93 protein-coding genes and 2 tRNA genes are annotated in these 89,527 nt (G+C 64.9%); 49 read left to right on the forward strand and 46 right to left on the reverse strand.

Annotated elements, in window-relative coordinates:
• Positions 1-536: 536 nt before the first annotated feature.
• The 4 genes from purM to Q0964_RS04025 all read right to left on the reverse strand — a co-directional run bounded on the left by purM (position 537) and on the right by Q0964_RS04025 (position 4,645).
• Positions 537-1,514 carry a phosphoribosylformylglycinamidine cyclo-ligase gene (purM, locus tag Q0964_RS04010; RefSeq protein WP_299263697.1) on the reverse strand — a complete coding sequence of 326 codons (978 nt, stop codon included), beginning with the start codon at positions 1,512-1,514 and terminating at the stop codon, positions 537-539.
• Between the two features lie 84 nt (positions 1,515-1,598).
• Positions 1,599-2,447, reverse strand: a complete 849-nt coding sequence (locus Q0964_RS04015; RefSeq protein ID WP_299263700.1) for a hypothetical protein — start codon at positions 2,445-2,447, stop codon at positions 1,599-1,601.
• A 60-nt stretch (positions 2,448-2,507) separates the two neighbouring features.
• Entirely contained in the window at positions 2,508-3,110 is a 603-nt protein-coding gene (locus tag Q0964_RS04020) for a zinc metalloprotease (protein ID WP_349254429.1), read from the reverse strand.
• Positions 3,107-4,645, reverse strand: coding sequence for a TraB/GumN family protein (locus Q0964_RS04025; protein WP_299263703.1), 1,539 nt, complete (start codon positions 4,643-4,645; stop codon positions 3,107-3,109). The genes Q0964_RS04020 and Q0964_RS04025 overlap by 4 nt, the downstream gene beginning before the upstream one ends.
• Before the next feature lie 123 nt (positions 4,646-4,768).
• On the opposite strand from Q0964_RS04025, the gene Q0964_RS04030 reads away from it, so the two are divergent.
• Positions 4,769-5,212 (forward strand): acyl-CoA thioesterase, encoded by a 444-nt coding sequence (locus tag Q0964_RS04030; protein ID WP_349254430.1) that lies wholly within the window; start codon positions 4,769-4,771, stop codon positions 5,210-5,212.
• 64 nt (positions 5,213-5,276) lie between these two features.
• A complete protein-coding gene (locus Q0964_RS04035; protein ID WP_299263709.1) occupies positions 5,277-5,732 on the forward strand; it encodes a DUF7992 family protein in 456 nt (151 codons plus the stop codon).
• Here the strand turns inward: Q0964_RS04035 and Q0964_RS18300 are convergent, their stop codons facing one another.
• Positions 5,733-5,981, reverse strand: a complete 249-nt coding sequence (locus tag Q0964_RS18300; RefSeq protein WP_349254431.1) for a rubrerythrin-like domain-containing protein — start codon at positions 5,979-5,981, stop codon at positions 5,733-5,735.
• A 26-nt stretch (positions 5,982-6,007) separates the two neighbouring features.
• Here Q0964_RS18300 and Q0964_RS04045 point away from each other — a divergent pair, with 26 nt between their 5' ends.
• Together Q0964_RS04045 and cutA are read left to right on the forward strand one after the other, a co-directional pair.
• Positions 6,008-6,187 (forward strand): HEWD family protein, encoded by a 180-nt coding sequence (locus Q0964_RS04045; RefSeq protein ID WP_299263715.1) that lies wholly within the window; start codon positions 6,008-6,010, stop codon positions 6,185-6,187.
• A 158-nt stretch (positions 6,188-6,345) separates the two neighbouring features.
• Entirely contained in the window at positions 6,346-6,657 is a 312-nt protein-coding gene (gene cutA, locus Q0964_RS04050; protein WP_299263717.1) for a divalent-cation tolerance protein CutA, read from the forward strand.
• A gap of 21 nt (positions 6,658-6,678) precedes the next feature.
• Here the strand turns inward: cutA and Q0964_RS04055 are convergent, their stop codons facing one another.
• Positions 6,679-7,203 (reverse strand): gamma carbonic anhydrase family protein, encoded by a 525-nt coding sequence (locus tag Q0964_RS04055; RefSeq protein WP_299263720.1) that lies wholly within the window; start codon positions 7,201-7,203, stop codon positions 6,679-6,681.
• Between the two features lie 246 nt (positions 7,204-7,449).
• Between Q0964_RS04055 and Q0964_RS04060 the strand changes: the two genes are divergently transcribed.
• Positions 7,450-7,692 carry a hypothetical protein gene (locus Q0964_RS04060; RefSeq protein WP_299263723.1) on the forward strand — a complete coding sequence of 81 codons (243 nt, stop codon included), beginning with the start codon at positions 7,450-7,452 and terminating at the stop codon, positions 7,690-7,692.
• Between the two features lie 41 nt (positions 7,693-7,733).
• On the opposite strand, the gene Q0964_RS04065 is transcribed toward Q0964_RS04060, so the two are convergent.
• Entirely contained in the window at positions 7,734-10,778 is a 3,045-nt protein-coding gene (locus tag Q0964_RS04065; RefSeq protein ID WP_299263725.1) for an oligosaccharyl transferase, archaeosortase A system-associated, read from the reverse strand.
• Between the two features lie 222 nt (positions 10,779-11,000).
• Here Q0964_RS04065 and Q0964_RS04070 point away from each other — a divergent pair, with 222 nt between their 5' ends.
• The 6 genes from Q0964_RS04070 to Q0964_RS04095 are packed head-to-tail and all read left to right on the forward strand — an operon-like array spanning position 11,001 to position 17,413.
• Entirely contained in the window at positions 11,001-11,468 is a 468-nt protein-coding gene (locus Q0964_RS04070; RefSeq protein WP_299263728.1) for a hypothetical protein, read from the forward strand.
• A 35-nt stretch (positions 11,469-11,503) separates the two neighbouring features.
• Entirely contained in the window at positions 11,504-12,424 is a 921-nt protein-coding gene (gene aglG, locus Q0964_RS04075; RefSeq protein ID WP_299263730.1) for a glucosyl-dolichyl phosphate glucuronosyltransferase, read from the forward strand.
• Between the two features lie 59 nt (positions 12,425-12,483).
• Positions 12,484-13,665 (forward strand): glycosyltransferase, encoded by a 1,182-nt coding sequence (locus Q0964_RS04080; RefSeq protein ID WP_299263732.1) that lies wholly within the window; start codon positions 12,484-12,486, stop codon positions 13,663-13,665.
• Complete coding sequence (locus Q0964_RS04085) at positions 13,662-15,173, forward strand: alkaline phosphatase family protein (RefSeq protein WP_299263735.1); 1,512 nt, start codon at positions 13,662-13,664, stop codon at positions 15,171-15,173. Before Q0964_RS04080 ends, Q0964_RS04085 begins: the two co-directional genes overlap by 4 nt.
• Positions 15,170-15,967, forward strand: a complete 798-nt coding sequence (locus Q0964_RS04090) for a polysaccharide deacetylase family protein (protein ID WP_299263738.1) — start codon at positions 15,170-15,172, stop codon at positions 15,965-15,967. The genes Q0964_RS04085 and Q0964_RS04090 overlap by 4 nt, the downstream gene beginning before the upstream one ends.
• 57 nt (positions 15,968-16,024) lie before the next feature.
• Positions 16,025-17,413, forward strand: coding sequence for a sulfatase family protein (locus Q0964_RS04095; RefSeq protein WP_299263741.1), 1,389 nt, complete (start codon positions 16,025-16,027; stop codon positions 17,411-17,413).
• Positions 17,414-17,427: 14 nt separating this feature from the next.
• On the opposite strand, the gene Q0964_RS04100 is transcribed toward Q0964_RS04095, so the two are convergent.
• A complete protein-coding gene (locus Q0964_RS04100) occupies positions 17,428-18,879 on the reverse strand; it encodes a sulfatase (protein WP_299263744.1) in 1,452 nt (483 codons plus the stop codon).
• Positions 18,880-19,012: 133 nt separating this feature from the next.
• On the opposite strand from Q0964_RS04100, the gene Q0964_RS04105 reads away from it, so the two are divergent.
• Positions 19,013-20,371: a sulfatase family protein gene (locus Q0964_RS04105; protein WP_299263747.1), complete on the forward strand. Its 1,359-nt coding sequence runs from the start codon at positions 19,013-19,015 to the stop codon at positions 20,369-20,371.
• 21 nt (positions 20,372-20,392) lie between these two features.
• Here the strand turns inward: Q0964_RS04105 and Q0964_RS04110 are convergent, their stop codons facing one another.
• The 4 genes from Q0964_RS04110 to Q0964_RS04125 all read right to left on the reverse strand — a co-directional run bounded on the left by Q0964_RS04110 (position 20,393) and on the right by Q0964_RS04125 (position 24,923).
• Positions 20,393-21,253, reverse strand: coding sequence for an alkaline phosphatase family protein (locus tag Q0964_RS04110; RefSeq protein WP_299263749.1), 861 nt, complete (start codon positions 21,251-21,253; stop codon positions 20,393-20,395).
• 104 nt (positions 21,254-21,357) lie between these two features.
• Positions 21,358-22,914 carry a flippase gene (locus Q0964_RS04115; RefSeq protein WP_299263752.1) on the reverse strand — a complete coding sequence of 519 codons (1,557 nt, stop codon included), beginning with the start codon at positions 22,912-22,914 and terminating at the stop codon, positions 21,358-21,360.
• Positions 22,911-24,026 (reverse strand): glycosyltransferase family 4 protein, encoded by a 1,116-nt coding sequence (locus tag Q0964_RS04120; protein ID WP_299263754.1) that lies wholly within the window; start codon positions 24,024-24,026, stop codon positions 22,911-22,913. The genes Q0964_RS04115 and Q0964_RS04120 overlap by 4 nt, the downstream gene beginning before the upstream one ends.
• A 48-nt stretch (positions 24,027-24,074) precedes the next feature.
• Entirely contained in the window at positions 24,075-24,923 is an 849-nt protein-coding gene (locus Q0964_RS04125) for a TrmB family transcriptional regulator (RefSeq protein ID WP_299263756.1), read from the reverse strand.
• Between the two features lie 278 nt (positions 24,924-25,201).
• On the opposite strand from Q0964_RS04125, the gene aglJ reads away from it, so the two are divergent.
• Positions 25,202-26,245, forward strand: coding sequence for an S-layer glycoprotein N-glycosyltransferase AglJ (aglJ, locus tag Q0964_RS04130; protein WP_299263758.1), 1,044 nt, complete (start codon positions 25,202-25,204; stop codon positions 26,243-26,245).
• Here the strand turns inward: aglJ and Q0964_RS04135 are convergent.
• Positions 26,242-26,568, reverse strand: a complete 327-nt coding sequence (locus Q0964_RS04135; RefSeq protein WP_299263760.1) for a DUF5789 family protein — start codon at positions 26,566-26,568, stop codon at positions 26,242-26,244. The two genes, aglJ and Q0964_RS04135, sit on opposite strands and share 4 nt — an antisense overlap.
• 225 nt (positions 26,569-26,793) lie before the next feature.
• On the opposite strand from Q0964_RS04135, the gene Q0964_RS04140 reads away from it, so the two are divergent.
• The gene (locus Q0964_RS04140) at positions 26,794-27,003 is read left to right on the forward strand and encodes a ribbon-helix-helix domain-containing protein (protein ID WP_299263762.1); all 210 of its coding nucleotides are present in this window, start codon (positions 26,794-26,796) and stop codon (positions 27,001-27,003) included.
• Here the strand turns inward: Q0964_RS04140 and Q0964_RS04145 are convergent.
• A complete protein-coding gene (locus tag Q0964_RS04145) occupies positions 27,000-27,410 on the reverse strand; it encodes a JAB/MPN domain protein-containing protein (RefSeq protein ID WP_299263763.1) in 411 nt (136 codons plus the stop codon). The genes Q0964_RS04140 and Q0964_RS04145 overlap by 4 nt on opposite strands.
• Before the next feature lie 164 nt (positions 27,411-27,574).
• On the opposite strand from Q0964_RS04145, the gene Q0964_RS04150 reads away from it, so the two are divergent.
• The gene (locus tag Q0964_RS04150; RefSeq protein WP_299263765.1) at positions 27,575-27,868 is read left to right on the forward strand and encodes a PadR family transcriptional regulator; all 294 of its coding nucleotides are present in this window, start codon (positions 27,575-27,577) and stop codon (positions 27,866-27,868) included.
• Positions 27,869-27,918: 50 nt separating this feature from the next.
• Here Q0964_RS04150 and Q0964_RS04155 read toward each other — a convergent pair whose 3' ends face one another.
• From Q0964_RS04155 to Q0964_RS04170, 4 genes are all read right to left on the reverse strand, one after another.
• A complete protein-coding gene (locus Q0964_RS04155; protein ID WP_299263768.1) occupies positions 27,919-28,599 on the reverse strand; it encodes a hypothetical protein in 681 nt (226 codons plus the stop codon).
• 213 nt (positions 28,600-28,812) lie between these two features.
• A complete protein-coding gene (locus Q0964_RS04160) occupies positions 28,813-29,985 on the reverse strand; it encodes a sensor histidine kinase (protein ID WP_299263771.1) in 1,173 nt (390 codons plus the stop codon).
• Between the two features lie 285 nt (positions 29,986-30,270).
• On the reverse strand, positions 30,271-30,561 hold the full coding sequence (locus Q0964_RS04165; RefSeq protein ID WP_299263774.1) for a DUF5779 family protein: 291 nt from the start codon (positions 30,559-30,561) through the stop codon (positions 30,271-30,273).
• 58 nt (positions 30,562-30,619) lie between these two features.
• The gene (locus tag Q0964_RS04170; protein WP_299263776.1) at positions 30,620-31,282 is read right to left on the reverse strand and encodes a hypothetical protein; all 663 of its coding nucleotides are present in this window, start codon (positions 31,280-31,282) and stop codon (positions 30,620-30,622) included.
• A gap of 136 nt (positions 31,283-31,418) precedes the next feature.
• Here Q0964_RS04170 and Q0964_RS04175 point away from each other — a divergent pair, with 136 nt between their 5' ends.
• From Q0964_RS04175 to Q0964_RS04205, 8 genes are all read left to right on the forward strand, one after another.
• Entirely contained in the window at positions 31,419-32,648 is a 1,230-nt protein-coding gene (locus tag Q0964_RS04175; protein ID WP_299263779.1) for a LeuA family protein, read from the forward strand.
• 282 nt (positions 32,649-32,930) lie between these two features.
• The gene (gene ilvB / locus Q0964_RS04180; RefSeq protein WP_299263782.1) at positions 32,931-34,724 is read left to right on the forward strand and encodes a biosynthetic-type acetolactate synthase large subunit; all 1,794 of its coding nucleotides are present in this window, start codon (positions 32,931-32,933) and stop codon (positions 34,722-34,724) included.
• 2 nt (positions 34,725-34,726) lie between these two features.
• The gene (gene ilvN / locus Q0964_RS04185; protein ID WP_299263784.1) at positions 34,727-35,374 is read left to right on the forward strand and encodes an acetolactate synthase small subunit; all 648 of its coding nucleotides are present in this window, start codon (positions 34,727-34,729) and stop codon (positions 35,372-35,374) included.
• Positions 35,367-36,368 (forward strand): ketol-acid reductoisomerase, encoded by a 1,002-nt coding sequence (ilvC, locus tag Q0964_RS04190; protein ID WP_299263787.1) that lies wholly within the window; start codon positions 35,367-35,369, stop codon positions 36,366-36,368. The genes ilvN and ilvC overlap by 8 nt, the downstream gene beginning before the upstream one ends.
• Positions 36,365-36,481: a DUF7989 family protein gene (locus Q0964_RS18605; protein ID WP_475405419.1), complete on the forward strand. Its 117-nt coding sequence runs from the start codon at positions 36,365-36,367 to the stop codon at positions 36,479-36,481. Before ilvC ends, Q0964_RS18605 begins: the two co-directional genes overlap by 4 nt.
• A 79-nt stretch (positions 36,482-36,560) precedes the next feature.
• A complete protein-coding gene (leuC, locus tag Q0964_RS04195; protein ID WP_299263790.1) occupies positions 36,561-37,982 on the forward strand; it encodes a 3-isopropylmalate dehydratase large subunit in 1,422 nt (473 codons plus the stop codon).
• Entirely contained in the window at positions 37,979-38,593 is a 615-nt protein-coding gene (gene leuD, locus Q0964_RS04200) for a 3-isopropylmalate dehydratase small subunit (protein WP_299263792.1), read from the forward strand. The genes leuC and leuD overlap by 4 nt, the downstream gene beginning before the upstream one ends.
• A gap of 122 nt (positions 38,594-38,715) precedes the next feature.
• Entirely contained in the window at positions 38,716-39,696 is a 981-nt protein-coding gene (locus tag Q0964_RS04205; protein WP_299263794.1) for an isocitrate/isopropylmalate dehydrogenase family protein, read from the forward strand.
• Between the two features lie 213 nt (positions 39,697-39,909).
• On the opposite strand, the gene Q0964_RS04210 is transcribed toward Q0964_RS04205, so the two are convergent.
• Together Q0964_RS04210 and Q0964_RS04215 are read right to left on the reverse strand one after the other, a co-directional pair.
• On the reverse strand, positions 39,910-40,377 hold the full coding sequence (locus tag Q0964_RS04210; RefSeq protein ID WP_299263797.1) for a DUF5799 family protein: 468 nt from the start codon (positions 40,375-40,377) through the stop codon (positions 39,910-39,912).
• A gap of 322 nt (positions 40,378-40,699) precedes the next feature.
• Positions 40,700-41,428 carry a metal-dependent hydrolase gene (locus Q0964_RS04215; RefSeq protein WP_299263799.1) on the reverse strand — a complete coding sequence of 243 codons (729 nt, stop codon included), beginning with the start codon at positions 41,426-41,428 and terminating at the stop codon, positions 40,700-40,702.
• 120 nt (positions 41,429-41,548) lie between these two features.
• On the opposite strand from Q0964_RS04215, the gene Q0964_RS04220 reads away from it, so the two are divergent.
• Positions 41,549-42,322, forward strand: coding sequence for a fumarylacetoacetate hydrolase family protein (locus Q0964_RS04220; RefSeq protein ID WP_299263802.1), 774 nt, complete (start codon positions 41,549-41,551; stop codon positions 42,320-42,322).
• 84 nt (positions 42,323-42,406) lie between these two features.
• Complete coding sequence (locus tag Q0964_RS04225) at positions 42,407-44,035, forward strand: GMC family oxidoreductase (RefSeq protein WP_299263808.1); 1,629 nt, start codon at positions 42,407-42,409, stop codon at positions 44,033-44,035.
• Positions 44,036-44,055: 20 nt separating this feature from the next.
• Here Q0964_RS04225 and Q0964_RS04230 read toward each other — a convergent pair whose 3' ends face one another.
• Entirely contained in the window at positions 44,056-44,511 is a 456-nt protein-coding gene (locus Q0964_RS04230) for a transporter (protein ID WP_299263809.1), read from the reverse strand.
• 93 nt (positions 44,512-44,604) lie between these two features.
• Here Q0964_RS04230 and hisC point away from each other — a divergent pair, with 93 nt between their 5' ends.
• From hisC to Q0964_RS04245, 3 genes are read left to right on the forward strand one after another with little or no spacing between them, the layout of a single operon-like run.
• Positions 44,605-45,723 carry a histidinol-phosphate transaminase gene (gene hisC, locus Q0964_RS04235; protein WP_299263811.1) on the forward strand — a complete coding sequence of 373 codons (1,119 nt, stop codon included), beginning with the start codon at positions 44,605-44,607 and terminating at the stop codon, positions 45,721-45,723.
• Complete coding sequence (locus Q0964_RS04240) at positions 45,720-46,226, forward strand: adenylate kinase family protein (RefSeq protein ID WP_299263813.1); 507 nt, start codon at positions 45,720-45,722, stop codon at positions 46,224-46,226. The genes hisC and Q0964_RS04240 overlap by 4 nt, the downstream gene beginning before the upstream one ends.
• A complete protein-coding gene (locus Q0964_RS04245) occupies positions 46,223-46,849 on the forward strand; it encodes a CDP-alcohol phosphatidyltransferase family protein (RefSeq protein ID WP_299263815.1) in 627 nt (208 codons plus the stop codon). The genes Q0964_RS04240 and Q0964_RS04245 overlap by 4 nt, the downstream gene beginning before the upstream one ends.
• 27 nt (positions 46,850-46,876) lie before the next feature.
• On the opposite strand, the gene Q0964_RS18610 is transcribed toward Q0964_RS04245, so the two are convergent.
• Entirely contained in the window at positions 46,877-47,227 is a 351-nt protein-coding gene (locus Q0964_RS18610; RefSeq protein WP_475405439.1) for a DUF8138 family protein, read from the reverse strand.
• Here Q0964_RS18610 and Q0964_RS04250 point away from each other — a divergent pair.
• On the forward strand, positions 47,118-47,621 hold the full coding sequence (locus Q0964_RS04250; RefSeq protein ID WP_475405424.1) for a multiprotein bridging factor aMBF1: 504 nt from the start codon (positions 47,118-47,120) through the stop codon (positions 47,619-47,621). The two genes, Q0964_RS18610 and Q0964_RS04250, sit on opposite strands and share 110 nt — an antisense overlap.
• Here the strand turns inward: Q0964_RS04250 and Q0964_RS04255 are convergent.
• A complete protein-coding gene (locus Q0964_RS04255; protein WP_299263818.1) occupies positions 47,618-48,184 on the reverse strand; it encodes a response regulator transcription factor in 567 nt (188 codons plus the stop codon). The two genes, Q0964_RS04250 and Q0964_RS04255, sit on opposite strands and share 4 nt — an antisense overlap.
• 102 nt (positions 48,185-48,286) lie before the next feature.
• Here Q0964_RS04255 and tpiA point away from each other — a divergent pair, with 102 nt between their 5' ends.
• Both tpiA and Q0964_RS04265 read left to right on the forward strand, forming a co-directional pair.
• On the forward strand, positions 48,287-48,934 hold the full coding sequence (gene tpiA, locus Q0964_RS04260; RefSeq protein ID WP_299263820.1) for a triose-phosphate isomerase: 648 nt from the start codon (positions 48,287-48,289) through the stop codon (positions 48,932-48,934).
• Positions 48,935-48,968: 34 nt separating this feature from the next.
• Entirely contained in the window at positions 48,969-50,324 is a 1,356-nt protein-coding gene (locus Q0964_RS04265; protein WP_299263822.1) for a hypothetical protein, read from the forward strand.
• A gap of 3 nt (positions 50,325-50,327) precedes the next feature.
• Here the strand turns inward: Q0964_RS04265 and Q0964_RS04270 are convergent, their stop codons facing one another.
• The gene (locus Q0964_RS04270; RefSeq protein ID WP_299263824.1) at positions 50,328-52,124 is read right to left on the reverse strand and encodes an ATP-binding protein; all 1,797 of its coding nucleotides are present in this window, start codon (positions 52,122-52,124) and stop codon (positions 50,328-50,330) included.
• A gap of 132 nt (positions 52,125-52,256) precedes the next feature.
• Here Q0964_RS04270 and Q0964_RS04275 point away from each other — a divergent pair, with 132 nt between their 5' ends.
• The gene (locus tag Q0964_RS04275) at positions 52,257-52,616 is read left to right on the forward strand and encodes a hypothetical protein (RefSeq protein WP_299263825.1); all 360 of its coding nucleotides are present in this window, start codon (positions 52,257-52,259) and stop codon (positions 52,614-52,616) included.
• A gap of 30 nt (positions 52,617-52,646) precedes the next feature.
• On the opposite strand, the gene Q0964_RS04280 is transcribed toward Q0964_RS04275, so the two are convergent.
• The 5 genes from Q0964_RS04280 to Q0964_RS04300 all read right to left on the reverse strand — a co-directional run bounded on the left by Q0964_RS04280 (position 52,647) and on the right by Q0964_RS04300 (position 57,915).
• A complete protein-coding gene (locus Q0964_RS04280) occupies positions 52,647-53,264 on the reverse strand; it encodes a class I SAM-dependent methyltransferase (RefSeq protein WP_299263826.1) in 618 nt (205 codons plus the stop codon).
• Between the two features lie 43 nt (positions 53,265-53,307).
• Positions 53,308-54,582 (reverse strand): DNA polymerase IV, encoded by a 1,275-nt coding sequence (gene dinB / locus Q0964_RS04285; protein ID WP_299263828.1) that lies wholly within the window; start codon positions 54,580-54,582, stop codon positions 53,308-53,310.
• A 65-nt stretch (positions 54,583-54,647) separates the two neighbouring features.
• Complete coding sequence (locus Q0964_RS04290; RefSeq protein WP_299263831.1) at positions 54,648-55,217, reverse strand: hypothetical protein; 570 nt, start codon at positions 55,215-55,217, stop codon at positions 54,648-54,650.
• Positions 55,214-56,848, reverse strand: coding sequence for an FAD-binding oxidoreductase (locus tag Q0964_RS04295; RefSeq protein ID WP_299263834.1), 1,635 nt, complete (start codon positions 56,846-56,848; stop codon positions 55,214-55,216). Before Q0964_RS04295 ends, Q0964_RS04290 begins: the two co-directional genes overlap by 4 nt.
• A 233-nt stretch (positions 56,849-57,081) precedes the next feature.
• Positions 57,082-57,915, reverse strand: a complete 834-nt coding sequence (locus Q0964_RS04300) for a hypothetical protein (protein ID WP_299263837.1) — start codon at positions 57,913-57,915, stop codon at positions 57,082-57,084.
• Between the two features lie 150 nt (positions 57,916-58,065).
• On the opposite strand from Q0964_RS04300, the gene Q0964_RS04305 reads away from it, so the two are divergent.
• Positions 58,066-60,318, forward strand: a complete 2,253-nt coding sequence (locus Q0964_RS04305) for an NADP-dependent malic enzyme (protein ID WP_299263840.1) — start codon at positions 58,066-58,068, stop codon at positions 60,316-60,318.
• 157 nt (positions 60,319-60,475) lie between these two features.
• On the opposite strand, the gene Q0964_RS04310 is transcribed toward Q0964_RS04305, so the two are convergent.
• Entirely contained in the window at positions 60,476-60,808 is a 333-nt protein-coding gene (locus Q0964_RS04310; protein WP_299263843.1) for a hypothetical protein, read from the reverse strand.
• A gap of 112 nt (positions 60,809-60,920) precedes the next feature.
• Between Q0964_RS04310 and Q0964_RS04315 the strand changes: the two genes are divergently transcribed.
• Positions 60,921-61,289, forward strand: a complete 369-nt coding sequence (locus Q0964_RS04315) for a DUF2237 family protein (RefSeq protein WP_299263845.1) — start codon at positions 60,921-60,923, stop codon at positions 61,287-61,289.
• A 185-nt stretch (positions 61,290-61,474) separates the two neighbouring features.
• Positions 61,475-62,383, forward strand: coding sequence for a prenyltransferase (locus tag Q0964_RS04320; RefSeq protein WP_299263848.1), 909 nt, complete (start codon positions 61,475-61,477; stop codon positions 62,381-62,383).
• A gap of 80 nt (positions 62,384-62,463) precedes the next feature.
• Here the strand turns inward: Q0964_RS04320 and Q0964_RS04325 are convergent, their stop codons facing one another.
• From Q0964_RS04325 to Q0964_RS04345, 5 genes are all read right to left on the reverse strand, one after another.
• Positions 62,464-62,736 carry a hypothetical protein gene (locus tag Q0964_RS04325; RefSeq protein WP_299263851.1) on the reverse strand — a complete coding sequence of 91 codons (273 nt, stop codon included), beginning with the start codon at positions 62,734-62,736 and terminating at the stop codon, positions 62,464-62,466.
• A complete protein-coding gene (locus Q0964_RS04330) occupies positions 62,736-62,972 on the reverse strand; it encodes a hypothetical protein (protein WP_299263854.1) in 237 nt (78 codons plus the stop codon). The genes Q0964_RS04325 and Q0964_RS04330 overlap by 1 nt, the downstream gene beginning before the upstream one ends.
• A 629-nt stretch (positions 62,973-63,601) precedes the next feature.
• Positions 63,602-63,779: transfer RNA gene (locus tag Q0964_RS04335), tRNA-Trp, on the reverse strand.
• Positions 63,780-63,824: 45 nt separating this feature from the next.
• A complete protein-coding gene (locus Q0964_RS04340) occupies positions 63,825-64,052 on the reverse strand; it encodes a DUF5795 family protein (RefSeq protein WP_299263857.1) in 228 nt (75 codons plus the stop codon).
• Between the two features lie 48 nt (positions 64,053-64,100).
• On the reverse strand, positions 64,101-64,961 hold the full coding sequence (locus Q0964_RS04345; protein ID WP_299263859.1) for a DUF5794 domain-containing protein: 861 nt from the start codon (positions 64,959-64,961) through the stop codon (positions 64,101-64,103).
• A gap of 437 nt (positions 64,962-65,398) precedes the next feature.
• Here Q0964_RS04345 and guaB point away from each other — a divergent pair, with 437 nt between their 5' ends.
• On the forward strand, positions 65,399-66,880 hold the full coding sequence (gene guaB, locus Q0964_RS04350) for an IMP dehydrogenase (protein WP_299263862.1): 1,482 nt from the start codon (positions 65,399-65,401) through the stop codon (positions 66,878-66,880).
• Positions 66,881-67,571: 691 nt separating this feature from the next.
• Here guaB and Q0964_RS04355 read toward each other — a convergent pair.
• A tRNA-Lys gene (locus tag Q0964_RS04355) sits at positions 67,572-67,645 on the reverse strand.
• Positions 67,646-67,781: 136 nt separating this feature from the next.
• Here Q0964_RS04355 and Q0964_RS04360 point away from each other — a divergent pair.
• A complete protein-coding gene (locus tag Q0964_RS04360) occupies positions 67,782-69,236 on the forward strand; it encodes a DHH family phosphoesterase (RefSeq protein WP_299263865.1) in 1,455 nt (484 codons plus the stop codon).
• Positions 69,237-69,248: 12 nt separating this feature from the next.
• Here the strand turns inward: Q0964_RS04360 and Q0964_RS04365 are convergent, their stop codons facing one another.
• Complete coding sequence (locus Q0964_RS04365) at positions 69,249-69,545, reverse strand: PRC-barrel domain-containing protein (protein ID WP_299263868.1); 297 nt, start codon at positions 69,543-69,545, stop codon at positions 69,249-69,251.
• A 96-nt stretch (positions 69,546-69,641) separates the two neighbouring features.
• Here Q0964_RS04365 and Q0964_RS04370 point away from each other — a divergent pair, with 96 nt between their 5' ends.
• Entirely contained in the window at positions 69,642-70,202 is a 561-nt protein-coding gene (locus tag Q0964_RS04370; RefSeq protein WP_299263871.1) for a metalloprotease family protein, read from the forward strand.
• Between the two features lie 20 nt (positions 70,203-70,222).
• Here Q0964_RS04370 and Q0964_RS04375 read toward each other — a convergent pair whose 3' ends face one another.
• From Q0964_RS04375 to Q0964_RS04385, 3 genes are read right to left on the reverse strand one after another with little or no spacing between them, the layout of a single operon-like run.
• Entirely contained in the window at positions 70,223-71,554 is a 1,332-nt protein-coding gene (locus tag Q0964_RS04375) for a metallophosphoesterase (RefSeq protein ID WP_299263929.1), read from the reverse strand.
• 48 nt (positions 71,555-71,602) lie between these two features.
• Positions 71,603-73,792, reverse strand: coding sequence for an LUD domain-containing protein (locus tag Q0964_RS04380; RefSeq protein ID WP_299263874.1), 2,190 nt, complete (start codon positions 73,790-73,792; stop codon positions 71,603-71,605).
• On the reverse strand, positions 73,789-74,286 hold the full coding sequence (locus tag Q0964_RS04385; RefSeq protein WP_299263877.1) for an LUD domain-containing protein: 498 nt from the start codon (positions 74,284-74,286) through the stop codon (positions 73,789-73,791). Before Q0964_RS04385 ends, Q0964_RS04380 begins: the two co-directional genes overlap by 4 nt.
• Before the next feature lie 130 nt (positions 74,287-74,416).
• Here Q0964_RS04385 and Q0964_RS04390 point away from each other — a divergent pair, with 130 nt between their 5' ends.
• The 7 genes from Q0964_RS04390 (at position 74,417) to bioD (ending at position 80,535) form a co-directional block, all read left to right on the forward strand.
• Complete coding sequence (locus tag Q0964_RS04390) at positions 74,417-74,710, forward strand: HalOD1 output domain-containing protein (RefSeq protein ID WP_299263880.1); 294 nt, start codon at positions 74,417-74,419, stop codon at positions 74,708-74,710.
• 179 nt (positions 74,711-74,889) lie between these two features.
• Positions 74,890-75,294 carry a thioredoxin gene (trxA, locus tag Q0964_RS04395; RefSeq protein WP_299263883.1) on the forward strand — a complete coding sequence of 135 codons (405 nt, stop codon included), beginning with the start codon at positions 74,890-74,892 and terminating at the stop codon, positions 75,292-75,294.
• Positions 75,295-75,437: 143 nt separating this feature from the next.
• Complete coding sequence (locus Q0964_RS04400; protein WP_299263886.1) at positions 75,438-76,169, forward strand: sensor domain-containing protein; 732 nt, start codon at positions 75,438-75,440, stop codon at positions 76,167-76,169.
• A gap of 103 nt (positions 76,170-76,272) precedes the next feature.
• Positions 76,273-77,400 (forward strand): biotin synthase BioB, encoded by a 1,128-nt coding sequence (bioB, locus tag Q0964_RS04405; protein WP_299263889.1) that lies wholly within the window; start codon positions 76,273-76,275, stop codon positions 77,398-77,400.
• Positions 77,401-77,480: 80 nt separating this feature from the next.
• A complete protein-coding gene (gene bioU, locus Q0964_RS04410) occupies positions 77,481-78,593 on the forward strand; it encodes a (S)-8-amino-7-oxononanoate synthase BioU (RefSeq protein ID WP_299263892.1) in 1,113 nt (370 codons plus the stop codon).
• The gene (locus Q0964_RS04415; RefSeq protein WP_299263895.1) at positions 78,593-79,852 is read left to right on the forward strand and encodes an aminotransferase class I/II-fold pyridoxal phosphate-dependent enzyme; all 1,260 of its coding nucleotides are present in this window, start codon (positions 78,593-78,595) and stop codon (positions 79,850-79,852) included. The genes bioU and Q0964_RS04415 overlap by 1 nt, the downstream gene beginning before the upstream one ends.
• Positions 79,849-80,535, forward strand: coding sequence for a dethiobiotin synthase (gene bioD / locus Q0964_RS04420; protein WP_299263897.1), 687 nt, complete (start codon positions 79,849-79,851; stop codon positions 80,533-80,535). Before Q0964_RS04415 ends, bioD begins: the two co-directional genes overlap by 4 nt.
• 161 nt (positions 80,536-80,696) lie before the next feature.
• On the opposite strand, the gene Q0964_RS04425 is transcribed toward bioD, so the two are convergent.
• The 3 genes from Q0964_RS04425 to Q0964_RS04435 all read right to left on the reverse strand — a co-directional run bounded on the left by Q0964_RS04425 (position 80,697) and on the right by Q0964_RS04435 (position 84,543).
• Complete coding sequence (locus Q0964_RS04425; protein ID WP_299263899.1) at positions 80,697-81,764, reverse strand: phosphotransacetylase family protein; 1,068 nt, start codon at positions 81,762-81,764, stop codon at positions 80,697-80,699.
• On the reverse strand, positions 81,761-83,866 hold the full coding sequence (locus tag Q0964_RS04430; RefSeq protein ID WP_299263902.1) for an acetate--CoA ligase family protein: 2,106 nt from the start codon (positions 83,864-83,866) through the stop codon (positions 81,761-81,763). Before Q0964_RS04430 ends, Q0964_RS04425 begins: the two co-directional genes overlap by 4 nt.
• Before the next feature lie 83 nt (positions 83,867-83,949).
• On the reverse strand, positions 83,950-84,543 hold the full coding sequence (locus Q0964_RS04435) for a protein sorting system archaetidylserine decarboxylase (protein WP_299263906.1): 594 nt from the start codon (positions 84,541-84,543) through the stop codon (positions 83,950-83,952).
• 79 nt (positions 84,544-84,622) lie between these two features.
• Here Q0964_RS04435 and Q0964_RS04440 point away from each other — a divergent pair, with 79 nt between their 5' ends.
• Together Q0964_RS04440 and dpsA are read left to right on the forward strand one after the other, a co-directional pair.
• Positions 84,623-84,994: a DUF8048 family protein gene (locus Q0964_RS04440; protein WP_299263909.1), complete on the forward strand. Its 372-nt coding sequence runs from the start codon at positions 84,623-84,625 to the stop codon at positions 84,992-84,994.
• Positions 84,995-85,097: 103 nt separating this feature from the next.
• Positions 85,098-85,643, forward strand: a complete 546-nt coding sequence (dpsA, locus tag Q0964_RS04445; RefSeq protein ID WP_299263911.1) for a DNA starvation/stationary phase protection protein DpsA — start codon at positions 85,098-85,100, stop codon at positions 85,641-85,643.
• A 43-nt stretch (positions 85,644-85,686) separates the two neighbouring features.
• Here the strand turns inward: dpsA and Q0964_RS04450 are convergent, their stop codons facing one another.
• Positions 85,687-85,857: a DUF7331 family protein gene (locus Q0964_RS04450; protein ID WP_299263932.1), complete on the reverse strand. Its 171-nt coding sequence runs from the start codon at positions 85,855-85,857 to the stop codon at positions 85,687-85,689.
• Between the two features lie 672 nt (positions 85,858-86,529).
• Here Q0964_RS04450 and Q0964_RS04455 point away from each other — a divergent pair.
• Positions 86,530-87,105 (forward strand): DUF7547 family protein, encoded by a 576-nt coding sequence (locus Q0964_RS04455; protein WP_299263914.1) that lies wholly within the window; start codon positions 86,530-86,532, stop codon positions 87,103-87,105.
• A gap of 116 nt (positions 87,106-87,221) precedes the next feature.
• The gene (locus tag Q0964_RS04460; RefSeq protein WP_299263917.1) at positions 87,222-87,722 is read left to right on the forward strand and encodes an HTH domain-containing protein; all 501 of its coding nucleotides are present in this window, start codon (positions 87,222-87,224) and stop codon (positions 87,720-87,722) included.
• A 126-nt stretch (positions 87,723-87,848) separates the two neighbouring features.
• On the opposite strand, the gene Q0964_RS04465 is transcribed toward Q0964_RS04460, so the two are convergent.
• Together Q0964_RS04465 and Q0964_RS04470 are read right to left on the reverse strand one after the other, a co-directional pair.
• Entirely contained in the window at positions 87,849-88,220 is a 372-nt protein-coding gene (locus Q0964_RS04465; RefSeq protein WP_299263920.1) for a Zn-ribbon domain-containing OB-fold protein, read from the reverse strand.
• Entirely contained in the window at positions 88,220-89,374 is a 1,155-nt protein-coding gene (locus Q0964_RS04470) for a thiolase family protein (protein WP_299263923.1), read from the reverse strand. The genes Q0964_RS04465 and Q0964_RS04470 overlap by 1 nt, the downstream gene beginning before the upstream one ends.
• Between the last annotated feature and the right edge of the window lie 153 nt (positions 89,375-89,527).

Genomic DNA, 89,527 nt, shown 5'->3' on the forward strand with positions numbered 1-89,527 from the left:
TTAGCTGTTTTGCAGGCGCTAAGCCCCCTTCCTCAAGGAGCGACCGGAGGGAGCGGGTAGAGGGGATACAGCGTCCCCGGAAATCTCCGATTTCTGGTGTGCGAACGAATCGCGGAGCGATTCGTCCACGCCGTCATCGTTTCACTTCCGCTACACTGCATGCCCTTACTATCCCTGCGGTCGAAGATGGTAGTACGATGCTCACCACGTCTCTGGTGGTGTTCAAGCGCGACAAGAAGCGCGCACCGTCGGTTGTGGTCGAGTGTCCAACCGGTAGGAGTGGGACACTCCAAACCGCCTGTAAAGGGAAATCGCCTGTGGAGTCTGGAACCGCTGTGGGAGTTGTTCCTGCAAGTTCCGACACAGAAACAGAAAGCCCCGACCTCAACAAGCGAGGGCCGGGCAGGCCCAAGCGCGGTAGGTCGGGGTAGTTCACTGCTTCGGCATTCACCTTTTTCGGGCAGCCCGCTACGCTCACCACCGCTCGTCGGAAAAGGTCGAAAAAAGACGCGCTCTCGTTCGGTTCGAGCGCGGTGTTACAACCGCAGTCCGCGGACTGCGACCGTCTCCTCGCCGTCCTCCACCGTGCCGACGACACGCCCATCGGTCGCCGCGACCACTGCGTCGGCAGCCTCCGGTTCCAGCGCCGCCACGAAGCCGGTCCCCATGTTGAACGTGCGGTGCATCTCCTCGTCTGTTACGTTCCCCTCCTCCTGGACGAACTCGAAGACTGGCTGGGCCTCGAAGGGATCGGTGATCTCATAGCGGAAGTCGCCCATCCGGGTGAGGTTCCCCCAGCCGCCGCCGGTGACGTGTGCCGCGGCGTTCGTGTCGTGGTCCCGGAGCGGATCGAGGAGGTCGGTGTAGATACGAGTCGGTTCCAGCAGTTCCTCGGCGATGGAGCGGTCGGGGTTCGGCGGGAACGGGTCGGTGTACTCGTGGTTTTCCGTCGCGGCCTTGCGCGCCAACGTCAGGCCGTTCGAGTGGATGCCACTGGACGGAAACCCCACGATGGCGTCGCCGGCTTCGGCTTCCCCGGGGAACAACGCCCCCTTCTCGGCCAGTCCGGCACAGGTCCCGGCGATGTCCAGCCCCTTGACGACTTCCGGCATCACCGCGGTTTCGCCGCCGACGAGTTCGACGTTCGCGCGGTCGGCCCCCTCGGCCAGTCCCTCGCCGATCTGCTGGCTGGTCTCGTCGTCGGGTTCGGCGACGGCGAGGTAATCGACGAACGCAATCGGGCGGACGCCCGCGGCCACGAGGTCGTTGACGTTCATCGCGATGCAGTCGATGCCGATCGTCGAGTAGTCGTCGATGGCCTCGGCGACGAGGAGCTTCGTCCCGACGCCGTCGGCCGCCAGCGCCAGATAGCGGTCGCCGATATCGAGCAGCCCCGCGAAGTCGCCCTCGAACCCTTCGGTCGCGCCGATCAGGGCGGCCGTCGCCGCCTCGCTGGCGTCGATGTCCACCCCGGCCTCGGCGTAGGTCATCCCGTCGTCAGCGTCGTCGGTCATACGCGAGAACGTGCCCGGCGCGCGCAAAAGCCCGTCGGTCCCCCGCCGACACACAGGCTCCTTCGCCGAGTCCGCGCCGCAGTGTCAGTTCACCTGGGCCACCGAGTAGAGCTTCCACCGGCCGTCTTCGGGCCGCAGTTCGATCCGGACCCGGTTCTGCACATCCTGGCGTCGGTCCGCCGACGAGAGCGTCACCGTGGCCTCGACCGTCGCGGTGTCGGTTCCCTCCTCGGCCAGCGTCACGTCGGCGACCGACAGCGACGCGTCCGCCATGTTGTCGGCCGCCTGTCCCGTCACGCTGACCCTCGCCTCGCTGTGGAGTTGTGCGTTTGCGGCGGTCCGGTCCCCGGCGTCGAGTGCGCTGTAAAACTCCGTGACGACCCTCGTCGGCTCGCCGGTCGCCTCCGATCCGGTCTCCGACTGGTCGTTTCGGTCCGGCGTCGGCTCCTGTGTCTCCGGGTCTCCGTACTGGACGCGCGGCCCGGACGCGTAGATCCGCCACTCACCGTCCTCCGTCCGGAGTTCCATCTCGATGGAGTCGGTGATCGGTTCGCTCATCTCCGGCGCGAGAATCCGTACACTCGACCGGACGATTACCTTCGACTCCCCGTCCTCTATCGTCTCGACCGACTCGACCGAGAGTTCGCTCTCGGTGAACCGGCCGTACCGCTCCTCGGTCACCGGTTGCTCCAGCGTCTCGCTGTGCAGCCGTTCGTTTGCGGCCTCGAACGCGCTCTGATTCAACGCCCGGTAGAACGTCTCCACGACCTCTTTCGGGCCTGCCGAGTCGGACTCGGGTGTGTCCTCCGAATCGTCGCCCGATCCGTCGTCGCCGCGGTTTCGCTCAGCGTCACTGAGCGCGTCCTGACAGCCGCTCAATCCAGCGACACCGACTGCAGCGACCAGATATCTGCGTCGCGTGGCCTCGTGCATACGTCACTCCAGGCCAGGAGTTACATAAACCCCGGATCGCTTCCGTCCGCCGAGCTGCCCTCAGAACAGACCGAACCCGAACAGCGCCCACAGTCCGAGGGCCAGCGAGGGAACGAACACGACCACGAACACTGGGACGTTCCACTCTTTCACCGTGTTTCCGTCCAGCGGCCCGAACGGGACCATATTGAACGCCGCGAGAACGAGGTTGATCGATAGCCCAAGCCCGCCGATTGAGCCGACAAAGCCGTCGCCGAAGAACGCGAGCGGCGCGAAGAGAGCCGCGAGGGCGAGGTTCATTATCGGCCCGGCGAGCGCGATCAGGCCGTTCTGTCGGAGCGTCGACCGGCCTCGATGATACACCGCGCCAGGTGCGGCAAAGAGGAAGCCGACTGCTGCCCCCATGATTGCGACGAACAGCATACTGTAGTCCGCCCGGAACTCGGCGATCTTACCGAATCGGATCGCGACGATCTTGTGAGCCAGTTCGTGCAGGAGGAAGGCGACGCCCACGGTGAGAAAGCTCAGACCGAAGGTCCGGGTGGCCATCGGGACCGAGATGCCCCGGAGGCCGGGAATCAGCAGGATACTGAACGCCACGCTCAGCGCGACCCAGGCGGCCCCGAGGTCCAGCAGTTCACGGGACGAAAACCGGATGTTCACGCGACCAGCCCCCAGAGCAGGCGGGCGCTGTTCTCGGCACCCTTGGCCATCAGTTGAACGACCTCGCCCGTCGAGCCGATCTCGGCAAAGAAGTACGGTAACAGGACTACGCCGAACAGCGCGCTGGCGACCATGCTCCCGACGTTGGTCATCGCGACGATCAGAATGAGTCTGAACAGGGGGACGTTCTGCATTCGAGCGAACAGGTCTCGAACCGGTGCCTCCTCGTCGCCCATAATCTCGTTGAGCGTGCTGATGTCGCCGATATTGACCGAAGTGTACCGGAGTTCGACGTAGCCGGCGAACCAGCCCGGTGCCAGCAACGGGTTGAGGCTGGTGAGCCAGGCGACGGCTCCGCCGACGGTCGCGCTCTGCCAGTGTGCGCCGGCGAGTTTCGCCAGCACGAACGCGATGAGCCCGTTGATCAGGAACCACGAGCCGAAGATCTGGAGCAACAACCCAGTCGAAATGCCCTCGACACCGGTCGCGACCGCCAGCACCAGCAGGGCGAAAATCGCCAGGAACCCGAGTGTGAACAGGTAGCCAAAGAGTTTGAACAGCGAGAACCGGCGACCGGACTCGACACCGACGAGTGACTCCATCGGCGGGAGAGTCTCGGGTCGGTCGAGGTACCCCTCGATTCCCGCCCGGTGGCCCGCGCCAACGACGGCGACCACCGAGTATCCGGCCTCGCGCAACTCGACCAGATTGTGGGCGATATAGGCGTCGCGCTCGTCGATCAGTGCCTCCGCGCCACCGGGGGAAAACCGGCGGAACTCCTCCATCATCGCAGATACCACGTCCGTGTTCGTCATCTCGGACATGTCCAACTCCTCCAGGTCCGCTTCCTCGCCGGACCCGGACCCGGTAAGCAGGAGGACAACCGGCATACCGACCGCGAGACCGATAGTGACCACGAGCATCAGCCCGTCGAAAATACCGACGAGGACACCTGTCCCGAGTCCGACACCGCCAAACAGCAGGGGCCCGGCGAGCAGTTCCAGCGGAATCGCGAGGAACACACCGAGAGAGAATCCGACGGTCATCCCGGCGACGACGGGGTCTGCGACACCGGCCAGCAGTCCGCCCAGTAGTTTGACTTTCTCTACACCGGTGAGTCGGGACCAGAACCGCTGGATAGTGGTCTGAATGTCGCGGTCGACTAGTGCGACGCCGAGTCCGAAGGTCTCGGCCGTCTCGACCGCAGCCATCATATCAGCACCGGGGTCGACGTCGAACTGGTCGCCCAGTCGCGACTGGACGTACGACAGCATCCAGTAAGCCAGAAACTGAAACACCGTGTTCCCACCGAGCAGGTCGCTCGGGTCGAGGTCGTCGGGGGTTTCGCCTTTGAGCTGGCGGTACCGTCCGTCGTCGAGTTCGACGGCAACGACGTCCGGTTGTTCCGCTTCGATGGTCTCCTCGACCTCTTGGACGCTCTCTTCGGAGACGTGAGCGGTCCCGAGTACCGTCACACTCCCCTCCCCAGAAGGGTCCGGCGGATCGTTCGGCGGCGAAGCCGACCGTTCGGTCATTGCACCGTCATAGACAACCCCCGGTCTTACGATTGTCGGGACAACGGCGCCCGGTCGGTCGCGGTCGACGGCTCGGAAGACTCCGTTTGTGCCGACTGGAAGCCGGGGCAGATGCCGGCTCTGATGGACACGTACATCGAGAACCGCACGACGATCCGGCCCAGCCACGCGAACAACCTCGACACCACCCACGGCGGGAACGTCCTGAAGTGGATGGACGAGATCGGCGCGACGTCGGCGATTCGGTTCGCCGAGAGCGACGTTCTCACGACTCGGATGGAACAGACCAACTTCGGTGGACCCATTCCAGTCGGCGAGAGCGGGGTCATCGAGAGCGACGTCTCCAAGCTCGGGGACACGACTATGTGCGTCCAGGTACGGACCGTCCGTGAGGGCCTCCGAACCGCCGAGGCGGAGCGAACCACAGAGTCCCGCCGCGTCTACGTCGCTATCGACGAGTCGTTCGAGTCCCGGAGTGTCCCCGAACTCGCGGTTCCGAGCGACCGGGGCAAAGCGTTCAGAGAAGCCGCCCGGGAGAGCAACGAGAACGACGACCACGAGAACTGACAGACAGTCGGCCGGACAGAGTCCGAAGGCCGCTCTTTTCACCGCCGCCGTCCTACTACGGATCATGGAACTAGATGTTGACGCCCCCGACCCGCCGGAACTGGAAGCGTTCGACCCCAACGAGTACGAGGACGCCGAAGTCGTCGGTGACACGGACTTTCGGCGCGACGAAATCGAGGAGTTCCTCGGTGACGGGGCCTGGGACCGGGCCTTCGGCAAGTGGTGCGACAGTACGGATATAGACGCCGAAGAGTACGATATCGTGACCGATCTCGAACTGGTCGAACGGTTCGACTTCTTCTGGGACTCACACGCCGACCGCGTCGGGTACCACGCCCCAGGGCTCCCAGAGGACTGGAAACAACACGACCTCCACCCAGACCTGGACTCGTGGGGGACCGTCTCATCTATCAACGCGGGGCTCACCGAACTCGGCCAGATCGTCTGTGAGGTGCTGAAAGACGACTACATCGACTGGGAGACCGACTACGAACCCCCCGACGACCTCCCCGACTTCTAGCTACTCGCGCGGAACGGCGATATTACGCACCTCGCCGCCACACTCCTCACACGACGACAAGTGGCCGTCCGTTCGGATTTGACGGCTACAAGACACACACTCGTACACTGATTCTCCTGGTTTGTACGGGTCGATTCCATTCATACGGGACGATGGCAAATGAACCAAAATAATCTTTTCGTTCCGACTCGGCGGCCGACCAGTCCACCGACGTGCGGCGGTCGATTCGACGGCAGTCGGGAGCTTCATATTGGGTGGCTACCCTCCTGTTACATATGACAGAGGTCATCCCGCCCACGGAACGGGTTTGCGAGCGCTGTGGCCGCCACGACCGCTGGGAAGCGGAACGTGACACCTGGGTCATCGTCACAGACGGCGAGGAGAAAGCGGTTGGTAACCCTCACTGTCTTCACGAGTGGGACATCAACGGCGATTACAACCCCTTCGAGGGGTGACCGTTCCCGCGGAGCCGACGGCGGTCTCGCCGGTCACGCGGGCCGGTCGGCCGGTTTCTGAGCCGCCGTCTGGTGCCCACGGGGGGTGACGACCGACTCAGCGTCGTCAAGCACTGACCGGCGGAAGGCGTTTTTGCCCGCCGACCGTCGTTCGAGCCATGCCGACAGTGTTCGTGACTGTGCCACCGGAAGACGCGGCATCGCTCGCCGAACAGCTCGTCGAGGAACAATACGCCGCCTGCGTGAACCGCGTCCCCTGCCGGTCGACCTATCGGTGGAACGGCGAGGTTCACACCGACGACGAGGAGATTCTGCTGATCAAGACCACGGACGGCGAGTACGAAGCGGCAACGGAACGAATCGCCGAGTTACACCCTCACGACGTGCCCGCGGTCGAGCGGTTCGACGCTGCCGACGTCGCCGCCGACTTTGCCGACTGGCTCGCAGGGTGTGTGGGACAGACAGCGTGAGGCCCCGGCCCGACCGAGCCGTCAGTCTTCCTCGGGGACGTGCGCCTCGGCGATGGGCTCGTCGGTTTCGGCGTGCTCCCGGGCAATCTGTACGTACTGGTCGCCCGCGTACTTCCAGACGGAGTCTTCGACTTCCTTGACCACGTCCGCGGGCTGACCGGCGACCAGCACGGACTCCGGAACGTCGGTGTCCTCGGTGACGACGCTGTTCGCCCCTACGAGACTCTCCGCACCGATAGTCGAGCGGTCAAGCACGATAGCGCCCATCCCGACCATCGCTCGCTCCCCGACCGTCGACCCGTGGACGATGGCGTTGTGTCCGACCGTCGCGTACGGGCCGACCTCGGCGCCCTCGTGGAGCGTCGCGTTGTCCTGCACGTTCGCGCCCTCCCGGAGGACGATTCCGCCGTGGTCGCCACGGAGAACCGTCCCGGGCCAGACGCTGGCCTCCGCTTCCAGCGTGACGTCACCGATGACCGTGGCCGCCGGGTCGACGTACGCGGAGTCGGCGATGGCCGGTTCGACACCGTCGAATGCTCTAATCATCGTGCGTGCTGTCCAGCCCCAGCGGCAAAAGCGACCCGGCTCGGCGCGCGTTCCCGACACCGTCCCAGTCGGACGCGCACTCGACGACGGACGACCCGTCACCGCGTGTGTCCCCACGCGCGTCAGCGCTCCGTCCGACGAGCGTTCTCGAAACCGGTAGTACCCTCCTGCCCGGTTAGAGATTGAATTTTCATATTTCGTAACTGGCACCCTGAACTTATTTCGGATGTCAGACGAGTAGGATGTATGCCAGCGAACGGACGTGACATCGCGGTTTTCGTCTTCGGACTCGCCGTGGCCGGTGTGGCCCCGATTCTGGCGTTCCCGACGCTCGAACCTGCCCCGATGCTCGCGCAGTTTTCCGCACTCGCAGGCGTCGTCCCGATACGGCACGTTGGCGTCGTCGTCCTCGTGGCGCTCGTGACGGCCGCCTGGGTCGACACGGGGCCCGACAGTGATACGAGCGACCGCGAACACTGGGACCAGTAGACCGAACCGGAGACGGCTACGCCGAAACTGTCCCGTGGCGGTCAGGGCGCGACGATATTAGCGCCGCCTGCGGGTTCGGCTATCAACGGCTGACTCTCCGACCCGTCGGCCGACGTGTTGGTCGAGTTGGTCTCGCTGGCTCCATCACTCGTCTCGTTCGTCACACCATCGCCGCTCGTCTCGTTCGTCGACGGCTCGCTGTCGTCGATTTGTGGCTGGCTGAGGTTCGTTCGCGACAGTTCGACCTGCACTGGTGAGTCGTCCTCGCCGATGACCCTCCCCTCGCTCACCTGGGCCGTGGTGTTGTACAGGTAGCTTCCGCCACTACCCAGACTCCGGAACACGGGCGTGCTGATCCGGTATGGGCCGTTGGCTTTGACGGCCACGTCGGTGTAGCCCGCCTCGGTGCCCCAGTTCTCGTAGCCCGTCGTCGAGTACGGCACCGTCATATTGAACTCGCCGTCCGGCCCCGTCTGGGCGCGCTGGGTGTACCGGAACGTCGCGTTCGTGGTACTCGGCTGCATCTGGACCGACGCAATCACCGTCCGATTTGCCGGTCCGGTTCCCTCGATAGTCGCACCGGGAACGCGCTCGAACACCTTCGTCCAGGGCGGTGCCGGGTTGCCCCGTCCGAGCAGGATGTTCTGGATGCCCCGCAGTTGGTTGCGTGAACTGTTCCGGACTTGGCCGACACCACCCGCCAGCGAGGACACCTCACGCTGGAACCCGCGGGCGTACGGACTCCCGCGTTGTATCGCGGACGTGTCCGAGCGGTGGACCAGCCGATAGTGTTCCAGTGCGTCGACGGCCTCCGGCGGGTTCGGCCCGACACCACCGACCTGTGCGGTACTGTCGTTCTGGACGAACTCACGCGCCCCTCGCATCGAGTTGAAGACGCGGTACGGCTGGCGATCGTCCGTCGGAAGCACTTTCAGCTCCCCGCTCTGGGCCTGCCTCGTGTCGTAGTCCATGACGATGGGCTGTGGTTGCTGGCCGCTCCCGTGGAACTGCCACAGACGGTTGACCATGCTCTCGTAGTAACGCTGGGTCTTGAGGTTGTATCCGACCCTTGGTTGTCCGCTACTGATGTCGATCACGCGGCTGTAGTAGTCCGTGGCCGTGGTGCTCTCGTTGAAGACGATCGGTGCGAAGAACTTCCCGCGTGAGAGCCGCGAGTACGTGTTGACCATCTTCCAGTCGATCACGACGTACCGCGTTTTTGCGTTGTCTTCACTGACGGTCGCCAGCACGTCGTTCGCCTGTTTCTCGTTGGGTGCGAGCAGGAAGTTCGCCGCGTCGCCCGCGCCCTGCTGGAACGGGTTGGCGTTCGGGATACGTTCTGCTCGCTGTGTGATCCAGTGTCCGTAGTCCCACCAGGACATCACACCGTATGCCCCGCCGGGATAGTCGTAATCGTCCACTCTCGGGAACGACCCGGTGAACTCCATCCGGTTGTCCGCACCGCCGTACGTCCCTGGAGCCGGGGTATTGTTCTCCATCCAATCGAGGCTGTCCGTCCAGCCGACGACACCGGAACTCGGCCCGGCCCGGCTTCCGGCCTGGACCGCCGTCGAGGAGTTGCTGGCCAGCGGCACGATCATCGGGGCGATGACCAGGATCAGAACCGCGATTATCGTCAACACCTGGAACGTCTCGACCTCTTCGAGCGACCCACTCGGGGAGATGTACTTGGCGATCAACGCGACGAGGTAGGCGTTCAGCACCGCGACGGGGAGCGAGAGGTAGTACCCGAAGCGGACCTGGGTCAACGTCGCCAGCAACATCATCACCGTCCAGAGCATCACGAAGACCGTCTCCCCTCGGCGTTCTGTGCCGCGAATCTGGCCGATCAACAACACGAGCAGGCCAGCGAAGGCACCGAACCAGGCAAGGCCGTAGTTTCCGAACAGCCGCGGGAGCAGGTCACCGATCGGGAGCGGTTGTGCCTCGCCGATGGTCTGTGCCTGCGCACCGCCGCCCAGTCCGATGAACCGTTCCGTGTTCTTCACGATGTAGCCGAAGACTTCGGGGACCGCCACAGCCGCCAGCACGGCCACAGCCGCGATGGCACCGAACACGATGCCCGGGTACGCCCGCCGGTCGATGTCGGCACTGTCGACCTGCCGGGCCAGCCAGGCCATGAACACGGCCCCGGCAGCCACCGCGAACGCGAGCAACGGCTGCATGAACGAGAAGTCGACCCCCGTCACCTCGAACGTGCTGACCGGGACGAGCGAGAGCAACCCGGTGACTCCGAGCGCGACCACGCCCACGAAGGCGACGTGCTCCGGGCTGTGACCGCGGAGGTAGTCCAGATTCATCTGAATCACGAGAAAGACGCCGAAGATACCGACCAACAGGAGCGCGGGGGGCCACACCCAGATGTACAGCGCCAGAGCGACGCCGGCCAGTGTCGCCCAACCCGCGGGCCGCCGAAGCGCGTCCCACTCCCGGTTGGCGACGAGTTCCCAAACCGGCATCTCCTCTTCGGCGACCGCGATGGCGGTCATAATCGCCAGTACCGCGACCATCTGGAACAGCGCCTCTGCGACCTGGTGGTCGGAGAAGCCCACGAGACTCCGGTTGAGGAAGCTCCCGGAAGACAGCGCCAGGATCAACACACTGACGAGACCGCCGAACCGACCGCCGAGTCGCCTGCCGGCGAAATACACTGGAATCGCCACGAGCGTCCCGAACACGGCGGGTGCGACCAGTAGCGTCATCGCGACCGTCTGTTCGCTCGGGTTTCCGAGCCCGACGATCAGCGCCGCCGTCGCGACCAACTGGTCGAACAGCGTCCCGAACTGACCGGACGCAGTCCCGTACGGAAAGTACGTCCACGGGTCGAACGGCATCGTCTGTGGCCACTGGTTCACGACGTAGAGGGTCTGTCTGTAGTGATACCACGCGTCGTTCCCGGAGAAGAACACCCGTCCGTCACCGACGAAGTTGCTCCAACTCTGCACCCGGACCCACAACATGAACCCGAGCAACACGACCAGCGTCGGAATATGATACCAGTCTTGGACGTCTTCGAGGACGGTGCCGATATCGAAATCCTCGAAGTACCCCCGGCGTTGACTCATTGCCCGGGGTAAAAACGAACTGGCGGATAAGCTTTGTCAAATCGTCTTCCTCTCACCCGCGACCTCCTGGCTCGGAGACCGGCTCGTCAGGACTTCTGCGGCCGTCCGTCCGGAGTTGCGGTCTTCGAATCGAACGTCGACACCAGCACAACACTCAGGTGTGCCTGCCGCAAAAAATCGGGAACCCCGTTGCGTCCGCATCGACGCGCCGGTTCCTCGACGATGACCCGACAGGACTCACAGCGGACGGCCCGAAGCGACGAACGCGCCGTCACCGTGACGGACAGCGTCGCCGCCGGGTCGCTAATCGTTATGGCCCTGCTACTCTCGGCCGGCCTCGGGCTTGGCGTCCTGTACGCCCCATCCGCAGACGAGGGCAACGAGACGCGCGCGGAGTTTTCCTTCGAGCACTTCCCCGACGACTCGGCGCTGGTCGTGACGTTCACTGGAGGCGATTCGATTCCGGCTGGGGAGCTGGCGCTCGTCAGCGATGAGACGAACGTCACCTGGGCGACACTCGCCAACACGAGCGAATCGGAGACGATTTCCCAGGGCTCGACCATCCAGCTGACCGGAACCGGAACGTACGGCAAGCCAATCACGACGGACACGTCTGTCCGAGTCGTCTACACCGGCGGGAACGAGACCCGGACGGTGGGCAACTGGCCACCCGACAGCGCAGCTGGATAGAAATACCTTTGCCGGCCGGAAGCACAGCGGCCGGTATGCGGGTCTCGGTTGTTCTCTGTACCCACACGCTCGACCGTTACGACGCCTTCACCGAGGCCGCCAACAGCGTCCTCGAACAGACACACGACGACACGGAGCTGGTGCTCGTCAGCGACGGCTCCGAGGCCGTCTACGAGCAGTTCCGGGCCGGCTTCGGTGACCACGAGGACGTGATTACCCACTGCAACGACGAGAACGTCGGCCTGCTGGAGAGCCGAAACAACGGAGCCGAAATCGCCACCGGTGACGTGGTCGCGTTCATCGACGACGATGCTGTCGCCGACGAGACGTGGGTCGCCCAACTCGTCGAGGCCTACGAGCACCGGGAGGCTATGGCCGCCGGCGGAAAGATGACGCCCGAGTGGGTTGCCGGTCGGCCGACGTTCCTCCCGGAGGAGTTCTACTTTCTCGTCGGGGTCACCCAGCGCGGCTTCGCCGACGGCCCCGGCGAGGTTCGCAACACGTTTGGCTCGAACATCTCGTTTCGTCGGGACGTGTTCCTCGAACTCGACGGGTTCGACACAGACATCGGCGGCCGGCAGGGCGACGAGAACCTCCAGGGTGGTGAGACCGAACTCTGTGCCCGGCTGAGCGAAACCCACGACGCCGGGGTCTATTACAATCCAGACGCACGCGTGGCGCACAAGGTGTTCCAGTATCGGACCGAACCGGCGTGGTTGCTCGACCGCGCCTTCTGGCAGGGCTACTCCAAACGCGGGATGGAAGTGCTGGTCCCCGAATCGACCGGCGAGGAGTACGACTTCCTCGGTCAACTGCTCGGGGAGTTCGTCCCACAACGGCTGAAGGGGCTCTTCGCGGCCCCCTCACGCGAGAAGGCGCTCCAGTTCGTGATGTTGTTCGTGTTCACCGCCGCGGTGGGACTGGGCTACCTCTACGGCGCGACGAAGTGGCGGTGAAACCGCCGGTTCGTTCCGTCGTCGGTACGCTTAAGCGCGCGCCGTTGCTGGCCCCGACAATGAGAGGCGGGGCGACGAACGGCGACACCGGTGCCGGCGACGCGACGACCACGACACTCGCCGACCTGGACGTGGCCGTCGCACACTGGGGAATCAACGCCTGGGGTGGTGCCGAGTACCTCGTCACCCACCTCGCCGAGGCACTGGACTGTGACCGGGTCTACACGCTCGGGGAACCCGACCCCGTCGACCCCAATCCCTACGGCGACGTTCGGTTCGTGAACGTGACTCGGGACCTCTCCCCGTCACTGTTCCGGCAGCTCCAGGCGACGGCCGGCCGCGTCTTCGAGTACGCCCTCTGGGAGGACGTGGACTGGCGCGAGTACGGTGACCTGGACGTGTTGGTGACCTCGGGCGCGACGACGCGGGCGGTCATCACACCCGACGATACCCTCCACCTGAACTACTGTCACTCGCCGCCGCGGTGGTTCTACGACCGCTACCACGACCGGAAAGACTCGCTCGTCGGGCAACTCGCCCGGCCGCTGGTGCGGTACCTGCGGATGCGCGACGCCACCGTCGACCCGCGCGTCGACGGGTACTTCGCCAACAGTCCGGTCGTCGCCCGCCGTATCCGGAAGTTCTACGACCGTGACTCGGAGGTTCTGTACCCGCCGGTCGATCTCTCCGAATACGAGAACCGCGGCGACGAGGGCTTCTATCTCCACCTCGGCCGACTCGACGAGGAGAAGGGCGTTCCCGCCGCCGTCGAGGCGTTCGCAGGGAGCGACCACCGACTCGTGCTAGCGGGCGGCCGCGGCGACGTGAACGAGCGGGTGATGGACCGCATCCGACGCGCCGACGCCATCGACTACCGCGGGTTCGTCGACGAGACCGAAAAGTACGATCTGCTCGCGACCTGTCGCGCGCTGGTGTTCAACGGCCACGACGAGGACTTCGGAATCGTCCTCATCGAGGCGAACGCCAGCGGGAAGGCCGTGTTGACCCGCGACGAGGGGTTTCCCGGCCTCTTCGTCGAGGACGGCGAGAACGGCTACCGACACGACGGGACGCCAGCAGGGATCGGCGACGCTGTCGAGCGGTTCGAGCGGGATGGCATCGCGGCCGAGCCACGCGAGGCGGTCGAAACCTTCTCAACGGACGCCTTCGATGACCAACTCGAATCGAGTGTCGCCCGGCGGTACAACCGGTTCCGGGCGACGGGGGACCGATATCAATGACTGAGACGATCGTACTCGGCCTCGACGGGGCCAACTGGGCGTTGCTCGAACCCTGGCTGGAGGAAGAACGACTGCCAAACATCGCGGCGCTTCGCGACGAAGGGGTCTGGACCGACATGCACAGCTGTTTCCCGCCGGTGACCTGCCCGAACTGGCGGTGTTACTCGACCGGAAAGAACCCGGGCAAACTCGGCGTGTTCTGGTGGGAGACCATCGACACCGACCAGCGGACGCTCACGACACCGGATTCCCGGTCGTTCAAGAGTGCGAACTACTGGGACTATCTCAACGAAGCGGGCCAGACGGCCGGAATCGTGAACCTCCCGATGACGTATCCGCCGTTCGAGGTGGACGAGTTCATGATCGCCGGCGGGCCGGACAGTGAACAGGAAGCGTACACGCATCCGCCGGAACTCGGCAACCGGCTCGACATGGAGGGGTACCGGCTGCAGCCCGACGTCCCGGTCACCTCGAAGGACGACCGCGACGAGGCCGAGGCGGTGGTCGACCTGATCGAACAGCGACTACTCACGTTCCGGGAACGACTGGACAACAGCGACGTGGACGTGGCACACTGTACCGTTTTCTACATCAACGTGCTTCAGCACTTCTTCTGGCGCGGTGGGCCGACCCGTCGAGCCTGGGAACTCATCGACGAACAAATCGGCGCGATTCGAGCGGCCCACCCCGACGCGACCCTGCTATTGATGTCCGACCACGGATGCAGGGACGTCGATACCGTCTTCTATGTCAACTCCTGGCTCGAAAAGCAGGGATATCTCGTCACCGACGACACCGCGGGGCTGCTCACTGAGTACGGGATGAACAAGCAACGGCTCTCGAAACTCGCTCACAAGTTGGGTGTCCACGGTTTAGTGACCCGGTTGACGCCGGATTCGGTCACCGACCGACTCCCCGAAGACGACGAGGGGTTCAAACGCGAGCAGAAGCTCGAAAAAATCGACTGGGAGCGGTCGAGAGCGGTCGCCAGCGGACAGGGGCTCGTCTACGTCATCGACGACGACTCCGGAACGGTCGACGCGCTGCTCGACGATCTCGCGTCTCTGCGGGACGGTGATGGCGACCCTGTCACACGACAGGTGATGCGGCGCGAGGAGGCGTACGACGGCCCCTTCGTCGAAGACGCCCCGGAGATCGTCTTCGACCAGCGACCGGGCGTCCACACGAGCGGCGCCATCGGCACCAACCCAGTGTTCGCGGACGCGGGCCAGTGGGACGCCGAGAACGTTCGGACTGGGCTCTTTCTGGCCGACGGACCGGCGGTCGAAGCGACCGATATCGACGGCCCCATCTCGATCACCGACGTCGCTCCGACGGTCCTCCACAGCGTGGACTGTGCCGTTCCGACCGACGTGGACGGGACGCCGCTGGCGCTGTTCGGCGGTCGCGAGGTCAAGACCTGTGAGCCACTCCCCTTCGACGCGGCTACCGACACGGCACGCGAGGATGTCCAAGACCGACTCGAAGACCTCGGGTATCTCGAATGACCGTCTGCATCACCGGCGACGTACACCACATGTCGATGGCGACCCGCGACCAGGAGTTTCTCGATGGGACCGAACTCGAGGCGGCCGTCGAGTACGCCGAGATTGCAGCCGAACACGACGTTCCGGTGACGCTGTTTTGCACGGGCAAATGCGTCGAGGAAGACCCCCAGCGGATACGCACGCTGGCAGAGATGGACAATGTCGAACTCGGAGGGCACAACTACTGGGCGTTCACCACGCCCGTCCACTCGGCCTGGCGCGCGCTGGGAAAGCTCACCGCCGGCCGGATCGGCTCGTGGAACGGGCCGCGCGTGTTCCAATCCTACGAGATACAGAAAACAATCTCGTCGTTCGCCGACCTCGGTGTCGTCCTCCGGTGCTGGCGGGACCACGCATACCGGCACGACAGTCACACTCCTCGACTCCTCTCGCGGTACGGAATCACCCACTTCTCCGACGCCGTCGAGCCCGACGGAGACGTCCGGACTGTCGACAGGCTGACCGTCGTTCCAATCAACACACCGCCGGACCACGAGCACGTGTACCACGCGTTCCGGACGCGCGACTTCGTCGCTGAAGACGAGTTCGAGGGACCGTTTGGGACCGAGTCGCACGCGCCCGCCGACTGGGCCGAGTGGGTACTGGAGTCCGCCGACGCCCACCGTGATGCCGGCACCGTCGGGACTGTCCTGGCGCATCCGGCGTGTATGCAACTTGCGGACAGGTTCGAGGCGTTCGAGCGGTTGTGTGTCGCCGCCGACCGCGGCGTGTTTCTTTCGGACATCGAGGCCTGATTCGCCCGCGGCACGACTCGGAATGCTTTATCAGACACGCGACTGACCTCTCCACCGATGAAGACGTTACTGCTGACCGTCGACGCGCTCCGGGCCGACCACCTCGGTCAGTACGGGTACGAACGCGACACGATGCCGGTGCTGGACGACCTCACGGGGGCGGGGACTCGGTTCGAATCTGCGTTCGCAAACGGGACGTACACCCGCATCTCCGTCCCGTCGTTTCAGACGTCGCGCTATCTCGCCTACGAGAATCTGGACGCCAGCCGGAAACTCGCGCCGACGCTCGAGGCGAGTGGCGTCGAGACGGCCGTGATCGGGACGCAAACCGGTATCGGACTCGTTCATGGGGGGTTCGAGTACGGGGAGACGCTTGACCTCGGCCGCGACGAGAACTTCGACGAGGCTAACGCCGACCGACCGGTGACAGAACTGATCGGGTATCGGGTGAACAAGGTGGCGACGTGGCTCAGTCAGCAACTCCAGCGCCGAGGCGCGAACGGGCTCTACGAAGCACTGAGACGGCCGTACCGGAAGCTCTACCCAGAGACGCCGTTCGAGCACAGCGGCTACACCGAAGCCGAAGCCGTGACCGACCGGGTAATCGACTGGTTCGAGGCTGCGGACCGCGAGGAGTTCTTTCTGTGGGTCCACTACATGGAGGCCCACCGCCCGTACGGCGTCCACGACGACGACCCGGCGTACCTAGACGGCCCCGTCGACCCGGACCGCATCTACGACCTGATGGAGACCGCCGGGACCGACCCCGACGCGGTTTCGGCCGCCGACCGCCGACTGATGACCGACCTCTACGACTCGGACATCCGGTACTGTTCGCGACACATCGCTCGCCTGTTCGACTATCTCCGTGAGAAGGGGCTCTGGGACGAGACGAATCTCCTGTTTTCCAGCGACCACGGCGAGGAGTTCTACGACCACGGGAACTACTTCCACCGCAACTACCCCTACGACGAACTCCTCCACGTCCCTCTGTTGGCCAAGCGAGCGACAGACCCGACGGGCGGCGCGACGGTCACCGAGCAGCGACAGTTGCTCGACCTCGCCCCGACCATCTGCCAGTTCCACGGACTCGACCCGGGCGAGTACGGATTCCAGGGAACGCCACTGTTCGAGGGTGGCTCACGCGAAGTCGTCGCACTCGGTCAGCCCAACGACCGGGACCCAGCCGTCGCGGTCCGGCACGACGGCTGGAAGTATATCGACACCGGAGACGGTGAAGAGTTGTACGACCTCACCGCCGACCCGGACGAGACCGAGAACGTCCTCGCGGACAACCCCGACGTGGCGTCACGTCTGACGCGGTGTATCCCCGAGTCGGTCTTCGAACGCGACGTCGAAGACCCACGTCAGCCGGAGGACGACGTCGACCGCGAACAGCTGGAAGCGCTCGGATATATGGAGCTGCGCGAGGAGGAGGAAAGCTGAGAACCACTCGGCCGTCACTTCACGTATCCGAGAGCTTCGAGCTGGTCGCCGAGGTCGTCGGGTTCGACCGCGTCCTCGATGGCGTAGTTTTCGTAGGCGTCGAGCGCATACTGATCCGCGACGCGGTCGATCATCGCATCGACCGTTTCCGGATTGGCCGCCGCGCAGTCGTTCTGTTCGTACTGGTCCTCGGGGATGTAGAACAGTTCGTCGGCGTCCTCGTCACGGACGGAGGTGATGAACTTCCACTCGTCGGTCCGGCATGCAGTTAGCCGGTTGTTCAGGTCGATTTCCCGCCAGCCCCCTGCCGCGACCTGGCTGAAGACGGGCCGGTCCTCGGGCATCGGTTCCTCGCCCCGAAGGATGGGGTCGAGCGAGAGACCGTGGAACCGCCTGGGGACGGTCGCGTCTTCGACTGTCGAGTCGAGTAGAGTCGGCGCGATGTCGATGGTCGAGGTCACGCCCTCGGGGAACGATATCGACTCGTCGCCACGCCGGACGATGAGCGGTACGCGGACGAGTTCGTCGTAGGGTCGGCCGCCGTGTGCCAGTTCGCCGTGTTCCCGGAACTCCTCGCCGTGGTCGCCACAGAGAATTGCCATCGCGTCTTCCCAGTAGCCACGCTCACGGAGGCCCTCGACCAAGCGTCCGATCTGGTCGTCAACCTCTCTGATAGAAGCGTCGTAGAGATCCGAGATTATCGAAACTTCACGGTCGGTCGCGTCTGCCTCGTTCGTATTCACCTTGTCATTGATGCGCCACATCTCACTGTCCGAGAGCGGTTCGTCGAGGAACTGCTCGCGGTAGGACCTCGGCGGGACGTATGGCGAGTGTGGCTCCATGAAGTGAACCCACAGAAAGAGCGGTTTCTCACCGGGGAGCGCGTCCAGGTACCGGAAGGCGCGGTCGACGGCCTCGCTGGCCGACGTGTGAGGTTCCGAACGGGTCGCTACCCGTCGATAGGCGGATTCGACCAGTCGGTATGGGAGGCCATCCTGGTCCAGCGAGGCGTATACTTTTTTCTTGGCCGTCTCGACGAACTCCGCCGCACGTGAACCGTCGTCGCTACTGTTGCCGGTCTCTATATCGAGTGACTGGTCGTCGACCAGCGTCCGTTCGTTGTTGTAGTACACATTGAAGCCGCGGTCCCAGCCGAACCGTGAGTGCAGTTGCGTGTTTGTATTGACACCGACGGTCCGGAATCCTCGGTCCTGAAACGCCTCGCTGACAACCTGTCGGGTGCCCGTCAACTGGGCGTACCCACCGTACATCAGCGGATAGGTCGAACAGAGAATCCCCGGAAAACTCGTACGGGTGTTCGGCCCCGTCGCGATGGCCTCGTCGCAGAAGGCCCCCGCCTCGGCGAGCGCGTCCATCGTCGGCGAGACGAGCCGGTCATAGCCGGCGACTGAGAGCCGGTCGTACCGCAAACAGTCGACGGTAATCAGGATTGCGTGACGTGGCATTGGCGGTTCGAGTCGTTCCTACAACCGCTAGAGAAGACCCTATATGTTTGGATTTCCGAGGACTACGGAATAGACGGCTTCGAACCCTCGACGGGAAAAACTGATATAGACGCTGTTGAAAGTCGGACATAAAATGTCCGTCTCGAACGTGGTTCTCGTCACCATCGACAGTCTCCGCTACGACAGAGCTCTCCAGTCGGACAGGGCGGCTCCCCCGGCACCCACCCTGTCACGTCTCGCCAGGGACGGGTTCTGCTTCGACAGGGCGTTTGCGAACGGACCCAACACGCCCTCCAGTTTCCCGACCCTCCTGACCGGCACGTACCCCGCGATGTACGGCGGGTATCGGTACCTGGACGGGCGGCGACCCTTCCTCTCTGCCACCCTGCAGGACGCGGGTATGCGAACGGTGGGGTACCACTCCAACCCCCATCTGGGCCCGGAGAAGAACTACAACCACGGGTTCGACACGTTCAACGACGGTGCGGAGGACGACGACGACGCTCGTACAATAAAGAACTTTGTCGACGAGCAAGTTCCGTCCGACTCACGGCTTTACCGCATCCTGCGGCGCATCTGGCACTACGTGACGATGACAACGGATACCTCCGCCTACGCGCCGGCAACAGAGATAACGGATCGGGCCATCGACTGGCTGGAGACCGACTGGGACGGCGACTCGCCCTACTTTATGTGGCTCCACTATATGGATGTCCACTACCCGTTCACGCCGCCGGACCGGTTCCTCAGAGACATCGATGTCGACCCGCTATCGACCCGGCGGACCGCCGACCTCAACGGCCGGATGCAGGAGGATCCTGACTCGCTGACCGCGGAGGACCGGTCGGACCTGCTCGATCTCTACGATGGAGAGATTCGCTACATGGATCATAACCTGAATCGGCTTCTCGAAAAACTCGAGACACAGGATGCCCGCGAGAACACGGCCGTCGTCGTGACGGCGGACCACGGCGAGGCGTTCGGTGAACACGACAGATACGGCCACCATCCGTATAATTACGACGAACTCGTCCACATCCCGCTGGTGTTCGACGTGCCAGGCCGTGAGGGTCGGCAGATCGACCAACAGGTGTCGCTCATCGACGTACCCCCGACGCTGTACGACCTGCTGGGCATCGAGACGCCCGAGGCCGTCCAGGGCCGCAGTCTCGAACCGCTAATGACTGGCGAGGACCGAGAGGACCGAGTCGTCGTTTGCACCGCCTCGGGCGGCGAGATGCTCGCCACCCGAACTCCGGAGTGGAAACTCCTGTGGGACCGCAAGGCCGACACCGTGGAGTTGTACCACCTCACGGAGGACCCCGGCGAAAAACACGACGTGAGCGCGGAGAGTCCCGAAATCGTCGAGCAATTCCGCGCTCTGCTGGAAGACCACGTTGCCGAGGCTCGAGCTACCGATACCGACCTCCCCGAGGTCGAAGAAAGCGACGAGGTGAAACGGCGACTCGAAGACCTCGGATACGTTGAGTGAGGGAATTCCGATCCCGAGTGCTCAGAGATAGCCCAGGTCCTTGAGCCGAGCCTGAACCCGTTCGCCCTGGGCCTGACTGGTCTCGCCCGCGCGGATCTCGCGGCGCTCACCGTCGAGGACCGCCCAGGGCACTTCGACGAGTCCCGGCAGTCGGAGTCGTGGTTTGTGGCCGCCCAGCCCCAGCGCGTCCGCGAAGCCGGTCGCGTGAGCCTGTCCGTGGTCGGCCGTGACGACGGTTTTCCCGGGGACGGCGTCGATTACGTCGTCGGCGTATGGGAGGACGTACTCGAGGTTGTCGGTGTAGGCCTGCCAGTATTCGGTCTCGTCGGCGTACTCGCCGGCGTTCTCGCTGCCGATGAACGGCCCGTGTGGTTGCATGAAATGGACAATCAGCCGCTTGTCGGGGAACTGCTCGTAGGCTTCGATTGCGGCGTCCCGGACGACCTCCGGGCGGACGACGCCGGCGTCGTCGTCGAAGTCGGTCTCCCAGAGTTCGACCACCTGATGGAAGGCGTCGCCGGCCTCCAGCGCCGTGTGGGGGTTGGCCGACACGTACACCGTGTCACCGAATGCCCCGCCCTGGAAGTTCCGTCGGGTCCACTCGCTGGAGTGGCTCCCGAGGCTGACGCGGGACCGGTACTCGTCGAACCGGTCGAGGTCGACGGACCGCTCGAAGTAGTCCGCCCGGCAGGCGTCGAGGACGACCATCGTATCCCAGTCTTCGTTCATGACGTGTACGGCTTCGTCGTATCCGGGGTACCCCGGATACAGCCGTGTCGCCGTGCCGAAGACGAACGGGACGAGCACCCGGTTTCGCCACCAGTTGAGCGAGGTGAAGTTCTTCCGCACCTCAGAGAGGGCGTGTCGTGGATCGAACCCCATTATGCGTAGGTGTCAGAGCGGTCGAGTTAGGTGTACTGGTTTGCCGAGGAGTTTCGGCGTCCGGCCCTACGAGAGCCCCCCGTCCACCGCGGTTCACGCGGGTCTCAGTTCGCCAGCCAACGGATAACCGCGTCGAATCGTCCCAGCGGGAGTCCGTACTGCTCTTCGGCCGAGCGGACGACCATCACGTCAGTCTCAGTGAGTCCGAACACGAGCAGGACCGCGATCAGGTAGACGACCGACGTGAGGCCGGTTACCCCGACCAGCCACAGAAGCGTCCCGGGGGTCGCCGGAGCGACGACCGTCGACACGAGCCACAGAAACGGCACTGCCAGTATCGCTGGTCGAACGCCGCGCCACGAGAGGGGCGTCTCACCCAGTGCCAGGTACACCTGTGCCGCGGCCAGACCGTCTCTGAGGAAGAAAGATGCGCTCGTGGCCACGGCGGCTCCCAGGATACCGTACCGGGGGATGAGGACCCAATTCAACGCGAGGTTCGCGACGGCCGCGAGAGCGCTATTGAACGAGAGGAGTTTCGCCCGACCAACCGATTCGAGAATGGGGTTGTGAACGCTGAGTACGTTTTTCAACGCGAACCCCACGGCCAGCACCGCGAGTACCGTTCCACCGCTGGCGTACTTAGCCCTGTAGATGATGGTGATGAACTCCGTGGCGAACACCCCGAGCGGAACGAGCGCGCAGACGCTGACGACGATCAGCCATCGGACGACCGCCCGAAACATCTCCATGGCATCCCGTGCGTTCCCGTCGCTCTCCAGTCGGCTCGCGATGGGCGCCCCCAAGAAATTGAACGCCGTCGAGAACATTCCCATGAAACTCACTGCAGCGTAAGCGACGCCGTAGATTCCGTTGGCGAACTGGCCTAAAAAGAACGCGATCAGGAAGATGTCGATGCTCCGGTAGACGAAACTCGACACTCCCGTGACGGTGAACGGTAGCGAGTAACGAGTGACCTCCGCCAGACGCCCGGTGTCGACGGCCAGTCCGTCTCGGGGTAACGCCCGGTAGAGGAGGGCGAGCCCGACGATAGCGCTGACGACGTACGGGATAGCATACGCCCACGCGAACCCCGCTTGTCGCTGTGCCTCGGTGAGGCCCGCCCGGTCGAGCGTGTACGCTGCCACACCGACGACGAGGGTGATCCGGGCGAGCGGGTGGACGATGTTTTTTACGACGACCCAGTACGTGGACCGCTCCTGACCGCGGATACCGCCGACAGTCACGTTCAGGACTGTCGCAAACGGGATCGCCGCCCCGAAGATCCGGACGGTGACTGCGACGCCTGGGTCCCCGAATACCTCCGTGGCGATGGCCGAGGCATTGAGCGCGACGACGGCCCCCAGTACTGTCGAGGTGAGCAGCGTCACGGCGACGGAGAACAACGCGAGTGAGCGTTTCTCGCCGTCCTCGACACGCGGCAGATACCGGGTCAGGCCCGACGCCAGTCCGAGGCCGGCGACGATAGCACCGACGTCGACGATGGCCGTCCCGATGACGATGCCGCCGAAGCTGCCGACGTCGAGAATCCGAGCCGCGATGACCTGTGCCACGAACGCGATCAGTAACTCCAGAAACAACCCGACGGTGACGACGCTGGCACCCTTGACTACGTCCCGGATGGCCTGATCGATGTCGGTCATTCGATCACCCGACGCAGGTACCGCTCGTACCGCTCGTACAGTGCCGACCAGGAGAACTCCGTCTCGACGGCCCGCCGGCCCTGCTGGCCGAGGCGGTGGCGTCGGTCTCCATCGCTCGCGAGGGAGTCCAGCTGCGCGGCCAGGTCCGCAGGCCGATGCGCTCCACAGAGCAACCCCGTCTCACCGTCCGCTATCACCTCGGGGACACCTCCGACCCGGGTCGCAACGACTGGCGTGGCTGTCGCCTGCGCCTCGAGGACGACACGGGGCAGCCCCTCGGTGTGCGAGGGGAGAACGAAGGCATCGAACTCGTGGTACAGCGCGGGTATCTGCTCGTACGGGACGGAGCCGAGAAACGTCGCCTGCTGGCCGAATCGTCCTTCCAGCCGGTCACGCTCCGGCCCGTCGCCGGCTACCAGGAGGTGCCAGTCCCGTTCTGTCCGGTCCAACGCCGCCGCCAGGTCGCCGAGGCCCTTGTACGACTGGAGCCCACCGACGTAGCCGAGTCGGAGTGCGCCGCAGGTCTCGGACTCGGCGAGGCGGTCACGGAACCGGTCGGCGAGCGGCGTCGGGACCGTTTCCGGGTGAAATCGGTCCACGTCGACGGCGTTTCGCACGTCGAAGATGCGGTCCGCGGCGACGCCACGCTCTATGAGTTGTGCGCCGATGTGATCACAGACGACGAAGTAGCCGTCGTGTGGAACCCGTAGCCGCGCAGAAAACGACGCCAGGTTGACCCGTTCGAGCAGGCCTTCGACCGGTGGGTCAAGACTCGACCCGACGTGGACAATGTGGGGGACGCCGAGTCGTCGGGCCGCGAACAGCCCCGGGAGATACGTCTTCCGTGTTTTCGAGACGACCACGTCGACGGTCCGTCGTCCGCCGAGCCGGACCGCCTGGCTGACGGTTCTGAGTGGCCCGTCGACGAACCTGGTTCGGGGAGCGACCGAGGCCTGGAACGGGCGCTCCGGTGTGTCGTTCCAGTCCAGCAGGATCACCTCGTGGCCTCGGTCACGGAGGCCGATGACGACGTTCCGGACGTGGATGGCGCCCCCTCGGACCATCGCGTCGGTGAACGAGATGGCCTCTTCTGTGAGGTAGAGGACGCGCATGTCCCGAGACGTGCATGGGCCGTTAATATATCCCGCGGTCCACACCGGTCAGCCCGGATAGTCCGCGACGCTCTCGTGTTCCCAGACGAGCTCGAAGTACCGCTGGAGGCCGGCGACGAACGATCCGTTGTCGGTCAGTGCGGCCTGGCGCATGTGGAGGGGCACGTCTTTCTCCTCGACGAGGATAATCGCGCGGCCGGCTTCGTAGTCCATGCTCGGGTCGACGACTGTGCCGCGCCAGGGGAGCTGTTCGCTGCTGAACCGGAGGTCGACGGCGGGGTACTCGGTCCGGAGCTGCTCGACGATGTCTGCCTGTACCGGGCGGTTCTCCGCCTCGAGCAGGTCGGGGTGGAGAAAGAGCGCGTCCACGTCAATACCCCGTTCGATGGCGTTCTCGAAGGCCGGCCTGACCGAGTCGAAATACTCGAAGCTCTTGGTGATGATCCGAACCTGGGCGGTTGCTTCGTGGTAGAGCTGTCGAGTCTCGCGTTCGCTGGGCTGGCCCACGTCGACGACGTGGAACAGTTCCTCGGTGGGCGTGATGTCCTCGCTGGCGCGCTCGAAACGGGGCTGAAACTCCGCGAGGAACTCCGCTCGCACGTTTTCGAGTGCTTGGACGAACCCCTCGAACTCCTGGCGCCGGTTCTCCTCGGCCCGGTCGAGAATCTGCTCGGGCGATTTGGGCTGGTACTCCTTGGGCCGACCGGGAATGATCTTGATGAAGCCTCGATCAGAAAGCGAGTCCAGAACCCCGTAGATTCTAGCCTTTGGGATGCCCGTCGCCTGTGCCAGGTTCGGGGCCGTCGTCCGTCCCAGTGTCAGCAACTCCCGCAGCGCCGTCGCCTCGTACTCGGTCAGGCCGAGCCGGTCCAGCAGGCCGACCGCTTCGTCGGTCATGTGTCGGTCTGTTGCCGGCCGGCCTTGTAAACTCGCCGAAAGGTACTTACAACTCGTCGACAAAACAGTTACTCACAGAACGAGTAACCATGTCAGACGACCGGGCACATCAGGACGCGGACGAGCATTTGGACGACGTGAGCGACGGATGCGGGTGTACCGAGATGTGGGAACACATGAGCGACCATCGGGACGAGGAGTGAGTGTTGCGCCGTCCCGGGGTGGCTTCGTGACCGGGAACCGTACCTTTTTGCGCGCGCCGTAACGATAAGCCGACCATGGTCGACCGCTCGGCGGTCTGCGTCCTGGTGCCGACGCTCAACGAGGCCGAGACTATCGGCACCGTCGTCGAGTCGTTCTTCGAGCACGGCTTCGAGAACGTACTGGTCGTCGACGGCGACTCCACCGACGGCACCCGCGACGTCGCCCGAGAACACGGCGCTCGGGTGACCGTCCAATCGGGGAGCGGGAAGGGGCAGGCGGTTCAGGAGGCGTTCCAGCAGGTCGACGCGCCGTACATCCTGATGCTCGACGGTGACGCCACGTACCGAGTCGAAGACGCCGAGGCGATGCTCGAACCGCTGTTCTCGGGACGCGCCGAACACGTCATCGGGAACCGGTTTGCGGACATGGAGCCGGGTGCGATGTCCCGACTCAACCGCACCGGCAATCGAATCATCAACCGTGCGTTCCGCTGGATTCACGGTCGGAACCTCGAAGACATCCTGAGTGGCTACCGCGCGTTCACCCGCGACTCCGCCGAGCGACTCTCCCTGTCGGAGACGGGCTTTGGCATCGAGACCGAGATGGCCGTCGAGTGCGTCAAACACGGGGTTCGGACGGACGTGGTCCCTATCCGGTACGAGGCGCGACCGGACGAGTCGGAGACGAACCTCCACCCGCTCCGGGACGGCGCGACGATTGTCCTCACGCTCTACCAGATGGCCAAGACGAACAACCCGCTGTTTTATTTCGGGAGCGTCGGCGCAGTGAGTTCTCTCGTCGGTTTCGTTCTCGGCGGATACGTCGCCTACGACTGGTTTGTTCCACCTCGAACGTCACACGAGGTCATCGCTATCGTCAGCGTGTTCTCGATTCTCGTCGGCGTCCAGCTCCTGATTTTCGGCGTCCTCTCGGATATGATCGTCGCGCTGAATCGCGAGCAAACTCGCCGGCTCGAGGAACTCGCCGAGCAACTGGGCGGCGAACGAGCCGACAGAGGACAGGGTAGTCCCGGTGGCGGGACGCCGGCGAACGAAGCGGCCGGAGTGGACGGTGACTCGGAGGCTGACGAGATTGCCTCGGCCAGCGAACGCGATTAAAATGGAACGAGCGCACGCAACTGCATCAGTACGCTCGAAGAGGCCGATTCTCGCATCTCCTCGAACACGGGATGAAGCGCATTCAGCAGTTCCTGCTCCGTCTCGAAGTGCTCCTTGTTGGAGCGGTCGATGGCGTCCGAGATGGTGACTTTGTTCCCGGTCGCGTTGTACGGAATCTTCCGGTCGCCGAGCGCGGTGACGATGCTCTCTTTGTCCGCCGGGAACGCCACCCCCGCGTCCGTGAGCCAAGCGTCCAGCGCCGCGATGCCGAACTCGATGGCATCCGGTTCGTCGTCGTCCTGTTGTGGTGGCCGAACTCCCATCGTTACACTTCTTTCTGTTCCAGCCCCGAAAACTCTATCCCTCGCGCCCTGGTTGTCAGCTTCGTTGACACCTCGGTCGGCGTCCGCGCGAATGGCTTGAGCGCGGGCTCGGGGGGCAGTATGTCACGCGGTGTCCGCGCGAATGGCTTGAGCGCGGGCTCGGGGGGCGGTATGTCACCTGGCAACAACACAATCCATATCCGGCCGGTCGACGTGCAACTCCACATGACAGACTACACGACCGTCTCGATTCCACAGGACCTGGCGGACCGTGTCGATGAGACCATCGAGGGAACCAGTTTCTCGAGTACGAGCGACCTGGTACGGTTTTTGCTTCGCAGTATCGTCATCCAGCACGAGAAACGTGGGGAACTCACCGAGTCCGAGTTTCAGGAGATAACCGAACAGCTTCAGAATCTGGGTTATCTGGACTAAACGACACGTTCTTCGGGCGGCTCGGCGTCGACAATCTCCAGGTCTTTCCGGCGGCCGCTCCGGTCGAACGCCGCCAGCGACCCGTCGTCCCAGGGTGGGACTGCGACGAAGACGACTTCGGCGAGGTCGTCCCGCTCTGACACCGAGAGCTCCCCAACGGGGTGTGAGACGAACAGTCCCTGGGTCTGTCCTGCAGGCGTTCCGAGGTCGATGCCGAACACCGCCCCGACCGAACCGCCGGCCTCCGGCATGTAGAAATGCGTGAACACCGGCGTTTCTGGGGGCAGGTCGGTGTCGTCGAGTTCGCTCGCGGGCATCACCGAGAGGCGAATCGTGACCGACTCCGGATCCCGGTCATCCCCGAGTCTGAGCAACGTTTCAGCTAGCCCCCGCGTAATGTAAACCACAGCAGTTGTTCGTGGTACGGCTGTTTAATTGCATCGCCCCGTCGGCCCCGTGAATCCAGAGACGACGACTCCCCTCGGGAGGCGGAACACACCGCGGACCGACCGAAAACAGCTGTTTCATTGTCGACACGCTTTTGCCTGTCAAACTGTAACATACGACAACGATGGACAACCTAACTGCGTTCCAGCGCGACGTGCTGTACGCTCTGGCCGGACTCGACGAGGCTTATGGGTTGGCAATCAAGGCCGAACTGGAGGATTACTACGAAGGTGAGGTCAACCACGGACGGCTCTATCCGAACCTCGACGACCTGGTTGAGCACGGCTACGTCGAGAAGGGACAGATAGACCGCCGGACCAACTCGTACGAGTTGACCGACATCGGGGCCGAAGCTCTCTCGAAGCGCCGCGAGTGGGAAAACTCGTATCTCGGCGACCCGGAGCTCGCGATTACATGAGCTGTGCTGCCTGATTGAATCGTTCGCGGCCGGCGCGTCGAGCGCGAGTGTTACCCGAAGACGAACTCTTTGCCGATTTTCGCGTAGAGTGCAGGCGTCCGAGAGCGAGACCTAGAGACAGCGTCGTCGAGCGCCTCGGCGGCGTCCTCGTGGACACCGGCCCCGTGGCCGACCAGAATCGTCTCGGGTGAGAACCGCTTGAGTTTGGTCGGGGGCGTGAGCCGCAGCGCCGGGTGGACACCCAGCCGCTCCGACGACGACAGGAAGTAACTCGCCGTCCCGACGGATTCGGGGACGATCAGCTCGTCGTGTTCCTCGACCGAGACGACGGCCTCCTGCCAGAGCCGGTTGTCGACGAGTTTGTGAACGCCTACACCGGTGTCGTCGAGTTCGACGTGGACGCGTTCGACCGGCGCGTCGAGTTCGCTGGCGACACCTGACATCCAGTTGGGAACGTAAACGGGGACGTCGTGACGGGTGGCGACATCCGCTGAGTCGCGTTTGTGCCGGTCTAGTAGGGTCAGGACGCCTGCGACCTCGCCTAGGTCCGTGAGCAACTCGTCGAGTCCGTCCACGTCCACTGGGTCGACGACGTACACGTCGCCGCCGACCTCGAAGGCGTGGCTGGCCCGCTGCATTCGTTCGTTCGGGTAGGCCACCCAGCCGACGCCGTGTTCGCGGCGGTCGATCTCACGGTACTCCGTCGCCGGCCCCGAGCCTTTCATCGGCATGTAACGGCTCTATGAGGTCGGGGCTGAAAAAGAACCGTGAACTGGCAACGACGTCTAACCCGTTGGCTATCAGTGTTGACCGCTGTCGGCTCGGCCGTACCCGGTCAGGCGGGCCTGTCGCCATTATTACTGGACGGAGTCAGGACGGCGTGTGCTCACGGACCTGCACTGGCTCGCGCTGGAAGCAAAGTATCTCGACCGCGCACAGTCGTTCTACCCGCTCGGTTCCGTCAACGAGCCCTGAACGCCGCTGAAACTGATTTTGGCACCGCCGGTTTCGGTCTCGCCGACAGCTATCTTCCAGCCGTGGGCCGACGCGATGCGACGCACAATTACTAGACCGAGTCCAGTGTTTCCACTTTTGCTGGTGTATCCCGGTTCGAGGACCGACTGGTGTTCTGACTCCGGGATGCCCGGCCCGTCGTCGGCCACGTAGAATCCGTCTGCAGTCGCGCCGACGTCGACGGCCGTGTCGGAGCCGCCGTGCTCGACGGCGTTCCGGAACAGGTTTTCGAGCAGGCGCCGGAGTCGGCCTTCGTCGGCCAGTACGGTCCCGTCCAGATCGGTTTCCAGGGTGGCGTCGGCAGTGTCGACCAGTTTCCAGGTAGCGCGTACACACGACTCGATGTCGACCGGGGTGTGGTCCTCGACCGGTTCGTCGATGGTCGCCAGCGTCAGGAGGTCGCCGCTGATATCGTTCATCCGCCGGTGTGCGGTGTCGATGTGTTCGAGCGAGTCTCGGACTGTGTTCTGGAGGTGTTCGAGGTGGCCCTGCGCGGTCTGGAGTGGGTTCCGGAGGTCGTGAGAGACGAGCGTGGCCAGTTCCTCGATACGTTCGGACCGCTGCCGGTGCCGTTCGAGCGTGGCCTCGACACTCAGTTCGCGGCTCGCCCAACTCGCCAGGAGGTCAACGAAGTCCAACTCCACCTCCGAGAGTGGCCGCTCCAGCGGTTCCGGTGCGGCAAAGCAGAACGTTCCGTACGTCTGTCCACCGAACTCGACGACCGACCCGACGTAGCTCTCGATTCCGAACCGATCGTGGGCGGGGTCGTCGTCGAACCCCTCCGCCTGTGCATCGGCGACGTGGAAGCAGCCGTCGGTGGCGTTGAGCGTGTGGCGACAGTACGACTCCGACAGCGGTGCCGTGTTTCCGGACTGTAAGAGGTCGTGACTACCGTGTGCGACTTCGATGGTCTGCGTATCCGTAGCTGGTTCGGTCCGGGTCAGGAACCCGTACGAGAGCCCCAGCGTTTCGGACTCCGTCGAGAACAGTAGCCCGAGTTTCTCACGGAACTCTCTGCTCGGATCACAGATGAGTTTACAGACATCGGTGAAGTGACCGAGCGCCTCGTCGCCCGTCTCGGCCCGGTTGAGAGTACGTGTCATTGTAAAATACAACGACGTTTTCAGGTAAACAGTTTGTGGTAATTACATAAAACCGCAAGGACATCCAGTTGGTTGAGCCATCCCGGGCCGCCGAAGAGCGCCTCGTAGATGTCAAATAAATCGACGCTAACCCCAGCAAACCCACAAGCCCCCAGAACCAGAAGTGGTAGAACGCGGGATCGATCGGGTCGCACATGCAGGCGTTATCGTATTCTCGTCGATATATGACTCACGATTGTGCTGGTCATCGCTGGACGTGCGCGCGAAGATAGACGGCACCTACACTTACAGCCGCCCGGTGTCGATGACGACGCCCGGTGGTGTCACAAGCAGGAAGTTCCGAAAGCGCATCAACTCGCCGCCCCTCTCCGTGATTTCCCGGGCGAACCCCGACGCGAGTTGGTTCACGTCGCCCTCGACGTCCAGCACGAGCACGGCACCGCCGTCAACCGCCGCGACCCACTCCTCGTCGGGCGTCGAGCCGTCGAGAATCCCGAGCACGATTCGACCCCCTTCGCGCTCGTCCCCGTCCATCTGGTCTTCGACCGCCTGCAGGTCGAGGTCGAAATCGCTCATACCGGCTCTCTCGCACTGGCCCGGCAAAAACCCCTCGCAACGTCTGACGGGACGCCGTTCAGGTGAATAGCCGGAACGGTCGAAGGATGCGCTGGGGGAGGCCGTCGATCCGCTCACGCGCCCGCCGCCGTTCGGTCCGGAGTGTGTCGGTGAGGCTCCGGTCGTCCAGCCGCGACGTGTAGCGCTCCCCGTCGCGTTCGATTACGTCCAGATTCAGCAGGGTGTCGAGTGCGTCCTCGATCCGCGACCGGGAGAGGTCGAGCGATTCGTCCAGTTCCGGGACGGATTTCGGCCGTTCGTCGAGGGACTGGCCGACGATGGACGCGTCACCGAACCGGTCCATGGCGTCGGGTGCACCCGGGTCGGTCCGGCCAGCACCGGACTGCAGGTCGTAGACGCCGTCGAGTGCCAACCACGCGCCGACGACCAGGAACGCCACTTTGAGAGCGTCGTTGCCACCGGTGAACGCGAGGGCGTACGCGCCCAGCCCGATCAGTGCGAGTCCGAGCGGGAGCTTGCCCCAGCCCCGATTGATCCCGTAGCGCCGCCGGACGTGGGGCCAGACCGTCGCCGCGGTGATTCCGATCGCTGCACCGCCGAGGCCGCCGGCCGAGATGTCGGTGAAATACCAGACGAGGAGGAGCCCGGTGGCCGTACCGGCGAGTTCTAGCGCCAGGGAGTACCGCCGGAGGAGGGCGATAGGCCGCGATTGCAGGGACATAATCCGACCTGTGGCCCGGAATATAAAAAATCCTGCTGAGGGTCGGCCATGGCAGTTCCCCGTCGGATATATGACAATTAAACGCACACGCCATGTCGCACGGACAGTTTTATATATCATACGTGGGTTGCATGAATTGCTACAATGTCCAACGATACAGAGGGCACGTCGGAATCCCCGGCGGATCGAGTTCTTCCAGGGCACACTGGATTCCACTTCTGAGATAACAGAAGCACGCATTTTCGACACCACGCTGCGCGACGGTGAACAGTCGCCACGCACGTCGTTCTCGTACGACGACAAACGCGAGCTAGCGGCCGTGCTGGACGACATGGGCACCCACGTCATCGAGGCAGGGTTCCCCGTCAACTCGGACGCGGAGTTCGAGGCCGTACGCGACATCGCCGAGTCCGCACAGAACAGTGAAGTCTGTGGACTCGCGCGCGTGGTCGACAAGGATATCGAGGCTGCACTCGACAGTGGCGTCGACCTGGTGCACGTGTTCGTGTCCACCAGCGACGTCCAGTTGCAAGACTCCATGCACGCCACTCAAGCGGAGGCCAAACAAGCCGCCGTCGAGAGCGTCGAGCGTGTCACGGAGGCCGGCGTCGAGTGTATGTTCTCGCCGATGGACGCCACGCGGACCGACGAGTCCTTCCTGATCGAGGTCGTCCAAGCTGCCGATGCGGCCGGCGCCGACTGGGTGAACATTCCGGACACCTGCGGCGTGGCCACACCCCGGCGGTTCTACGACATGGTCGAGAAGGTCGTCGATGCGATTGACGCGCGCGTGGACGTTCACACACACGACGACTTCGGGCTGGCAGCGGCGAACGCCCTGTCCGGCTTCGAAGCTGGCGCGAGCCAGTCGCAGGTGTCGGTCAACGGCATCGGTGAGCGGGCGGGCAACGCGGCCTACGAAGAGGTCGTGATGGCCCTTGAGAGTCTCTACGACGTGGAGACCCACATCGACACGACCCGCATCACCGAGCTGTCGCGGCTCGTCGAGGACCGGTCGTCGATCCCGGTTCCGGCGAACAAGCCGGTCGTCGGCGAGAATGCCTTCTCTCACGAGAGTGGCATCCACGCCGCGGGCGTCATCGAGAACTCGGACACGTTCGAGCCAGGCGTGATGACGCCGGAGATGGTCGGGGCCGAGCGCGAGCTCGTCCTCGGGAAACACACCGGCCAGCACTCCGTCCGGGAGCGGTTGGTCGATGCCGGGTTCGACCCCACGGAGGAGGAGGTGCGTGAGGTCACCCGTCGAGTCAAGGACTACGGCGCCGAAAAAAAGCGGGTCACGATGGACGTACTGGAGAAGTTCGCTCGCGAGGTCGGTGTCTCCGAGGAGGAGGTTCGGGTCTAAAATGGACTCCTCTCGGGGTGTTCGCGCCCATCAGCAACCGGTGAAGAACGTCACGACTCGGAAGAATTATATTATTGGGCAGACCTACTCAGCACACGATGACCGCGCGAGCTGGACCCGGAAGCGTCCTGGCGCCCAGCAGTGCGCTCGTTATTCTCGCGGGTATCGTAGGGGCCGTATAGCCCCTACACATGCTTTCACCCCGAATTCTGCAGCACAGTCGGTAGCGGCCGGGAGGCGACAGATGCACACGACCACTCACACCACGATGGAGGAATCGACATGAGCGATAGCGCACAGACACCACACACGGACGAAGTCGAGACGGAGGCAACGGACAGACAACCCGACGAACCGGAGAGCGAGAGCCACGTCGAACCGGTCGAGACGGGGGCAGACGCGGTCGTCGCGGCGCTGAAAAACGCCGATGTTGACCATCTGTTTGGCGTGCAGGGCGGAGCGATCATGCCCGTCTACGACGCGCTGTACAGCGAGTCGGATATGACGCACGTGACGATGGCTCACGAGCAGGGGGCGGTCCACGCCGCCGACGCCTACGGAATCGTCACGGGCGACCCCGGCGTCTGCATGGCAACCTCGGGGCCGGGTGCGACCAACCTGGTCACCGGCATCGCGGACGCCAGCATGGACTCTGACCCGCTGATCGCGCTGACGGGACAGGTGCCGACGGACCTGGTCGGTAACGACGCCTTCCAGGAGACCGACACCATCGGCGTCACACAGCCGATAACCAAGTACAACCGCTTTGCGTCCCACGCCGACGAGGTGGGCGACGACGTGGCCACGGCCTTCGCGCTGGCCGACGAGGGTCGCCAAGGGCCGACGCTGGTCGACCTGCCCAAGGACGTGACCCAGCCCGAGACCGACGTGGAACCGGGCAGGCCGGAGACGCCGGACACGTACAACCCGCCGGAGAAAGCCGATGAAGACGCCGTCGACGAGGCGGCCGACGTGATTTCGGCTGCGGAGAAGCCGGTCATCCTGGCTGGCGGTGGCGTCATCAAGGCCAACGCCAGCGACGAGTTGCGGGCGTTCGCGAAGGAACACGAGATTCCGGTGCTGGCGACGATGCCAGGTACCGGCGCCTTCGACCAGACCCACGAGCTGTCGATGGGTATCGCTGGCATGCACGGCACCGGCTACGCGAACATGGCGATCACGCTGACCGACTGCATGCTCGCAGTCGGAACGCGCTTCGACGACCGGCTGACCGGCGACGTGGAGACGTTCGCGCCGGATGCGGACATCGTCCACGTCGACATCGACCCGGCCGAGGTCAGCAAGAACGTCGAGGCCGACTACCCGCTGCTGGGCGACGCCAAAGCGGTCGTCGACCAGTTGGGCAACGCGATGACGGACTCGCCGGAAGCCGACCTGTGGCGCGAGCAGTGCCAGACCTGGAAAGACGAGTACCCGCTGGACTACGAGATGCCCGAGGACCGGCCGCTCAAACCCCAGTACATCGTCGAGCAGTTCGACGAGACCATGCCCGACGACACAATCGTCACGGCCGGTGTCGGCCAGCACCAGATGTGGGCCTGGCAGTACTGGACCTGGACGGAACCTCGGACGTGGGTCACCTCTCACGGCCTGGGGACGATGGGCTACGGCTTCCCCGCGGCTATCGGCGCGAAACTCGCCGCCCCCGACAAGGAGGTCATCGCCTTCGAGGGCGACGGTTCCTTCCTGATGACGAGTCAGGAACTGTCCGTGGCGGTGCGGGAGAACCTCGACATCACCATCGTTATTCTGAACAACGAGGCGGTCGGGATGGTCCGGCAGTGGCAGGACGGCTTCTACGAGGGCCGCCGGATGGCCTCGGAGTACCCGTGGGTGCCGGAGTTCGACAAACTCGCGGAGGCCTACGGCGCACGGGGCTTCCGGCTGGAGGACTACGACGAGGTCGACGACGTCATCGAGGCTGCGCTAACATACGACGGGCCGGCGGTCGTCGACGCCATCATCGACCCCGAAGAGAACGTGTACCCGATGGTGCCGAGCGGCGGTGACAACAGTCTGTTCGCACTCTCGGAAGCCGATCTGGACGAAATCTAACGATGACAGGGAAACTACCAGGGCCGGGCCCAGGCGAACGGATGCGCCCCGAGGGCCGGCGTAACGAGGACGGTATTCGTATCGACCCCGAAGCCGAAGCGAAACACGAACCGCGCCGTGCGGTGCTGTCGGCGCTGGTCGAACACCAGCCGGGCGTGCTGGCGGAGGTCTCCGGCCTGTTCAGCCGTCGGCAGTTCAACATCGAGAGTCTCACTGTCGGGACGATCGTCAACGAGCGTCGGGCGCGCATGACTATCGTCATCGAGGAAACGCGACCCGGAATTCAGCAGGCAAAAAAGCAGCTGCGGAAACTGGTTCCCGTCGTCTCGGTGCGTGAGCTGGCTCAGGATTCGGTCCAGCGCGAGCTGGTGATCGTGAAAGTCAACGGCGAGGAACCTGACAAAGTCCACGCCATTACGGAGATGTACGGCGGCGAAACGCTGGACGCGGGCCCCCGGACGATCACCGTCGAGATCACCGGGAACGAGCAGCAGGTCGACGACGCCATCGACGCGTACGAGCAGTTCGGCATTCGCGAGATCGTCCGGACCGGCTACGCGTCGCTCTCCCGTGGCGAACAGCAGACTGCGGCGGTCGAGCACGACACGAACGTGACAGCAGACACGGAGGTGCCAGCAGACGATGACTGACGAGTTTACCAATGAAATCTACTACGACGAGGACGCAGACGTGTCGAACATCGAGGACAAGACCGTGGCCGTGCTGGGCTACGGTAGTCAGGGCCACGCCCACGCGCTGAACCTGCAGGACAGCGGCGTGGACGTGGTCGTCGGTCTCCAGAAGAGTTCCGCGTCGCGCGAGGCCGCCGAAGACGAAGGGCTGGCGGTTACGACGCCGGTCGACGCCGCGTCCCGAAGTGACATTGTGACCCTGCTCGTTCCCGACACCGTACAGCCCACGGTCTACGAGCAGATCCGCGACGAACTCGACGCCGGCGACACCCTCCAGTTCGCCCACGGGTTCAACATCCACTACGGCCAGATCGAACCGCCGGCGGACGTGGACGTGACGATGATCGCCCCCAAATCGCCCGGCCACCTCGTTCGCCGCAACTACACGAAAGACGAGGGGACGCCCGGACTGCTGGCCGTCTATCAGGACGCCACTGGCGAGGCCAAGGACGAAGCACTGGCCTACGCGAAGGCTATCGGCTGTACGCGCGCTGGCACAATCGAGACCACCTTCCGAGAGGAGACCGAAACTGACCTGTTCGGCGAGCAGGCCGTCCTCTGTGGCGGCGTGACCGACCTCGTGAAGGCCGGGTTCGAGACGCTGGTCGACGCGGGCTACTCCCCGGAGATGGCCTACTTCGAGTGTCTGAACGAGATGAAGTTGATCGTCGATCTGATGTACGAGGGCGGCAACATGGAGATGTGGAACTCCGTCTCCGACACCGCCGAGTACGGCGGGCTGACCCGTGGCGAGGCGGTTATCGACCGCGAGGGGATGGAAGAGATTCTCGAGAGCGTCCAGAACGGCGAGTTCGCCCGCGAGTGGATTTCGGAGAATCAGGCCCACCGGCCGGCCTACAAGCAGTACCGACAGGCCGAACAGGACCACCAGATCGAGGAGGTCGGCGAACGCCTGCGCGACCTCTTCGCCTGGGGAGCGGAACAGGAATGACAGACGAGACCGACCGACAGCGGATGCGCGACGTTGACCACACACCGCCAGACGGCGAGGGCGCGGAACGTGCCTTCGAGCGTGGCACCGAAGAACGAGACGAGAGAGTATGAGTTCCGATAGACATTCCTGCTCGCTGCGCTTCGCGGGCTGTGACTATCGACCTCATGCTCAATCACGAGGTGATTTCGCATGAGCGAAGCAACTCTGTACGACAAGGTCTGGGACAGGCACAAAGTTACGACGTTGCCCAACGGGCAGGATCAGCTGTTCGTGGGCCTGCACCTCATCCACGAGGTCACGAGCCCGCAGGCTTTCGGGATGCTCCAGGAACGCGACCTGGACGTCGCCCGACCTGACCTGACGCTGGCGACCGTTGACCACATCGTCCCGACGGCCGACCAGTCCCGGCCGTACAACGACGACGCGGCCGAGGAGATGATGTCGGAACTGGAGGAAAACGTCCGTGACGCGGGAATCGAGTTCCTCTCGCCCGAGACCGGTGAGCAGGGCATCGTCCACGTCATCGGTCCGGAGCAGGGGCTGACCCAGCCCGGCAAGACCATCGTCTGTGGCGACAGCCACACCTCCACTCACGGTGCGTTCGGCGCGCTGGCGTTCGGAATCGGCACCAGCCAGATTCGGGACGTGTTGGCGACCCAGACCATCGCGATGGAGAAACAGAAGGTCCGGAAGATTCAGGTCGACGGCCAACTCGGCGAGGGCGTCGAGGCCAAGGACATCATCCTGGAGATCATTCGTCGCCTCGGCACCGAGGGTGGCGTCGGCTACGTCTACGAGTACGCCGGCGAGGCCATCGAGGACCTGGGCATGGAAGGTCGGATGTCCATCTGTAACATGTCCATCGAGGGCGGCGCTCGCGCGGGCTACGTCAACCCCGACGCGACCACCTACGAGTGGCTGGAGCAGACCGATTACTTCCAGGACCAATCGGAGACGTTCGGGGAACTGAAGCCGTACTGGGACTCCATCCGCAGCGACGAGGACGCCGAGTACGACGACGTGGTCCACATCGACGCCGACGAACTCGAACCCGTCGTCACCTGGGGCACCACACCCGGTCAAGGCGTTGGCATCACGGACCCGATCCCGGCTCCGGAAGAGCTATCACCGGAAAAACAGGATACCGCTCGGCGCGCACAGGAACACATGCGCGTCGAACCCGGCGACACGATGGAAGGGTACGATATCGACGTGGCTTTCCTGGGCTCGTGTACGAACGCCCGACTGCCCGACCTGCGCCGCGCAGCGAAGATCGTTGAGGGCCGTCAGGTCCCCGACGACGTGCGGGCGTTCGTCGTGCCCGGCAGTCAGCGCGTGCAGAAAACGGCCGAGGCAGCGGGCCTTCGTGACATCTTCGAGGACGCGGGCTTCGACTGGCGCAACGCAGGCTGTTCGATGTGTCTGGGGATGAACGAGGACCAACTGGAGGGTGACGAGGCGTGTGCCTCCTCCTCGAATCGAAACTTCATCGGCCGGCAGGGGTCGAAGGACGGCCGGACGGTCCTGATGAATCCACAGATGGTCGCCGCGGCGGCGGTCAACGGCGAGGTCACAGACGTTCGGAAACTGGAGGAGGTGGTGTCGGTATGAGCCGCGAGAACGAGGTCGAGATTCCGGAGGTAAAGAAGGCGTCGGGCTCCGGTATCCCGATCCGCGGAAACGACATCGACACGGACCAGATCATCCCGGCGCGGTTCATGAAGGTCGTCACGTTCGACGGTCTCGGGGAGTTCTCCTTTTTCGACCTGCGTTTCGACGAGGACGACAACGAGAAAGAACACCCGATGAACGAGGACCGGTTTCAGGACGCGAACGTGATGATCACCAATGCGAACTTCGGGTGTGGCTCCTCCCGGGAACACGCGCCACAGGCACTAATGCGCTGGGGGATCGACGCGTTCATCGGCGAGTCCTTCGCCGAGATTTTCGCTGGCAACTGCCTGGCGCTGGGTATGCCGACCGTGACGGCCGACCAGGAGACCGTCGAGGAGTTGCAGGACTTCGCCGACGCGAACCCCGATGCCGAGATCGACATCGACGTGGCCGGCCAGACGGTCACGTACGACGGGAAGACGGTCGACGTGACCGTCGACGAGGGTCAGCGGAAGGCACTGGTCGACGGTATCTGGGACACGACGGCGCTGATGAAGTCCAACCAGCAGTCGATCTCGGAGGCGGCCGAGAGTCTGCCCTACGTCTGAGGCGACTCACCGGGACGCCACCCGCTCCGAACCGGAACGTGACGGCGTAGCAACGGCTATGGTCCCGTCGTCGTTTCGGGAAACCGCAAGCCTATTCGCCCGGGCACACGCCTGAGTGGGTAATGACACATCGGATTGCAGTCATCCCCGGGGATGGAATCGGCGGCGAAGTCGTGCCGGCAGCCGTCGAAGTCCTCGAAGCCCTCGAACTGGGCCTCGAGTTCGTCGAAGGCGAGGCGGGCGACTACGTACAACAAGAGCGTGGCGACGCGCTCCCACAGGAGACGTACGACCTCGCGGCAGAGGCCGACGCGACGCTGTTCGGCGCGGCGGGCGAGACCGCTGCCGACGTGATTCTCCCGCTCCGTGAGGCGGTCGGCTCGTTCGCCAACGTCCGTCCGGCCCGTGCGTACCCGGGCGTGGACGCGGTCAAGCCCGAGACGGATATCGTGTTCGTCCGGGAGAACACCGAAGGGGTCTACGCCGGCATCGAGGACGACCTGACCGACGACGTAACCACGCTCACACGGGTGATAACCGGGTCGGCATCGCGACGGATCGCGGAGTACGGCTTCGAGTACGCCGAGGAGAACGGCTTCTCCGACGTGACGGTCGCTCACAAGGCGAACGTCATGCGGAAGACCGACGGCCGGTTCCTGTCGGCCTGTGAGGCGGTCGCGTCTGAAGAGGAGTACGAGTACGACGAGGCGCTGATGGACGCCCTGGCGATGCACCTGATACTGCACCCGGAGGAGTACGGGGTCGTCATCTGTCCGAACCTCGCTGGGGACATGCTCTCTGACCTCGCGGCCGGTCTCGTCGGCGGTCTCGGGCTGCTCCCGAGCGCGAACGTCGGGCCGGACAACGCGCTGTTCGAACCGGTCCACGGCTCGGCGCCGGACATCGCGGGTGAGGGAGTCGCGAACCCGACGGCGACGCTCCTGAGTGCGGCGATGCTGCTCGACCATCTGGAGTTCGAGGACGAGGCAGCGCGCGTCCGGGACGCGGTTACGACCGTTCTGGCGGACGGCCCGCAAACGCCGGACCTGGGCGGCAACGGGACGACCGGCGACGTGACCGAGGCGGTGCTGGACGCACTGTAGTCCAGCCGACCACCGGCGGGAAGCGGAGCCGCGCCACGAGACTCAACTGTGCCGGTTCGGCGGCGACGTGGAGCGTAACAGGCCGAGAACAGTCGGTGTCTGCCAGACGTCGGTCTCGGCGGGGAGACGAACGGACTGCGGAGACTGATCGACGACTGCGCCGGCGACTACCAGGCCGAGGAGACGACGCCGCCTCGAAAGCAGCGACGAAGGCTACTGATCGGATTCGGCGGCCGCGGCCCTGACTGTACTCCACCTGTCGGTTTCCTCGAGATGTGCTTGGAGGTCGGCGGCGTACTCGTCGGCGAGTCGCTCGGCCGCCGCCAGACGCTCCTCGTCTCTGTCGTCGCCGCCTCCGTCGCCGCCGAGTCCGAGGGCGTCTTTGATCCCGCTCAGGACACCGCCGTCACCGCCGCGGTTACCCGGCCCGGCGGAGCTACCCGGTCCGGCCATCGGGTGTTCGTCCATCGAGTCGAGTTCGGGGATAACAGACGGGAGCGCGGACGTGTCTGCGACGAGCCGCGCGACTTCGTTGTCAGCGGGATCCTCGATCTCGAACTCGATTGCGGTCATAACCAGCCCCCACTGCTGGCGGGAGAACGGCGACGACTCGACACGGTCGGTGAACTGCTGGTCGACCGTCATCCGGTCGCCGACGATCCGATCGGTCCAGTGTTCCATATTCGGACTGTGGCGACCGAACGGCTTCAGCGTTGTCACGGCCGCGTCGCCGTGTTATCCGGTCGAGAAGAAACGGAGTTCGCGGCGGACGATGCGTGTTGGTGCCACCCCCACGTGGCAACTGGGTCCCCACCCATGGTGCGTCGTCCGACAGGCCAGAGCCTGTAACACAGTGCCCCTCGGTCGCTGGTCCCACCCCCCGACCGAAGTAGCGTCTATCATAACTCCCCAACCCCAACTGATAGTGTCGCCGGTTATGGACGGTCGTTTATCACAGTGAGGTGTTGCCATGCCGACGCGCACGAGAGAGGACTGCTCGCAGTCACACCGCGTCCAGGTCGACCGACTCGTCGCCATCGAGGACGTGAACGTCGGCGTCACTGTCCGTCGCTGCCACTTCGTCGACGAAGCGATCGGTGTCGATTTCGATTGGTGGGAAGGTGTCGTAGTGCATCGGGAAGACGTGGTCTACGTCGAGCCAGTCGGTTGCGACGGCGGCCTGCATCGGTCCCATTGTGAAGTGGTCGCCGACCGGAACCGCCGCGGCGTCGGGTTCGAGGTACGGGGCGATGACCTCGCGCATCTCGGTCATCAGGCCGGTGTCGCCGGCGTGGTAGAACGTCGTCGCGTCCTCGCCGGCCACCTGTGTCGGCACGGCGTCGCTGATGATGTACCCGGCACAGTTACCGCCGCTCGGGGAGACGAAGCCTTCGCCCATGCCGTTCGTGTGGTCGGCGCGGTGCATCGTCACGTGCGCGTCGCCGAACTCGACGGTCCCACCGAGGTTGAAGCCAACCACGTCGTCCTCAGCGAAGTCGTGTTCACCCGAGAGGTGGCCGACGACTTCGGGCGTCCCGCCGAGGGTGGCGTCGGTGTACTCGCCCACGTCCGCGACGTGGTCGTCGTGACCGTGTGTCACGAGCACCACGTCCGGGTCGAGGTCGGCAGCGTCCGTGTCGGTCTTCGGGTTGCCGAAGAACGGGTCGATCAGGATGTCGGTGTCGTCGACCGAAACGCTCCAAGTCGCGTGACCGTACCAGGTGAGTTCCATTGCAGGAGCCTGTTCGGTCGAAACCCACTTAAGCGTACAGGAGACCGCAGAGCCGGCCGGGTCAGTCCCGGAGATGAGCGCTTGTAAACGCTTATCAGGCGGCGCTGCGAGTCGCGGGACATGAAACGCGTGCGCTTCCGGGATTCTGCGGGCAACGTGCGTGGGGGTCGCTGGACGGTCGAGGACGGAGAAGAGTTCGTGACGGCCGCGGCCGGACCGTACGGGCGCATCTCGTTCGGTGACGAGAAATTCGCCCCGGACGAGGTCGAAATTCTTCCGCCCTGCGAACCGACCAAGATCGTCTGCGTCGGTCTCAACTACGCCGACCACGCCGACGAACAGGACAAAGAAGTTCCGGACCGACCGCTGCTCTTTCTCAAGCCGCCGAATACGGTCACCAGCCACAACAAAACGGTCGCGCTCCCGGCGAACAAGGCCCGCATCGACCACGAGGCCGAACTCGCGGTCGTAATCGGCGAGCGGTGTACCGGCGTCAGCACCAGCGAGGCCATGGACTGTGTGTCCGGGTTCACCTGTCTCAACGACCTCTCGAACCGGGACGACCAGGAAGTCGAGCAGAACTGGGTCCGCGGGAAAGCGTTCGACGACGCTGCCCCCATCGGCCCGCTGGTGGCGACTCCGGAGCACGTTCCCGAAGACGCGACCATCGAGTGCCGCGTCAACGGGAACCTCGAACAGCAGTCCTCGCGCGACCAGTTCATCTTCTCCATCCCCGAACTGATAGCGGAGATCACGACGTACATGACACTGGAACCCGGCGACGTGATTTCGACGGGCACTCCTGCCGGTGTCGGCCCCCTGGCGGACGGCGACGAAGTCGAGGTGACGGTCGAGGGCCTCGGGACTCTCCGGAACACCGTCCGAATCCCCTGAACTGCGCGTTCGTTGCCGGATGCTCCGTCGTCCGGCGGCCGACACCAGAAGCCATAAGTTTAGGCTCACCTAATCCCGGTCAAGATGGACCGACGGCCGAGCGAACGGGTCGACGTGTGCGTTGTCGGGGCGGGCCCGGCCGGCGCGCTCGCTGCACATCGACTCGCCGAGCGGGGCCACGGGGTCGTCGTGCTGGACGCAGGGCCGCGATTCGACCGCGAGTCGCGCCGCGACCGAATGGAGCGGGCCATCAGACCGGCCCACTCCGACACCTCGGTGTGGGAGATGGGTGGCGAGCGTGACGCGTACACGAGCAGTGGTGACCGGAACTACCCGCTGAACGCTGCGCGCGTCAAGGGGGTCGGTGGGTCGACGTTGCACTGGCAGGGGATGGTGATGCGTAACCACGAGGCCGACTTCGAGCGCCGAACGCGGGACGGTGTCGCCGCCGACTGGCCACTCGGTTACGAGGACCTGAAACCGTACTACGCTACGGCGGAGACCGAACTGGGCGTCGCAGGAGCCTCGGACAACCCCTTCGCACCGCCGCGTGACGAACCCCACCCACTCCCGGCGTTCGAGCCGTCCTACAGCGACTCGTTGTTTGCCGAGGCCTGCCAACGGTTGGGCGTCGTCATGCACTCGGTCCCGAACGCTCGCAACTCCGAGCGCTACGACGACCGGAGCGCCTGCGTAGGCTACGGGACCTGTCAGCCCGTCTGCCCCTCCGGTGCGAAGTACAGCGCCGACGTGCACGTCCGGAAAGCCGAGGACGCGGGCGCTCGCGTGGTCGACCGCGCACCGGTTCAGGAACTCGTCACCGACGAGTCCGGACGGGTCGCCGCCGCCCGCTACGCCACGCCCGACGGCGAGACACACCGGCAGACCGCGCGGGAGTTCGTCGTCGCCTGTGGCGGTATCGAGACGCCCAGACTGCTGCTCATGTCGCGCTCCGCGGACCAACCGGACGGGCTGGCCAACAGCTCCGGACTCGTCGGCCGGTACTTCACCGAACACCTCTTCTGTGGCGCGGGCGGCCTGCTGGACGAGCCGACTCGACAGAACCACGTCGGGTTCCTCACCAGCGAGTGCCACCAGTTCTACGACGACCCCGGCCGGGCCACAGCGGGCACCGACGGCGGGATTCCCGGGAGTGACGCCGACCTCGGGCCGATCAAACTGGAGTTTCTGAACTACGCCGGCCCCTCGCCCGTGGAACTGGCGCTCGGAGCCGAGGAGTTCGGCGACGACCTGCTCTCCTCTCTGCGAGGCGCCTACGGTACCAACATCGCTATGGGCGGGCTAGTCGGGCAGTTGCCCCGAGAGGAAAACCGGATCACGCTCGACGCGTCACGAACCGACGACCACGGCAACCCCGTCCCGGACATCACGTGGTCGCTCGACGCACGGACCGAGCGGACACTCCGGCGGGCCAACGAGATACAACGCGCAGTCCTCGAAGAACTGGGCGTCGATATCGGCTGGACTGTCGGTCCGGCGGACACCGGTCCGGCCTACCATCACATGGGGACCACCCGGATGGGAACCGACCCCGCCGAGAGCGTGGTGAATCCACAGCTACGGACCCACGACGTGCCCAATCTCTCCGTGGCGTCGAGTAGCGTGTTCGTCACGCCGGGCGCGCTGAACCCGACGCTGACCATCGCGGCGCTGTCGCTGAAGTGTGCGGACCACGTCGACGAACGGTTGTAGCAGGCTGGAGTCGCGTTCGGTTACACTCCACCGAGCAACAGACCAGCGTTCACGAGCAGACCGAGCGCAGACACGGAACCGGCGAGAAAAAACGGCCGGGCGTTGTTCGCAGGCTCGCGGAGCTTCCGCTCTGCCAGGCCGTCGCTGATTTTGCTGGTCCCGACCTCGACCAGACCCGCCAGGGCCAGCCAGAGGACGATCATCGCAATGACGAGGTAACCCCGGGTCGAACCGGTGAGGCTCCCGACGGTGTAGAGGTTGCCCGCGAGGTGCCCGCCGGTGAGGAACAGAACGAGTGCACTCGCCCGCGAGAGCGTGAGCAGGCGGCTCGTGATGTCGGCGAAGGGGTCGGTGTCGATACTGCCCTGCCGGGCCACCGGAAGGATGCCGTAGGTCATGAACAAGACAGCGCCGGTCCAGAGGCCGGCGAACAGCATGTGGATTACGTACCCAATCGTCAGGTCGATAGACGCCATACTTCAGTGCTGGAGGTATCACCCCTTCAACCTGGTGAGTTCCGGCCGTCTCGTTCAAGCAGGCTTAATAATCGTGGTCCGTTTTGCTCGGACATGGAACCACGGGACCTGTCGGACCACTCGATATACCGGGCAGGACGGGGAATCGAAGAAGTCGCCCGGGAACTGGAACTCGACCCCGGAGAGCTAGTGAAGCTCTCCTCGAACGAGAACGTGCTGGGTCCCAGCCCGAAGGCGGTCGCCGCGACCCGGGAGTACGCCGACGTCGTACACCTCTATCCGAAGAGTTCACACACCGATCTGATCGACCGCCTGGCCGACGACTGGGGCCTCGCGCCCGAGCAAATCTGGCTGGCTAACGGCGGGGACGGCGTCCTCGATTGCTTCTCCCGTGCAGTCCTACGCCCGGACGAGCGGCTGTTGGTACCCCAACCCGGCTTCGCTTACTACGGTATGAGTGCCCGCTACCACCACGGCGATACCGAGAGCTACCAGCTCTCGAAGGCCGACGGCTTCGCTCAGACGGCCGACACTGTTCTGGAGGCGTACGACGGCGAGCGGGTCGTCGTCGTCACGAGCCCCCACAACCCGACCGGGTCGGTCATGCCGCTGGACGAGGTGGAGCGCCTGGCCGAGGAGACCGACGAGGACACCCTGGTCCTGGTCGACGAAGCCTACGGCGAGTTCGCGAACGTCGAGAGCGCGGTGTCGCTCGTTCGAGAACGCGACGACGTGGCCATCCTCCGGACGTTCTCGAAGGCGTACGGACTGGCCGGAATGCGACTGGGCTACGGGCTGGTCCCGGAAAGCTGGGCCGACGCCTACGCCCGGATTCACACCCCCTTCGATACGGGCGAACTCACCTGCCGGGCGGGATTGGCCGCACTCGACGACGACGAACACATCGAACAGACGGTCGAGATGGTCGAAACGGCCCGCGAGTACCTCTACGAGAACCTCGACGCCCGAACCTGGAAGAGCCAGGGCAACTTCGTGCTGGCGGAGGTCGGAGCGGGCGAGGGAGCCGGTCCAGCCGGCGGGCAGTCGGAGACCACGGGCGGGGAGGCCGTCACCGACGCCGCCCAGCGCGAGGGGATTATCGTCCGTGACTGTTCGAGTTTCGGCCTGCCCGGCTGCGTGCGGATCACCTGTGGCACCTCCGAGCAGATGGAACGCGCGGTGGCAGTGCTGAACGAGGTGATCGACGCGTGAGAGTTGCGGTCACGGGCACGCCGGGGACGGGCAAGACGACTGCTACCGACCTGGTCGAGTCCGACCTCGAACCCGTCCACCTGAACGAGGTCATCCGTGAGGAGGGACTCGCCACCGGACGGGACGAGGAACGCGACAGCCTCGTGGCCGACATAGCGGCCGTCGCCGACTGGCTGGGCGACCGCGACGACCTCCTGATCGACTCACATCTGGCCCATCGGCTGAACGTGGACCGGGTGGTCGTCCTGCGCTGTCATCCCGACGAACTCGAACGGCGGCTCATAGAACGGGGCGAACCACCGGCGAAAGCCGAGGAGAACGCCGAGAGCGAGGCGCTCGACGTAGTCCTCGCGGAAGCGGTCGAGCATCACGGCGAGGATTCGGTCTACGAGGTCGACGCGACCGAGCGTGACCCCAAGGGCAACGCCCGGGAGATTGAGCGGGTGATCGGGGGGGAGCGCGAACCGAGCGCCGGGACCGTTTCGTTCGTCGAGTACATATGACGCTAGACAGGCTCAGGCCGCTGGCCGACCGCGCCCTGACGCCGTTCGTGAGTGCCTCGTCCCGGCTGGGCGTCACACCGAACGTCGTGAGTGTGCTCGCGTTCTTCCTCGCGGGGGCTGCTGGCGCCGCGTTCTATCTCGGCGGCGGCGGCCCGGCGGGACTGGGGGAGCCGGCCTGGTATCTCGTCGGCGCGCTGTTCGTGTTCCTGAACGGCTGGCTGGACCTGCTTGACGGTGCACTGGCCCGACAGTTGGGTACGGACTCACAGGCCGGCGACCTGCTGGACCACGTCCTTGACCGCTACGCCGACATCGTGATGATCGTCGGACTGGCGGCGGGTGTCGACCGCTACCCGCTCGGTCTAGCGGCCGTCACCGGCGTGCTGATGACCTCCTACCTGGGCACGCAGTCAGAGGCGGTCGGGCTAGACCGGGTGTACGGCGGTCTGCTCGGGCGAGCGGACCGACTGGCGCTGCTCGGTGTGATCGCCCTGTACTCGTTCGTCATCCCTGCGGAACTCTACGGGCTGACGGCGGCGGGGTGGTTGCTGGTGGTCTTCGCGGTGGTCGGTCACTTCACGGCGCTCCAGCGGTTCGTCGGGGCCTTCCGGACGCTTTCCTGAACCCCCTCTGTGACCGTGTCGAACGGCTCACGAGTTCGGTCGCGCGAGGCCAGCTCTCACGAGGAGCGTCTCGCTTTCCTCGACGCGACGGACACCAGTGGCTTTCGGCGCGTGTCCGCAGGTCACGTCGGAGAAACGAGGGCGCTCCTCGTGAGAGCTGGCCTCCTCGCGCCACCGCGGCGGGGTAACATTCAAACGCGGGCGTGGCAAAGTATCCGTCATGGTCCAGTGTGAGATGTGCGGGGCCGACACGTCCTCGCCGAACACGGTGAAAGTCGAAGGGGCGGAGCTCGACGTGTGCGACGACTGTGCCGACTTCGGCACCGAGGTCCGCACCCAAGAGAGCTCCAGTTCGTCCACGAAGTACTCGACGAGCAGTTCCTCGGGGTCGGGCTCCGGCAGTTCGGACGGCGGCGCGTCGAGTTCCGGCACGGGCAACACCTCGAGTGGTGGCGGCGGTCGTCGTCGTGATATGTTCGACCAGATGGACGAGGTGGCGCAGGATTACGACCAGCGGATACGCGAGGCCCGGGAAGCGGCGGGCATGAACCAGGAGGAACTGGCAAACCAGCTCAACGAGAAGGCCAGTCTCATCCGCAAACTCGAACTCGGCGACACGCTCCCTAGCGACACGGTCCAGACCAAACTCGAGCGAGCGCTGGACATCGTGCTGACCGAGGGTGGCGGCAGTGCAGACGACACGGAGTGGAGCGGCGGCTCCAGTGACGGCGAGTACACGCTGGGCGACGTGGTACAGCGAAAGGACTCCTAGATGTGACGCTGGACGTCCTCGATGGAGAGGTCCTCACCGATCTCGTCGAGTTCTGACTCGAGCCGTTGTATCTCGCCGGTCAGCCGCTCGAACCGCTCGCTACGCTCTAGCTCTGCGGCGGGTTTCTCGATCTCGAGAACATTGCGTTTTAGCTTCTTCGAGGTCAGCTGCTGGTGTTTCTCACTGTACTCCGAAAGTTTGAGCAGGCGCTGGATCACCTCGAGCAGGTCGTCGCGGGCGATGGGCTTGACGAGGTAGTCGTCACAGCCCATGTCGATGATGTCGAACCCGGGGTTGACGGCGGTCACCATCGCGACCCGGCAGTCACAGCCGTTCTCGTTGATATCCGCGAGGACCTTGTCACCCGAGAGGTCCGGCATCCGACGGTCCAGCAGGGCCACGTCGACGGTGATACTCTCGTCGTGGAGGATTTCGACCGCCGCTTCGCCGCCGTATGCCGTCAGTATCTCGTAATGTTCGGTCAGGAAGTCGGTGTAGAGGTCAGCGAGGTGCTGTTCGTCCTCCGCCACCAGCACCGTCGCCTCCGAAGTTGACGCTGACACGAGTATCGATTCGGAGGTACTGGCTGTGGCGTCTTAAAACGGCCCTCCGACTCACTGTGCCGAACTCCCATCCTTTATTGACGCTGCGGTCGCCCTCCCGCTATGTTCGTCCTCGTCAACCTGAAAGCGTACCCGTGTGACCCGGTCGCAGTCGCAACCGCGGCGGACGAAGTCAGCGAGTCCACGGGTGTCCGTATCGCTATCGCACCGCAGGCCGCACACCTCTCCGCCGTGGCCGGCACCGGCGTCGAGACCTGGGCCCAGCACATCAGCCCAGTCGACCACGGCAGTCACACAGGGTCGACGCTCGCGGAAGCCGCCACCGACGCGGGCGCGGTCGGCACGCTGTTGAACCACTCCGAAAACCGGCTCCGACTCGCGGGACTCGACGCCGGCCTCACCGCCGCCGACCGCACGGACCTCGAAACCATCGCCTGCGCGAACAATCCCGACCAAGTCGCCGCCGCCGCGGCACTCGGCCCGGACGCCGTCGCCGTCGAGCCCCCCGAACTGATCGGAACCGGAACACCCGTCAGCAAAGCCGACCCCGACATCGTCCGGGACGCCGTCGATGCCGCGGCCGCCGTCGACGCCGCCGTGGACGTGCTCTGTGGGGCCGGAATCTCCTCGGGTGAGGACCTCGCGTCCGCAAAGGAACTGGGTGCCGACGGCGTTCTGCTCGCCAGTGGCGTCGCGAAGGCCGACGACCCGAGGGCCGCACTTGAGAACCTCGTCGAACCGGTCGTCTGACCGGGGTCGGCCGCCCATGTGAGGGCACAGCTACATGAGAGTCCAAGCCGAGAAACCTGTCAGTGACCAGCGACCGATGACCGAGACGGTTCCGTTCACGCCCCTGGAGGAAGCGATATTCTACATCGAACGCAAACACGGTCCCTGGAACGTCCAGTTCGAGGTCGAGACCACGGCACGTATCGACGCCGACCGGCTCCAGGCGGCCGTCATCACGGCTTGCAACACGCATCCGCTCGCTCGGGCACACCAGCAACCCCACTCGGGAATGGACGTTCGGTGTCGGTGGAAGATTCCCGACGCTATCGAGCAACTCCCGGCCGACACTCTCACCGTAACCGACGGCCTGACGTCGACCGATCGGTCGCGGTTCTACTACGAACCGTTCGACCCGACCGAGGAGTTGCCGTTCAGGCTACTCGTCGACCGCGGCGATGGGCAGAGCGGCGGCGACCGAGTGCTAATCTGTGCGAATCACGTCGCCGTAGACGGTGTGGGCGGCGCACGGTTCGCCCGCTCGCTCTGCCGTGCCTACCGCGGTGAGGATCTCGCCGACCCCGTGGCCCTCACGACGGCCCGCGACGCGGTCGACGACGCCAGTTCGCCGGGTCCAACTATCGGCCTCGGTCTGCTCGGCGACGCCCTCGATTACATCGCGAACGCGGTCGAGTCGCCGACCCGGGTCGCCGGCGACGGCGGTGTCGACACGGCCGGTTGGCTCTTCGAGCAGCGACGACTCGGCGACGGCCTGACCGCACAGATGATGCAGGAGCGCCCCGAGGGGTCGTCGGTCAACGACACGATGCTGGCGGCGCTTCACCGCTGTGTCGACACCTGGAACCGGAATCACGGTGAGATGGCACGAAAAATCAGTGTGATGATGCCGCTGAACCTGCGTCCGAGGAAGTGGTTCTACGACGTGGTGGGCATGTTCACCGCTTTCGACAGCATCACCACCCGGCAACGGGACCGGCAGGACCCACGGACGACCCTCCAGACGGTCGTCGACCAGACCCGTCGAATCAAGGACCGCGACCGGGCGACAGTGCCCCACGAGGCGCTGAAACTCGTCCCGCCCGGGACACCCGTCGGCCTGAAACAGCGGTTTCCGGAGCTATTGAACGGACCAGGCCGTCGGCTCGTCGACACCGCGGTGTTGTCGAATCTCGGTCGGATTCCCGACCCGCTTCCGGGATTCGCCCCCGACGACGACCCCTCCCTGTGGTTCTCACCGCCCTCGATCACCCCGAGCCCGGTGGGTATCGGCGTCGGGACCGTCGACGGGACCGTCCACGTGACCGGCCGTTACCACCGCAACAGGTTCGACACCGACGCCGCGGCGGCGTTCACCGACCGCTATCTCGACTGCCTCGAGAACGTCGTGTCCTGAACGTCAGTTCAGGAACGCTGCCTCGACCGCGGCCACGAGCGCGTCGCGTTCCTCGGCGTCGTGTTGGCGACTGGCCTCCGCTTCGACGAGGTCGGACAGGCAGTAGTCGTAGTAGCCCCGGCCCACGTGTTCGATGTAGCCGTGGGTTCGAAGGGTTCGGTTGTGCGCGTATGCGCTGGTGCGGTCACCGTCGCCGCCGCCCGCGAAGAACGCGTCGAGCGGCTTTGCCGGCCCCTCCGCCCGGTAGTAGCGTAACATGCCGCAGGTCTTCGGCGGCATCGTATCGATGGCCTGCCGCAACTGCTCGACGAGTGCTTCCTCGTCGGGCGGCATCTCGCCGGGCCAGGAGGCGATGTCGACTCCGGCAGCATCGCCGGACTCGCCGTCGACGGCCCTGTCCTCGTCACCGACTGTGGCCATCGCGGCTGCCACGTCGCCGTCGTCGGCGCCGTCGCCCCAGCCGTTTCGGTCGCCACCCACCTCCGCCGCACCGTCCCCACCGGGCGGACCATCGAAAAACGACGTCGTGGTCGTGGCCGTCGCAGCACCGTCGGCCTCGGTTCTCGCTAACTCACCGGAGTCGGGCGTCGGTTGGAGGGCGGACTCCCCATCGGCGGCACTACCGTTCGATTCCTCGGCGGGGGCGTCCGCGACGCTCGAGTCGCCTGCCTCGTCGACCGGCGGGTCGCCGGTCGACAGTCGCCGTCGCTCGCGCATCCGCTCCTGCTCTGTCCGGCCGGGGTTGACCCCTTTGACCGTGTCGAGCAGGGCGTCGACGAACTGGTCGGCCATGCGTGACATATCGCGGGCGTCCTGCAACTCCGTTTCCAGTTCCGCGATTCGGGAGTTTCGCTCGTCGAGTTGCTCCCGGAGTTCCTGTACACGGTCCTCTGTGCGTTGTTTTTGCTCGCTGATCGCCTCCAGTTCTGAAACGAGGTCGGAACTCACGGACTTGAGGTCGGGGCGATCCACGTCCTCCAAGCCGGGCGTCGCACCGGCGTCGAAGGTCTGCTTGCGGTGGAACTGGACGCGCTGGACGCGTTCGGTCCAGTCGTTCATCATGAACGCCTCGCCGTCGCCCAGGTCCTCGACGGCCTCGGCGTACTCGCTGCCCAGAATGCGGCTGACGACCTTCGTGTCGTTGTTCCAAGTCAGCCGGTGCCAGACCAGCCAGTCACACTGGGTGATGAAATCTTTCTTTACGTCGGCCGGCCGTTGACTGATTCCGACCATCCCGAGTCCGTGTTTGCGGCCCCGTTTGCCGATCTTGATGAGCATCTTTCCGGCCTCTGTGACCGACCCCTTCTCCGGAATCCACTCGTGAACCTCCTCGACGAGCATCAGGAACGGCTGTTTCAACTTCTTCTCCTTGGCGAACAACTGCTTCGAGACCTCGGTCAACAGCGTCTCGGCTTCGTCCTCGTCGAGGAACGAGGACACGTCGAGGATGATGGGAACGTTCTGCTCCAGTGCCAGCGAGGCTATCTTGCCGGCGTGTTCGGTCGTCACCTGGATGTCGCACTCCTCGTCGGCCCCGACGTGGAGTATCTCGTACTCCTCTTTCAGGCCGTAGTACTCGCCGTCGATGTCGACGATGAGGATACCGAAGCCGGCGTCGAGCAGGTTCTCGGCGATGACGCTGGCGGTGTTCGACTTCCCGCTCCCGCTCTTGCCGGTGACGAAGCCGCGCCCGGTCAGAATCTCGACGACCGGTAAGTCGACCGACCGGTCCGGGGTGGTGCCGGTCGGTGGGCCGTCGCTCAGTTCGGCGACAGTGATGCTCTCTTTCTCGTCTCCCATCGCTTGTCGTCTACTCACACCGCGGCGACATAATCGTCAGTCAGCCAGCCGTCAGACGCGAGTCCCGCGGCCGATACGGGCCGAACCCATATTACCGAGTGGTGAGAAAACGTTACACCGAAGTCGTTCACCATGCGCCGTCACGAAACCACCGTCGAGGACGGGACCGTCTACGTCGAGACCGACGACGGACAGCTAGAGGTCGGCGCCCTCGACCGGATCGTCGACGCCGTCGGCGGCCACGCCTGGACCATCGAGTACTCCGACTGGGAGCGCGAGTACTACGATGACCTCGACACCTCCGACGAGGGGATGATCGTCGACGTGGTGGACATGACCGAAGCCATGACCCACGGTGAGTCGTTCGTGGAGATGCTCAGGACACATCCGTCGGAACCGGCGGCCACGACCACCGAGCGGAGCGCCCTCTCGCCGCGGATGGGGTTGTTCGTCGGCAAACTGCTCGAAAATCTCGAGAGCGGTCTGGGCTGAGCCCGCCGGTCCAGCGACCGTTCCCGTGACTCAGACGACCCGGAACAGACGAATCGTATCCCGTTCTGTGGGTTCGCGAATCAACTGAGCGAACCCCCTGTCCGAGAACACCCGTTTCCAGTCGCGGTGATACAGCGGGAACTCGTCGTCGACGTAGCTCACGTCGGTCTCGCCGCGACCGCGGTCCGGGCCGTTACCCTCGTTTTCGGCGGTCACGAGCAGGTCGGTCGTGAGCCGCTGGAACTCGTCGAACACCCACGCGTCGTCGGGATGCACGTGCTGGAGGGTCTCGACCGTGTATATCACGTCGAAGGCCCCGTCGTCGAACCTCGGAAGCCGGTCTTCGAGGGCGCCGGTGTGGAAGGTTCCCGCCGCGGCGAGGTGGGGGTAGTGGTCGGCCAGCACCTCGAAGGCGTCCTCGTTGATGTCGACGCCAGCGAGGTTCTCGAATCCCTGCCGGCGAAGGTGTTCGAGGTGGCGGCCACAGCCACACCCCACTTCGAGAACGTTCGCGTCGTCGGTCGCGTAATGGCCGAGGACACGACCGATGGTTTCGCTCACCTCGTTGGGACCGATCTTCGCGTAGTAGATGGGCGAGAACCGGCCGGAGCGTTCGGCCCAGTCCTGGCGCACGTCGTCCGGGTCCATGTATTCACCCTGACGAGGGCGAGTAATCAATCGACTGGTACCGTCACTCCTCGAACTCGGACAGCGAGGTCTGTCCCCGCGGGTCGGCGTCGTCGCGTTCGTCGTCCTGCGTCGCGAGGAACTCGCCCAGCGAGTAGTTTTCCCGCACGCTGGTCGCTCCCGAATCGTCGCCCTCGAATCCGTCGAGACTGGCCTGTTGGGCGTTCGAGAAGTCCAGATTCGAGACCCGAACGCCTATTTTCCGCACGTCGGCGTCGCGGAACTCTTTGAGGAGTTCGAGCGCCACCTCCGCGACGAGGCCGGCGTCTTCCACCGGACCCGGGAGCGACTCCGCGCGGGTATTAACCTCGAACGGGGGTGTGACGATTTTGATTCCGATGGTCCGGTAGAGCGCGTCCTCGCGCTTTGCGCGTTCGGCAACGTCGCCGGCCAGCGCCCGGACGCGCTCGCGTTTGCGTTCGATGTCGTCGGTTGCCTCGGTGAACGCCGACTCCCGGGAGAGGCTCTTTGGCTTCCCGACGGGTTCCACGATTCTGTCGTCCTCGCCGCGGGCGTACGACCAGATCTCTCGGCCGCGCCCGCCGAAGCGGTCCTCGAGGCGCTCCGGGTCGGCGTCGGCGAGGTCGCCGGCCGTCTCGACACCCATCGACCGGAGTTCACGGGCGGTGACGGGACCGACGTTGTGGACTTCCTCGACGTCGAGCGGGGCCAGAAACTCGCGGACCTCGCCGGGTCTGACGACCACGAGGCCGTCGGGCTTGTCGTGGTCGCTGGCTATTTTAGCCGCACTCATCGCCGGCGCGATCCCGACGCTGGCGACGACTCCTACCGTTTTTTCAATCCGGTCTCTGAGCGTCTGTCCGAACGCCGCGGCCTCGCCCCAGTCCACCGTGCCGGTCACGTCCAGATAGGCCTCGTCGATGCTGACCTCCCGGACCGTGTCCGCAGTGTCGTGCAGGACGCTTTTGACCTCGCTGGCGACCGACTCGTAATACTCCATGTCGACCGTGCGGTAAAATCCCGCTTCGCTGGGGTCTACCTCTGGGTCGTCGACGGCGTCGATTCTGCGGGGGAGCAGTTCGAGCGCCTGCGAAATGGGCATGGCGCTCTCGACGCCGAACTCACGAGCCTCGTAGGTGGCGGTGGCGACTGCACCGTGGGTCTCGCCGGACTCGTAGCCCATCCCGACGACGAGCGGTTCACCCCGCAGCGCTGGCTCCCGGAGTCGCTCACAGGCGGCGTAGAAACAGTCCATGTCGACGTGACAGATGACCTGCTCCGGCGAGTCGTCGTCGACACCCGGCAGCCGCCCGTCCATGCAGCGGCGTTCGGACCGCCCCCACCTAAGTCCCTCGCCCCGCGACACGCGGTGGCGAGACGGATTCAGCGACTACCCGGCCCGGCGGTCAGCCGCGGCGTCGGCCCATCGAGGCGGTCGCGGTTCTCCTCGATAGCTAGCCGCGATTCGTCGCTCACACCGGGGAGAAAGCCCACGGCGACGACGGCCTCGACGGGATGGGCCTCCAGCTGACTGCGCGCCTCAAACAGCCGCCCGTAGCCGTCCGACCCCCACTCGACGTCGCTGGCGAACACCATCTCCTGGAACGTCCGCCCGTAGTTGGCTGCTGCCTTCTGCGAGAGCGTATCCAGCCGCTGGGTGATCGCCGACCCCTCCCTGTGAGTTCCGAGCAGAAGGTCAGTTAGCGGGTAAGACGTGTCGTCCTCGATGGGTGACGCGTACGCACCGGGAATCCTGGTGAGGTGAGGTCCCTCGGCGCCCCCAGCCGCGGTCCCAGCGTCGCCCTCGGGGTCGTCCCCGGTCCCGCTGGTCACTTCGTAGGCGAGGAATCTAGGGACACCGGCCTCGTAGAGGTGTGCGACGACGGCGGGTTCGAGGCCGCCACCCAGCGGCGGGGCAGTCCCGATTTGGACGACGGCGGTCAGCGCACTCATCGTTCCTCGAGCAGTGCGCCCGGGTTCATGATGGCGGCGGGGTCGAGGCGCGCTTTGGCCGCCTGAAGCGCGTCGCGGAAGTCGTCGGGTGACTCCTCCTCGTACCACTCCCGATGGGTCCGGCCGACGGCGTGGTGGTGGGTGATCGTCCCACCGTGTTCCTCGATCACGTCAGACGCGGTGGCCTTGATTTCGCGCCACTGTTCGAGTTCGCGCCCCACGTCGGCGGGTGCCAGCAACGTGTAGTACGGTGCCGGCCCGTCGGGGTAGACGTGTGTGAACCGACAGGAGAGAAAGCCCGCGCCGCATTCCTCCCGCATGACTTCGGTTACCTGCTCGGTTATCTGCTCGTGCAGGGTGTCGAACTGGTCCCAGGTGACGGCCGTCTCGAAGGTCTCGGCGATGACCCCGAGGCTCACCATCGCGTTGAACTTGTACGGTGCCTCGAAGAAAGCCGAGCGCCACTCGCCCGCCTCCTCGCCGCGGTCGTCCCCGGCGTCGTCCGTGTCCAGATGCGGGCCTTCGTAGCTGGGGTCGCCCGAGACGTTGCCGCCGTGGTCCTCGGCGATTTCGAGGGCACGGGCGAGGTCGTCGTCGACGGGGTGGTCGACGGACTCGAAGCCCAGCACGAGAACGTGGCTGCCGTCCATCGCGACCTCGTTCAGCATCGCCTCTCGACTGTCCAGCAGGCGGCAGTTCGCCGGGTAGAGCCGTGCCTGGACGATTTCGCGGGTCGCGCCGACCGCCGCCTCGAAGTCCGAGAATCGGACGGTCGCACGAGCACGATATGACGGGCGGGGCTGGACGCGGAGCCAGCCCTCGGTGATGACGCCGAGCGCCCCCTCAGAGCCGAGGACCAGCCGGTTCGGGTCGGGCCCGGCACCGGACGCGGGAAGACGGCGCGACTCGAACTCGCCGGAAGGGGTGAGCATTCGGACGTTCTCGACGAAGTCGTCGATGTGCGTGTAGACGGTTGCGAAGTGGCCGCCAGCGCGGGTCGCGATCCACCCGCCCAGCGTCGAGAACTCGTATGACTGGGGGTAGTGACGCAACTGGAGGTCGTGTTCGCGGAGCTGGTCGTTGATCTCCGGGCCGGTCGCCCCGGCCTGTATCCTCGCAGTGCGGGAGTGAGCGTCGACCTCCAGCACCTGGTCCATCTCCCGGAGGTCCAGCGAGCAGACGCCGGCGTAGCCGGACCCGTCACCCTCCGGGTCGCACTCGACGCCGGCGACGACACTCGTGCCACCGCCGTACGGGACGACCGCAATCGCCGCTTCGGTCGCCCAGTCCAGAACGGCACGGACCTCGTCACCGTCCGCGGGTTCGGCCACCACGTCCGGAGCCGACGAGAAGTCGCCGTGGAACCCGCGGACGAGGTCTCGGTACCCGCTGCCGTAGGTGTGGCGAATCCGGTCCTCGGTCGCGGTCGAACAGACCCCGGCGAGGTGGTCCGGGACCGACACCGACGACTCGGGAATCGACACGTCCGAGAGAGTTGGCGGGTCCAGACGGGGGCGTTCGGGGAAGCCGAGCATGGTCTCCATCCGGGTCGCGAGTTCGTCCCGCTCGGCCTCGTCCGGGAACTTCTCGGTGTAGCCCCAGCCCCAGAAACTCATGTCGCTATCTGGCATCAGTGTATCTGTGTCTATCTGTCTCAAAAGCGTTGGGTCGCAGTACTGAGGTAGGGGTACCAGAAAGATGGACCCCGGAACACGCGCCGGCTGGCCAGCCGTCCGCCGGGAGTCCCGGTCGTTCGCCGATGCCAATTCACGAGTGGTTACGACGGTGATTCCCGTCGAGAATCCACAGCGAATCGGGGTTCTATTACTTTGTCGAACAGTGACAAACATAACTCTTTCGCCGGTCAGCGGGCCCGGGTGTACCGTGCGGTCAGCGCCGCTCCACCGATTCCGTAGAGAAAACCGGCGGCGTGGGCGAAGACGTTCGTGACCGCACCGTCCTCGACGATGGTGGGCGGGAACAGGACGGAGACGAAGCTCACCAGGAGGACGACGACCAGCGCGGTCTGTGTGACCTGAATCAGTTCGGCTCGCGAACTGGGCCGGGACTGTATCGTCGGTCCCTTCGACTCCCGGCTGATACCCCACGCACAGACTCCCCAGCCGACGGCGAAGAGGCCGGCGACCGGGAGCGTCACGGTCCCGACGTAGATGAGATACACCTCGAACAGGAGCAGGAGCCAGATGGCGAGCCCCGCGTACCCGGTCACTCGATAGTCGTACAGTCGGTTCAACGCCGCCAGCAGGGCGACGAAGACGAAGCCAGCGAAGCCCGCCCCGACGCCGGAGAAGCCGCGGCTCACCGGTTCGATGCCAGGATACAGCAGGCCGATGACAGCGTAACTGGTGAGACTCACCGCGACCGGCAGGACGAGCAGGAAACCCGCGAACGTGACGCGAAACCACCGCCGGTGATCGACCTGCACACAGAGTCCGTACGCCACGAGAGCGGCAGCGACGTAGCCCGCGACGTTACCGACCAGGTGGGCTACGTCCAAGTGAACGAACGCGCTGGTGTACAGTGAGACGGGGTCGATTGTCTCGTGACGAAAGGCCAGTCGCGTGCGGACGGCCGGCGGAAGCGCGACGTGGGCCCAAACGAGGACAGCCGCGACGACCCCGATCAGCCCCAGGTCGCGGAGAGCCGTCCGTGACCGGTCGACAGTGGCGGTACCCATCGACCAATTCGAGGGCCCCCAATGGCGAATAACTCCCGGTTCCGGTGACCGGTCGCGCCGCCGGCGCGAGGCCTCGGTAGCCGCTCAGTGTGCCATCTGTCCGCGTGTCTCGGGCACGATTTTTTGTCCGCGCGGCGACTGACTTGCCCTATGGGACTGGACGACGACGCACTGGAGTACCACCGGACCGATCCCACCGGAAAAATCGAGATGGAGACGACAAAGCCGACCAACACCCAGCGCGACCTGAGTCTCGCGTATTCGCCGGGCGTCGCCGCCCCCTGCAGGGAGATCAGCGACGACGCCGGCGAGGCCTACACGTACACCGCCAAGGGCAATCTCGTGGGCGTCGTCTCGAACGGCTCCGCGGTACTGGGACTGGGCGACATCGGCGCACAGGCCTCCAAACCTGTGATGGAAGGGAAAGGCGTCCTGTTCAAGCGCTTCGCCGACATCGACGTGTTCGACGTGGAGTACGACTTCGAGGAGACCGACGCGTTCGTCGAGGCCGTCGCCGGCATGGAGCCGACGTTCGGCGGGATCAATCTGGAGGACATCAAAGCGCCGGAGTGCTTCGAGATCGAAAACCGTCTCCGCGAGCGCATGTCGATCCCAGTCTTCCACGACGACCAGCACGGCACCGCCATCATCACAGGCGCGGCCCTGCTGAACGCCACGCACATTCTCGAGAAGGACATCGAAGACCTGTCGATCACGTTCGCCGGCGCCGGTGCCGCAGCGACCGCGACCGCCCGCTTCTACGTCTCGCTGGGCGTTCCCCCCGAACAGATCACCATGGCCGACGAACACGGAGTCATCACGACCGAACGCGACGGCCTCGACGAGTTCGTCGAGCCGTTCGCCCGACCGCCGGCGGGGGGCGGCGACCTTGCCGATGCGATGGCCGGTGCTGATGCCTTTGTCGGCCTCTCGGTCGGCGGAATCGTCTCACAGGAGATGGTCCAGTCGATGGCCGACGACCCCGTCGTGTTCGCGATGGCAAATCCCGACCCCGAAATCGGTTACCGGGAGGCGAAGGCGGCCCGCGACGACACCGTCATCGTCGCCACCGGCCGTTCGGACTACCCCAACCAGGTGAACAACGTCCTCGGATTCCCGTTCATCTTCCGCGGCGCGCTGGACGCCCGTGCGACCGACATCAACGAGGAGATGAAAGTCGCCGCGTCGGAGGCCATCGCCCGCCTGGCCCGGACGGACGTGCCCGACGCAGTCCGGAAAGCATACGACGACGACCCGCTCCAGTTCGGCCCTGACTACATCATCCCGAAGCCGTTGGACTCCAGAGTGTTGTTCGAGGTCGCCACCGCCGTCGCCCGGGCGGCCATCGACAGCGGCGCGGCCCGTCGCGACCTCGACCTCGACGCCTACCGCGAACGCCTCGAAGCAAGACTCGGCAAGTCTCGTGAGATGATGCGGGTCGTGCTCAACCGCGCACAGAACGACCCCAAACGCGTAGTGCTGGCCGAGGGCGACGACGAGAAGATCGTCCGCGCCGCCCGCCAACTGTCGGCGGAGGGCATCGCCGAGCCCATTCTCGTCGGCAACCGCGAGGATATCTGGCGGTCCATCGACGACCTCGGACTCGATCTCAACCCCGTCGTCGTCGACCCCGAGCGAGACCAACTCGAACCTTATGCCGAACGACTGTACGACCTCCGGAAACGCGATGGAATCACCCGAAAGGAGGCCACTGAGCTCGTCGAGAACGACAACTACCTCGCCAGTGTCATGGTGGAGATGGGCGACGCCGACGTGATGTTGACCGGTCTCACACACAACTACCCCTCTGCGCTGAAGCCGCCACTGCAGGTCGTCGGCACCGCCGACGACGCCGACTACGCCGCCGGCGTCTACATGCTTACCTTCAAGAACCGCGTAGTGTTCGTCGCGGACGCGACGGTCAACCAGAACCCCGACGCCGACGTGCTCGAAGAGGTGACCCGCCACACCGCCGAACTGGCACGTCGGTTCGACGTGACCCCCCGCGCCGCGTTGCTCTCGTACTCGGACTTCGGCAGCGTGGACAACGAAGGAACGCGCAAGCCACGCCAGGCCGCCCAGCGGCTCCGGGCCGACCCGGCGGTGGACTTTCCCGTCGATGGGGAGATGCAGGCCGATACGGCCGTCGTCGAGGACCTGCTGACCGACGACTACGAGTTCACCGATCTCGACGGCCACGCGAACGTCCTCGTGTTCCCCAACCTCGAAGCCGGCAACATCGGCTACAAACTCCTCCAGCGCCTCGGCGGCGCGGAGGCTATCGGCCCGATGCTCGTCGGTATGGACAAACCCGTCCACGTCCTCCAGCGTGGCGACGAGGTCAACGACATCGTGAATCTTGCGGCCGTGGCGGTGGTCGACGCTCAGCAGAGCAACGAGTAGCGGGCGAACGAAACTCGCTGAGTCGCGACCGTCCACCGGGCGCCGTGTCGCTCCGCTCGCGCGGCGTCGGAGTTCGGGGTCGACGGCTCGGTCCGGGTCCATCCAGCCCGGCCAGCCGGTATGCGTCCGGTCGCAGTGGCGATTCCAGAGCGAGTGCTCAGTCCCGAATGCGGCCGTCTCGTCCGGCACCGCTTCGATTTAGGTAAACCCGGCTCGGCGGCAGGTCGCCGAGTATCCGTCCAGGCTCACCGCGACACAGCGACAGGCTGTCGCCGTGGTCCTCGTCCCGGGTTGCGTGGTCGACGACCGTCTCGTAGCCGAACCGTGGTCTGGCGTCGCAGACTATCCCGCTCCGGTGGAACTGCGAATCGAACAGGTACACCGGACCGGACGGGGGCTGGTCGTCAGCGGCGGCCGCGTCGAGTGCCGCGTTGCCCCACGGTCGACGGTCGTCGCGGTATCGGACTGCGATTCGCGGCGTGGAACCCACCTGGAGTCTGGTCTCTGAGAGTGGGTCCCGGATGACCCGCGCCCGACCTCACTCCGGTCTGTGGTACTCTCTCGTGGGACACGTCTTTTACTCGCCCGCTGTAAGGTCACGTATGACCGACGAGCAGAACGTTCTCGGCATGGAACTGGAGCCCTGCAGCAAAGACCCGATGACCGGCTTCGAACGGGACGGGTGCTGTCGTTCCCACCCAGCCGACACTGGCCGTCACGAACTCTGTGCCGTCTTGACCGAGGAGTTTCTGGAATTTAGCAAGGCTCGCGGCAACGACCTGATGACGCCTCGACCCGAACTGGACTTCCCCGGCCTCGAACCCGGCGACCGCTGGTGTCTCTGTGTCGGCCGCTGGCTCGAAGCGATAGACGAGGACGTCGCACCACCTGTCGTGCTGAAAGCCACGAGCGAGGCCGTGCTGGAAGATGTCGAGCTCGCGACTCTCGAAGACTACGAGTTCGACAGCTGAAACCGGCGTAGGTGCACCCTGGGCTGCGGCGCGCTATCGGCCCGGACGACCCCCCTGGCCGGGACCTGTCGTCTCTCCAGTCCGAGCGTGTCGCCCGGGGATAGGTCGGTTGCATCGACGGTGCCACAGACCGCGGGAGCGCAGTAAACCAATGCTTGATGACCGTTCGGTCCGTACTCTACGGCATGCCTGCGGAGACAACGACCAAGAGCACCAGCCGTTTCACGGCAGTCTTGAGGGTCGCGCGTGCACCGTTTCTCGCACTCCCGCTCACCCTCGCCGCGGTCGGCGTCGGTGCAGCGGCTGTCACCGGTGGCGCCGACGTCGGCCGCGCTGTGATCGCTACGGTCGGCCTGACCGCCGCACACGTCGCTGTCAATGCCCTCAACGAAGCGCGGGATTACGAGACCGGAATCGACCTGGAAACCGATCCGACGCCGTTCAGTGGCGGGAGCGGGACCCTTCCGTCCGGCGAACTCTCGCCACGTGATGCTCGCCGCCTTGGCTACGCCGGTCTCGCGGTAGCTGCGGTAATCGGTGTCTGGTTCGTCTCCTTGGTCGGTCCGGCACTCATTCCGGTCGTCGCTCTCGGCGGGGTGACGGTCGCGGCCTACACGCCCGTGTTCACGAAATACGGTTTAGGCGAACTCGCCGCCGGACTTGGCCTCGGGTTTCTGCCCGTCGTCGGCATCGGCTTCGTCCAGACCGGCCAGTTCACTCCCGCGCTCCTCGTGACCGCGCTCCCACCCCTGTTTCTCACCTTCAACCTGCTGTTGTTGAACGAGTTTCCGGACCTCGAACCCGACCGTGACGGCGGTCGCCGTAACCTGATCCACCGATTCGGCCGCCGAGCAGGCGGCCTGCTGTACGTGCTCGCCGGCGGTGCCACGGCCCTCGCCGTCGTCACTGCTGTCGCCACCGGGACGCTCCCACTGCCCGCACTCCTCGCGCTCGTCCCGTTCGTCCTGTTCGGCCGCTGTGCCCGCTGGGCGCTGACACGACCCGACACCGACGTTCCGACCGCGCGACTCCGGGACAACGTCCTCTGGATTCTCGCGACGAACGTCGCGCTGGCCACGGGGCTTCTCGTCTGAACGTTCGGAACACAGTTCCAGAAACAGCGTTCGGCCCCGATGTCCGTCCTACTGAGTCGCCTCGAGCGGTAGCGGTCCAGTTACTCGTTTTTCGGCGGTGTGTCGAAGTAATCGAGTGCGTCGAGAACCGCCCCGATAATGAAACTGATCACGGCCACGGCCAGGACGAGGCCAGTTAACAGGAGCGAAATCGGATCCGGGAGCGTGAACTGAAACGCCGCGATAAATACGCAGGTGATGATCGCGACGACGAGCAGGAACGATCCCGCACTGGGGTCTTCTCCCGTGAGAAACTCGATGCCCGAGAGGAACGTCGAGCGCTGTGTATCGTCGTCGACGGTGTCTGCGCTCATCAGGCCGACCCCGCTGTCTGCTGTTCGGCGGCTTTCTGCACGATCTGCACCAGGTGTGACACCCAGATGCCGGCCGTGAATCCAAACAGCGTCGAGACGACGACGGACTTGACCAGTAACTCCAGTGGCGCGAACGCTGCGATTAGACAGAGTGCACCGAACAAGAACATCAGTCCGTACTGGATTCGGGTTTCGAGTTCGAGCTGTCGGATTTGGTCTCCTACTGTTGTGCTCATGTTGTATCGTTGGTGTTTTGATCGGGTTGGAGCCGCCGGTTTCCGCAGTCACGGAGACTGCTATCACTCGGTCGGTGTCCAGTCTGGCGGAGTACCCGTCGGACGCTCACCGGCAGACCAAGACACCGAACTCCGGTGTGAGAAGGGACCTACGAGCCCCGTACACGGGTCCGCACCGCGAGTACGGGTCACCATCCGACGGGAGCCGTACCTGCGATACGGTGTCCGCATCGCCGCTCAGGCTTGGTGCGCCGGTCCTTTTTGAGTATTCTCACTTAGAAATCTGGTACGAATCCCAGACGTATTAATCACTGGTTCTGGCAAACGGCGCGGCTCCGCTCCTCGACGGAGCCGCGTCCGTATGATGCGGGAGAGCCACGTCACCGGGACGTGGCAGGCGTTACACTCTACCCGTTTCCAGGTCCCGCCGGCTGCCCCGAATCAGCGTTGCCGCGAGCCGGTCGCGTTTTGCTGTCGCCGCCGGTAGACGGCCGCCAGTATCGTGAGGTTGACCGCGCCGGGGCAGTTTCGATGACGGGTTCAAATCCTCACTCGAAATCTCGACCCTCGAAACAGAACCCTGTAGCAGCAGGGCTGTGCGGTGGATTTAATCGGATGAAGTGAGGTTATGGGGTCGGAGAGATTTGAACTCCCGATCGACTGATATCTCCGGTCGCGCCTCGGAACCCCAGAGGGTCATCAGCGCGGACGGTGATCAGCCGTCCGCTCAGTATATCAGTCTGGAGTTTCGTCACCGGGCGCGGTGCCTCTGGAGTCAGTCGCCATGCCGGACTTGGCCACGACCCCGTGTTATTTGATTAGACTAGTTTCCGTAAAGAGATTTCGATTCGGTCAGTCCCGGTCCGTCTCCGACCAGTCGCAGTCCTGACACTTCTGTCCGGTGACGAACTCGGTGACGGAAGGCATGTAACCCACTTCGAGAACGTTGCCGCCACAGTCGGGGCAGTCCTGGCTCGCGTCTTCGATAGACTCTGCGTCCATCACGCTGTCGCCTTCGATAATTTCGGCCAGTTTGCCGGGCGTGACCATCCGTCCCTGAACAACGCGGTTGTCGGCCATATCTACATTCGCGGGGTCACGTTCCTAAACTTTCCCTTCGACGCGAACTTACAGCCAGGGGGCGTGGTCCTCTTCGGCGACGGTGTCGGGACTCGCAGGGCCCACGGAGTCGTACTCGTCGTCGGCCCGGGACTGGTCGCCGCCGTCAGAACCGTCGTCGGAGCGGAGGTCGGCCACCGAGTCCTGCGGGTCGAACGCGAACAGGAAAGTCATACCCAGTACGGCCAGGGCCAGCGGCGCGTCACCGGGTACGAGGCCGAACAGACCCAGCGGGAGGACACCGAGTGCGACGGCACTCCCGAACCGGAACCGGTCGATGTCCACGATGTCGCGAAGCCACGGCCCAAAAACGGCGAGGTGGAGCGCGAACCCGACTGCAACGAGCGCCGCTGCGGCCGCTCGCAGCATCAGACCGGGGTCGAACTGGACGACCAGTGCCGCGCCGGCAGGGTCCAGGCTGGCGACCAGTCCGAGCGCGATAATAATCGCCGGCCGCGGGAGGAGGTCACCGACCCGGGCGCTCGCGGTCTGTGCGGCGACCGCGAGGATGACGAGACCGGCGAACCGCTTGAATACCCCGAGGTCGATGAACCCCGCGATGGTCGGGGCCAATGCCGCCTCGACGACTGCGCCAACGACGACGACGCTCCCGACGAGCAGGACGGATCTCGCCTGCTCTCTCGGCGAACCGTCCATGTCGGCGAGGACAACCGCGACGGTCGCGCTCCCGCCGAAGATCAACAGACCGACCTCCAGAATTCCCGTCGGTTCGGACAGGGCACCGGCGAGAACGAGTGCCGGGAAGATACCGTCGAGTAACGGAAGACACATAACGGTCGCAAGCAGGCGCGTCGCACCGCCGACGCGTCGCTCGATACGAAGCGCGACCGGATGCTGAGACTGGCTCATTCAGCGCGAGTGGCCCTCTCCCGTGGCCATCGGGTGGTGTGAACGACGTATCAGGGCGCGCCAGTGCGGGTCGACATCGCCCGCGGTGGCCGGTTTCTCCGCCGTATTGAATGTGCGGTCGTCGCAAAATGTGTTGTCGCCACTCGCGGCTAGTGACGGTTCGCTCGCGACACGCACGTTCGATTGGCTGGCGGAATCCATGCCTATAACAAGTATTGTCGGAGTCATAAGCGTTGTGTGGGATACGCCCCCACGGAACGGGAATCGTCCACTCACGGCGGCGGTTACTGTCCAGTCGTTTCGGTTGACAACGGATCCTGGGACGAACTCGGATTTTTTTCTGACGGGCCGGCCCGCGACAGGTCGAGTCGGTGTGAGCTGGCCGCCTGAACGGCCCGTCTCGCAACGTTTTTCCCCGGTCCGGTTCCACGGTTTACATGGCGAACGACAACGAGTTCTTCTCGGAGAAACTCCGGGTCCCGGAGGCGCTGACGTTCGACGACGTGCTTTTGCGACCCAAGGAGAGCCACGTTGAACCGGACGAAGCCAACACGACGACCCGCGTGTCCACGAACGTTGAGCTCACGGTTCCGGTTCTTTCGGCCGCGATGGACACCGTGACGGAAAGTGACATGTCTATCGCGATGGCTCGACAGGGCGGGCTGGGGGTCCTACACCAGAACATGACCATCGACGAGATGGTAACGGAAATCGAGCGCATCAAGCGTGCCGACGAACTCATTATTCGTGACGTGGTGACGGCCAACCCCAGCCAGACCGTCCGGGACGTCGACGAGATGATGGAACAGGCAGGCGTCTCCGGCGCGCCGGTTGTCGACGAGGACGACGAGGTGCTCGGAATCATCTCGGGCACAGATATCCGTCCGTACTTGGAGGTCGGTGATCGCGACGAGGTCAACGAGGCCATGACTGACGAGGTCATCACCGCCCCCGAAGACGTGACTGCCCGCGAGGCGCTCGAGTTGATGTATGACCACAAGATCGAGCGAGTCCCCATCGTCGACGGCGAGAACCGCCTCGTCGGCCTCGTCACGATGCAGGGTATCCTCCAGCGCCGGCAGTACGACGACGCCGCCCGCGACGAGAGCGGCAAACTCCGTGCTGGCGTCGCCGTCGGCCCCCACGACACCGAGCGCGCGACCGCCGCCGACGATGCCGGTGCCGACGTGCTGTTCATCGACTGCGCTCACGCGCACAATCGTACCGTGATAGATAGCGCCCGTGAAATCAAGAGCCTCGTCGATGCCGACGTAGTCGTCGGTAACATCGGCACCCGTGAGGCTGCCCGTGACGTGATCGGCTTCGCTGACGGGGTCAAGGTCGGCATCGGTCCGGGCTCGATCTGTACCACCCGCGTCGTCACCGGCGCCGGCATGCCACAGATTACTGCCGTCGCGCAGGTTGCCGACGTGGCCAGCCAGCACGACGTACCCGTCATCGCCGACGGCGGCATCAGCTACTCCGGTGACGCTATCAAAGCCATCGCAGCCGGTGCCGACGCCGTGATGCTCGGCTCGTACTTCGCCGGGACGGCCGAGGCCCCCGGGCGTGTCGTCACGATGAACGGCAAAAAGTACAAACAGTACCGCGGTATGGGGAGTGTCGGCGCGATGAAGTCAGGCAGCGGCGAACGGTACCTCAAAGAGGAGGCCGAAGACGACGACCTCGTTCCTGAAGGCGTCGAGGCAGCCACACCGTATCAGGGCCCCCTCGAGGACGAGCTTCACCAGCTAGTCGGTGGCATGCAAAGCGGCATGGGCTACGTCGGTGCCGAGACGATTCCGGATTTCAAAGAGCGCGCCGAGTTCGTCCGCGTCTCCTCGGCCGGCCAGCAGGAGAGCCACCCCCACGACGTGGTCATCACCGACGAAGCACCGAACTACAGTCCCGGGGAGTGACACAACCGCGCTGACTGGAGCTAATAGCTCGTCCGACGGCCGGATGTCACCAGAGACCCCCGCCGTCCCGACGACAGTTCCAGCCCGTTCGCGACCGGCCACTCTCAGAGCCCTTTTCCTCGGGTCTCACAGACCGGGCTGCAGTACGTGTTCGCCGCGGCGTTCGAGCTTGGGTGTGCACTGAACTCCTCGGTACAGTCGTTGCAGGTGTAGGTCTCGAACTCCGACATCGTTGTCGAATGGACGGGCCTGAGCAAAGTGCCCTTCGACTATCTTGATACAGCGAGAGAGTCCCGCCATTCCCGCGAGGGACGAGTGTTCCGACGCCGCCAGCGCCCCGTCGACCGCCACTGCGCTAGCCCGGAGTGCGTTCCATCTGCGTGTCGTGGTCCGCAGTAAGGGCGGGTCTCTCATTCGCGTTCGTCCGGAGTCACGAACGCGAGCACCTACCGCTCGCGGAAGCGCTCGCCAGAGGAACGGGCCGAAAGGGATTTGAACCACGGTCGTTCCGCTCCGCTCCACTCCCTGATTCAAATCCAGTGGGTGGAACGTCTACCGCCTGCAATCCGCGAGCAACTAAAAAACGGGCCGAAAGGGATTTGAACCACGGTCGTTCCGCTCCGCTCCACTCCCTGATTCAAATCCAGTGGGTTGAGCGTCTACCGCCTGCAATCCGCGAGCAACTGAAAAACGGGCCGAAAGGGATTTGAACCCTTGACCGACGGCTTAAGAGGCCGTCGCTCTGCCGGACTGAGCTATCGGCCCCGGCAGCGGGCATACGTAGTGGAGTTGTATTGAAATACGTTTCCTTTCCCTCGTCGGGCGGTTTCCGAGTTCCCGCAGTTCGAGGACGTGACGGGAAGGTGTAATATAAGTAGCTCCCGGACACATCGCCGGTATCATGAGCAGCGCCATTACGATGGCCTCGATGTCTGCATATGCGATTCTTGGATGTGGGAGTGTGGGCCACGCGGTCGCCGAGGAACTGGAGACGGAAGGGAAAGAGGTCCTCATTCTCGACAAGGACGAGGGCCGCGTCGAAGCGCTCCGCGACCAGGACCTCGACGCACGCACCGCCGACATCCAGGAATCGGCGACTGCCGAGATAATCGAAGACCGTGACGTGCTCCTCATCCTCTCTTCGGACGTCGAAGCCAACATGGCCGCCGTCCAGAACGCCCGGGAACGGGACGGCGAACAGTTCATCGTGGCGCGTGCGTCCGACCCCGTCTCCGCGGACGAACTCACCGAAGCCGGTGCCGACGTGGTAATCAATCCGTCGGCCGTCATCGCCAACTCGGCGCTTCGCGCGCTGGAAACCGGCGAGATGGAGCACAAGGCCACCCAGCTCAGCGACGTCATCGCCGACACGGACGAGCGAATGGCCATCTTCATCCACCGGAGCCCCGACCCGGACTCCATCGCCAGCGCCGCTGCGCTCCAGTTGGTCGCCGACAGTCTCGACGTCGCGGCCGACATCATCTACCAGGGTGAGATCGGCCATCAGGAAAACCGGGCGTTCGTCAACCTCCTCGGGATCGAACTCCGACAGAACGGCGACGTCGACCTCGACCAGTTCGACACGTTCGCGCTGGTCGACAACGCGAAAGGCGGCGAACCGGAGGTCGAACACGAGGTCGACGTGGTGGTCGACCACTTCGAGCCCGAACACAATTACGACGCCGACTTCGTCGACGTGCGCCCGAACGTGTCCGCCACTTCGACTATCCTCACCAAGTATATCCAGGAACTCGATCTGAGTCTGGACGGGAACGTCGCGACCGCGCTCCTCTACGGTATCCGCGCCGAGACGCTCGACTTCAAACGCGACACCACACCCGCCGACCTGACGGCCGCCGCCTACCTCTATCCGTTCGCCGACCGCGACACGCTCGAACAGGTCGAGTCGCCGTCGATGTCGCCCGAGACACTGGACGTGCTGGCCGAAGCCATCCGCAATCGCGAGGTGAAGGGGTCACATCTCATCTCCAACGCCGGCTTCATCCGCGACCGTGACGCGCTCTCGCAGGCCGCACAACATCTCCTGAACCTGGAAGGGATCACCACGACTGCCGTGTTCGCGCTAGCCGACGACACCATCTACCTCGCCGCCCGCTCGAAGGATATCCGGATGGACATCGGCGCGGTGCTGGAAGACGCCTTCGCGGAGATTGGCGAGACTGCTGGCCACTCGACCGACGCCAGCGCGGAGGTCCCGCTGGGCATCTTCACCGGAATCGAGACCAACGACGACAACCGCGACACGCTACTGGAACTGACCGAACAGGCCGTCAGGCAGAAGCTGTTTCAGGCGATGGGCGTCGACGGCAGCGACGGTGGCAGCAACGGCAGCTAAGTCGGGCGAGAGTCAGGCCGTAATCTCTTCTTCCTGTTCTTCCTCCGGCGTCCGAAGGCGTTCGATGATGTCGCTGACCAGCACTACGTCACCGACGGCCTGTACCCAGTCGTATGGCAGGACGATGCCCCGGTTGCCCTGAACGCGCTCACCGAACAGGTCGTGGTTGACCTCGTGCAGGGCCAGTCCCGTGACCTGCACGTCGTCCAGATCCAGTCGCACGTCCTCAACTTCGCCGACGAAGACACCGTTGTTCGAGTACACTTCTCGCCCCACCAGTGCGGTAATTTCCTGCGTTGGTCCATCCATACGGACCTCCAACACAGCCTCCCTCTTAACTTTTGCCGGGCGTCTGACGGACGTCAGCCGAATCGATTCCAGAACCCACCACAGACGACAGAACCGATGGACATAGAACGTCCGGGACCGCAGTTCACCTGTCCCGTGACCGACGACAGGTCGTTCTCCGGCACGGACCTGTACTACGCCGTCGAGACGGCGCTAATCGCGCCCGGCATCGTGAGTCACGAGGCCGCCCACATGCTCGCCTGCCGAGTGACCGGCGTCGGCGTGGTCGAGTCGTCGGTACTGAACCCTTTCGGCGCCGACGCGTACCTCGATCATCAACCGGTCAGGTCGTTCCCCGCCGACCTGCTGATCGCCGTCGCACCCGTCCTGCTCAACACCACGCTCGCCTTCGCCGCGTTCGTGCTGGCTCCGGCTGCCGGGACACCGCTCCTGTCGGCCCCCTGCTACTGGCTGGGTGTCTGTTTCGGGCTGACGGCGTTCCCGAGCGTCGGTGACACGGAGACGCTGTTCGAGACGGCCGGCACGCTCCCTCGACCGCTCCGGCCTGTCGGCTATCTCCTCGCCGCGCCGGTGCGAGCGTTCACGCTCGTTCCCGGCTCCGCGGGCGTCGCTGGGTTCGCGTTGCTCCTGTTCCTGTTCGGGGTGACTCGGCCATGAGTCGGTCGCTGGCCGGGTCGTCACTCCGCCTCCGGCGGTGCCGCGGGTTGCTCGTTCTCGACGACGGCCCGCTCCGGGAGTTCCGGATCCGGCGTTCGGCCCAGTGTGAGCAGTCGTTCTGTGAGGGTGAGCTCCTCGGGGCTCGGGCTCGGTTTCCGAATCTCCTCGAACTCGACGACCACGGCTTCGGCCTCGGCCGCGATGCGGACGGCACAGAGCTGGTAGGAGGGGAAGAACACTGGCGGGAGGACGCCGATGACGCCGTCGCGGCGGTGGAGTCGCTTGAGCCACGTCCCGGTGTTGACGAGTAGTCCGCCGCCGACCGTCGACACCCCCGGTCGGTGCGTGTGGCCGTAACAGTAGATGATAGCCTCCGAGTCGGCCGCAAACACGTCGCGTGCGGCCTGCTGGTACGGCGTTTCGGCATCGACGGTGAGCGTGGTCTCGAACACACCGAACCGGTCGATAGTCTTTCGAACGTCCCGACGGAGAAAGTACAACGGGATTCCTACGAGCAGGAGGAGACCGGCGATGGCCACGTTGACAGCGAGCAGGAACCAGATGGCAGTCCCGGCGGTCCCGAACCGGCCGAGGAACGCGGTCCCCAACTCGATCGGTGTGGACCAGACCCCGGCCACGGACAGACCAGCGAGGACCGCGAGGACGGCACTGACGTTGAACAACAGGAGGAAGGGGACGAGCGCGTACCGGAGGAGCGGACTCATCTCGCGGTAGAAGTATTTCGAGAGGAGCCACACCGGCATCCGCTCCGTTGGCGTGACGGCCTGAACGTCTTTCAGCCAGTTGTACCGGCCCCGGTCCGAGAGCTGCCCCGCCCGGCTCGTGACGAGTGTGTTGTAGTAGTACCCCAGCGGCGAGGCGTGGGGGTTGCCCCAGTCCTCGATCCTGTTGTTCGGGTCCTGCTGGTGGCCGTGCTCGAAGTGCACGACTCGGTCACCGACCTGTCTGGTGAGCGACTCCTGCTGGACCAGTTCGACGTTGTAGGACGCGAAGCGCTCGACGTACTCGTCGTAGGCCGCGAGTTCGTGGTCGTGATTGCCGGGGACCAGAGTGATACTGACGTTCTCGCCAGTCACGCGCAACTGCTCGAACAGTCGCGGGTAGGCGTCTGTCAGGTAGTCGAACTTCGCCGTCCCCTCGACACTCGTTATTTCCCAGAGCCCGAACGCGTCGCCGTTGATGACCAGTTCCGCGTTCTCGTCGGTTCGTTCCAGTGTTTCCAGAAAGTCGAGCAACTCCGGCAGCGCCTCGACATCTCCGAGTTGCTCTTCGCCGCCGACGTGGAGGTCGCTGATGACGTAGTAAACGCGGTCGTCGGCGTCGGTCGACACTGTCACACTCTGACGACCCGGCGGTCAAAGTAGTTGTTCTTTCGGGGTTCACCGCGGCGCGATCAACTCGACGGGATGGGGGACCTCCCGCTCGTAGAGAATGTCGAGTTGCTCCTGGCAGGAGGTCCCGCTGGCGAGCAACCGCCGGTCGTCGACGTCGCCGAGGTCCGCGCGTAGGTGTTCGCCCACGTCCATGCTGACCTCGTAGTACTCGCTCTTGTAGCCGAAACTGCCGGCCATTCCGCAACACTCCACGTCCGACGTGCGAACGCTGTAACCCAGCTCCGACAGGACGGTTTCGGTGTACTCGTCGACACCCATGGTCCGTTGCTGACAGTGGCTGTGGTACGCGACACCGGCGTCGTCTACAGGTGTGTCGAGGGCGGCCTGCTCAGCTCCGTTGTCCAGCAGACCGTAGACGAACTCCATCACGTCGTAGCAGTTCTCGGCTAACCGTTCGGCCGACCGCTCGGGCAACAGGTGGTCGTAGTCGCGCCGGAACATCGCCAGATCGCTCGGCTCGATTACCACCACGTCCCGGCCGTCGTCGATGTGAGTTACCAGCGCGCCGTGAACCGCTTCCGCCTGCTCGCGGGCCGTGTCGACCATGCCCTGCGAGAGAGGCGCGCGACCGCTCTCCGGCACGGCCGGGATGTGGACGCGAACGTCGAGTGCTTCGAGAGCCCTGACGGCCGCCCTCCCGCGTTCGGGGTCGAAGTAGTCGGTGTACACGTCGGGGTACAGCACCACGTCTCGGTCAGGGTCGGCGACCTGTGTGCCGCGGGCACCGTACCACTCCCGCAGCGTCTCGTCGGCGAACTGCGGGAGGTCTCGACGCGGGTCGACGCCGAACACCTGCTTCAGTACCCACTTCCCGGGTCGGCTCCCCGCGACAGCGTTGCTGAGGCCGGGCGCGACCGAGCCGACCTTCGCCAGCGCCTCCACGTTGCCAAAGAGGCGCTTCTGGAGGTCCAGCCCCGCCGGTTCCTCGTCGGGCGTCAGCCCCTCGACGAGGAACTCGTAGTCGTCTCCGTCCTCGTGGTGGTTGATCCGGTCGCGGACGACGGTGTTGACCCAGGGGATGTCGATCTCGACCGGGCATTTGGGTTCACAGCGGGAACACCCGGTACAGAGGTCGTTCATCTCGCCGGCGCTGTCGAGGTCGTGGACGCCGGCCTCCCAGCCGGTGCCGATACCGCCAGTGTAGGTCTCGCCGCCGAAGCCGTGACCGCCGACGGCCTGGAAGTTCGAGCAGGCGTTCGAGCAGGCACCACACCGGATGCAGTAGAGTGTCTCTCGGAGGTCGTCGTCCTCCCGCATCCCCATCCGACCGTTGTCGAGCAAGACCAGGTGGAACTCGCGTTCCTCGGCGTCACGCATCTCGTCGGCCTCGAAGTCCGGAATCGGCGTGTCGACCGGCGGGGTCAACAGCGAGACGTAGGAGGTGATGTCCTGCCCCGTCCCCGTGCGGGCGATGAGTTCCGTGAACGGCTGGAGGTCGGCGAGACTGTGGACGAGTTTCTCGATGCCCGCGACGGCGACGTGCGTGTCCGGCGTCACCGCCGTCTTCCGGGCGTTACCCTCGTTGGTGACGAGCATCAGCGTCCCCGACTCGGCGACCACGAAGTTCGCGCCGGTCATGCCCACGTCGGCCTCGCGGATGTGTTCGCCCACGCGCTCCCGGGCGAAGTCGGTGAGTTCGGTGGGGTCGCCCGGCAGCTCCTCGCCGAGGTCGAATTCGCCGTTGAACAGGTCGGCGATGTCGTCCGGGGACCGGTGCATCGCCGGTCCGATCAGGTGCGAGGGGGCTTCGTCGGCCAACTGGATGACGTACTCGCCGAGGTCAGTCTCGACCACCTCGTACCCGGCCTGTTCGAGGTGACCGTTCACGTCGATCTCCTCGGTCGTCATCGATTTGCTCTTGACGAGTTTGTCCGCCTCGCGGTCGGCCATGATCCTCTCGACGATTCGGTTCGCGTCCGCGGCCGTCTGGGCGACGTGAACCTGCCCACCGTTTGCCTCGACGGCCTCGGTGACCTCGTCGATGAGCGTCGGTAGGTTCTCGATGGCCGATTCCTTGATACTGCGGGCTGCACCACGAAGCGCTTCGTAGTCGTCGAACTGCTGTATCGCGTAGTCCGAGAGCTGGTTGACGGTGCGGGTGTTCTGTGCGACCGCGTCGCCTTCGGTCGCCATCAACCGCCGGAGGCGCTCGGCGGTGTCGCGGCGGGAACTCATCTGTCCTCCAGCACGACGACGTGTGTTTCCGAGGGGCCGTGGACGCCCTGTACGAGCGTCCCCATATCGGCGGTCGCGCTCGGGCCCGTCGCCAGCACCTGTGTGTCCATCCCGGCCGCGAAGTCCTCACCGAGCCGCTCGTACGCCGCTGGCATGTCGGCCACCACGTCGCTGGCGGCGACGACGGCAACGTGGCGAGGCGCGTACAGGCTGACCAGTTCGTCACCGGCCGCACCCGATGGGACCGTCACGGTGCCGTAATCGGCGATGCCCAACGCCGCCGGCGTCACGCCAGTCACAGCTGACTCGAGTGTCGACGGCGACGGCTCGACGTCGACGGAGTCGGGCACCGTCACGTCGTCGTACGGTATCGCAGTTCCCACAGCCGGGTCTTCGACGACCTCGGCCAGCACGTCGTCGGCGTCCCCGGCAGCCGTCCGGTGGACGTCGCCAGGAACGGACGACTCGAAAGTCGAGAGCGGCTCGGTACTCATGTCAGTTGGTGTCTGGTACCAGCTACCTAATTGCTTTGCCCTCCTCAAGGGGCCGTACCCGGGCGAGAGTGTATTCAGTGACTGAAATTACTGGTGGGTCTATATACTGGTATGGCATATAAGAAGCGATATGGGTGCAAACGATGGAGAGGTGTACATTCTCCGACCGGACGAGGAGGGTGACACCGACGACGAGGAGGCCTGGGTCAGTCCACAGCCGGCGAGTGTGGTCGTTCTGGAAGCAGTGGCGGAGGCTGTCGACGGCGACGTCGCCGATTTCGACGAGCTCGACGCCTACGTCGACCTCGACGACCTGGCCGCCGTCTTCGACGATGGGGGTGCCGACGACATCACGTTCTCCGTCGCGGACCACGACGTGACGGTCGACGCCACAGGCGACGTAGACGTCGACACGGACGACTGAGTTCCTCGAAGGCGGGTGGTGGCGTGAGTTCGCGTCCGTCACCGAGTCCGACAGCGACCGCCTCGCCGACCCGGAAGTGCGGACCTGTCGGGCCGCCGGACTGTCCTGGACGGCGCACGGCCGTGTTCCCGGGATGCACAGCCAACGTCGTTATACGGCATGCTGCCGTACAGTACAGTATGAGCGACGCCGGCGACCCAGACGATATCGAATCGATCCGTGAACAGAAAAAAAACGAGCTGCGGTCGGAGTTGTCCGGCGGCGCGTCGCCGGGCGAACCGGTTCACGTCGAGGACGGCGATCACTTCGCCGACCTCACGGACGGTGGGGTCGTCCTCGTGGACTTCTACGCGGACTGGTGTGGGCCGTGTCAGATGCTCGAACCGACCGTCGAGGAGATCGCTTCCGAGACCGCCGCCACCGTCGCGAAGGTCGACGTTGACGAACAGCAACCGCTCGCCAAGCAGTTCAACGTGCAGGGTGTCCCGACGCTCGTCCTGTTCGCCGGCGGTGAGGCGGTCGAGCAGGTAGTCGGTATGCAGGACAAGGCGACGCTCGTCGACCTCGTTGAGAGGTACAGCTGAACGCCCTCGACGCCGCCGCAGGGTCTGGTACGCAGCCGACCGGGCCCTTCGGGGCTTACATCTTATACTTTGTGGCGTGTTGCTGGCTCGCGGACCCTGACTCCGATTATACGGGCTCCCGGCACCGACGTGGGAGTGGAACAATGGCAGAAACCGCCACGACCCACCGATCCCTCACGGACAGCCTCCGGGGCTTTTTCGCCGTCCCGTTCCGGGGACAGACCTACCGAAGCCTCGCGTACCTGCTGCTCGCGTTTCCGCTCGGCTTGTTGTACTTCGTCGCGATTATCGTCGGTGTCGCCACCGGTGTGGGCCTGCTGATCACGCTCGTCGGCGTTCCGATTCTGCTGGTGACCCTGTACGGCGTGACGCTGATCGCCGGCTTCGAGGCGTCGCTCGCGCGGCATCTGCTCGGGGTGGACGTTCCGGCACCCGAGTCCCTCAGGCGGAACCACGGGAACGGGTCGACGAATCTGGAGGCGGTCCTCTCCTGGGCACGGACCGTCCTAACTGCACCGACGACATGGACGGCGCTGATCCTCGTCGGCGTGAAGTTCGTCTTCGGACTCACCGCGTTCGTGGTGGTCGTCACCGCGGCGTCGATTTCGCTCGCGTTCCTGTCCGCACCGGTCGCTCTCTTCCTCGACGAGCCGCTCACAGTGAGCAGTCAGGCCGGAGAGTTTACCCTGCGTACGCTTGGCAACACGGAGCAGGTGTGGGTCGCCGACACCGTCCCAGAAGTCGCCGGTCTGGCTGTCCTCGGCGCGTTCGCGATGCTGATCACCCTCCATCTGGTCAACGGCCTCGCGAAGTTCGGCGGCATCTCCACGGCCGCACTGCTGGATGTCGACGGGTCTTACGAGACGTCCGCGTAGAGCGGACCGGTCACCGTCTACCGGAGTGAGAGCTTCCCCGCCGGGCACTCGGCTCCGGTCTGCCACCCCTAGTTTTATTAACTCGTCAACTGTCGAGTCGTGTGTGGTTTACGAGACCGGTAACCGGACGATCGACGACGCCGTCGAGCGGGTGCTGGCGGGCGAGCGACTCGACCGCCGTGACGGACTCGCACTGACGGCACAGCCGGTCGAGGAACTTGCGGCCGGAGCCGACTACGTGCGCTCGCAGTTGGGCGACGACACGGTCGACGCCTGCTCTATCGTGAACGCGAAGGCGGGCAACTGTGCCGAGGACTGTGGCTTCTGTGCCCAGTCGGTACATTTCGACACCGGCATCGAGACGTACGGGTTCCTCGACCCCGAAGAGATTCTGGAGGCAGCCAGACGCGCCGAGCGCGACGGTGCCCAGCGGTTCGGCATCGTCGTCGCGGAGAAAGGCGTCTCCAAAGCGCAACGCCCCGGGGAGTGGCAGGAGGTCCTGCGTGCGATTCGGCTGGTGCGCGACGAAACCGACGTGGAGGTCGACGCCAGCCTCGGCATCCTCACCCGCGAGGAAGCCGAGATTCTGGCCGAAGAAGGCATCAACCACTACAATCACAACATCGAGACCTCGCCGAACTTCTTCCCGGAGATCGTCGAGACCCACTCCTTCGAGGACCGGGTGGCGACGCTCGAACTCGCCAAGGACGTCGGAATGGACCTCTGTGCCGGCGTTATCCTCGGGATGGGCGAGTCACCTACCGACCGGGTCGACGCGGCCATCGCGCTCCAGGACGTGGGCGTCTCTTCACTGCCCGTGAACATACTCAACCCCGTCGCCGGGACGGCACTCGGTGACGAGTTGGGCGATTCGGCGGACATCACGACGCCGGAGATAATCAAGACAATCGCAGTGTATCGGCTGCTCCATCCGGACGCCCGGGTCCGGTTGACGGGCGGGCGCGAGGTGAACCTCGACCAGGACGAACAGCACCTGCCGTTCGAGGCTGGTGCCGACGGTATCCTGACCGGCGACTACCTCACGACGGGCGGCCAGTCGCCCGGCGACGACATCGAGGTGATGGAGAAGGCTGGAATGGAGCCGAACATGGACGCAAACGAGTTCGACAAAGCGGCGGTCAAGGCCCGCGCCGGCGATGAATCTGCGGAGCCCGAGGAGATCGAGACGGCCGCGGGGACGGCGACGAGCAACGCGGAACTTGACGACTGACGGGAGGGCGACCAGCGGGCGACCTTCCGGACCAGCGAACGGCGTCTTCGGACGTCGTTAGCGGACAGACGGATTCAACCATGCACGAAGTCAACTTCGCGGTACTGGGATGCGGTGGTATCGGCCGACGGACACTCGACGTCTCGAAAGAGAAGGATAACCTCACGCCCGTCGCGGCGTGTGACCGCAACGGGGTCGCAGTCGACCGTGACGGACTCGACGTGGACGAACTGCTCGCGGCGACGGAAGGCAACATCGCGAGCGAGTCGCGAAGCGACTCGGACCGAGCGAGCGGCGAACGCAGTGAGCCGCGAGCAGACGGTGGCACTGCCGCGGCTGGCGACGCAGGTACCGAGTCCAGTGGCGTCAAACAGACCGGTGAGAACGCCGGCGTCGCCGCCTCTGTGCAGGCCGACCCCACGGAGACACCTATCGGGGACATCGTCGAGGCGAGCGATGCCGTGGACGCCGTCCTGATCGCGCTCCCGAACTTCGAGCACGATTTCATCCCGCGAGTCGCGGACCGCTTCGCCGAGGCCGGGTACGAGGGCGTCCTCCTGGACGTCCTCAAGCGCTCGCGGGTCATCGACATGCTCGATGAGCGAGCCGGGGAGTTCGAGCAGCAGGGTATCACATTCGTCTGCGGGGCGGGAGCGACCCCGGGTTTCCTCACCAGCGCGGCGGCCATCGCCGCCCAGTCGTTCGTCGAGATTCAGGACGTCGAAATATGGTGGGGTGTCGGACTCAAGTCCGGGTACGAGGACAACCGCGGTACGGTACGAGAGGACATCGCCCACCTGCCCGAGTACGACATCGACGATGCCCGTGAGATGAGCGACGAAGCAATCGAAGCGGTCATCGACGACCACGACGGCGTCATCGAGTTCGAGGACATGGAACACGCCGACGACGTGTTGCTGGAGCGGGCCGGCGTCTGCGACGCCGAGGACGTGACCGTCGGGGGGGTTCTCGACGTGACCAGCGACGAGAAACCGACGACGACCACCGTCCGGGTCACCGGGACGACGTTCGACGGTGAAACCGGGACGAACACCTTCGAGCTCGACGACGCAACGAGCATGGCGGCCAACGTCAACGGTCCGGCACTGGGCTACCTGAAAGCGGGCGTCCGCCGCAACCGCGCCGGCGAGTACGGCGTGTTCGGCCCCGCCGACCTGCTGCCCAGATTCTGATGTCCGGCGACACATCGCGCGGGGGGGCCGCCACCGGGAACGAGCGTTCAGACCGCGGGTTCGACCCCGCGGCCCGACTCGCCGAACGCGAACGCCAGAGCCTGCGTCGAGACCTCACACCCATCGCGGACGTGACGGCGCGAGCCCCTATCGCGGACGACCCCGGGAACGCCCCGCCCGTGTTCGACGGTCCGGAGCAGTTGATCTTCGCCGCGAACGACTACCTCGGGCTGGCCGGTGACGAACGCGTCCAACGAGCGGCGGCCGAGACCGCACGCGAGGTCGGCACCGGCGCGGGTGCGAGCCGACTCGTGACCGGCGACACGCCGGCCCACCGCGCACTGGAACGGGACCTGGCGGACACAAAAAACACGGAGCGAGCGCTGGTATTTTCCTCGGGTTACGCGACCAACGTCGGCGTGATTTCGGCGCTCGGGCCCGACGTAGTCTTTTCGGACGAACTCAATCACGCGAGCATCGTCGACGGGTGTCGGCAGGCCGGCGCGGAGACGGTGGTGTACGACCACTGCGACCCGTCGGATCTGCGGGCGGAGATGGACGAACGGGCAGGCGCGACTCCGGCCGGGTCCGACGAGTCCTGGCTCGTCCTCACCGATTCCGTGTTCAGCATGGACGGAGACGTTGCACCGCTCGAAGCGATCTGTGACGTGGTCGAAAGCTTCGGCGCGTGGCTGATGGTCGACGAGGCGCACGCCACCGGCCTCTACGAGAACGGTGGCGGAGCCGTCCAACGTGCGGGGCTCTCGGACCGGGTTCACGTCCAGATGGGGACGCTCTCGAAAGCCCTCGGGAGTCAGGGCGGCTACGTAGCCGGCAGTGAGAGCTTGGTCGAACACCTGCTGAACACCGCGCGGTCGTTCGTCTTCTCGACCGGTCTCGCCCCACCGGCCGCCGGAGCCGCGCGGGAGGCCCTCCGGATTGCCAGAGAGGACGACCCACACAGGGAGCGACTGTGGGCGAACGTCGACCGCCTCCGAGACGGCCTCGAAGCTGCCGGCTACGAGGTCTGGGGCGAGACGCAGATTCTTCCAGTCGTCGTCGGCGACCGCGACGACGCGATGGCGCTCGACGACTGCCTCCGGGACCGCGACGTCGTCGCCCCGGGCATCCGGCCGCCGACGGTGCCGGCGGGCACGAGTCGCGTTCGCGTCGCGCCGATGGCCACTCACACCGAGGACGAGATCGACCGCTGTCTCGCGGCGTTCCGCGAGGCCGGCCGAGAGCTGGAACTGGTATGACCGGCGCGTTCGACGACCTGTGCGACTTCGCGGTCGTCGGCACCGACACCGCCGTGGGCAAAACCGTCGTCACCGCGGGACTGGTCGGTCGGCTCCGCGAGGCCGGCGTCGACGCCCGTGCGGTCAAGCCCTGCCAGACCGGTTATCCGCCGGACGACGACGCGGCCTTCGTCGCTCGGGCGTGTGGCGACGAGACGGCTGCGACGTGTCTCAGGCGACTGGAACCGGCTCTCGCCCCCGCCGTGGCCGCCGAACAGGTCGATACAGACCTCTCGTACGAGGCCATCCTGTCGGACTGCCGCGAGGCAGTGGCCGACGCCGAAGTCGGTGTCGTCGAAGGGATCGGCGGGCTCCGCGTCCCGCTGGCCGACGACCGGGAAGTCGTCGACCTCGTCGCGGACCTCGAGATGCCGACACTGATCGTCGCCCGCTCGGGCCTCGGGACGCTCAACCACACTGCGCTGACCGTCGAGGCGCTGCAAGCGCGGGGCGTCGCTGTCGCCGGAATCGTCTGCAACGAGTACGCGGGCGAGACTACTGCGGAACGAACCAACCCGAGCGTCGTGTCGGAGATGACCGGCGTGCCGGTCGAGACGCTGCCGCCGCTCTCTCTCGACGAACCCGGCGACGCGGTGGCGGGCGTCGACGAACACCTCGCGGACTCGGCGTTCCTGCTAGAGTAACGGCGTGGCCACTCGCCAGTCGGCGGAACAGGAAAACCAGGGGACGTGTGCCCCCGGTGTGTGACACTACGGAGCCAACTGGCTCCACTCCATATTTTGGCGCGAATCTGTATAAATCTACACTCTTGTTGTTTATTCGACAGAATGTTGGAACGTAAATTTTACTCCTCGACTGCTAACAACCCGTCCAGATCGACTGCGTCGGCCAGCAGGTCACCCATCCGCTCGACGGCCCCGAGGTCGCGGGTGCGGCCGCTCCGGACGACGGATTCGGCCCGGTCGACTGTCGTCCGGGCGTCGCCCTGTACGAGCAGAACGGGTTTGCCCGCCTCCTCGGCGCGGCCGACGACGGCACCACTGGGGCGATGCCCGCCGGTGAGCAGGAGACATTCGATTCCTGGTGCGCCGAGCGCGGCCGTCTGGATGTCAGACCGGTCGCCGCCGGTGATGACTGCCGCTTCTCGTGCCCGCCGGAAGCCCGACAGAGCGGCGTCTCGGCCCATCGCACCGACGAGGAACCGCTCGACGTAGGCGTCCGTCGCGGCGTCGCTGGTCAGGACGTCGGCACCCAGTTCCGCGGCCAGTTCACCGACCGTGACACCGGACAGTTCCTGCACTGTGGGGATGGCACCGTAGACGGTGACGTCCCGCTCCCGCAGGAACGGAACGACGTCTTCGGTGAGTTCGTCGAACTCGTCGTCGGAGACGCTGTTGAACAGGACGCCGTCCAGTCGGTCACCGAAGGCGTCGACGGCCCCCAGTAGGCCGTCGAGGTCCGAGGGGTCGTCGTAGTCGGCGATCAGCAGGACGCGAGCGTCCAGCAGGTCGGCCAGGTCTGGGTCGGTCAGGTCGATGACGCCACCGGTCGTGTACTCGCCGGCACCTTCGATTATCACGACATCTCTCCCGTCGGCGACGGTAGCGTAGTTGTCGGTGATGCTCTCGTGGAGCGCGTCGAGGTCCTCGCGGCCGCGGACGGCCTCCTGTACGAACGTGGGCGAGTAGACGATGGGCTCCATCTCGTGCATCTGCTCGTTTAGATCGAGCAGCTCACGGGCCAGCATCGGGTCCTGGTCGAGAGTCTTCCCGACGGCGCTCTGCAGGTGGGTACCTTTCGGTTTCATGTAGCCCACCGACTGCCCGTCGTCCTCGGCGTGGCGTGCCAGCGCGAGCGCGACGGCCGTCTTGCCTGTACTTGCCTCGGTCGAACCGACGAGTATCGGGTTCATAGTTGCTCCTGGTCGATGGTGAGTCGCAAGTCGACCGCCGAGACGCCATCTGGCGTCGCGACGAGCGGGTTGATGTCTAGCTCTAGTATCGCCGGGAACTCCGTCACCAGCTGGGAGAGCCGCTGGATCGTCTCGACGACGCCGGCCTCGTCGACCGGCTCGCGGCCCCGCGCCCCCCGCAGCAGTGGCGCGGAGTCGATCTCGTCGACCATGGATTCGGCCTCTGGTTCGCTGACCGGTGCGATCTTCACCGTAGTGTCTTCCAGCACTTCGACGAAGATACCGCCCAGCCCGAACAGGACCAGCGGTCCGAACTGCGGGTCACGGTTCATCCCGACGATCGTCTCTGTGGCAACGTCCAGGTCGAGCATCTCCTGGACCTGGACACCGAGAATCGTCGCGTCGGACTGGTAGCTGCGCGCCCGGGTAATCAGGTCCTCGTAGGTATCACCGACCGCCTCGGGCGGGACGCCGACCTCGACGCCGCCGATATCCGACTTGTGCCGGATATCCGGACTGACGATCTTCATAACGACACCCTCGCCGTCGCCGACTCGCTCGGCCGCCTCGCGGGCCTCGGTCGTGCCGTCGACGATTTCGCCCGCCGGCGTGGGAATGCCGTAGGCGCTGAGTAGGTCCATCGCCTCGACGCCGAGACTGTTCGTGTCGCGGCGCTTGGCGGTTTCGAGAACCCTGCGGGCGCGCCCGCGCTCTACGTCGAACTCGACGGGTTCGGCGTACTCGCGGGCCTGGATCTCGCGAAACTCCCTGAGCGCGTCGAGACTTCGGACCGCCCGAGCCGGGTCGAAGTACGTCGGAATGCCGGCTTCCGAGAGGGTGGCCCGCGCCGCCCGGATCGAATCGCTACCCATCAGCGACGCCGCCACGGGGGTTTCGTACGTTGCCTGCAACGTCACGGTTGTTTCGGCTAGGTCCTCGAAGCGCAGGGTGGCGGTCGGACAGGCCAGCACGATGGTCGCGCCGACGTTCGGGTCCGCCAGTGCGATACGAATGGCCTCGCGGAACCGCTCGGCGTCGGCGTCACCGATCACGTCGATTGGATTGTAGACGTTGGCTTCTGCGGGCAGGGCCCGGGCGAGACTGTCGACCGTGTCGTCGGTGAACGACGCCAGGTCGAGGTCGGAGTCGCCGATGGCGTCGGTCGCCATGACACCCGGACCGCCAGCGTTCGTGACGATGGCCACGCCGTCGCTCTCGGGGAGCGGTTGTGCCGAGAGGATGCCGGCGTAGTCGAACAGGTCCTGTACTGTTTCGACACGGAGGACGCCTGCCTGCTCCAGTCCGGCCTCGTACGCGCGCTCGCTCCCGGCCATCGTCCCTGTGTGTGAGGCCGCCGCGGACGCGCCTGCCTCCGTGCGACCGGACTTGACCAGCAGAATCGGTGTGTCCTGCGTGACTTCGCGGGCGGTCCGGATGAACTGGCCGCCGTTCTCGATTCCTTCGAGGTACGCCAGAATCACGTCAGTCCCGGGGTCGTCGCCCCACTCGGCCACGAAGTGGCGTTCGTCCAGCACCGCTTTGTTACCGAGCGAGACGATGTGTTTGAACCCCACGTCGCGGTCGCTGGCCCAGTCCAGTACCGCGGTGACGAACGCGCCCGACTGACTCATAAAGGAGACGGGGCCGGGCTGTGCGTTCTCCGGCCCGAAGGTCGCGTTCATCTCGACGCCGGTACTCATGATGCCCAGACTGTTGGGCCCGACGACGTTGAGGTCGTACGCGTCGGCAATCTCGTGGAGGCGGCGCTCGCGGTTCGCCCCGTCGCTGCCGGCCTCACTGAACCCGGCTGTGACGACGACCACGTTCTCGACGCCGGCCTCGCCACAGCTCTCGACGACATCCACGGCGATGGATGCCGGTACCACGACCACTGCCACGTCGACCGTCCCCGGCACCGAACCGACGTCCGCGTAGCACTGTCGGCCGAGAACGGAATCGGCATTGGGATTAACCGGGACCACCTCGCCGTCGTAATCGGTGGCGAGGTTCGATGTGATGGCGTGGCCGACCGATCCTTCGCTCTCGGTCGCGCCGACGACCGCCACCCGGTCGGGCGCGAACATCGTCGCTAACTCGCCCATCGTTCGCCGGTTCGCCACCGGGACAAATATAGCTCGGGGAACCGGCCAGCGCAACAGTTCGGAGACACCGAGACGGCGACCGATTAGCGGTCGACGAGTCGCGTCTCACCCGCCCGCACGCTGTCGCCTTTCTCGACACAGAGGTCCGCACGCTCGACGCCCTCGGGCAGGATTACGTCTACCCGGCTGGAAAAGGAGATGTGGCCGATTCGCTGGCCGCGCTCGACCGTCTCGCCGGGTTCCACGTATGGGTGGATTCGGCGCGCGACCGCCCCGGCAATCAGCACCACAGTGTACTCCGCGAACTCGACGTGGACCTTCTCGTTGCGGTCTGATTCCTTCGTGAACGCCGGCCAGTGGCCGCCCGGTGAGTGTGTCACGCTCTCGACAGTTCCGGACAGCGGCGCGCGGTTGACGTGGACATCGGTCAGGTTCATGAACACACCGAGACGGAGCCCGTCGTCCGTGTCGCGAACGACGGAAACCCTTCCGTCGGCGGGCGCGAGGATACCGTCAGCGACTGGTTTGCGGTCGGGGTCCCGGTGAAACCCCAGTGCCGCGCCGCTAGAGAGGAACGCGACAGCCGCACCGAGGAGTGAGAACGGCAACAGAAAGAAGCCGACGACGGCAGGGGGAGCCGCGTACCGCCAGGAACCGCGAGCGAAACGATCTGGCATACAGCCACCTTCGGCCACGGGGGAATGAATTTATCGGACCGGCGACGGTGTTTTTATTTTCCCGCCGTTCAGTGAGGCCATGACCGAGGCCCTGCTTGCCCCGTTCGACGAGGACCTGCTCGCGACGGTCGCTGGCCGTCACGACACAGACGAGGCGACCCTGCGCGACCTGCTTCGTCGACACCAGCAGCAGGTCCGTGACAACCCCGGCGTCGAGGACATCGTCTACGAGTGGCGGTCACAGTTTCACGGACAACCGGTCCTCCGGCGGACCGAGGATACCTACTACCTGCGTTTACACACTCACGTCTGGGACGAGTTCGCAGCAGCACTCGACATCCCGGAGGCCAGCCTTCACGCCGTACTCGACACGCACGAAGAGCAACTTCGACGCGAGACCGGGGCCAGCGTCGGCGACGACGAGCGCGCGATGGTCCTGAATCGTCCCTGAAACCCGGTCGAGGTTTCGGCTGACCAAAAGCAACTTTGTAGATTCGAAAAATAGTTTTACTATCCCAAAGCTTATGAGACCGCGGGACCACCATCTATATGAGATGAGTACTGAGAAAACTGTCCGAAAAGAGTACGGTGAAGTCGAGGAGAACGCCCTGCGGCTGGACGACGAGAAGGCAGAGCAGATCGTCGAAGCGCTCAACGACGACCTCGCGGACACCTTCGTCCTCTACCATCAGCTCCGCAAGCACCACTGGAACGTCGAGGGTGCGGAGTTCCGCGACCTCCACATCTTCCTGGGCGAGGCCGCCGAGAACGCCGAAGAGGCAGCCGACCAGCTCGCCGAGCGGCTCCAGGCCATCGGCGGCGCACCGGTATCGAGCATGCCCAACCTCTCGGAACGAGCCGGCGTCGACCACGAGGACGGCGACGTGTACTCGGTTCGCACCTCGCTGAAAAACGACATGGAGATTTACGGCGACGTTATCGAGAGCCTCCGGGAACACGTCGAACTCGCGACCGAACTCGGCGACCACGCCACCGCGGAGATTCTCCGCCAGATTCTCGTCGAAACCGAGGACGACGCCCACCACATCGACCACTACCTCGAAGACGACACGCTCGTGTTCGAGACGGGCAGCGAGTAAGCGTCGTCGGCCGCGAGAGCCGCTCCGTCGTTCGAAAACGCTTCTATTCTTTACACTCGACGGTTAGATCCGTCGCAATCCAGCCGTCTGTGTTCCCGTCCTCGGTGAAGACGGTACGCTCGTCGGTCGCGTTGTGGCTCTTGATTAGCGGTGCGTCGTCGGCAGGTTCGGCCATCGGTTCGGCGTCGTCAACGGTGTCCGGCTTGTGACTCATTACCTGACCTTAGGCGGGCCTAAATCTAAAAGCGTTTTGGTTACCCTAAACCAATCCAGTCCGTGCTGATACCGTGGTCGGGGAAGTGCCAGCGCTGTCGTACGACTCGGAGACGTGGGCGTGGCCGAGTGCGTGTACCTGCCCGAGTTCGTCGAGAACGGCCTTTAGGAGGAGAGAACTGGCCTGGATCGAGTCCGGTGCGACCGGGCCGAGGCAGACGCGTAACTCCGACGGCACGAGGCCGTCTCCCCGATGGCTGATACTCTCGGTCACACGGTCCGCCAGCGACGACGACTGCAGGAAAGCGCCGGCGGTGCAGGCAGTCGCCTGAGGTGGTCGCCCCCGAACGACCGTCGCTCCGTGGGGACAGTCCGCCCGTAGGCGCGAGTCCACCGCGTTCTCGTTCCGAGGAGCCGAGCAGCCGGCCACAGAGTCGTCGCTGTCCGTCGGGTGCGCCGACGACGAGGATTCCACCTCCACGGCGTCTGAGACCCGACAGCGCGCCAGGAAGCTTCGATGCCGCGGATTTCGGGCTCATCGGCGTAGTTTACGCGCCCGAAACTATAAGATTTGTACCAACTTGCCGCTCATAACTGCTCGCTGGGCTGGGAACCGGGTCACCGACCAGTCGTGAGGACCCGGGCTTAAGACCCGAGCCGCCATACATGGAGTATGAGCGATTCGGCCAGCGACGAGGACCTTGCGCGACTCGCGGCGGACCTCGCACGGTCGCTTCGGGATCTTCAGCGCGAACTCGAACCGGGGGAGCGAGGGCGACTTCGCCCGCCCTCGCCGCGGGAACTCCTTCGATTCACCGAGGAAGTGGCAATTCCGAGCGCAATCCTGATACTCGAGGCGAACGTCCGCGCACTACGACTGCTCCAGCGGGCGATTCGACTCGCCGACCCCGACCCCGACCGCGACCGCACCCGCGACCGGGATACCGCGGTCCGCGACCGCGCGGTCGAACTCAGTCAGACCACCGTACAGAAACTCGACGACGTACTGGCAGACGTACAGGACGCCGTCGAGGGACGGCCCACCGACGACGAAGCCGAACGTGTCCTCACCGAGGCGCGGTCGCTTCGCGACGAGATCGACGGCCGACTCGCCGCCGAAACCAGGTCCACCGACGACGACGCAGAGACGACCGCCAGCACGACCGTTCCGGTGGACGTAGACGCAGAACTCCAGTCGATCAAGGACGACCTTGACGCCGACGGCGACGACGGGACTCGGCCAGAGTAAGCGCTGCCACCTTCGTCCGTCGCGCTGTGGCCACCCCTCGACACCGTGGGTAACAGTGTCAACGAAGCGCAACATAGCAGGTTTTATTTCCCTTATCCTGTCACTCAGTAGTACGAATGACTGGTGACGGGAGCACTGCCGGGACACGAATCGAACTGTTCGCTCGGTCCACGCTGCCCGAGGTCGCGTCACGGCGGCGGGACCAGGTCGCAGGGCGACTCGAACAACTCGCTGCGGACGGTCACGTCACGGACGTGACGGTCGAGACGTGGGAGAGGAAAGTGCCCCTCTCGGAGAACCACGACGAGCTCACCAGGTACGACCGGTTCCGGACCTGGGCCGACGAGACCGGCGTCTCGCTCGACCCGTTCTTCGACACCCGGACGTGTTATTCGATGGAGACGGGTGACCGTGGCGAGTGGCTCGTTTTGCCCGCGCTCTGTCTCGCCGTCTACCGCGATGGCGAACTCGACGCCGTGTATCCACACTCGACGAACGACGGCTCCCGGTCCGTCCTCGATTGTCTCAACGCTATCGAAGCTGCGCCGGGTCGCGTCGCCCGACCGGTCGAGTCAGAGGCCCCCGAACGGACGGACCTCGTCGAACTCTCGGACTAGATTCCGTTGCTCTCTGCCAGGCGTCCCCACCGTGACGACACGATTGACCTCCGTCCACGCCTGAAGACCGAGGCATGCGCCATCGGCCTGTGTCACCGTCTTCGGCCTCCGGCTCGGGCGGAACGGTTATTCAGAGAGCCGAAAACGATATCCGTCCCACTCCTGGTCCGCATCGGCGGGCTTGAGCCCGACACCGGGCTCACGTAGCGCTTCCACGTAGACCGGTTCGACCTCGTCGCCGGTTTCGACGTCGGCGTTGTCGGCGACCTGTCCCATCGCACGCACGGACGCGCCGTCGACCTCGAACTCGACGAACGCCAGGACGTTCGGTTCCCGGACTCCGGGTGGCGTCGCGGTGCTTTTCGTCCAAGTGACCACCTCACCTGTGCGGTCGCTCAGGTCAACGGTCTCGACCGGTTCCTCGCCACACTCCGGACAGCGCGGGTGCGCGGGGTACTTTATGTGACCGTTCGGACAGCGGATGGCGTCCATCGGCATTATGCTTCCTCCATGATGGTAGTAATAACGCAGTTACCGAACCCGCCGACGTTGCAGGCCAGCCCCGTCTCGGCTCCGACCTGTCGGTCGCCGGCTTCACCGACCAGTTGCTCGTATATTTCGTAGCCCTGTGCGACACCGCTGGCCCCGAGCGGGTGTCCCTTCGATTTCAGCCCACCGGAGGTATTGATCGGGCGCTCGCCGTCAATCTCCGTGCGACCCTCCTCGACGTGTTTCCAGGCCTCGCCCCTCTCGGCGAAAGAGAGCCCCTCCATCTGGAGGAACTCGAGGATAGTGAACATGTCGTGGAGTTCGGCCACGTCGATGTCGTCGGGACCGACCCCGGCCATGTCGTAGGCTTCCTCTCCGGAGTCGACGACGCCACCCATCGTCGTCGGGTCGTCGCGTTCGTGGACGACGTGGGTATCGGTCGCGCCGCCGACACCCGAGACGACCGCGTAGTCGTCCGCGTACTGTTCGGCCACCTCGACGGGGCAGAACATGAGCGCCGAACTGCCATCGGTGATCGGGCAAAAGTCGTAGAGGCGGAGCGGATCGGCGATGATCGGACTCTCCATTGCCGTCTGTTGTGTAATCTCCTTCTGGAACTGCGCCCTCGGGTTGCGAGTGCCGTTCTCGTGGTTCTTGACGGCGACTTTCGCGAGACTCTCTCTGGGCGCGTCGAACGTCTCGAGGTAGTGCCGTGCCGTCATCCCCGCGAAGGAGGGCAGGGTGACACCCTGTTTGTACTCGGCGGGGTGGGTAATCGACGCGATGATGTCGGTCGCACCACCGGTGCCCTTGTGAGTCATCTTCTCGCCGCCCACGAGCAGCGTCATGTCGCTGGCCCCGGACTTGACCGACTGCCAGGCGGCGTACATACCCGCCCCGCCACTGGAACTGGTCTGGTCGATTCGCTGGCTGTACGCCGGTATCAAGCCGAGGTCGTGGGTGACCGCGTTCATAATCCCGGTCTGTCCCTCGAACTCCCCGCTGGCCATGTTCGATACGTAGACGTGGTCGACCGCGTTCGGCCCGACGCCGGCGTCCTGGAGACACGCTTCGCCCGCCTGTGCGAGCAGTTCACGTATCCAGGCGTCTCGCTGGCCGAACTTCGTCATCGACCCGCCGATGATGGCAACCGTCCTGTCCATATCACCTGCAACTCCAACGGGCGGTGTTGTAAATCTGGCTGAACGCGCGGTATTCGACCGGCCCTTCCCGGGGCGGGGCGGTGTCTCGGTACGCTCTTGAGAGTCCGTTCGCAACTGAACACATGACCGGCACTGTCGAACGGGTCCACGTCG

The organism is Halorientalis sp. (genome assembly GCF_028275115.1).
Lineage (GTDB): Archaea > Halobacteriota > Halobacteria > Halobacteriales > Haloarculaceae > Halorientalis.

Bases quoted from the DNA above. Each gene is read 5' to 3' on its own strand.
- purM (WP_299263697.1), bottom strand. From the start codon at position 1,514: ATGACCGACGACGCTGACGACGGGATGACCTACGCCGAGGCCGGGGTG.
- Q0964_RS04015 (WP_299263700.1), bottom strand. From the start codon at position 2,447: ATGCACGAGGCCACGCGACGCAGATATCTGGTCGCTGCAGTCGGTGTC.
- Q0964_RS04025 (WP_299263703.1), bottom strand. From the start codon at position 4,645: ATGACCGAACGGTCGGCTTCGCCGCCGAACGATCCGCCGGACCCTTCT.
- Q0964_RS04030 (WP_349254430.1), top strand. From the start codon at position 4,769: ATGGACACGTACATCGAGAACCGCACGACGATCCGGCCCAGCCACGCG.
- Q0964_RS04035 (WP_299263709.1), top strand. From the start codon at position 5,277: ATGGAACTAGATGTTGACGCCCCCGACCCGCCGGAACTGGAAGCGTTC.
- Q0964_RS18300 (WP_349254431.1), bottom strand. From the start codon at position 5,981: ATGAAGCTCCCGACTGCCGTCGAATCGACCGCCGCACGTCGGTGGACT.
- Q0964_RS04045 (WP_299263715.1), top strand. From the start codon at position 6,008: ATGACAGAGGTCATCCCGCCCACGGAACGGGTTTGCGAGCGCTGTGGC.
- cutA (WP_299263717.1), top strand. From the start codon at position 6,346: ATGCCGACAGTGTTCGTGACTGTGCCACCGGAAGACGCGGCATCGCTC.
- Q0964_RS04055 (WP_299263720.1), bottom strand. From the start codon at position 7,203: ATGATTAGAGCATTCGACGGTGTCGAACCGGCCATCGCCGACTCCGCG.
- Q0964_RS04060 (WP_299263723.1), top strand. From the start codon at position 7,450: ATGCCAGCGAACGGACGTGACATCGCGGTTTTCGTCTTCGGACTCGCC.
- Q0964_RS04065 (WP_299263725.1), bottom strand. From the start codon at position 10,778: ATGAGTCAACGCCGGGGGTACTTCGAGGATTTCGATATCGGCACCGTC.
- Q0964_RS04070 (WP_299263728.1), top strand. From the start codon at position 11,001: ATGACCCGACAGGACTCACAGCGGACGGCCCGAAGCGACGAACGCGCC.
- aglG (WP_299263730.1), top strand. From the start codon at position 11,504: ATGCGGGTCTCGGTTGTTCTCTGTACCCACACGCTCGACCGTTACGAC.
- Q0964_RS04080 (WP_299263732.1), top strand. From the start codon at position 12,484: ATGAGAGGCGGGGCGACGAACGGCGACACCGGTGCCGGCGACGCGACG.
- Q0964_RS04085 (WP_299263735.1), top strand. From the start codon at position 13,662: ATGACTGAGACGATCGTACTCGGCCTCGACGGGGCCAACTGGGCGTTG.
- Q0964_RS04090 (WP_299263738.1), top strand. From the start codon at position 15,170: ATGACCGTCTGCATCACCGGCGACGTACACCACATGTCGATGGCGACC.
- Q0964_RS04095 (WP_299263741.1), top strand. From the start codon at position 16,025: ATGAAGACGTTACTGCTGACCGTCGACGCGCTCCGGGCCGACCACCTC.
- Q0964_RS04100 (WP_299263744.1), bottom strand. From the start codon at position 18,879: ATGCCACGTCACGCAATCCTGATTACCGTCGACTGTTTGCGGTACGAC.
- Q0964_RS04105 (WP_299263747.1), top strand. From the start codon at position 19,013: ATGTCCGTCTCGAACGTGGTTCTCGTCACCATCGACAGTCTCCGCTAC.
- Q0964_RS04110 (WP_299263749.1), bottom strand. From the start codon at position 21,253: ATGGGGTTCGATCCACGACACGCCCTCTCTGAGGTGCGGAAGAACTTC.
- Q0964_RS04115 (WP_299263752.1), bottom strand. From the start codon at position 22,914: ATGACCGACATCGATCAGGCCATCCGGGACGTAGTCAAGGGTGCCAGC.
- Q0964_RS04120 (WP_299263754.1), bottom strand. From the start codon at position 24,026: ATGCGCGTCCTCTACCTCACAGAAGAGGCCATCTCGTTCACCGACGCG.
- Q0964_RS04125 (WP_299263756.1), bottom strand. From the start codon at position 24,923: ATGACCGACGAAGCGGTCGGCCTGCTGGACCGGCTCGGCCTGACCGAG.
- aglJ (WP_299263758.1), top strand. From the start codon at position 25,202: ATGGTCGACCGCTCGGCGGTCTGCGTCCTGGTGCCGACGCTCAACGAG.
- Q0964_RS04135 (WP_299263760.1), bottom strand. From the start codon at position 26,568: ATGGGAGTTCGGCCACCACAACAGGACGACGACGAACCGGATGCCATC.
- Q0964_RS04140 (WP_299263762.1), top strand. From the start codon at position 26,794: ATGACAGACTACACGACCGTCTCGATTCCACAGGACCTGGCGGACCGT.
- Q0964_RS04150 (WP_299263765.1), top strand. From the start codon at position 27,575: ATGGACAACCTAACTGCGTTCCAGCGCGACGTGCTGTACGCTCTGGCC.
- Q0964_RS04155 (WP_299263768.1), bottom strand. From the start codon at position 28,599: ATGCCGATGAAAGGCTCGGGGCCGGCGACGGAGTACCGTGAGATCGAC.
- Q0964_RS04160 (WP_299263771.1), bottom strand. From the start codon at position 29,985: ATGACACGTACTCTCAACCGGGCCGAGACGGGCGACGAGGCGCTCGGT.
- Q0964_RS04165 (WP_299263774.1), bottom strand. From the start codon at position 30,561: ATGAGCGATTTCGACCTCGACCTGCAGGCGGTCGAAGACCAGATGGAC.
- Q0964_RS04170 (WP_299263776.1), bottom strand. From the start codon at position 31,282: ATGTCCCTGCAATCGCGGCCTATCGCCCTCCTCCGGCGGTACTCCCTG.
- ilvB (WP_299263782.1), top strand. From the start codon at position 32,931: ATGAGCGATAGCGCACAGACACCACACACGGACGAAGTCGAGACGGAG.
- ilvN (WP_299263784.1), top strand. From the start codon at position 34,727: ATGACAGGGAAACTACCAGGGCCGGGCCCAGGCGAACGGATGCGCCCC.
- ilvC (WP_299263787.1), top strand. From the start codon at position 35,367: ATGACTGACGAGTTTACCAATGAAATCTACTACGACGAGGACGCAGAC.
- Q0964_RS18605 (WP_475405419.1), top strand. From the start codon at position 36,365: ATGACAGACGAGACCGACCGACAGCGGATGCGCGACGTTGACCACACA.
- leuC (WP_299263790.1), top strand. From the start codon at position 36,561: ATGAGCGAAGCAACTCTGTACGACAAGGTCTGGGACAGGCACAAAGTT.
- leuD (WP_299263792.1), top strand. From the start codon at position 37,979: ATGAGCCGCGAGAACGAGGTCGAGATTCCGGAGGTAAAGAAGGCGTCG.
- Q0964_RS04205 (WP_299263794.1), top strand. From the start codon at position 38,716: ATGACACATCGGATTGCAGTCATCCCCGGGGATGGAATCGGCGGCGAA.
- Q0964_RS04210 (WP_299263797.1), bottom strand. From the start codon at position 40,377: ATGGAACACTGGACCGATCGGATCGTCGGCGACCGGATGACGGTCGAC.
- Q0964_RS04215 (WP_299263799.1), bottom strand. From the start codon at position 41,428: ATGGAACTCACCTGGTACGGTCACGCGACTTGGAGCGTTTCGGTCGAC.
- Q0964_RS04220 (WP_299263802.1), top strand. From the start codon at position 41,549: ATGAAACGCGTGCGCTTCCGGGATTCTGCGGGCAACGTGCGTGGGGGT.
- Q0964_RS04225 (WP_299263808.1), top strand. From the start codon at position 42,407: ATGGACCGACGGCCGAGCGAACGGGTCGACGTGTGCGTTGTCGGGGCG.
- Q0964_RS04230 (WP_299263809.1), bottom strand. From the start codon at position 44,511: ATGGCGTCTATCGACCTGACGATTGGGTACGTAATCCACATGCTGTTC.
- hisC (WP_299263811.1), top strand. From the start codon at position 44,605: ATGGAACCACGGGACCTGTCGGACCACTCGATATACCGGGCAGGACGG.
- Q0964_RS04245 (WP_299263815.1), top strand. From the start codon at position 46,223: ATGACGCTAGACAGGCTCAGGCCGCTGGCCGACCGCGCCCTGACGCCG.
- tpiA (WP_299263820.1), top strand. From the start codon at position 48,287: ATGTTCGTCCTCGTCAACCTGAAAGCGTACCCGTGTGACCCGGTCGCA.
- Q0964_RS04265 (WP_299263822.1), top strand. From the start codon at position 48,969: ATGAGAGTCCAAGCCGAGAAACCTGTCAGTGACCAGCGACCGATGACC.
- Q0964_RS04270 (WP_299263824.1), bottom strand. From the start codon at position 52,124: ATGGGAGACGAGAAAGAGAGCATCACTGTCGCCGAACTGAGCGACGGC.
- Q0964_RS04275 (WP_299263825.1), top strand. From the start codon at position 52,257: ATGCGCCGTCACGAAACCACCGTCGAGGACGGGACCGTCTACGTCGAG.
- Q0964_RS04280 (WP_299263826.1), bottom strand. From the start codon at position 53,264: ATGGACCCGGACGACGTGCGCCAGGACTGGGCCGAACGCTCCGGCCGG.
- dinB (WP_299263828.1), bottom strand. From the start codon at position 54,582: ATGGACGGGCGGCTGCCGGGTGTCGACGACGACTCGCCGGAGCAGGTC.
- Q0964_RS04290 (WP_299263831.1), bottom strand. From the start codon at position 55,217: ATGAGTGCGCTGACCGCCGTCGTCCAAATCGGGACTGCCCCGCCGCTG.
- Q0964_RS04295 (WP_299263834.1), bottom strand. From the start codon at position 56,848: ATGCCAGATAGCGACATGAGTTTCTGGGGCTGGGGCTACACCGAGAAG.
- Q0964_RS04300 (WP_299263837.1), bottom strand. From the start codon at position 57,915: ATGGGTACCGCCACTGTCGACCGGTCACGGACGGCTCTCCGCGACCTG.
- Q0964_RS04305 (WP_299263840.1), top strand. From the start codon at position 58,066: ATGGGACTGGACGACGACGCACTGGAGTACCACCGGACCGATCCCACC.
- Q0964_RS04315 (WP_299263845.1), top strand. From the start codon at position 60,921: ATGACCGACGAGCAGAACGTTCTCGGCATGGAACTGGAGCCCTGCAGC.
- Q0964_RS04320 (WP_299263848.1), top strand. From the start codon at position 61,475: ATGCCTGCGGAGACAACGACCAAGAGCACCAGCCGTTTCACGGCAGTC.
- Q0964_RS04325 (WP_299263851.1), bottom strand. From the start codon at position 62,736: ATGAGCGCAGACACCGTCGACGACGATACACAGCGCTCGACGTTCCTC.
- Q0964_RS04330 (WP_299263854.1), bottom strand. From the start codon at position 62,972: ATGAGCACAACAGTAGGAGACCAAATCCGACAGCTCGAACTCGAAACC.
- Q0964_RS04340 (WP_299263857.1), bottom strand. From the start codon at position 64,052: ATGGCCGACAACCGCGTTGTTCAGGGACGGATGGTCACGCCCGGCAAA.
- Q0964_RS04345 (WP_299263859.1), bottom strand. From the start codon at position 64,961: ATGAGCCAGTCTCAGCATCCGGTCGCGCTTCGTATCGAGCGACGCGTC.
- guaB (WP_299263862.1), top strand. From the start codon at position 65,399: ATGGCGAACGACAACGAGTTCTTCTCGGAGAAACTCCGGGTCCCGGAG.
- Q0964_RS04360 (WP_299263865.1), top strand. From the start codon at position 67,782: ATGAGCAGCGCCATTACGATGGCCTCGATGTCTGCATATGCGATTCTT.
- Q0964_RS04365 (WP_299263868.1), bottom strand. From the start codon at position 69,545: ATGGATGGACCAACGCAGGAAATTACCGCACTGGTGGGGCGAGAAGTG.
- Q0964_RS04370 (WP_299263871.1), top strand. From the start codon at position 69,642: ATGGACATAGAACGTCCGGGACCGCAGTTCACCTGTCCCGTGACCGAC.
- Q0964_RS04380 (WP_299263874.1), bottom strand. From the start codon at position 73,792: ATGAGTTCCCGCCGCGACACCGCCGAGCGCCTCCGGCGGTTGATGGCG.
- Q0964_RS04385 (WP_299263877.1), bottom strand. From the start codon at position 74,286: ATGAGTACCGAGCCGCTCTCGACTTTCGAGTCGTCCGTTCCTGGCGAC.
- Q0964_RS04390 (WP_299263880.1), top strand. From the start codon at position 74,417: ATGGGTGCAAACGATGGAGAGGTGTACATTCTCCGACCGGACGAGGAG.
- trxA (WP_299263883.1), top strand. From the start codon at position 74,890: ATGAGCGACGCCGGCGACCCAGACGATATCGAATCGATCCGTGAACAG.
- Q0964_RS04400 (WP_299263886.1), top strand. From the start codon at position 75,438: ATGGCAGAAACCGCCACGACCCACCGATCCCTCACGGACAGCCTCCGG.
- bioU (WP_299263892.1), top strand. From the start codon at position 77,481: ATGCACGAAGTCAACTTCGCGGTACTGGGATGCGGTGGTATCGGCCGA.
- Q0964_RS04415 (WP_299263895.1), top strand. From the start codon at position 78,593: ATGTCCGGCGACACATCGCGCGGGGGGGCCGCCACCGGGAACGAGCGT.
- bioD (WP_299263897.1), top strand. From the start codon at position 79,849: ATGACCGGCGCGTTCGACGACCTGTGCGACTTCGCGGTCGTCGGCACC.
- Q0964_RS04425 (WP_299263899.1), bottom strand. From the start codon at position 81,764: ATGAACCCGATACTCGTCGGTTCGACCGAGGCAAGTACAGGCAAGACG.
- Q0964_RS04430 (WP_299263902.1), bottom strand. From the start codon at position 83,866: ATGGGCGAGTTAGCGACGATGTTCGCGCCCGACCGGGTGGCGGTCGTC.
- Q0964_RS04435 (WP_299263906.1), bottom strand. From the start codon at position 84,543: ATGCCAGATCGTTTCGCTCGCGGTTCCTGGCGGTACGCGGCTCCCCCT.
- Q0964_RS04440 (WP_299263909.1), top strand. From the start codon at position 84,623: ATGACCGAGGCCCTGCTTGCCCCGTTCGACGAGGACCTGCTCGCGACG.
- dpsA (WP_299263911.1), top strand. From the start codon at position 85,098: ATGAGTACTGAGAAAACTGTCCGAAAAGAGTACGGTGAAGTCGAGGAG.
- Q0964_RS04450 (WP_299263932.1), bottom strand. From the start codon at position 85,857: ATGAGTCACAAGCCGGACACCGTTGACGACGCCGAACCGATGGCCGAA.
- Q0964_RS04455 (WP_299263914.1), top strand. From the start codon at position 86,530: ATGAGCGATTCGGCCAGCGACGAGGACCTTGCGCGACTCGCGGCGGAC.
- Q0964_RS04460 (WP_299263917.1), top strand. From the start codon at position 87,222: ATGACTGGTGACGGGAGCACTGCCGGGACACGAATCGAACTGTTCGCT.
- Q0964_RS04465 (WP_299263920.1), bottom strand. From the start codon at position 88,220: ATGCCGATGGACGCCATCCGCTGTCCGAACGGTCACATAAAGTACCCC.
- Q0964_RS04470 (WP_299263923.1), bottom strand. From the start codon at position 89,374: ATGGACAGGACGGTTGCCATCATCGGCGGGTCGATGACGAAGTTCGGC.